The organism is Paraburkholderia sp. SARCC-3016 (assembly GCF_031119615.1).
Classification (GTDB): Bacteria; Pseudomonadota; Gammaproteobacteria; order Burkholderiales; family Burkholderiaceae; genus Paraburkholderia.
In genome coordinates this window covers 1-115343 of record NZ_JAVHZD010000015.1, presented here as the reverse complement: position 1 = coordinate 115343, position 115343 = coordinate 1, and the positions used below count along the sequence as shown (strand labels likewise).

The window sequence follows — 115343 nt, the reverse complement described above, 5'->3', positions numbered from 1 at the left end:
ACAACGACTGCGCGTTTCTTGCCGATTGGCCAGGCGTGCCGATCGCGGACCAGGAAGGCATGGTCATCTCGGAGGCGCTCGGCGACAAGCGGACCATTCTGCTCGCGCATCATGGACAGTTGACGACGGGTGCCTATATCGAGGAAGCCGCTTATCTGGCCGTGTACCTCGAGCGCGCGGCCCGCATGCAGGTGCGCGCGCGCGCGTTCGGTCCGATCGCGCCCGTGCCGGACGACCTTGCGGCGCAGGCGCACGACTATCTGCTCAAGCCGTCGATCGTGAAGGGCACGTTTGACTACTGGTGTCGTCAGGCCGACCGGATGTGATCGCGAGAAAGGGAGCGGTGCGCCGCCTCGTTGCGTGCGGCCCCTCGAATCTCATCATAGTGCGACGGGGATCGGCGCCCGGCCCGCTGCCGGCGGCGCATGTGGCTATTCGAAAGTGCAGTCGTATTCGGTTCCGTTGCTGACCGCGGACGACGGCTTGTCGCGGTTTGACGCTCCATTAGCGGTTCCGTTAGCCATTCCTTCAGGCTGCGCGGCATGGACCGCAAGTCCAAGCGTCGTCGCTTGACGGATCAGATCGACGATGTTCGCGGCCTCCATCTTTTCCATCGCGTTCTTGCGGTGAATCTTCACCGTGTATTCGCTGATGTCGAGTTCTTCCGCGATCTGCTTGTTCAACATGCCTGTCGCAACATACGCGAAAACTTCGCGCTCGCGCGGCGTCAACAGGTCGTAGCGCGCGCGTACCCGTTTGACGTTCTTCGCGGTGCTCAGGCGTGCGCGATGACAATTGATCGCTTGTGCGATTGCGTCGAGCATGTCTTCTTCACGAAACGGCTTGTTCAGGAAGTCGATTGCACCTGCCTTCATCGCCTTGACCGTCATCCTGGTATCGGCGTAGCCGGTCAGGAAGACGATAGGAATCGGGAATTCCATCCGGTTGATTTCGTTTTGCAGGTGAAAGCCGCTTTGTCCCGGAAAGCGCACGTCGAGAACGATGCAGCCCGGTACTTCATCCGGTATCTTCGACTTGAGGAATTCGTCAGGGGAACCAAACGACCGCACCCGAACGCCGACCGAGCGAAGCAGGCAATCGAGCGCGGTGCGCACCGAGCAGTCGTCGTCCACGATAAAGACCGTCGGCGATCCGCCGTCGGCACCCTCGTCTTTTCCGTTTGTCAGCCATGTGTCCATCATTGCTCCTTGCATCCACGCGTTTTCCAAAGCGATGTTTCGAAGTCACTTCCGTGACGACCGCATGGTTAGTCCGGGCATTGGACAAAGCAAGGCTATGAATCGGGAAGCTGCGTACATGAAACTGGAAGACCGGGCCGCGCTCGCTCGACGTTCCTTGCGCCTGGGAGAGCGTGTAAATCGTGCATATCGAAACGATTGTCCGCGAATCGCGGATTGTGAATAGCCGCCGCATGCGCTTACGGTGAAGGGTTGTCTTGTACATAATCGCTCCCGGATTGAAGGACGCATCGTGCAAGACGATCTGATTGAACGCGGCTGGACCGACATGAACGCATTGCTGCCGAAGGCCGGCGCGATTCCCCCATCTTACGAGCCCGACCGACGCGCGTTGGGCCTGCATCGTCGAGATCGGGCCAGCGCAAATCTGCACGCTCGAAGCGAGCTGGCGTCACGACCTGTATGTGCTGCGTGGCAATCTCGAAGTCGACGCGCAGTGCGGTTGAACGAAATTGTGCCGGCAGCGTGTTGCGCAGCAGGAAATCGGGGCTTGCGACGAGCCATTTCGACACCTCGCCGATACGCAGCGCGCGATGGCTCGAGTCGGTCAATTCGCCTACGCGGATCGCGACGTCGCAACGTGCCGTGCAGTGCGTGAGCCGAAGGACTGACGAGGGACACGGCTTGGTCCGCGAGGCGCGCCATCTCGCGACAGGCGTCGAAGAACAACGCACCAGCTTCCGTGACACCGATGCACCGCGTGGTTCTGACGATCAGACTTACGCCGAGCTCGAGTTCGAGTCGTTGAATGCTTTTGCTGACCACCGACTTGCACACGGACATACGCCTTGCCGCTCGCGTGAGCGAACCGGTTTCGATCACGGCAACGTAAACGAGCAGATGTTCGAAAGTCAGATTGCGCAAGGAGGACATGGCTCGATCAACGATTGTCCATGTGCTTGCCGAGAAACGCGGCCGCGTGATCGAGCGCGTGCCGGGCCGCTTCGAGTTCCGCGACGCTTTGCTGAAAGACATGTTGCATGCCCGACCATTCCTGGAGCGTCACGTCATGGCCCCGGCCCCGCGCCTGTCTCGCGTAGCGCAGGGCATCGTCGTACAGAATTTCGTCGGAACCGACCTGAATCAGCAGCGGCGGGAGGCGATCTGGAATGCCGAACAACGGTGAAGCACGCGGATCGTCTGCGGCGGCGAACCGTAGATATCCGGTTGCCGCTGCACGCAGGGCGTTTTCTTCGAGAAGCAGATCCCTGGCCGCGCGGTCGCGGATGCTGGGACCGCCCAGGCTGAGATCCGTCCATGGAGAGAACACCACCGCGGCTGACGGCTTCGTGGTTTGCGCGAGCGTAGCGAGCGTGAGCCCGCCGCCGGCCGAGTCGCCCACGAGGCCGACTTTGCGATAAAAGAACGACAGGCGCTCGACGGCGGCGCTCGCGAGGTCGAGGGCCGCGGGCAAGGCGGTCTCGGGCGCCAGCGGGTATTCGAGGATAAAGACGGTCCGTCGCGCACGCGCGGCGATCTGGCTGACAAGCCCGCAATACGCGGGCGCCGTGCCCATTGTGTACGCTCCGCCGTGCAGATACAGCAGGGCCTGATCCTCGATGCGGTCCTCGGGCACGCAAACCCAGCCGGGCACGGCTGCGTCGGTGGACGGATGCAGCGATACGCCGGGTGCCGGCGGCGTCATCGCGAAGAATGCATCGTAGACGACGCGCGGCGAAATGCCGGTCAGCACGCGAGACCACGCTCGCTTGAACGCGCGATGGAGTTCGGGCCTGGCCTCGCTGTCCGGTTGCGACAGCGGAAAAACTTCGATCGGAAGAACCGTGTCGGTCTGTAGCATGGAAGCCTCGCGGTGCAGCAGATGCTCGGAACAGCGGGTACTGCGGATACTCGACGGGCGATGGGTTGCGCGAACCGGCGCGCCGACCATGCCGAATGCGGCGCCTATCTTGCGTATCCGTGCGCGACCTGGCCCATGAGCGTGGCGAACGGCATGTCGAGCGCCTCGTAGACCGCGCCGGCCTGTGGATCGGCGTTGTCGCCCATGATCTCGACCATGGTCGTCGCGTAGTCGGACACTTCGATGCCCAGTGCGACGAGGCGCGCCAAACCGGCTTCGTGCTTGTAGCTGCTGAAGGTGCCGCAGGCATCGAGCGCCACCACGGGCTGGAAGCCTTCGTCGCGCGCCGAAATCGCAGGAAGCGACGCGCAGACCTCGAAACTGAGGCCTGCGATGATCAGATGGTCGCGGCCCGTGGCCTTTACCTTTTCGACGAAACGCGGCTCGTCCCATGCATTGACGGTCGAGCGGTCGAGAATCGGATCGTCGCCGAGCACCGCGCGCAGCTCCGGGATAGTGGGCCCCCACATGCTGTCGCGTGCGGTCGTGACCGCGATCACGGGTAGATCGAGCGCCCGTGCGGCCTTGGCCAGGCCGACGACGTTGTGCTTGAGCTCGCCCACGCCGATGTCGCGCACGCCTGTGAAAAGTCCGACCTGATGGTCGATCAGCAGAACGGCAGTATTGTCGCGGGTCATGCGGGTACGGGATTGAGCCATCGTCGTCACCTTTGTTTGCGTGGAACCACGGATGGTTGGCGCGCCGTCTGCATTAAGCAAGGCTGTGGCGCCGGAAGGTGCGTGCAAGATTCTGGAAGATCGGCATCGCGCCGGTTTCGCGCGGTTTCGACGAGGCAAGCCGTTTGTGGCATAGCTGTCGCACGCAGCGTCCAATTGTATGTACAACGAGTTAGCATCGAAGGGAATGTAAGATATGCATCATAAATACGCGCCATCCAGCCCGATGGACGCTTCCCTCGACGCCCACTAAGGAAAGCGATCAATGTTGGATCTGAACGACGTGTACTACTTCGTGCAGGTTGTCGACCATAAGAGCATTACCGCGGCCGCTCGCGCGCTCGCGCTGCCCAAATCGACCATCAGCTATCGGATCAACCAGCTCGAAGGTCAACTCGGCGCCCGGTTGATCAACCGCACCTCGCGGCAGTTTGCGGTGACGGATATCGGCGCCGAGTTTTACCGCCGCGCGCGCCTGATGCTGCAGCAGGCGCAGGCAGCCGAATGCGCGGTGCGCCAGCGCATGACCGTGCCGAGCGGGCTCGTGCGCATTTCGGTGGCGGTTGCCACGTCCCAATTTGTCATGAGCAAGCTGTTGCCGGAATTCGGCCGGCAGTTTCCGCAAATCCGGCTGCTTCAGCGTACATGCGATGCGGAAGTCGATATCGTGGCCGAGGGCTTCGACGTCGCGGTCCGCGCGCACTCGGTGCCGTTACAGGACTCGAACCTGATTCAACGGCCGCTTGCGCCAACACCGTGGATGCTGTTTTGCAGCCCGCAATACATCGAGAGCGCGGAACCGATCGTGCGGCCCGACGATCTGCTGCACCGGCCGGCCCTGTTCATGATTCGCGAGGGCGTGCCGTTCCAATGGTCGCTTCGGCATCGCGACGGCGACATTCAGACGCTGCGCATCGAGCCCGTCCTGATGACCGACTGCATGTTGACGCTGAAGGACGCGGCGGTCGGCGGCCTCGGCATCGTTGCGTTGCCCGGATATGTCTGCCGGGCTGAACTCGAGCAAGGTCAGCTTGTGCGGGTGCTGCCCGACTGGACGGCGGGCGACGCGAGCCTGACGGCGCTGGTGCCGTACGGACAGAACCAGTTACCTTCGGTGCGAGCGCTGCTCGACTATCTGGTTGCGGAAATTCCGCGTGTTGTCGGCGGCCAGGTCGCTAAACCGCTTTAAAGAGACAATAAATATAGATTTAACGTTTTGCTTCTCTAGTTCTTAAGAACTAGGTGTCGCTAATTTGCATTGCCATATATATAAATAACGTTGTTCGCGCGTTCGAAACAGGAAGTCGAATGGCTTATCGGTTTCGCCTGGTCGATGCTGCATTCGCCCTGCGTGTCGGGCCGATGCAATCGCTGAATTACGATCGTCGAAGGTTTTCGAGGCTATCGCATTGCCGGGCGATGCTTTTTCCATTCAACTTTCAGCAAAAGAGAGGACGCATATGGCAAGTCTTAAAAAGCGCGATGGATCGAGCGTTACTTCCGAAAATCTGAGTCGATTTATTGAGAGCTTCAGCGGAAAGGCCTTTTATCCCAATACGCCTGCTTATGAAGCGGCACGCGTCATCTGGAACAGGCGAATATCCAGATCGCCGGGCCTGATCGTGCAGTGTTCATCGACTCACGAGATTGCTCAAGCGGTGAATTTCGCGCGAGAAAACGACCTGGTCATGGCGGTGAAGGGCGGAGGACACAATGTGGCCGGCCATGCGCTGTGCGACGACGGACTCGTGATCGACCTGTCGCCGATGAAGCAGGTCATCGTCGATGAAGACACGCCGACCGTGACGGTACAGGGGGGCGCCTTGCTCGAAGATCTCGATCGCGCCACGCATCGGTTCGGGCTCGCGGTGCCGACGGGCGTCGTATCGAAGGTCGGCGTCGCGGGACTCATGCTCGGCGGCGGATGCGGCTGGCTGTCGCGCCGCTACGGTTTGACGTGCGACAGCTTGTTGTCGTGTGAAATCGTTACGGCGCAAGGGGAGACGCTGACCGCACATCAGTCGGAGCATGCGGATCTGTTCTGGGCGATTCGGGGCGGCGCCGGTAACTTCGGGATCGTCTCGTCGCTGACTTTTCGCGCACATCCGGTTTCGAAGGTGTACGGCGGCTTCGTCGCATATCCGCGCAACGAAGCCGCGAAAGTGGTGCGCTCGTACCGCGACTTCATGGCGCACGCGCCCGACGAACTGACCGTCTACGCGGGCCTGATGTCGACGCCGGACGGGACACCCGCGGTCGCGTTGATGATGTGCTACTGCGGAACCGAAAGCGACGGCGAGCGCGTCACGCGGCCGCTGCTCGAAATGGGCACGCCGCTCTTTGCAGCGGTGCAGTCGATGCCGTTTCCCGACATGCAGAGACTTGCCGATCAAGGCAACCCCGACGGCATCCACAACTACTGGCGTTCGACGTTCATCAAGGAACTGAGCGACGCAGCGATCGAGCTGATCGTCGAGCAAAGCAATCTGGCCGCGTCGCCGTTGAGTATGGTTCTGCTGCAGATATTCGACGGTGCGGTGCGCAATATCGGCGTCGCAGACACCGCGTACTCGCAGCGCGACGCGGGCTTCAACGTTGCGATCGAAGCGAAATGGATCGAACAGCGAGACACGGAGCGCAATATCGGCTGGGCACGCGACTTTGCGAACGCGCTGCGGCCGCACTCGGCGAACACGTGTCTTGTGAACTTTCTGAGCGATGAAAGCGGGGCCGAGGTTCGAGCGGCATTCGGCAGCAATCATACGCGGCTGGCGCGGATAAAAGCGAAATACGATCCGGCGAACTTCTTCAGGCTCAATCCGAACATCGAGCCGCAGGCGTGAACGCGGCGCGGGTATGCGCGGGTATGCGTCCTCGACGCCCGCCAACGCCGCGTCCGGCGGCAACCCGCTCGCGGATCAGTCGAACAGCCCTTTGAAAACCGTGCTCATGCTGTCCACTTTCGCGAGGCCCTGAACGGCCGAAATAATGCGGTCGGCCTTGCTTTCGGATAGACCCGCAAAGTCGGTGCAGCCGCGAAACTTTCGCACTGCATCGTCGAACGACATCGGTTTTTGCGGGCTACCCCTGGCGAAATCGTTTTGCGCCGAGAATAGGCGTCCATCCTTCAGCTTGACCTCGACGTATGAGCGCATCGTGTCGGCGCCGGCCGCATCGGCCTGCGGGTTGTTATAGAAGTCTACGCGGCCAAGCATCTGCTGTAGCTCGGGGCGGTTGACGACGTCGTCCGTGAATTCGCCGAGTCCCGCGCGCCGCCTGACCAGAAGCACTGCCATGCAGTACTCCATGCTGAATTTGCCCTGTAATCCGGTCTTCGGACGGTGATGAATCAGGGTGTTGAGCATCTGCCGGTTCGTGCCGACGCGAACCCGGGCGACGTCGGTGGCCTCGATCCGATGCGTTTCGATGAGCGCGAGCATCGCATCCATTGCCGGATGCGTCAGCGATCCCGTCGGAAATGGCTTGATCGATACGCCGGGCGTCAACAGGGACCATGGCTTGCCGAACTTTCCTTCGGTTGCCTGAGGATTCCAGCCTCCGCCATATGCGCTGAAAAAGCCGCGTTTCGCTTCCAGAATGTTCTCCGCGGCCGTCCATCCCAATGCGGCGAGGTCGGCCGCCGTCACGCCGCATTCGGCCGCGTGGCCGGCCTGGAAAGGCTTCGTCATCGTGCCGAAGTTCTCGCGCAGGCCGGAAGCCTGAGCGCCGGCAATGCCGAACACATGGCGCAACGTGCGCGCGTCGAACCCGCGCATCTTGCCGGCTGCCGCCGCCGAGGCGAAGACGCCGCAGAAGCCAGTCGAGTGAAAGCCGCTCTCGTATGAGCGGGGCGCAATCGCTTCGCAAATCTTGGTCTCGACTTCGAGACCGACGTGATACGCGAGCATGAAGTCGCGTCCGGACCGGCCTAGCGCTTCGGCCATCGCGAGCGCCGACGGCACGGCTGTTACCGTGGGATGCGTGAGCAGTCCGTAGACGCGGTCTTTTGCCACGGCCAGTTGCGTGTCGTCGAAATCGTCCGCGTGGATCGCGACGCCGTTCGCGAATGCGGCAAAGCGCGGCGGCGCTTTGAGTTGGGTGCCGAGCACGCTCGACGCTCCCTTCAGTACGCCGAGCTCGTCCAGATACTGCTGAACCACGGGGCCGGTTTCGGCGCGCTGCCCGGCGACGGCGAGACCGAGCGCATCGAGAATGTGCATCTTGCCGAGTTCCACCAGTTCAGGCGGCAGGTCTTCGTATGCGACGCTTGCGACGAAGCTGGCGGCCTCGGCTGTGACGTCATACGTCGCTGCCGCGGGTGCAGCGGCGTCCGAATGTGCAGTGCTTTCCGACATTGGCTATGCGCTCCTTTGCGCGGCGAACGACCCGGCAGGCGAACCCTGTCGTTCGTCGAGCGGTTCTCCGAGGTAGGGCCGGTCCGGCCTTATCCAGTTCGCGGCGATCGGGCCGAGCAGCAGACACGCGATCGATAGCGCGAACACCGGTTGCCATGAATGCGTCGCATCGACGAGCCAGCCGACGATCGGCGGCGAAACCGACGCCGCGATGCCGAGGCCCGTATTCATGATGCTGCTCGAGGTGGCCGCATGATTCGGCGCGAGGTCCATCGCCACGGCCCACAGCGGCGCTGTCACGAGTTCGGAGAGGAACAGCGCGGCCGCCAGAGACAGTGCCGCGATATTCGGCGACGGATGCAGAAACATCGGAATGAAGAACACGATCGGGCCGAGAAAGCCGATCGTGATCATCGTCTGGCGTGCGCGGCGGATATTGCCGGTGCGCTTGAGCAGCAGATCGCTGAGCGAGCCGCCGAGCGTCGTGCCGACCACGCCGCTCAGAAAGATGCCCAAGCTGAACATCGCCGAGTGCTTGATGTTCAGGTGATAGTTCTGCGCAAAAAACGACGGCATCCAGTTCAGGAAGAACCACAGAATCCACCCATGGCAGAAGCTCACGAGTGTGGCCGGCCACAGCGCGCGCAGCAGCGGACCCCAGCGCATCGGCACGCGTACCTTGCTCGTCCTGACGGGAAGACGCGCGAGGTCTTCCGGTGTGATGCCCGGATGGTCGACCGGATTGTCGCGGTAGTACCAGACCCACAGCACGACCCACGCGAGGCTCGCGACGCCCAGAACGACGAACGCGATATGCCATGAGAACGCGGTGATCAGCGCGGCGACCACGATCGGCGTCGATGCATTGCCAAGGCGCGCGCACGCGTGCGTGATGCCTTGCGCGAAGCCGCGCTGTTCGGGTTTCATCCATGCGGTCATGGCGCGCGCGGACGTGGGAACGATCGGGCTTTCGCCGAGCCCGACGATAAAGCGCGCAAGCAGCACCATTGCGAAGCCGCTCGCGAGACCGGTCAGCAAGGTGCCGAAGCCCCACAGCAGGCCGCAGATCGCGAGCATCTTGCGCGAGCCCAGGCGGTCGGCGATCACGCCGCCCGGAATCATCGCGACCGCGTAAGTCAGCGCGAAGGCGGCGAACACGATGCCGAGCTGCGAATTGTTGAGGTGAAGATCGTGGCGGATCGCGAGCGCCGCCGTGGAAATATTCGTGCGATCGACGTACATCAGATACGACATGATGCACAACACGATCAGGACGCCAGTGGTGGCGGAAAACCGTCTGCGCGGCTGAGCCGATGCCATTGTCTCTCTCCATGCGCGCGCCGTGCGAAGCCGGCGCGGTTGCGACTGCCTGTGCCGTCGCTCGCGGGCGTGCGCCATTGACATGGCAGCGTGCGCCGCGGCGCGACATCGGTTGCTGCAACGCTGGGTGCCCGCGTATTTTTTGCGGGCCGGGGGGCGCCGGCTGTGTCGTATCGATCTTGTGTGTGCGCTGTGAGCGCGTTGTAAATGCGCGGGCCGGCGCGCCTCGCTTATTCGAGCACGGCGCCGTGCACGCCCGCCGCGAGCGTTTCTTTTTCCCAGCGCTTCATCGGCACGACTTCGGCCACCGGGCCATTCGGCGAGCGGAACTTGACCGGCAAATGACCGGGCGCGGTGAGGATCTCGCCGCCGTTCGCCTTGATCTGTTCGATAAACGCGTCGAGATCTTCCACTTCCATGCCGATGTGATGGATGCACGGTGCAGGACCCGCGAAGTCCGCTTCGTCGGCATTCGACGATTCGTAATGGATCAGCGTCAGGTCCATATAACCGTCGGTCAGGTGGTGCGAGACGTGGTCGCCGTTTTTGCCCTTGCGCAATACCGTATTCACATGCCGGTATCCGAATACGTTCTCATAGAACGCGCGTTCCTTCTCGACGTCCTCGACCTTGAAAGCAATGTGCTTGATGAAGTTGGGCATGGGTCCGCTCCTCGTAAAGGGCGCGCAGGAAGCGCGCGATGTGAGGCAGTCTAGGACGCACGTCATGACACGTCAATCGAATCATTCGAATGATTCGATTGATAACGGCGTTTTTGCGGGAAAACACCTGGACGGGATGCCGGCTGCGTGGTAAAAGGGCGCGTTCCTGTATCCTTCGCAGATTCGCCGATTCGCTGGCAAGGCGCCGAAGCCGCCGGCCGACGAGTCCGTACGGCCTTTGCCCCGGGCGCGTCGATAAACTGGAACCCAACGTCGCATTCAGCCATTTTCAGCCGCTTTCATTTTCAACCGATGCCAGTCATACGCAACGCGGGCGAACAGCCACTTTATGAAATCGTTCGGGCGGGAATTCTCGAACGGCTGCGCACGGGCGAATGGGCAGCGGGCGATAAAATTCCGACCGAGCCGCAACTGGCCGAGTCCTTCGGCGTCGGCATCGGCACGATCCGGCGCGCGGTCGAGGAACTGGTCGCGGAGCGGCTATTGATCCGGCGCGCGGGGCGCGGCACGATCGTCGCGCGTTTCGGCGAGAACCATCAGTTCGACCACTACTTCAACTTTGTTGACGAAAACGGCAACGCGGTCACGGTGTCGGCGCGCCTGTTGCGCTTCGGCAAGGAGCGCGCGACCGCCGAACTTGCGGAGCGGCTGAAGGTCGAACGCGGCTCGCGGCTCGCGAGCGTCGAAAATCTGCGGCTGCGCGACGATACGCCGCTGATGCTCGATCATTTGTGGTTTGCGCTCGATGTCTTTCCGAATCTCGATGCGCAGACGTTCGTGGCACGGCGCGGGTCGATTTATGGCTTCTATCAGGATCACTTTGGCATCTCGGTCGTGCGCGTCGTGGAGGATTTGCGCGGCGCGGTCGCCGACCAGAGAATCGCCGACGTATTGAATATCGACGTGGGGGCACCGGTGCTGCGCATCGAGCGTACCGCCTTTACGTTCAAGGACAAGCCGGTGGAGTATCGCGTGCGGGTTGTCTCGAGTGAAATTTCGTATCGCAATGTGCGCGGGTTGCAGGACTAGGGCGATCGATACAGGCAAGAGAGATATGAAAACAAGGATTGTTGACGACGAGGCTCGCGATCGCCTGATCCGCTGGCTGCGTCGCCGGATGGAAGAATTCGGCATCACCACTGAGGCGCTGGCGGCTTCGATCGCTGAAGATCGCCGTTATCCGCCGCTTTACCGCGATGCACGCGGTAACGAATGGAACGGCCAGGGGGAGATGCCGAGCTGGTTGCGGGCAGCACAAAACGCGGGCGTCGATCCGGCGTTCTTCCGCATCGAATCGAAGCCGGCCGCGCCGGCACCGGTCGTCGGCGCCGAGCCGAAACCGGGCGCCGACGATGCGCGCCAGCTCGATCTGTTCGCGTGACACGGAGAACGCATGCCGAGCCTTGAGCGCGTGCCGTCGTCCACGTTTATCGACGGGGCCTGGCGCCTCGTGTTGCGCATCGGATTCCGTTGCGCTCGCGTCTGGTGGCACATCCGGCGGCCTCGCCATGAAGGCGCGCTGGTCGCGATCTACGTCGGGCGCGACGTGTTGCTCGTGAAGTCCTCGTATCGGGCCGAGTGGAATTTTCCCGGCGGCAGTCTGCACCGCGAGGAGACGCCCGAGGCGGCGGCGCGGCGCGAAATGGAGGAGGAGATCGGACTGTCTTCGGGTACCGCGCTGCTCCCCGCAGGCACTGCGAGCGGAGTGTGGGACGGACGCAGGGACCGGGTGCATTTCTTCGAACTGCACCTCGAGCGCATGCCCGAACTGCGGCTCGATAATCGCGAGATTGTCGGCGCGCGTCTCGTGCCGCCGGACGAGTTGCCCGGTATGGCGTTGACCGAGGCGGTGGCGGCTTATCTCGGCGGACTGCCGCGCTGACTCCCCGGCTGACTTCCAGGCTAACTCTTCCGGGCTAACTTCCAGGCTGACTCTTCTGCGTCGATGCCCGCGTCGACTGCGGACGCTACGCTTCCCGTTTGCTGCGGCCGTACAGCAGCAGCATCGCCGCGATCACGACGCCGTAGATGATCTGGCGTCCCGCTTCCGGCATCTGGGCCACCGATAAAATCGATTGCAGCAGCGTGATGAGGATCGCGCCGGCCACGGTGCCGAGGTACGAACCGCGGCCGCCGAGAATCGACGTTCCGCCGAGCACGACCGCCGCGATCGCCGGCAACAGGTAAGCATCGCCCATCGACTGGGCGGCCTTCGAGGCATAACCGGCGAGCAGCACGCCGCCGAACGCCGCGAAGGCGCTGCACACGGCAAACGCGGCCACGGTGACGAGCCGCGTATTGATGCCGGAAAGATAAGCCGCGCGCTCGGTGTTACCGATCGCGTACAGCGTGCGGCCGAAGGTCGTGCGCGACAGCAGGAACATCGTGGCCGCGCCGATCAACACCCACAGCGCGACCGCATTCGGCACGCCGGGCACGAGCCAGCCGGCCGCGAGCCATCGCATCACGTGCGGCGCGGAATCCTGCGGCGACGACCCGCCCGTGTAGACGATCATGATGCCCTGCGCGACCGCATTGGTCGCGAGCGTCGCGATCATCGACGGAATGCGCAGCAGCGCGACGAGCACGCCGTTGACGATGCCGATCAGCATGCCGCAAGCGATGCCGGCCGGGATCGCGAGAATGCGCCCGGTTTCGCCGTGCCCTGCGACGGCGCACGCCATCATCGCGCCGACCGTGATCGTCCATGGCAGCGACAGGTCGATATGGCCGAGCAGAATCACCATCATGAGGCCGGTCGCGATAATGCCGAGGAACGCGCCGACCTTCAGCTGCAGCAGGATGTATTCGGGCGACGTGAAGTTTCGCGAGAACATGCCGCCGACGAGCAGCAGCGCGACGATGCACGCGAACGAGATGACGATCGGCCGGTCGATCCTGCGCGAGAGCCGGGATACGAACGTGTCGGGCCTGCCCGCGGAAACGCCGCTCATTGGAACCACTCCAGCCGGTTGCGCACCCTGAACAGCCCGCATGCGCCGATCGCGACAGCGAGCAGGAGAATCACGCCCTGGAACAGCGGCTGCCATAGCGCGTCGACATTGAACACGAACAGCAGGTCGCCGATCGAGCGGAACGCGAAGGCGCCGAAGATCGCCCCGATCGCACTGCCCCGGCCGCCGAGCAGCGAGACGCCGCCGATCACCACGGCGGCGATCGAAAACAGCGTATAGGAGTTGGCGCTGCCGAGGCTTGCTTCTCCGGTGTCGGTGAAAAACGTCAGAAAGAGGCCGCCGATCGCCGCGAGCAGGCCGGCTAACGTATAGCTCGCGAACTTCGCGCGCCGGATCGGCATGCCCGATAGAAAGGCCGCGGACTCGGACGAGCCGGTCGCGTACGCCGCGCGCCCGACCGTCGAACTTTTAAACGGCACCCAGACGAACACGACCGCCGCGAGCAGAATCAGCAGACTCGCGGGCACGAGGCCGGCGACCTTGCCGGTCAGCGCGTCGGCAAGGTCTTCGTTGATCGACCCGCCGGGCACCGGACGCAGCAGCAGCGCGAGCCCGTAATAGACGGCGCCGGTCGCGATCGTCGTTACGATGGGCTGCAGGCGGCCGTAGATGATGATGACGCCGTTGAGCGCGCCGCATAGCGCACCGGCTGCAAGCACGCCGACGATGCCGAGCGCGCTGTGCAGCGCATCGCCCGTGACGATCCACGATCCGATGCAATTCGTCAGCACGAGCATCATGCCGATCGACAGGTCGATGCCGGAGGTCAGCACGACGAGCGCCTGGCCCATCGACACGAGCGCGAGCAGCACCGCCTTGTTCGCGGCCGTCTGAAACACGTTTGCCGACAACGTCGACGGATAGTTGAACAGATAAATCGCGAACATCAGCGCGAACAGGGCAAACGCGAACATCGTCCCGCGATTTTCCGCATACCAGTAACGCAGCCCGCTCATCGCGCGACTCCCGTGGAAGGCGAAACCTGCCCGACGGGCAGGTCCAGTGCGCTGGCGATCAGGTTCTGCTCGGTGATCTCCGGCCCGACCAGTTCCTTTTTGATCCTGCCTTCGTACAGCACGAGCACGCGGTCGCAGCAGCCGATCAGCTCGTCGTAGTCGGTCGAGTAGAAAAGGATCGCGGCGCCTTCGTCGGCGAGACGCCTGAGCAGCTGGTAAAGCTCCTGCTTGGTGCCGACGTCGATGCCGCGCGTCGGGTCGCTGAGCAACAGGATGCGAGGCTGCCGGATCAGCCACTTCGCGATGACCACTTTCTGCTGATTGCCGCCCGAGAGCGAACCGACGGCCGCGTCGACGCCGAACGACTTGATCGCGAGCAGCTCCATCATCCGGGCGACCAGCGACTGCTGGCGGTCGCGATCGATCACGCCCGCGCTGGACATGCGGTCGAACGCGGCAAACGACAGGTTTTCGCGTACCGACATCGGCAGCATCAGGCCTTCGGTCTTGCGGTCCTCCGGAATCAGCGCCATGCCGACGCCGTTGGCGCGCGCTGCCACGGGGCTCGAGATCGACACGGCCTTGCCGTCGATTTCGATCTTGCCGGAGCAACCGCGCAACACGCCGAACAGCGCGAGCAGGAGTTCGCGCTGGCCTTGCCCGTCGAGACCGCCGAGGCCGAGGATTTCGCCGCGCCTCAACGAAAAGCCGATGCCCTGCAGCGCGTCGCCCCACGCGAGATCGCGGCACGCGAGAACCGGCGCGGCGGCGCCCGGTTGCCCGGCTTCGCCGGCGGGTTGGCGGGCCGGTTTATCGGGGAATACATGCTGGTATTTCCGGCCGATCATCATTTCGACAACCTCGTTGTCGGTGCGCGTGCCTGCTTCGAAGCTCATCACATGTCGACCGTTCCGATAAACCGTGCATTCGTCGGCGAGCGCCTTTACCTCGTGCATCCGGTGCGAGATGAACAGCAGCGCGAGGCCTTCATCGCGCAGGCGCTTGAGCACGTCGATGACGCGCGCCACGTCGGCCGCGGTCAGGGCCGAGGTCGCCTCGTCGAGAATCAGGATGCGCGGCTCGTGCGCGAGTCCCTTCGCGAGTTCGACCATCTGCTGGCGCGACAACGGCAGGTCGCGGACTTTCGCGAGCGGATTGATGTCGGCCGCACCGGCGCGGGCCAGCGCCGCCTCGGCCTGGCGGCGCTGCGCGCGGCGGTCGATCATGCCGAAGCGGCGCGGCGGGTTCGCGGCGAAGATGTTGTCGGCCACGCAGAGGTCGGGGATCAGCGACAGCTCCTGATAGACGCAGACGATGCCGGACGCGTTCGCTTCGGCGGGCGACGCGAACGAAACCGGGCGGCCGTCGAGGCGCATGGTTCCCTCGTCCGGCTGCACGACGCCCGACATCACCTTCAGCAGCGTGGACTTGCCCGCGCCGTTTTCGCCGAGGATCGCGTGGATGCGCCCCTTGCGCACCTCGAGGTTCGCGTGATCGAGCGCCACTGCGCCGCCGTAGCTTTTCGACACGCCCGACATCTGAAAGATCGGCTGTTCCACGTCCTGCGGCATGCTTTCGTCTCCGGTCACGGCGCGGGCCACTGGCGCGGTTACTGGTTACCCTGGTTCTGCTTCATGATTTCCTGCGCGGAGAAATTGATGCCGCAAGTCGGAAACGAGTTGCCGACGAAGAAGTTGTCCGATTCGTTGGGGAAGTAGTTGACGCCCGCTTTCAGCTTCGAATCGTCGGTGATATCGAGCGGCAGCTTGATGGCCACGGGAATCGTCTGGCCGTCGAGCGCGGCGAGCGCCGTCTTGATCGCCACGGCGACCTGCGCGGGACCGCTGCCGGCCGACGTGCATTTCAGGCCCTTGCTCCCATACTGTGCGCAGAACTTGCGAAAGCCGTTCTCCGTTTCGCCGCCGAACGGCACGAACGGATGTTTGGCATCGATCATCGCGCGCACCACGCCGGTGTCGCCGCCTTGCGCCGAGATGCCGTCGAAATGGCCCTGCACCGCAAACGCGTCGGCGGCGGCCTTTTGCGCGACGCCGTCGTCCCACTTGCCGTAAACCTGGACGATGTTCCACTTCTTGCCGGTCTCGTCGAGGGTTTTCTGGAAGCCGTTGTGACGGTCGGTGTCGACCGACGTGCCGGCCACCCCGCGAACCTCGAGCACCTTGCCGCCGTTCGGCACGTGTGTTGCGAGCCACTTGGCCCACAGTACGCCGAGCCCGTACTGGTCGACGTCTACGTTGATCGCGTCTTCGCTGTCGAGCGTATTGTCGAACGCGACCAGCACGACGCCGGCTTTCTTCGCGCGACGGATCGCCGGTCCGAACGAGGAGGGATTCTGCGCGTCGACGATGATCGCGTCGTAGCCGGCATCGATGAAATTGTTGACGGCCGAGATTTGCGCCGGCACGTCCTCGCCGGTCGAGACGACCTTGAATTCCTTGAGCTTCGCGGCAACGGCCGGCTGCGCCGTATAGGCCTTCGCCGTCTTGATCATCTGGATGCGCCAGGTGTTCGCGATATAGCCGTTGACGAGCGCGATCCGGTAAGGTCCATTCTTCTTCGGATACTTGACGAACTTCGTGTCGCTCTTCCACGGCACCATGCACGCGGGATCGCCGGCCGGGCCCGGAACGATCGATGCCTGAGCGGAAGCTGCGCTCGCGCCGAGCGCCAATGCCGCGGTCGCCGCCGCTCGAAGCACCTGGATTCCTGAAAGCATGTTGTCTCCGTTTTGTTGGATTGAACTTACTGACTGGCGGCGCACACGGCTCGTCGCGAATAGCCGACGCGGTGTGCGTAATGCAGGGAATCTTGCGGACAGGTTGCAGCGGAATCGGATCGGCCTCGCCGGCTCGATGTAACGGCCTTTTCAAAGGCGCCCCGCGAAGCGAAACGGAGCCCATGCGCGAACACCGCCGATCTGACAAAACGGATTGTCACTGGCATACCAATGCGCGCGCGATAGTGGTTTACCAGTGCGCCCGGGCGCGGCCCGATCGGGTGCAAAGCCGCGCCGTTCGTGGCGATCGGCAAGCGCCACGTACGCGGTGCGGACGGTAAAATTCACGGAACATACCGTTGCATTGGAGTCGATGTTTGACAGAGCTGAAGCAGGGCTTCATTTTGACCCGCCACTGGCGAGATTCGCCGGCTGGGACGGAGGTGGTGTTCTGGCTGGCAACGGACGACGGGCCGCGCCAGCTTCGCCTGCGTCCGCAGGAATCCGTTGCGTTTGTTCCCGCCGCGCAGCGCGAGCGCATCGAATCGATCCTGCATCGCGAATCGTCATTCGCGGGCATCGAATTGCGTCCGCTCGAACTGTGCGACTTCCACCATCGTCCGGTGCTGGGGCTGTACAGCGAGCAGTACCGGCAACTGACGCGGCTCGAGAAGCGTCTGAAGCAGGGCGGCGTCGACGTCTACGAGGCAGACGTCTTTCCGCCCGACCGGTACATGATGGAGCGCTTCGTCACGGCGCCCGTCTGGTTCAGCGGGCGGTCAGACGGCAAGGATGCGAGCGGTGCGACGGCTGCGTTGCTGGACGGCGACATGAAGCCCGCGCCGGGCTATCGCCCGCGGCTGCGCGTGGTATCGCTCGACATCGAGACCAGTGCCAAAGGAGAGCTCTATTCAATCGCACTCGAAGGCTGCGGGCAGCGTCAGGTTTATATGCTCGGCCCGGCAAACGGCGACGGCAGTTCAGTCGATTTCGCGCTCGAATACTGCGAGAGCAGGCCGATGCTGCTCGAACGGCTGAACCAATGGATGGCCCGGCACGACCCCGATGCGATCATCGGCTGGAATCTGGTGCAGTTCGATCTGCGCATTCTTCATCAGCACGCGCAGCAGTACGGCGTTCCGTTGCGTCTGGGCCGTGACGGCAGCGCGATGGAATGGCGGGAACACGGGCTGACACAAGGCCATTTCTTCGCGGGCGCCGCCGGACGGCTGATCATCGACGGTATCGAAGCGCTGCGCTCGGCGACCTGGAGCTTCCCGTCGTTCAGCCTCGAGTCCGTTTCGCAGACGGTGCTGGGCGAGGGTAAGGCGATCGACAACGCCTACCAGCGCATGGACGAAATCCAGCGCCGCTTCGACGAAGACAAGCCCGCGCTCGCGCGCTACAACCTCAAGGACTGCGAGCTTGTGACGCGCATCTTTGCGAAAACCGAACTGCTCGCGTTTCTGCTCGAGCGCGCGACCGTGACGGGCCTGCCGGCGGACCGCAGCGGAGGCTCGGTCGCGGCGTTCACCCATCGCTATATGCCGCTCATGCACCGGCTCGGCTATGTCGCGCCGAATCTCGGCGATGTCGCGGGTGCGCCGAGCCCGGGCGGCTTTGTGATGAACTCGCGGCCGGGTCTGTACGACTCGGTGCTCGTGCTCGACTACAAAAGCCTGTATCCGTCGATTATCCGCAGTTTCCTGATCGATCCGGTCGGGCTCGTGGAAGGCATGCGCAATCCCGACGATGCGGACTCGGTTGCCGGTTTTCTGGGCGCGCGTTTTTCGCGTACGCGGCATGGGCTGCCGTCCGTCGTCGCGCAGATCTGGGAAGCGCGCGAGGCAGCCAAACGCGATCACAACAAGCCGTTATCGCAGGCGTTGAAGATCATCATGAATTCGTTTTACGGCGTGCTCGGTTCGACCGGGTGCCGGTTTTTCGATCCGCGGCTTGCGTCGTCGATCACGATGCGCGGTCACGAGATCATGCGCAAGACACGCGAGCTGATCGAGGAGCAGGGCTACGAGGTGATTTACGGAGATACGGATTCGACCTTCGTCTGGCTCAATCACGCGCGCACGGAAGAGGAAGCTGCACACATTGGGCGCACGCTCGTCACGCATATCAACGCCTGGTGGCAGCGCGATCTGCGCGAGCGCTTCGGGCTGCAGAGCGCACTGGAGCTGCAGTTCGAGCGCCACTACCGGCGCTTTTTCATGCCGACTATCCGGGGCGCGGAAGAGGGCAGCAAAAAGCGCTATGCGGGTCTTACGCTGCGGGAGGATGGCAGCGACGAAGTGGTCTACAAGGGGCTCGAGACGGTGCGCACCGACTGGACGCCGCTTGCGCAGCGGTTCCAGCAGGAGCTTTATTTACGCGTGTTCAGGCAGGAGCCATATCGCGACTATGTGCGTGATTACGTGCGCCGGACGTTGAGCGGGGAGTTCGATGAACTGCTCGTGTACCGCAAGCGGCTGCGTCGTCCGCTCGCCGCGTATGAGCGCAATGTGCCGCCGCATGTCCGCGCAGCACGGATGGCGGACGAGTTCAATATGCGGCAAGGACGGCCGCTGCAATATCAGAGCGGCGGATGGATCAGCTATGTGATGACGGGCAGCGGCCCGGAGCCGCTCGAAACGTGGCGATCGGGGATCGATTACGGACACTATCTGAGCAATCAGTTGCAGCCGGTGGCGGACGCAATATTGCCATTGCTGGGCGATGACTTCGAGACGCTGACCAGTGGGCAGCAGACGCTTTTCTAGCTTGGGAATCGTGCTGGCTGCCGCAGACGCCTCGTAGCGTTTCATGCGAAACGGCGCGGACGGTTTCATAATACGAAGCGATGCAGATCAACCCGCAACAGGACGACTGATGACCCGATACGTGGCGCTCCTGCGCGCCGTGAATGTAGGCGGCACCGGCAAACTCGCGATGTCCGAATTGCGGGCCATGTGCGAGTCGCTTGGATTTACCGGTGTACGCACCTATATCGCAAGCGGCAACGTGGTGTTCGAAAGCAGGCTCGGCGAGACTGCGGTGAAGGCGCGGCTCGAACATTGTCTGGAGATTTACGCCGGCAAGCCGGTCGGCGTTGTGGTCCGAACGGGCGCGGAAATGGCTGCGGTTCTTGCCGCAAATCCCTTTAGAACTGCTCCGTCGAACCGGACGGTTGCCATCTTTCTCGACGCGCCGCCGGCCGCGGACGCGCTGTCTGATGTGCGGGGCAAGCAGGACGAAGAGATCGCGCTGGGGTTGCGCGAGATTTTCGTGCACTACGGTAGCGGCATGGCGCACTCGCGATTGAAAATTCCGGCTGCGATCACGGGGACCTCCCGCAATATGAACACAGTGGAAAAACTCGCGGAGTGGGCGACCAGCTAGCTCGATGGCTCTGCGCCCGTCTCATGTAGCGGTGTCTCGACAATGCCGCTCGCCGCTGATATTCGTCACGGAGCACTGGAGCGGCAAGCGCGCTGCGCGACAGTTTTCTCCAGCACGCGGCGATTACCTGATGCATGGGGCGGTTCACACCGCCCGGCCTCGACGTGACTTTGCGATGAGCCAATCCATGGCAGCGAGCAGCAGTGCCGAAACGACAAACGTGATATGCACCGCCATTCCCCACGCGACAGTTCGAGTGCCGACCTGTTCGATTGTCAGGAATCCCTGCAACACCTCGATTGCCGATATCGCCACGATGGACGCCATCAGTTTCAGCTTGATGTCGCTAAATCCGACATTGCCGATCCAGTCGGGCGTGTCCTTATGCCCGTCCAGCTCGAGCTTCGAAACGAAGTTCTGGTAACCGCCGAAGATGATCATCAACAACAGATTCGCCATAAGCGATAGATCGATAAGCGAAAGAACGCCGAGGATCACATCGTCGGAATCGCTTGAAATGAGGCTCGTTGCCATATGCCAGAACTCCTGTCCGAACTTTACGAGCAGCATCAGCAGACTGAGCGTGAGACCTGCATAGATCGGCGCGAGAATCCAGCGGCCTGCGAAAATACCCTGTTCCAGCGTGCGTTCGCCAATGCCGGGGGCACGCCCGCTGGTTTGATCTGTCGGCTTCATTCAGAATTCCTCAGGAAAATCCAGCCTGGCTGGTAGCGGAACACTCCGTTCGGCCCGGGCGCGGTCGTGCGGTTGGGAGGCGCACGCGGGCCTTGAACGGGAGTAACACGATATGTGCCCGAACGAACCGCCGCGATGCTAGCGGTCCGTGAATCCGAGCCCTATGCTTTAAATGGCATATCGCGCCGTATTGCAACGGCAACGGAAGGCATCATGAAGCGCGCATTCATTTCGCTGGCTGCGGCAGTCGCGCCGGCGTGTCTATGCGATGCCGCGTTCGCGCATGGGAGCGTCGGCGTTTACGTCGGCGGTCCTGTTTATGTCGGACCGCCACCGGTTATCTATCGACCGTATCCACCCGCGATTTACGGGCCGCCGCCGGTTCTGTACCGGTCGCCGCCTGTCGGTTACTGGCGCGCTCCCGGGTATTACTATGGTTACCCGTACGGCTATCGGCCCTGGTGGGGGCGGCCCTACTGGCAAGGCTACGGATATGGCTACGGCGGCTATCGTGGCTGGCATCATTACAGGTATCGCCGTTGAGAAGAGCCCGTTGAAATGGCGCCACGGCTTCGCAAAAGACCTGCCTCGCCCACACAATGAATGCGACGCGCCGTGTCGTCGATCGTATGCGGGCCGGGCACGCCAGAGGCTCGATGGCCCGGACTCGCGGCAATGAAATTCTTCGGGTGGATACTGCTCGTTATCGTCGCGTGTGTCGCCCCGCTTGCAGGGGGCGCCATGCTGCAGGATCGTCTGCTGTACTTTCCGAATAAGGCCGCCGTTCCCGATGTCGTTTCGGAGGAATTTCGGGCGTGGCCGACACCCGAGGCTTTCCGCGGGCTCGTGGCCGAGCCGCGAGGAGCGGCGCGCGGCACGGCCATCGTCTTTCACGGTAACGCGGGACACGCGGGCCACCGTGCGCAGTACGCCGCGGCGCTCACGCGGCTGGGGCTGCGCGTGATTCTTGCCGAATACCCGGGCTACGGGCCACGCGACGGCGACCCCGGCGAACGACGCCTCGCTACCGATGCAGAACAGACGATCGCGCTTGCGCATGATCTGTACGGCGCGCCACTGCTGATTGTCGGGGAGTCGCTCGGGGCCGCCGTCGCGGCTTCGGTTGCATCCCGCGAGCGTGACAGGATCGCGGGTCTGCTTCTCGTCACGCCATGGGATTGCCTCGAGCACGTCGCTGCATATCACTATCCATGGCTGCCTGTGAAGTGGCTGCTGCGCGACCGATACGACAGTGCGACGCAACTCGGTTCGTTCGACCGTCCCGTTGTCGTCGTCGCGGCGCAGCGCGACAGCATCGTCCCTGTGCGCTTCGGCGAAGCGCTCCACAACTCGCTGTCAGGGCCAAAACGGCTGATTGTCGTGAAAGACGCCGGGCACAACGACTGGATCGGCTACGTCGACGAATCGTGGTGGCGCGCGGTGATCGGCTTCCTGCTGGATCGATCAGGATGATTGCGCGGACATGCCGGAGTCCGCCAGGTGGCGTTGGGTAGAACCTTGATTACATTATCTGGTCAATGCCATTACCGGACGCTGTCCCGTTCATACTGGCAACTTGCACCGCCCATTGCCTCGATGCAGCCCATGCGAAGGAGCAAACCGATGCGCGGCTTGTCGATCATCGCTGTCGAAGCTCCCATGCGAGCAGCGGGAAGGTTTATCGTGCTGATCGCTGCGCTGGCCCTCGCCGGATGCGGCTACAACACGATCCAGCGCGAGGACGAACAGGTCAAGGCAAGTTGGTCTGAAGTGCTTAACCAATATCAGCGCCGTGCCGACCTCGTCCCCAACCTCGTGAATACGGTCAAGGGTTATGCCAATCAGGAGAAAGAGGTCCTGACACGTGTGACCGAGGCGAGAGCGCAGGTGGGCTCGCTTCGCGTAAGCCCGGACACGCCGTCCGATCCCGAGGCATTCTCGCGGTTCGAGGCTGCGCAAAGCCAGCTCACCTCGTCTCTTTCCCGTCTGCTGATCGTGTCGGAGAACTACCCGCAACTGAAATCGGATGCGAATTTCAGGGATTTGCAGGCGCAGCTCGAAGGGACGGAAAACCGGATTACGGTAGCCCGCACGCGTTACATCCAGGCCGTCCAGCAATACAACTCAACGGTGCGGTCGTTTCCGAATAACCTGACCGCAAAGATGTTCGGCTACACGGAGAAGCCGAATTTTTCGGTTGCCAACGAAACGGAGATCGCAAGACCGCCGCGCGTCGATTTCGGCGGGACGCCAGCCTCCTCGGTTGGAGGGAATAATTGAAGGTTTTCCGCATACTGTTCGCGCTCGTTTGTCTGGTCCTGGCGTTTATTGCCATTGACGCCTACGCCGACGCATCGATACCGCCCCTGACGGCGCGGGTCGTCGATGAGACGGGCACGCTTTCGTCCGAACAACGGTCGTCCCTCGAAGCGACTCTGAAAGACTTCGAGTCACGCAAGGGCGCCCAGATCGCGGTGTTGATCGTGCCTACCACGCAACCGGAAACGATCGAGCAGTATTCGATACGCGTGGTCGAGCAATGGAAGCTCGGGCGTAAGAAAGTCGACGACGGCGCCATGCTGATCGTGGCGAAAAATGACCGTACCCTTCGAATCGAAGTGGGATATGGCCTCGAAGGGGCGCTCAATGACGCGACCAGCAACCGCATCATCGAGGAGACGATCGTGCCCCGGTTCAAGCAAGGCGATTTCTATGGCGGCGTGAAGGCCGGGCTCGATAGCATGATGAGCGTCATAAGCGGCGAAGCGCTGCCGCCGCCGTCTCGCCGACCCGGGGGAACCGATGGCGTTACGGGTCTGCTACCGGCATTGCTCGTGATAGCGATCGTTGCGGGCGGGGTGCTACGCGCACTGTTCGGGCGCCTGCCTGGCGCGATGGTGACCGGTGGCGTGGTCGGTGCGATCGCATGGCTGTTCTCCGGCGCCCTCGTCCTCGCCGTCATTGCGGGCGCGATAGCGCTGGTGTTTACGCTGGCAGGCAGCGGCATCGGCGCGTTTGCCGGCGGCCGATACCTCGGCGGCGGTCCAGGGGGCCTCGGCGGCCGTTCGAATCGCGATATCTTTCGCGGCGGTGGAGGCGGGTTCGGCGGCGGCGGCGCGTCGGGCAGGTGGTAACCGTGGATCTCAAGCGTATCTTTCGACATCTGTTGATGACGCGCTGGCGGGTCAGAAGAGCGTTCTCGGCGCGCGTGCTGTCCGCTATCGAAAGCGCGATCCGTGAAAGCCACCGGACCCATGCGGGTCAGGTCCGCTTCGTCGTCGAAGGTGCGCTGGACAGTGCCGACCTCTTCGATGGACTGACCGCTCGCGAGCGGTCAATAGACGTTTTCTCGCAGCTCAGGGTATGGGACACCGAGCACAACAACGGAATTCTTATCTATTTGCTGCTGGCCGACCGGGACGTGGAAATCGTCGCGGATCGTGGTATCGATACGCGCGTGTCCGGCGAGGAGTGGGAAGCAATCTGTCGAATGATGGAAGCCGATTTCCGGCGCGCACAGTACGAACAGGGAGCCTTGCGAGGCATCGAACAGGTCTCGGCGCTTCTCAATACGCATTTTCCGACACGCACGCCACCGCGAGAAGATCTGTCGAGCTTTCCCGTCGTGATGTAGCTCGTACTACATGGGCGTCTCGGCTGTGGCTGTGCGCGCGCTGCCGATGACCGATGCGAAATAATCGGCCGTCTTGCGTAGGCCCTGCTCGAGCGACGTATGCGGCGTCCAGCCGAAAAGGCGCGTCGCGAGCGAAATATCGGGCTGGCGTCGACACGGGTCGTCCACGGGCAGCGGCAGGAACTCGATTCGCGACGTCGATCCGGTGATCGCTTTGGTGCGCTGCGCGATCTCGAGCATCGACACTTCGTACGGGTTACCGAGATTGACGGGGCAGCCGGGATCGGACGGCAGGTTCATCAGACGCACGAATGCATCGATCATGTCGTCCACGTAGCAGAACGAGCGCGTTTGCGAGCCGTCTCCGTAAACGGTCAGCGGCTTGCCGCCGAGCGCCTGCACCATGAAGTTCGATACGACGCGGCCGTCGGCCGGATGCATGCGCGGCCCGTACGTATTGAAGATTCGCGCGATGCGAATGTCGAGACCGTGCTGCCGCCGGTAATCCATGAAGAGCGTCTCCGCACAGCGCTTGCCTTCGTCGTAGCACGAGCGCGGGCCGATCGGATTCACGTTGCCCCAGTAGTCTTCCGTTTGCGGATGCACGCGCGCGTCGCCATACACTTCGCTCGTCGACGCCTGGAAGATTCTGGCCTTCACGCGCTTGGCGAGCCCCAGCATATTGATCGCGCCGTGCACGCTCGTTTTGGTCGTCTGCACGGGGTCGTGCTGATAGTGGACCGGAGAGGCGGGGCAAGCGAGGTTATAGATCTCGTCCACTTCGACATAGAGCGGGAACGTCACGTCGTGGCGCATCATCTCGAAGTTCGCGCAGTCGAGCAGGTGTGCAACGTTGTCCCGGGTTCCCGTATAGAAGTTGTCGACGCACAGCACGTCGTGGCCCTGCGTCACGAGGCGTTCGCATAGATGCGAGCCGAGAAAGCCGGCGCCGCCCGTGACGAGAATCCGTTTGCGTGTCAGTTCTCTCATGATGCTGCTCCCTTGATCATTGTGTTCAACCGCTCACGCGCGATAGCGCCGCGAGCCAGTCGCGCACGAAGCGGTCGATATGAAAACGTTCGCGCGCGGTGCGCCGCGCCGAATGACCGAGCGAACGCGCGTGCGCCGGATCGCCGAGCAGGCTGTGCATCGCCTCGACGAGCAACTCGCGGTTCGTATGGACGTAGCCGTTTTCGCCGTTGCGGATGACGGTGGCGAGTTCGGTAGTCGCGAAGCCGACGATCGGCATGCCGATCGTCATCGCTTCGACGATCGCGAGGCCAAGGCTTGTCCAGCGGATCGGATTGAAAAAGAAGCGGTAGCGCGCGGTAAACGCAGCCAGTTCGAGGTTCGGTATTTCGCCGATGCCGCCGCTTTTCGCCGCTTCCATGCCGACGAGGTCGAGCGGCACGCGCTCGCGCATCGCATCGAACAGGTCCGCGCCGAGGCGTCGGCCGCGCTGCGCAAGATGGTTGACGACGACGATGCCGCGCTCGAGTTCGCCGGTGTACTGCACGCCTTTCGGCACCACGACGCCGTGTTCGATCACGCACGTCGGCGTCGCGCCGCAGTCCCACGCGAGCTCGTTGAAATGCGTGACGTGCACGAGCAGCGTCTGCGCGTCGTCGACCCAATGCCTCTGCGCGTACGGATTGTCGAGCGGCGGATCGTGCTCGATATAGATGCGCGGCAGGCGCCGCTGCTGCCCGGACAGCACATGCTCGCGATCGTGTTCCCAATGGACGCGATGCTGATACAGCACGACGTCGAAATCTCGTGACGCGACTGCGTCGATCGGCACTTCATGCACGTTGCCGCCCCACGGCAGCGAGCCGTTGCGGCCCGCATAGCCGGGCGGGTGGCCAGGCTTCGTGACGAGATAAAAGTCGTGCGGGACCTGCGTCAGGTAATACAGGTAGTTGCCGTGCACATGCCAGGTGAGAATGCGCAGGCGTCGATTAGCGGACATGGGACGCCTCCCTGCGTGCGATAAAGTAAGCCGCATCGGCGATGCGCGGCCCCGCGGCGCGACCGGCAACCGCGCGGAGCCTTGCGGAATCGGGTGCAAGCTGCTCGCGCGCGGCATCGATCACGCACTCGACGCTCACGTTCAACGCACACTCGTGCCCATACGGGCACTCTCGGAACGCGCACGGCCGGCATGCCGGATAGTCGGCAAGCACACGATGCAGTTGCCGGTCGAGCGGCGCCCAGCGGCGCGTGTCGCTGCCCGATGCGACGACGACGCTTGGCGTTTGCATCGCGGCCGCGATGTGCGAAATGCCGGTGTCGTTACAGACGACGAGCCGCGCATCGCGCACGAGCGCAGCGAGTGCGCCGAGCGAGGTGGCGCCCACGAGATGCAGTGCCGGCGCGACCATCGTGCCGAGCAGACGGGCCGACAGTTCGATTTCCGATGCTGTGCCCGTGATCGCGACGCGCCAGCCGTCCGAGGCGAGCGCGTCGGCGACTTCGGCAAACCGTTCGACAGGCCAGCGCCGCGACGGCAATTGCGCGCCCGGATGCACGAGCACGAGGCGTTCGCAAGCGATGCGGTGCAAGCCGACGAGAGCCGCGTGTTCGGCGAGGTCCTGCGGTGTCAGCTCGAACTCGAGTGTGTCGCCATCGGCCGGTGCGCCGAGTGCATCGGTCAGCGCGAGGTAGCGGTGCGGTTCGGGCAAGGTCTCGGGCCACGCAATAAAGCAACCGTCGCGCGCTTCGCCGGGCTGGACGAAGCCTGCATACGCGCGTGCGCCGAACTGGCCGACGATGTCGTTCGCGATGCCGCCGCTGCCGTGCATCTGGATCGCCAGATCGAAGCGGCGTGCGCGCATCGCGGCGATGAAGCCGGGCAGGGCGGCGTCGTCTTCGTGCTGTTCGGGAAACCCTCGTGCGCCCGGAAACACGATCAGTTCGTCGACCAGACCGCGATAGCGTTCGACGAAGCTTTTCGCCCACGGCAGGCCGATCAGTGCGATATGCGCATGCGGCACCGCGCGGCGCAGCGCGCGCAATGCGGGCACGCTGCACAGCATGTCGCCCAGTTGAAGCGCACGGAAGATCGCAATCCGCGCAGGCCCGGCGGGACGCGCTGTCACACACTCCAACGATTCGATCGATGTGCTCATAGGAACATCACCTTGAAACGAAACGCGCCGTACAGACGCCAGTACACCGATAGAAACGGAATCAGCAGCGACGTCCACGCCATTTCGGCCAGATGCGGCCAGTCGCGCCGCGTGTGGCGCAGACGTTGCACGCAGAAGCCGGCGGTGAGCCACGCCCATACGAGCAGCGCGAACCACGCGAGCGCACCGAAGCCTGCCAGCCCCGCCAGTAACGCGCACACGGCACTGCAGACGATCGCGTAGTAGCGCAACGGCGGGCGGGCGTCGATGCGTTGCCGGTACATCGCCGGATGCTTGCGGAACAGCAGCGCTTCGAAAAAGCTCTTTTTTTGCTGATGCAGGCTCACGCCCCAGCGCGCGGGCCGTACCGGATGAACGACGATCGCGTCGTCGGCGCGCACGATCCGGCAACCGGCGTTCAACAGCGTGAATTGCAGGTCGGAATCCTCGCGCCATGCGGCGGTGAAGCGTTCGTCGAAGCCGCCCGTTGCTTCGAGCGCCGCGCGGCGCACGAAGACGTTCGCGGTGGCGAATTCGGCGCGGGAGAGGCCGCTCGCGTCGAGTTCGTAGTCGCTCGGGTGATCGGGCAACGGCATCACGATACGACCCGACACGGCGTCGGCGTTCGCGCGCCCTGTCGCCGCGAGGCCTGCCGCGAGCCACCGCGGGTCAGGGATCGTGTCGTCGTCGGTGAAGGCGACGAGCGGCGCGCGCGCTACGCGCCAGCCCGCATTGCGCGCGGCCGCGGGGCCCTGCGTCGCGGTGACCGGCACATAACGAACTGCGAGGCCGCGCGCGGCCTGGCGAGCCGCGAAGCGGTCGACGAACGCGCGCGTGGCGACGTCTTCGGGTCCGTCGTCGCAGACGACGATTTCATAGCGCGTGCAATCGAGCTGTTGCGCGGCGATGGCATCGAGGCAGGTCGCGAGCATCGCGGGGCGCCGGTACGTCGGCACGACGACCGATATGTCGGGCGGTATCGACTGCGGCTGCGGCCGTGGCGCGTTGATAGAACCCACGCGGCTCGTGCTCATCGCACGGCCTCTGCGCGAACCGCGGTCGAACCGGCTTTCTCGACGATGAACGATCCGATCACCAGCGCATCGAGCGGCGACGTCCAGAACGATTCGACCGCATCGCGCGGCGAGTTGACCATCGGTTCGCCGCGCGTATTGAAGGAGGTATTGACGAGCACCGGCACGCCGGTTCGCCGATAAAACGCGTCGAGCAGATCGTAATAAAGCGCGTGTTGATCGCGATTGATCGTCTGCACGCGTGCAGTGCCGTCCACGTGCCGCACGGCAGGAATCCGGTCCGCCTTTTCTTCGCGCACGTCGAAGATGAACAACATGAACGGCGCACGCGCGGCGCCGACGAACCAGTCGGCCGCATGTTCCTCCATTACGACGGGCGCCACCGGCCGGAAATCCTCGCGATCCTTGATTTCGTTCAGGCGCGCCTGCATGCCGGGGTCGATCGGCGAAGCGAGAATCGAGCGCGAGCCCAGTGCGCGCGGACCGAACTCGGTGCGTCCCTGGTACCAGCCGAGCACCTTACCCGCGGCGAGCATCGCGGCTGCTTCGTCGGCAATGTCGCGCGCGCGGCGGTACGGAATTTTCGACCATTTCAGAAACTGTTCGACTTCGTCGTCGGCATACTGAGGTCCGAGATACGCGTGATCCATCGTCCAGTGCCGTTGCCGGTCGCCGCGTTGCCGGTAGTCGGTCCACAATGCGGCGCCGAGCGCGGTGCCGGCATCGCCGGCGGCCGGCTGCACCCATACGTCTTCGAACGGACCCTGGTCGCGCACCTTCGAATTCATCACGCAGTTCAGCGCCACGCCGCCCGCCATGCAGAGCCGCGGCAGACCCGTTTGCCGGTGCAGCCAGTGAGCGAGTTGCAGCACGGTTTCTTCGAGCACGCATTGCAGCGAACTCGCGATGTCGTAATGACGCTGTTCGAGCGGACCGCCTCGCTCGCGCGCGGGCCCGAACCGTTCGATGAGCCGCGGCGCGTCGACCGTATAACTGCCGTCCCGATGCACCTTGACGATCTCGCGGAACTGATCGGCGAAGCGCGGCTTGCCGAACGATGCGAGCGCCATGACCTTGTACTCGTCCGACGAGTGCAGAAAGCCCAGCCAGCCCGTTACCGCTTCGTAAAGCAATCCGAGCGAATGCGGCAGTTCGACCTGGCGCAGCCGTTCGTACGTGCCGTCGACGAAGCGTCCCATGCTCGTCGTCACGCCTTCGCCGCGCCCGTCCATCGTCAGCACCGCGCAATCGTCGAACGGGCTCGCGAGAAACGCGCTTGCTTCATGCGAAAGGTGGTGATCGACGAAATGCCATTTGAAGCCGCCGTCGCGGTCGACACCGCGAAAGCGTCTGGCCAGATGATGCGGCGCGCCGTCGAGCAATTGCGCCTTCGCGTTGGCGATATAGCTGAGAAACAGCGGATCCCACGGCGATTCGGACGGATTCGCCGCCGGTTGTTGCGCCGGGTCGAACGGCAACGCGATCGTGGCGCCCGGCGTTTTCGGCATGCCCGAAAAGAGCGTCGGGTCGTACGAGTACGCGACGTGGTCGACGTCCTTCAGCGTGATGCCTGCAGTCGAGAGGCAATAGTCGATCGCATCGAACGGCAATTGCCACGTTGAAAACGGCACGGGCCGCTTCGCGTGCTTCACGTGCGTAAAGCGCTCGTCTTCGGCGGCCGCCAGCACGACACCGTCGCGTACCAGCGCGGCGGCGCTGTCGTGATAGACCGCATTGATTCCGAGTGTGTACATGTTCGTCACTCCGTATCGAAGATTTTCTTGAAGATCGCAGGCGGCGTTTATTGCGCGACCTGCCGCGCTTCGTCGTCTGCCGGTTGCGGTGCCGCGCGCGAGCGGGTTTCGGCCAACAGCTCGAGCGTCGCGGCGACGACGTCCCCGGTTTCGACGCCGCGCAGGCAAGCGTGATGCCCGTACGGACACACGCTGCGATAACACCAGCGGCATTCGACGTCGTGAAACAGCACGCGATGCGGCGTTTGCCATGGCGCGTGCTGCGGATTTGTCAGTGCGTACAGGTCGACGACCGGGGTGCCCAGTGCGGAAGCGATGTGCACGGGGCCGCTGTTGTTCGAAACCAGCACGCGAGCGCGTTCGATCAATGCCGCGAACGCGCCGAGATCGAGCGCGTCAGCCAGTTGGTGGATGAACGGACGCGCCTCGGGCGGCGCCGACGCGCGCAACGCCTGCATCAACGCGGCTTCGCCGGCGCTGCCGGTGACGAGCACCTTCATACCGGTCTCGCGGATCAGCTGCGCCGCGGCGCTGCCGAAGCGTTCGGCAGGGTAGCGGCGCGACGCGGCCGTGGCGCCCGGATGCATGACGATGTACGGCTGCGTCGCGTCGATTCCGCGCGCGTCGAGTGCGACATCGAGCGCGGTCCGCCCGGCATCGGTGACGCTCATGCGCATTTGCGTGTCGTTCGTGTGCGCGCCGATTGCATCGACGAGCGAAAGCTGGCGCAGGACCTCGTGTTGCGCGCCTTGCTCGGGCTCGTGTTCGGGTACCCAGTCGGTCAGCAGCGCATACGGGTTCTCGCGGCATCGGGCGAGCCTTCGCCCGATGCCCGAGAAATAGCAGAGCGTGGCTGCGCCAAGCGGGTTCTGACTGTAGACGGTGAAGATCGCCGCTGCATCAAAGCCGCGCTTTTCCAGCAGCGCGCGCATCGCGAGGTCCGAGTCGACGGTTCGCGACCGGTTGTGGCCCGCCCATGGCGCGTCGTAGCAAATCGCGTCGTCCACGTCAGGCAGGAGCGGCGCAAGCGCGCAGCCGGCCGGCGAGGTCAGCAAGGTCAGGTGCCGGCCCGGTAACGCGTCGCGCAACGCGTGAAGCGCCGGCGTCGTCATTAATACGTCGCCGAGATTGTCGGTACGCACGCACAGGATGCGCTTGATTTCGGCGCCCCACGCCTCGAGCGGTTTTGCGGCGGCGTGACGCGCATGCGCGGTGAGCGGCTTCGCGAGAGCGGAGAGGCTTTTCATGACTTCGCCTCATGACCGGCGTAACCTGCGCAGGCGGCGGGCGCGCTCGAATCGGTTCTGCCGGGGGCCGCGCCGTTCGTACGCGAAAGTTCGTACTCGCAAGCGACGAGCCGCGCGGCGCCGTGCAGGTCGTTCGCATACGCGAACGGTCTGCGCCGCGGCCCGTCGCGCCATTCGGTTTCATTGCCGTTATCGAGCAGAATCGTGCGGCAGCCGGCGCGATTGCCGGCTTCCACGTCGTCGAGGATATCGCCGACGAGCCACGATGCGCGCAAGTCGATGCCGTGATCGTGCGCGGCCCGCAGCAGCATGCCGGGCGCGGGCTTGCGGCAGTCGCACGCGCAGGCGTACGGCGCGACATGTCCGCGCGGATCGTGCGGGCACGAGTAGAACGCGTCGAGCGTGGCGCCGCACGCCGCGAACATCACGCGCAATTGATGCTCGACCGCATCGAGCGCGTCGATCGCAAAACGGCCTTGTGCCACGCCGCCCTGGTTGCTCACGACGATCAACCTGTACGGATACGCGGCGAGCAACTCGAGCGCCGCGCGCGCACCAGGCGCAAAGCGCATCTTGCGCGGGTCGACGTTATACGGCACGTCGTCGAGCACCGTGCCGTCCTTGTCGAGAAAGACCGCGCGCGGAGCATCACGCTCAGGCAGGCCCGCCCGTGGGCGATCGACCCGACCGCCATGCGCGCGAGCCAGTGTCGGCAAGGAAGGCGGACTTTCAATGGAGGACATATCTGACGGGAGTCCGCAAAAAGAGTGTATTGGTTGCCGCCGCGGCACGTCTGCTGTGCGCGGCTTGCCGCGTGCATCGATGCGCGTAGAGGGGCTAGCCGAATGCCCCTCCCGCAGCGGGGCGCGCGCTGTGCGCAGCGATTGCCTCGTCGCGCTCGCGCGGCTGCGGCAGCCTTGCGACGCGCCGGTACACGTCTTCCAGCGATCGCGCGACGCCTTCCCATGTAAATGCGCTTTGCGCGCGCGCCAGTCCGGCCTCGCCCATTTGCCGCGCGCGCGCCGGGTTCGCATGCAGGTGCGCGAGCCGCGCCGCGAGCGCGACCGGGTCGCGCGGCGGCACGAGCCAACCCGTCTCGCCGTCGCGGACCGAATAGCGGATGCCGCCGACGTCGGCGCCGATCACCGGCGTGCCGCACGCCATCGCCTCGACGGGCGTAATGCCGAACGGCTCGTACCACGGCGTCGTCACGAATACGTCCGCCGCGCTGTAGAAGAGGCTCAGATGGGAACGGCCGCGCCGACCGACGAAAGTCGTCTGGGCGGCAACCTGCTCCTGTACGGCGATGCCGCGCAGTCGCGCGATTTCAGGCGTTGCGATTTCGTTGGGCGACTCGGAATTGCCGCCCACGATATAGAGACGTGCGGCGACGCCATGATCGCGTTTCAAGGCGCCGATGCCGCGAATCACGTTGTCGATGCCTTTGCGCTGCACGAGCCGCCCCAGTTGCAGCACGATGAATTCGTCCTGAGGCCAGCCGAGCGTTGCGCGGGCGTCGCGCTTCGCGACACGCTGCAATTCGTCGACATCGAAGCCGCACGGTACGATCTCGATTCGGTCGGGATCCGCATCGTAGAGATCGATCAGGTCGATCTCGTCCTGAGGGCATTCGGCAATAACGACATCGGAGTGACGCACGAGGTCGTCTTCGATCGCAAACCGCTCATCGGGAAAACCATCGTCATTGCCCTGGTGGATACGCCGCACGCGGCCTAGCGCGTGGAACGTCGTGACCACCGGCAGGTTCAGCGCGCGTTTCACCTGCAGCGCGACCTTGCCCGACATGAAGAAATTCGCGTGCATCAGATCATACGGACGACGCTCCTTCCTGAAGAACGATACGAGGAAATCCGCGAACTCATCCATATACGGCAGCAGGCGCTCCTTCGCGAGCTGCCGCGGCGGACCCGCCGGCACGTTGACGATGCGGATACCGTCCATTTCGGACACCAGCGGTAACAGCGACCGATCGCGCCGCGTGAACACGTCGACCTCATGGCCTGCGCGGTGCAGTTGCCGCGCAACGTTGGCAACGTAAATATTCTGTCCGCCGCTATCGACGCCGCCGGCGAGAGCGAGCGGCGACGCGTGTTCGCTGATCATGGCGATCTTCATGGGGGTTCCCTCTTGGTTTATGTTCAGGCGGTGTCCGGCGAGGGCCGGGGCATGGACGGCGGCAAGCGACGCATGCGGTAGTTTCAGCATCCGATGTGCCCAACGATGAGTGCGGGCATTTCCAACGAACGCCAACGCACGCATGGTTTTTTCGCCGTGGGCGTTTTTTCGAAGTGCTGTGGCGTTCCCTGATTTACACGGCACGTGTAAAAGGCGGGGCGGCGAAGAGCCGGTATGGCGACACCGCTTCGGGTCGCGTCCCGGATAAAGCGCGCCTTGGTGGCGGCCCCGCGGCGCGCCGGGACCGAATCTCGCTCGCGTCCGGAAGACGTTTTGTGATCACGCGACCGGACCGTGCAGATGAGCTCACCCGACCTTCGGCAAGACCACTCGCAGGATATCGGCGGGAAAAGCAGCCGGCAGATGCGCAGGCGTATCGCGGCCGATCTGTGGCACGCGCTCCTCGCTTACCGCGGCATCACGCTTGCGTCGTTTGCGCTGATGATCGTCGGCAAATTCGCCGCGGTCGCCATGCCGCTCGTGCTCAGGGAGATCGTCGACGAACTCGGGCGTCCGGTGTCGCTCGCGTTGCTGCCGGTATTTCTCGTGCTCGCGTACGCGCTGATGCGCTTTCTTGCCGATGCGCTCAATGAAGCGCGCGATGTCGTGTTCAGCGTCGTCACGCAGCGAACGGTCGCGTCGTTCACCGAATGGACCTTTGCGCACCTGCATCGGCTCGGCGCGCGGTTCCACGCGCAGCGCGAGACGGGCACGGTCGTGCGCGACGTGCAGAAGGGCGCCGACGGTATCGGCTTCCTGCTTGGCACTGCGATCTTCGCGATCGTGCCGACCTTCGTCGAGATCGCGACGATCGTCGTCATCATCGCGCGCGGCTATTCGTGGAGTTTTACGGCGGTAATCGCAGCCACCTTCGTCTGCTATGCGATCTATACCTATGTGTTCACGCGGCGGCGGCTGGTCGTGCAGCGGCGCGTCAATGCGCTCGAGGCGCAGTCGGATGCGCGGCTCGTCGACAGCCTGCTCAATTACGACACGGTCAAATTCTTCGCGACCGAAGATGTCGAAACGCGGCGCCTGACCGATGTGCTCGACCAGTGGGTCGACGCGCGCATCGCGAACCAGCGCGCTTTGACGACACTGCACGTCGGGCAAAGCGGCGTGATCGCGGCCGGCATCGCCGCGATGCTGCTGATCGCCGTTCAATATGTGCTACTCGGGCGCATGACGGTCGGCGACCTCGTGCTCGTGAACGCGTACATCATTCAGGTCTGCATGCCGCTCAATACGCTTGGCTTTGTGTTTCGCGAGACAAACGACGCGAAGGTGAACGTCGAGCGGATGTTCAGAATTCTCACGGCCCGGGGCGTGCAAGGCGAAGATGTCGACTTGCCCCGAGCGCGACCGCTCGTCGTCACCGACGGCGCCATCGAGTTCGCGCATGTCGGCTTCGCATACGACGCATCGCGGCCCGTGCTGCACGACGTGCATTTTCGCGTGCATCCGGGACACCGTCTTGCCGTGGTCGGCGGCAGCGGCTCGGGCAAATCGACGCTCGTGCGGCTGCTGTTCCGGCTTTATCAGCCCGCGGCGGGACGCGTGTGCATCGACGGCCAGGACCTGCGCGAGGTCACGCAAAAGAGCGTGCGCGAGGCGATCGGCATCGTCCCGCAGGACACCGTGCTGTTCAACGATACGATCGCGTACAACATCGCGTACGGCCGGCCCGATGCGACGCGCGCCGATATCGTGCGCGCCGCGCGCGCGGCGCAGCTCGACGAGTTTATCGAGCGCCTGCCCGATCATTACGATACGCGCGTCGGCGAACGCGGTTTGCGGCTCTCGGGCGGCGAGCGTCAGCGTATCGCGATCGCGCGCGCGATTCTGAAGAACCCGCGCATCATCGTTTTCGACGAAGCGACGTCGGCGCTCGACACGCGCTCGGAGCGCGCGATCCAGGCCGAGCTGAACCGGCTCGCGCAAGGCCGCACGTCGATTGCGATCGCGCACCGGCTGTCGACCGTCGTGGACGCCGACTGGATTCTCGTCATGGAACATGGCCGCATCGTCGAGCAGGGCGCGCACGACGATTTGCTCTCGCGCGACGGCGTGTACGCGAAGATGTGGGCGCTGCAATGGCAGCAGGGCGAACTCGAGCATATGCAGCGCAAGGTGTCTGCGCAGGCGGTCGAACTCGGTCCGCTGGTTGCCGCGGTCGGCGACGATCTGCGCGACGAAATCGCGCGCCGCGGCATTCGCTGGCACGTGTCGATGCCCGACGGCGAGTTGTGCGCGATGGGCAATCGGCTCGATCTCATGCAGATTACCGCGTCGCTGTGCCGCAACGAGATCGGGCATGCGCGCGCGGGAGAGACCGTCGAACTGCGGGTCGAACGGCGCGCGAATCATGCGTGGCTCTGCGTGTCGGGCGCACACGAGCGATCCGGCGAGATGCCCGAAGAGGCCGCGCGACGCATCGAGGCGAAGCTTTCCGCATTGGGGGGCCGCTTTACGGCGACGCAGGTCGGCACGCGCGTCGCATATGCCGCGGTGATTCCGCTTGCGCCCGTGGTCGAAGCCGCGACGGCGGATGTACACGTCGTGACGGCGACACTCGACGCCGAAGCGCAAGCCGATGATGCTGCCGCACATTCGAATGACGCCTCGAGCGCGGCTGCGGGTCGGCAAACGGGCGGCGGCCAGTCAGTGCCGGCTGCCGCGCCGGGTCAAGCCAGGCTCGACGAGCCGCTCGCCGGGTTGACCGTGCTCGCGCTCGACGATCAGGAAGAAGCGCGTGACGCGCTCGAAGCAGTGCTTTGCGCGAGCGGCGCGCATGTGCTTCTCGCTTCTTCCGGTGACGAAGCGTTGCAGCGTCTGGCCGAGATCCCGAGACATGCATGGCCGCAAGTATTGCTCTGCGATATCGTGCTCGGCAACGAGGACGGTTACCGTGTGCTCGAACGCATACGCGATCTCGAGGCGCAATATCCGCTCGCTGCCGGCGACCGCTTGCCGGCGATCGCGCTGACCGGTTACACGGAACCGGCCACCGGTGACGCTGCGCGTGCGCGACACGACGGGTTTGCGGCGCATCTGACTAAACCTGTCGCTGCGGCAGTTCTGATCGCGACGATTCGCGACGTGGCGCGCGCACATCGAGCCTGACTTCTGCGAGCATTGCCGCGACGCGTTCGGGTATGCGGCGGCGTTCGCGCAGCGCCCAACGCAGACCGCGCAACAGGGCGAAACCGTCCTGCCATAGGGTTCCTTCCTTGCGGAAGCATTCGATTGCGCGGGCCGTGGCGCGGCATGCGTCGCTCACGGCCAGCCTTTGCCAAGCAGTCCATGCCGCGTTACGCGCGAGCATCCGCCGACGCAGCGCGCTATCGCGCAACGGCGAAGGATGATGCGCGATCGCGCATGCCGCGCAGTACACAATGGCGTGCCCCGCGGCTAGCACGTCGAGCGCCACGCGCTCCTCTTCGCCGCCGATAAAGTAGCGCGCGTCGTAGCCGCCGATCTGGCGGAACACCGCTGTGCGCATGACCGACGCACCCGCCATGTAGCCGACCAGCGATGGGCCCGGCAGGCCTGTCGCATCGAGGGGACTGTGCTGCATCAGGACCGAGATCGGATCCGTTTCGCGCGCTTCGCCGACTTCGATACGCGCGTTCAGTATGCCGACCCGCGGATACGCGTCGAGCAACCGTACGGCGTGCGCAAGCGAACCGGGCTTCCACCACGTGTCGTCGTCGCAGAACGCGACGTAATCGGTGCGCACGCAATCGACCGCGAGGTTGCGTCCGGCCGCGCCGAGATTGCCGCCGCATTGCACGATCGTGATGTCGGGGAACAGCATGGCGACCATGCGCACGGTGTCGTCGCTGGAGCCGTTGTCGGCAACGACGATCGGTGGCCGTTCGGGTAGGGCGCGCAGCCGCAGCAACGTGTCGATGAGCTGCGCCATGCGGTTATAGGTCAGAACGACCACGGAAATGCGCGGTTCGGACATCTTTTCTCATGGGGTCGGGAGTGCGCATCCTCGTCGATGCGGCTGCACGATCCCACGGCTTTCGCAAACGGGGTGCCTGATGGGGGTGCCTGATGCGGTGCGCGATGCAGCGGCGCTTCCTGCGTCTCCTTCGGGACTTGCGCTTGCTCGACCGACAGTAGCCGGCGTTCGCGCCGCCTTGAACCTGTCATCCGGAGAGCATCGATGAAAGCTGTTGTATTCCACGGAGTCGGCGATATTCGCCTCGATACGGTTGCCGACCCGACGATCGAACAACCGACCGACGCTATCGTGCGCATTACGTCGAGCGCGATCTGCGGCACCGATCTGCATATGATTCGCGGCACGATGCCGGGCATGGCGCCGGGCACGATACTGGGCCACGAGGCGGTCGGTATCGTCGAGGAAGTCGGCCGCAACGTGCGCAATCTGGCGCGCGGCGACCGCGTGCTCGTGCCGTCCACGATTTCATGCGGTTTCTGTTCGTATTGCCGCGCGGGCTACACGGCGCAATGCGACACGGCCAACCCGAACGGGCCGCTAGCCGGCACCGCGTTTTACGGCGGTCCGAAAACGACGGGCCCGTTCAACGGCCTGCAAGCGCAATACGCGCGCACGCCGCTCGCCCATGCGAGTCTGATCCGCCTGCCCGACAACGTCGATGACGACCGCGCGATCCTGCTTTCCGATATTTTCCCGACCGGCTATTTTGGCGCGCAGCTCGCACAAGTCCAGCTCGGCGATACGGTTGCCGTGTTTGGCGCGGGTCCGGTCGGACAGTTTGCGATCGCGAGTGCGAAGCTGATGGGCGCAGGCCGCGTGATCGCCGTCGACCGCATCGCGTCGCGTCTCGAGATGGCGCGCCAGCAGGGGGCGGAGGTCGTCAACTTCGACGAAGACGATCCCGTGCAGGCGATCCTCGAATTGACGGGCGGCATCGGCGTGGATCGCGTAATCGATGCGGTCGGCGTCGATGCGGTGCGCGCCGAAAAGGGCGCGGCCGCGCAAAGCCAGAAAGGCGCGCAGGGGCAGTTCGAAGCCGAACGCAAGGAGATCGCGCCCGAGCAGAATCCACACGATGGCCACTGGCAGCCGGGCAGCGGTCCGTCCCAGGTGTTGCGCTGGGCCGTCAAGGCCGTCGCAAAGGCCGGCACGGTGTCGATCATCGGCGTCTATCCGGAAGGCGATCGCTTCTTTCCGATCGGCGAAGCGATGAACCGGAACCTGTCGGTCAAAATGGGCAATTGCAATCACCGGTCGATTACGCCGAAGCTTCTCGAACTCGTACGAAACGATTCGTTCGATCCGGTCAGCGTACTGACGCAGCGCGAGCCGATCATGAATGCGATCGACGCGTATCAGGCGTTCGACGCACGCGAGCCGGGATGGATCAAGGTCAAGCTCGAGCCGTGAGCGGCACGCCGCGGGCGCATAGTCCGCGGCCCGGCAAACTGCATCGTCAGATCCGGCCAGGCAGGCGGTTGAAATAATGCTCGATGCGCGACAGTGCGTAAATTGCGGCTGCGTGGCGCACTTCGTTGCGGCCGCCCGTAAACTGGCGGGTTTCGCAGAAGGTCGTGAGCGCGCCGTCCGCGGTCCGGAAGGACCACGCGAAGCACTGGGTGCCCGGCGGCGGACTTCCGCCCGGCGCACCGTCCGCGACGCCCGTGTTGGAGACGGCGATGTCCGCGCAGCACCCTTCCTGATGAAGCGCGCCTTCGGCCATTTCGCGCGCGACTGCCTCGCTCGTCAGGCCATGCTCATCCATCGTTTGCTGGCGGACGCCAAGGAAACCGGCCTTGCCGGACGGCGAGTAAGTAATGAAGCCGACGTCCAGACAACTCCCGCTGCCGGGCACGGACGCAAGAAGCGAGGCGATCTCGCCCGCCGTGCATGATTCCGCCGTCGCCAGCTTCTTGCCGCGCGAACCGAGAAAAGAGACCACCTGTCGTGGGACGTTCATCGTTTCCTCCTTGATCGACGGGCTTAACAGAATGATGCGAGCGTGTATCTCCAACCGCATAACCATCACATCTTTATGAACGTGCGCTGCTTCGCCGGCAGGCATACGCCATGCGGAAGTATGCGCGCGACCCGCCCGCAGACAGACGCTTGCCGGTAAGCCTCAGGCAATTGCGGTGCCACCGGTGCAAAGCGCTGGGCGAGCGGAAAGCGGCGATGAGCTACGCGTCTTCTCGCGGCGTGGCTCACGCGCCACGTCAACGACACTTGCCGACACATCCGGCGTCACGTCTTCAGGGAGCAGACCATGACCGTCAAAACCGTTCACGATCTTTTCGTACATTCGCTTTCCGATATTTACAGTGCGGAAAAGCAGATGACAAAGTCTTTGCCGAAGCTTGCCCGCGCTGCGACCAGTCCTGAATTGAGCGGCGCATTCACCACGCACCTCGAAGAGACGCGAGGGCAGATCGAGCGCATCGATCAGGTTGTCGAAGCATGTGGCATTCGTCTCAAACGCATCAAATGCGTTGCGATGGAGGGGCTCATCGAGGAAGGTCAGGAGCAGATCGACGAGATCGAAAGCGGACCGGTCCTCGATGCCGCGCTGATCGCCGCGGCACAGAAGGTCGAGCATTATGAAATCGCGGCATACGGATCGGCCATCGCGCTTGCGAAGCAACTCGGCGAAACGCACGCGGTGACGCTGCTGCTTCAGACGCTCAAGGAAGAAAAGGCCACCGACGAAAAGCTTTCCCTGCTCGCGGAAGAAAAGATTGCCGCGCAAGCGTTGGGCAAGTAGCGATATGCGGCGGCGATACCTCGGCCGCCGCGCTCGTGTCCAACCTGCGTCCTGTCAGGCGCAACGGCTGCTATTTGCATGGCGGCCGGGCTTCGGTAGGTACACATATGAAAACCGCACAGATCACGATTCGTCGTAGCCGCACCTCGCGTTTATTGAACGTCATGCGCGACGCCGCGAGCCGTTTCATCGAGGACCGATGCCCGATGATGGGCGCGAGCATCGGCTTTTACTCGGCATTTTCGCTCGCGCCGACGCTGCTGATCGTGCTCGCGATCGTCGGATGGTTTTTCGGCGCGGAGGCGGGGAAGGGGCGTTTTTTCGGGCAGGTCAAAGCGCTCATGGGCGCCGACGCGGCGAGCGCGATGCAGTCGATCGCGGAGCACGCCCACCGTGCCCAGGGCGGCGGCATTGCCGCGGCGCTTTCCGGCGTGCTGCTCGTCGTCGGTGCGTCGGCGACGTTTTCATCGCTGAATACTGCGCTAAACGTCGTATTTCGTGCAAAGCCGACGAAGGGCATAGCCGGTGTGGCGCTGCTCGTACGAACCCGGGTGCTTTCGTTCGCGCTCCTGATGGGGCTGGGCTTTCTGCTCGTGGTTTCGCTCGTGCTCGACGCCGCCATGCAGTCGTTGGGCGGTGCGCTGCTCGGCAGCACGACGCTGTCCGTCGTGGCGGCGGTCGCGCAGTCGGTACTCGGGCTCGTGGTGCTGACAGTCGGTCTTGCCGCCCTGATCAAGTGGTTGCCGGATACGAGGGTCGAGCTGCGCCATGCGGCGGCCGGGGGCTTCGTGGCAGCCATCCTGTTTACGATCGGCCGTCATCTGTTCGGCTTATATCTGGTCCATGCGGGTACCGCGGGATCGTTCGGCGCTGCGGGCTCGTTGGCCGTTCTGATGATGTGGCTTTATTTCTGCGCTGCAGTGTTCCTCTTCGGGGCGGAGGTGGCAGCGGCGGCCGGTGGCGACGCGCGTGCGCCGCGGGGGCAACCGCGGGGTGAGTCGCGGGGTGAGCCGCGGGGTGAGCCGCTACAGGCACCGTCGGAATGACACAATCGGGACGACACGAACGCCCATGGTGTTTCGCATGGTTTGTCTAGCCACGCAAGGGGAGGCCACGCCGCTCGACCGCGTCTATGCCGCGGCATAAAAAATGCTACCCGTTCGGCACTTCGTTTGCTCGACTAGTCATGAAGCGCGATTGTCCCGGAAGCTGCCGGTTGTCAGGTACGCGTCGTCGTCCCGTCGCCGCGTGGCGGCCGGCCGTCTTCGCCGCGTACGCCACGCGTGCGGCCGGCGCAGAGCCGCAACAGAATGCGTTGCAGCCCGCCGGCGTGCAGGCCGCGCATATCGGACAGCTGTGGAATTTCACGCTTGTCGTTTGTGCAATCGTGTTCGCAGCCGTGCTGCTTGCAACGCTGGTCGCGCTCATGCGCAGCCGCCGGGGCGACGGCACGGCCGCGCCCAACCTCGATTCTCTGACCCGCCCTGAACGGCGCACACGCCGCTCGGTCATTGCCGCCAGCATCGTATCCGTGGTTGCGCTATGCGGCCTGATCGTCGCCGACGTGCTGACCGATCGCGCGTTGTCGAAGCTGCCCGTCGATAACCCGGTGCGCATCGATATGACGGGGCAGCAATGGTGGTGGCAGGTGCACTATCCGGAGGGGCGCGGCCAGGCCGGCTTTACGACCGCCAACGAGTTGCACATTCCGGTGGGCCGTCCGGTCATCGTGTCGCTACAGACAGGCGACGTGATCCACAGCTTCTGGGTGCCGAATCTGCACGGCAAGAAGGACATGTTGCCCGGCATCGCGACGTCGATCGTGTTTCGCGCGGACAAACCGGGCGTTTATCGCGGGCAATGCGCGGAGTTTTGCGGTGCCCAGCATGCGTTGATGGCGATGCGCGTCATAGCGGAATCGCCCGAGCGTTACGACGCATGGCTGCGGCACCAGGCATTGCCCGCCACGACCTCGCTCGACACGACGGCGCAGCACGGCCGCGATGTCTTCGAAAAATCGGCATGTGCGGGTTGCCACACCGTGCGCGGCACATCGGCAAACGGCACGCTCGCCCCCGATCTCACGCATCTGATGAGCCGCGAGACCCTCGCGGCCGGCGTGCTCGCGAACACGCCCGCCAACCTCGCCGCGTGGATCCGCGACCCGCACGTATGGAAGCCGGGCGTCGCGATGCCCGCGGTACCGCTTTCGGACAGCGACCTGCACGCGGTCGTCGCATGGCTTACGACACTCCAATGAGCACGACCCACTCTTTGCGCATGACCGAAACGGACCTGCAACTGAAAGACGGGCCCGATGCCCCGGCCGACGCGCGCACCGCGCTGGCCGACACCTGGAGCGATCCGCGCGGCGTGATCGGCTGGTTCTCGGCCGTGAACCACAAAACGATCGGACGGCGCTTTATCGTCACGACGTTCGCGTTTTTCCTGCTAGCCGGCCTGCTTGCGCTTGCGATGCGCACGCAGCTCGCACGACCCGGCAACCGTCTGATCGGCCCCGACCTCTACGACCAGCTGTTTACGATTCACGGCACGACGATGATGTTTCTGTTCGCCGTCCCGGTCATGCAGGCGGTCGCCGTCTATCTGATCCCGCTGATGATCGGCGCGCGCAGCGTCGCGTTTCCGCGCATGAATGCGTACGCATACTGGATCTTTCTATTCGGCGGCCTGCTGCTGTATGTTGCGTTCGCGCTCGGCGCCGGTCCGCGTTCCGGATGGTTCAGCTACGTGCCGCTCGCCGGACCCGATTACGCGACCGGCAAGGGGTCGGACGTGTGGGCGCAGATGATCACCTTCACCGAGTTGCCGGCGTTGCTCGAAGCCATCGTGCTCATCACGACCATTCTGAAGATGCGCGCGCCCGGCATGTCGCTGAACCGCCTGCCGCTGTTCGCCTGGGCGACGCTCGTCACACAGTTCATGGTGCTGTTCGCGATGCCGGCGATCATGCTGGCCAGTACCGCGCTGATACTCGACAGGCTGGTCGGCACGCAGTTCTATAACCCTGCGCTCGGCGGCGACGTGCTGCTCTGGCAGCACCTGTTCTGGTTTTTCGGGCATCCGGAGGTGTATCTGATCTTTATTCCGGCGCTCGGCTTCATGTCGTCGATCATTCCGACGTTTTCGCGCCGGCCCATTTTCGGCTATTCGGCGATAGTGCTCGCGCTGATCGCGATTGCTTTTCTCGCGTTCGGGCTGTGGGTGCATCACATGTTCGCGACGGCGGTTCCCGAACTCGGAAAGAGCTTCTTTACCGCGGCCAGCGTGCTGATTGCGGCGCCGTCCGGCATCCAGATCTTCTGCTGGCTCGCGACACTGCTGACCGGCAAGCTGTCGCTCAAGGCGCCGCTGCTATTCGTCATGGCGTTCTTCTTCATACTCGTGCTCGGCGGCCTGTCGGGCGTCATGCTCGGCTCAGTGGCGCTCGATTTGCAGGTCCACGATACGTACTTCGTCGTCGCACATCTTCACTACGTGCTGATCGGCGGCGCCGTGTTTCCGTTATTCGGCGCGTTTTATTACTGGTTTCCCAAATTCACCGGGCGGATGCTCGGTGAGACGCTCGGGCGCTGGCATTTCTGGCTGTTTTTCGTCGGCTTTAACCTCGCGTTTTTTCCGATGCACCTGCTCGGCCTGCACGGCATGCCGCGGCGCGTCTGGACATATCCGGCCGGTATGGGATGGTCCGGCATGAACGCGCTCGCGACGGCCGGCGCTTACATGATGGCGATTGCGGTGCTGCTGTTCCTTTTCAACGTCGTGCGCAGCCGCCGGCGCGGCGAACGCGCGCCGGCCGACCCGTGGGGCGGCGGGACGCTCGAATGGAGCGTGCCGAGTCCGCCGCCGCCGCATAACTTCGACGCGCTGCCGGTCGTGCACGGCCGCGATCCGCTGTGGGAGCCGCAGCGCGAACCGCGCTCGGTGTCGGGGCTCGCCGTGCGCGCGCGTGAAGTGCTGACGACGGGTGTACTTGCCGCGGAACCGGACACGCGACCGTTGTTTCCCGGGCCATCGATCTGGCCGTTCCTCAGCGCGATCGCGACGACCGTGTTTTTTATCGGCTCGATCTATACGCCGACGGCGGTCTGGTGGGGCACGGTGCCTGTCGCGGCTGCGATGATCGCCTGGTTCTGGCCGACGCGCCGCACGAACCGGATCGGGCGCGCGCTCGAGCGCTGGCCGGACGACGAGCGAGCGCAAGCAGACGCGCGCGCGCAGCGGCAGCCGGCGCAGCGTGTTGCGCAGGGCGATAAGGCGCCGCGGCGCGCCGCGCTGGCGGAAGCCGGCCACGCAGGACCGAGCTCGCTCGATGTGCGCGGACTCGCGAGCTTCGGCTTCGGGCATCGCAGCCTCATGTGGTGGGCGACGGCGGGGCTGATGCTGATCGAAGGCAGTGTCTTCGCGATCACAGTCGGCATGTACTTCTATCTGCGCGCGGTCAATACGGCATGGCCGATGAACGCGCCGGCGCCATCACTACTGTGGGGCACGCTGAACACGGCTGTGCTGTTGCTCAGCATGTGGCCGAACGCGCTCGCGAAGCGCGCAGCCGAGCGCGGCGAACGCGGGAACGCACGAGTCTGGCTGGCCGTCTGTCTGCTGTTCGCGATTGCGTTCCTCGTGCTGCGCGGCTTCGAGTTCGCGGCGCTCAATGTCATGTGGTACGCGAATGCCTATGGCTCCGTCGTCTGGCTCCTGCTCGCATTGCACACGACGCACCTCGTCACCGATACCGTCGATACGGCCGTGCTCGCCACGCTGCTATATACGGGACCGTTCGAGAAAAGGCGGCTGCTCGATACGAGCGAGAACGCCGTCTACTGGTACTTCGTCGTGCTGAGCTGGCTGCCGGTCTACGCAGTCATCTATCTCGCGCCGCGCGTTCATTTCTGAGGGAACCGACATGAGAATCTGGCTCGGATTGCTCGTTGCTCCCGTCATCGTGCTCGGCGCGCAAAGCGCGAATTATGCGCTGCTGCAGGCCGCCTGCCGCTATCACACGATGGCCATGCTGCATGCCGTGAGCGTGAGCGCGTTCGTATTTTCGGTCGCTGCGGCGCTGCTCGCGTACGGCAACTGGCGTGCGTCGTGGCAACCGTTCGACGCGAGCTACGTGCCGCGCGCCGCGCGGCCTGCCTTTCTGTCGCTGATGGCGACGATCGTCGCGGCGCTGTGCGCGGTGATCCAGCTCGCGATGTATTTCCCGCAATGGTTGCTGTCGCCTTGCCAATGAAAACACGCTCGACATCGATCGCGCTCCCGGCGCTCCTGGCGCTTGTTGCGCTTGTTGCACTTCTTGCTGCGGCGCCGCTTGCACACGCTCACGTGCTGACCGACGCCGAGCGCGCGGCGCCGACGTTCGGCTGGAGTTTCGCGCCGTGGCCCGTCGCGTTGATGGCGGCGAGCATCGCTGCGTATGCGGCAGGCTATCTGCGGCTGAGGCGCAGAAGCGGCTCGCGCGGCCGCGTGCTGCGCGCGCGACACGCGGCGGCGTTCGCGGGCGGTTCATGCGCCCTCGCACTTGCCTTGTTCTCGCCGCTCGACACCTTGAGCGCGTGGCTTTTCTCCGCGCATATGGTTCAGCATGAAACGATGATGCTGATTGCCGCGCCGTTACTGGTGCTGGGCCGACCGCTCGCAGTATGGATCTGGGCGTTGCCGCACGAATGGCGCCTATGGGTCGGCCATCGTATCCGCGCGCGCGGCGTCGCCGCAAGCTGGCGCTTTCTGACCGCACCGCTGACCGGCTGGTGGCTGCACGCGGTTGCCCTGTGGGCGTGGCATGCACCGGCGGCATTCGAAGCGGCGCTCGTGCATCCGTTCGTCCATTCGCTGCAGCACTCGAGTTTTCTGCTGACGGCGCTCGTCTTCTGGTGGACCGTATTCGGCGACGGCGCACGGCGGCAGTCGGGCGGGCACGCGATGCTGTCGGTCTTCACGACCATGGTGCATACGACGGCGCTCGGCGCCTTGATTACGCTCGCGCCGGGGCTCTGGTATCCGTACTACGTCGAACCGTGCAGCACGCTCGGCATCGATCCGCTGCACGACCAGCAACTGGGCGGACTCATCATGTGGGTGCCGGGCGCGGCCGCTTACCTGATCGGCGGCCTGGCAATCGCGGCGCGCTGGCTCAGCTGCCAGTCGTCGCCGCAGTTTGCGCCGGGGCGAGCCGCGATCGTTCCACGGGACACGCCGCGATGAAGCTGCCTCGGTTCAACGGTGCGACACGCACGGCGACGCTAGCGGCAGTATGGACGGTCGCCGCCGCGATAACCGGCGCTCCGGCGCCGGGCCCGGCGCAAACGGGCGATTCGGCAGCGCATGCGCCCAGTGCGCCGGCGGTCGGAGGCGCCGATGCACAAACGCTGGCGCGCGGCGAGTATCTGGCGAAGGCGGCCGATTGCGCCGGATGCCACACGGCGGCGCAGCGCGGTGCGCCGTACGCGGGCGGGCTGGGCATGGGCTCGCCGTTCGGCACCATCGTCTCGACGAACATCACGCCGGACCCGCGCTTCGGCATTGGCCGGTACACCTACGCCGAGTTCGCACGCGCGTTGCGCGAAGGCGTCGCGAAGGACGGCAAACGGCTATACCCGGCGATGCCTTACGCGTCGTTTACCAAAATTCGCGATGACGACATGCACGCGCTTTACGCGTATTTCATGCATGGCGTGGCGCCGGTGGCCAAGCCCTCGCCGCCGTCCGACGTCGCCTTTCCGTTCAACCAGCGCTGGGCGCTGCGTTTCTGGCAATGGATTTTCATTCCTCGCGGCGTGTATGAGCCGCGCGCGGACCGCGATGCGCAATGGAACCGCGGCGCGTATCTCGTGCAGTCGCTCGGCCATTGCGGCGCATGCCATACGCCGCGCGGCGCCGCCTATCAGGAACGCGGCTACGACGAGTCGTCGTCGAGCTATCTGGTGGGCGGCGTGAACGACCACTGGTTCGCGCCGAATCTGACCGGCGATGCGGGTGCGGGTTTGGGACGCCTGTCCGCGCAGGACATTGCAGCGTTTCTGAAGACCGGACATGGCGCCGGCATTGCCGCGTACGGCAGCATGGTCGAGCAGATCGAGGACAGTTCGCAGTATCTGACCGACGACGATCTCGCCGCCATCGCGCGTTACCTGAAATCGTTGCCCGCGCGGCAGCCGTACGGTACCTATACACAGCATGCGGAGGTCGCCCGCTCGCCGCAAAACGGCAACCGCGTGCCGGATTCGCTTTCCGCGGGCTACAACGTCTACCAGTCGTTCTGCGCGCGTTGCCATCGCGACGACGGTAAAGGTGTGCCGAACGTATTCCCGGCGCTGGCCGGCAATCCGTCGGTGCTGGCGGAAAACACGACGTCGCTAATCCGGCTGCTCGTCGAAGGCGGTAATAGCCCGTCGACCTTGACGGGCCCGCCGCGCCAGCAGATGCCGCGCTATGCCGACACCCTTGCGGACGTGCAGATCGCGCAGGCGTTGACGTATATTCGCGGCGCGTGGGGCAATAACGCGCAGCCGATTACGGCCAACGACGTCAGTTCGTTACGCCAGCTTTTGCATAAATAGCGGGACGAAAATGCCGAACAGGAACCTCGCACGCTTCGCACGCAATAGCGCAGACGGTGCGACGCTCACTTTGGTGGTGAGCCGACATTAAAGTACGCGCCGTACCGCGAGACGCTACGCGTAGTTGCGGCTTCGCGCGCGCCGCCGTGCAGACGGTCCGCCGAACAGGCCGCTCACGCTGAAAATGGCAAGGCCCGCCAGCACCGCTGTTGCAACCGGAAACGTGCCTGCCGTGTGAACGGCCACGTCGACCGGACGCTCGCCGAGCAATTGCATGCGCCGTCGCGTCATCGCGGCGCCCAGCGACGACAGTTCGTTCTTCAGCGACCGTTCGGCGATTGGAATCAGCACGGTTTCTTCGTCGGCGACATGATGAATCGTGACGCGCATCAGCTGCATGAAGAGCCCGTCGTAGGCCGCATTTTCCGGCCCCATCGAACGTAGCTGCGCAATAATCTCGCGCATTTCGTCATGTTCGGGTTCGCTCTTTTTGACGGCATCGTTGTCGGGAGCGATCCGTGCCACTGCGGGATAGAAAATTTCTTCTTCGAGCTGTGCGTGAATTTCGAGTGCCGTGCAGACCGAGCCCACGATGGCGCGTTTGCGCCACCACGGGCTCGACAGGCGATAGCGGTGAAACGCACATAGCACATGCGTATGATCCATCCGGATCATCGATGTGATCGTCGGCGAGGCTGAACTGAAGTCGGTCATGGCTTTCTCTTGCGGTCTTGTGGGAGCCCGCTCCAGGGTTACGCGCAGCGGGCGCTAACGACCGAGCATCCGACGTTCCCACGTCGGACGGCATCTTCCGCGAGCGCCGGCAGGCACCGCGGCTTCTCCGGCGGCCGTCCATTCGCAAGCGAAGCGCGGAGGCCGCTTCACACGTCCTCCGCGTTGCCGAAGCCGCGGATCAAGCCTCGCGGCTAGCGCACGCGCCGTCCCATGTCGCCGGCGGGACCGTCAGCGAGCGGAACGCCTCCGGCATATCCCGGCCCGGTCTTCGTGCCCCGTTCGACCGTCGGCTGGTGCCTGAAACCGAGTGCGCCCGCCCCGAGTGCGATGACCGCGCCCACGAACAATCCGGCCACCGAAAACCAGCTCGCACGAGCAACGGTGCGCGCCGCGGAATCGGCGACCTGTCGCGCATCGGCTTGCGCCTGCGGACTGGAGGCTGCTTCAGTGACCGACGCGATGGCGCTGCGCGCCTGCTGCGTGAGGTTGTCGATTGCCTCGTTACCGGCCTTCGACTGACCCGCCGCCGCGCCGGCCGTTGCCCCGGCCGACGCGACGTTGCCGGCGACGCCGATCGCGCCGCCGATTACCGACGCCATGCCGAAGACAACGAAGAGGATCATCACGGCCCATGCCAGCAGCCCATGCATCCAGCCCAGCACCGGCGCGCAGCGGCCGGCGAAGTAGGCGCCGGCGAAGACCGAAACGACGGTCGTCACGATCAGCCAGACGCCCGAGCCGAAACCGAAAGCCCGCGCCGGATCGGGTCGAGACAGAGGATTGAGAAGCGAAGCACCGATTGCCGTGCCGAGCACGCTCATCACGAGATAAACGACGAGCGAGATGACAACGCCTGTGAATACCGCGCCCCATGAAACGCGCGGTAGTCCGTCCTGGGTTACTAGAAGTCGCATGAGATGCCTCCAATCGGATTGCATGACTAACAATTGCGCAGGCCTTGCCCGCCTTTATCGAAGCGCAATCCGCATTCCACCATGGCTTGCCGCCGCTTCGGAAAGGCGAATACCGGTCTTTTAAGCGGGGACCTGAGAACTTGCGCCCGTGTACGATTGTGGTACCGTCGATGCCACGAACGGGTCCCGCCTAAGCCACGTTCTGTCGGCCGACAGACCGCGTGCGCGCGGGCACGCTCAGCGCATTGGAAGACAAACGCGCGAACGAAACAGCACGCAATGTATTCGCGCAAATCTGAATGAGAGATCTGATGGACGGCGAGCAGCACGAGGAAGTCGATTTTTTATGGCTACGGTCCCTGGTCACACGCGTGTCCGAATACGCGATTTTCCGGCTTACCGAAACAGGGGAAGTGGCTAGCTGGAACCCGGGCGCCATGCGCATCAAAGGTTACGAGGCTGACGAAATCATCGGCCGGCATTTTTCCGTGTTCTACACGCCGGAGGATCGCTGCGACGGCGTTCCTGAAATGGTGCTGGACACCGCGCGCAAGCACGGGCAATACGACACGGAGGGCTGGCGCGTCAGAAAAGACGGCAGCCGGTTCTGGGCGAGTGTGCTCATCACGGCGCTTTACGCGCCGGACGGCACCTTCAGCGGCTTCGGCAAGATCGTACGCGACACGACGGACAAGCGCCTCGCCTATGAAGCGGTCGCCGACAGCGAACGCCGCTTCAGGCTGCTGGTCGAGGGGGTCACCGATTACTCGATCTTCATGCTGTCGCCCGAAGGGTACGTAACCAACTGGAATCTTGGCGCCGCGCGCATCAAAGGATATGAAGCGGGCGAAATTATCGGAGCACATTTCAGCCGGTTCTATACGGCGGAGGATGCGGCCGAAGGTCTGCCCGCTCGCAGCCTCGCGACGGCCGCGGCCGAAGGGCGTTTCGAAACCGAGGGCTGGCGCGTCAGGAAAGACGGCAGCCGGTTCTGGGCCAACGTCGTCATCGATGCAATCCGCGACGAAGAGGGGCAGCTGATCGGTTTCGCCAAGATCACGCGCGATGTCACGGAGCGCAAGACGGCCCACGAAGAACTCGAAAAGGCGCGTGCCGCGCTGCTTCAGTCGCAGAAGATGGAGGCGCTCGGCAAACTGACCGGCGGCGTCGCGCACGATTTCAACAATGTGCTGCAGGTGTTGCGCGGTAACCTCGAACTGCTCGAAGGGCGGCACGGCCGCGACGTCTGGACGAAAGAGCGTCTCGGCAAGGCGATCGAAGCGGTCGAGCACGGGGCAAACCTTGCGTCGCAACTGCTCGCGTTCGGGCGGCGCCAGGCGTTGCAGCCGATCGTCGTGAATCTGGCCGTCATGCTGCGCGGCATGGACGATCTGCTCAGGCGCGCGCTGGGCGAGATCATTCACGTCGAAACGGTCGTCGCGGGCGGTCTGTGGAACACGCTGGTGGACCCGAATCACCTCGAGAATGTCGTCCTGAATCTGGCGATCAACGCCCGCGACGCCATGCCGGAAGGCGGCAAACTGACGCTCGAACTGTCGAACGCCATGCTCGACGATCACTACAAGGCGCTCGACGCGGACGTCCGCGAGGGCCAATACGTGCTGCTGGCGATCGCCGACACCGGGACCGGCATGCCCGCCGACGTACTCGAGCGCGCATTCGAGCCCTTCTTTACGACCAAGCCGGAAGGGCAAGGCACGGGACTGGGCCTGAGCATGGCGTACGGCTTTATCAAGCAGAGCGGCGGCCACATCAGGATTTACAGCGAGCCCGGGCATGGAACGATCGTGAAGATCTACCTGCCTCGCTCGATGGAGCGTGTGGCCGAACTGGACCCGTTGCCGCCGGTCGTGCTCACGGGCGGGTCCGAAACCATACTGGTGGTCGAGGACGACCGGCGCGTGCAGGCGACCGTAGTCGAAACGCTCAAGCAGCTCGGCTATGCGGTGCTGAAGGCAAACGACGCGCAAAGCGCGCTGGCGATCGTGCAAAGCGGCGCGCAAATCGACCTGTTGTTCACCGATGTCGTGATGCCCGGCACGATGCGCAGCACCGAACTCGCGAAACTTGCGACGCGCATGCTGCCGCACCTCAAGGTTCTTTTCACCTCGGGCTATACGCAGAACGCGATTGTCCACGGCGGCCGTCTGGATCCGGGCGTACACCTGTTGAGCAAGCCTTATAGCCGGGAGCAACTGGCATCGAAGATCCGCCGGTTGCTAGGTCCTGCTCGCGCGAAGGACGCGAGTCCTGCGCTGGCCGGATCGTCGGCCGGGCCGGCGCAGTCGGGCGCGGCTCATGCGCCGGCGGGGCTAACGGTTCTGATCGTGGACGACGACGCTACGGCGCGTGAGGCGGTCAGTGAATTGCTGATGAGCTTCGGCTATGACGTGCAACAGGCGGGCAGCGCTGAAGAGGCGATGCCGATGCTCGCAATGAACCGGCCGGACGTGCTTTTGACGGATATCGTGCTGCCCGGCCAGTCGGGCGTCGATTTCGCGAGAGAGGCGCTCGCACGCCATCCGGATATCAGAATAGTGTTCGCCTCCGGCGGCGATGCTCCCGATCCTCGCGAGACGGGGTTCCAATGCGCATCGCTGCGCAAGCCCTTCAGTGCCGCACAGCTGCATAGCCTGATAGCGGCAATGCATGGCCGGACGGACCCCAAAAGAGACGCGTGAAGCGATGACGGCCGGCGCATGCGCGCGGCAGCGCCCGGCGCGAAGCGCAGACCTGTGGCCCAATCGGTCGACGCCGATTTGCGGGTATGCGGCCGTCACATGAACTGAATCGCGCCGCTGCAGCGACATCTCGCTACCGCGGCGCGGCCAAGCCCCGTTAAAAGCGAAGACGCATGCCCGCCGTCACGACCACCTGGTTGCTCGTCGACGACGCACCGCCACTGGACGTGTTGTTGATCATTGCTCCAATGAGCTGGCCATTCAGGCCTTGGCGGTTCATCACATGCTGGTATTCGCCTTCGAGGTAGACCGTGGTCAGTTTTGACAGGTAATAGGCAATCTGCATGTTCAATTGCCCCCACTTGGGTTCGGATCCCGAGCCGAAATTCGCCTGCGTGTACGTATAACCGCTTGCGATGCTCAACGCGCGCGTCACTGAATAATGGCCGTTCAATTCGAAGTTCTGGAAGTGAGCGCTATTGCCACCGAACGATATGGTCTGACCGGCCGTGGCCGGATTGACGCCAAAGCCTTGAGTAAGGTTGGTCTGGGAGTACACGAAGCCCGCCGCGGCAGGACCGATCGCGTAGTTCACGCCGGCCCCCCACGTTTGTTGGCGGCCTGCCAGCAGCGTGTTGTCGCCGGTCACCGCGCCGGCACTGTTGACGCTGGCAAGCGCTGCGGCAGGAGTCGCACCCGACAGGTCTTTATTCAGTTGCAGGTAAGCGGCCGCAAGCGTAAGCCCCTTGTATTTGTACGACGCGCCGGCGCTGTAGGCACGATTGTTCGAGAATTGGCCTGCGGTATTCGAGAAGGCGTAGACCGCTCCGAACTTCAAGCCGCCGAAGGTCGGGCTTTCATACTTGACCGAGTTGTTCAGGCGGAACGTGTTGTCCAGGTTGTCGTTATCGAACGGATGAGCGCTAAAAGTACCGCCATATTGCTGGCCTGCCAGCCCAAGCGGTTCGACGTAGTCGACCATGATGTCGTATTGCCGGCCGAACGTTACGGTGCCATAGTCTTTACTCGCGAGACCGACAAACGCCTGTCGGCCGAATTCGCGTCCGCCCTGGCCTAGCGTGCCGTTGTTCGTGCTGAAGCCTCCCTCCAATGTGAAGATGGCCCTCAAGCCGTCGCCGAGATCCTCGTTGCCGCGCAGACCCCACCGGCTCGAGTTGACTGAACCACTTGTTTCCTGCCAGTTCGCGTGGCCCTTTACGTTGTTCGTATAAGTGATGCCGGCATCGACGAGGCCATACAATGAAACGCTGCTTTGTGCATGTGCGGCCGTAGCCAGAGCGCTCGACAGCGCAGCAAAGATGATGGATTTTCTCATTTGCGAATCTGATTTAAAAGTACGTATGAGCTGGTCTAAAAATATCGTATTAAATTAGAAATTCCGGAAAATCGGATAATGACGAAATGACGAGGGCGCTTCCTTGCAGTCGAACGATTTGCCATGTTCGAACCGGGAGGCGGATCAATTGAACACGTTTGACAGTCACCCAGCTCGTGGCCGCTGGGAAACCGCGATTGGCCGTTGCATCACGCTGCTGCCACTTCTTTTGACATTAATAACTTCGCTCCAATACACAGCAGAGCGGCGCAATGCAATTGCCCGGAATAAACGTCTGGGCACGCAATGTTTTGACTGTCCGGATGTCTCCTCTTTTGCTGATGATGCGGACCGGGGCTCGCATCGTTGCGCCATATTAACTATTCATGAAAACCTTATCAACAATTTGAAAGGCAAATTTGACACAAATGCACTCGGGCGTTGAAATTAATTTATTCATAATTTGTGATATAGGATATCTGTTCAAATCAGACTTGAATGTAAATCGTGAATGTGAGGGCAGGGAAAGCGCGCCGCGACGGCGATGCTCGCTCAATTCGGCCGTATGATGCGTGGCAGAGAATTTGCTGCCCATTCCGCCACTTGCGCTCGCTCGTGATCTCTTATGCCGAGACCGTCGTTTTCCACTCAGCTTCTCACGCTCTGGACTCTGATTGCTGCGCTGTGCGGCCTGCTCAGTGTCGCGGTATGGCTCATGTTGTCATCGGCGCTAAGCGAGCGCGTCGTTGCGGCAAAGCAGCAGGCCGTCGCCGCTTGCACGGCGGTCGCGTCGCGCTATGACCTGTCGATGCAACGCCCCGGCGAAACCAACGTCGACCTGATGCATGCAGTGCTCGATCTCGTGCTGGTCCAGACCGACGGCATTGAAGGCGGCTTCTGGACCGGCGAGCCGCCTTCGAATGCGTCGCACGGCTTTATCGCTTACGCGTTTCCGACCTATGGCGGCAGCGGCGTCAAGCGCGACATTCCCGAAGCCGAGATGCCGCTTATCCTGCGTGCGCTCAAAGGCGCATCGAGTACCGGCCAGTTACAGGCCGATATCGTGTCGAGCGGAACGGACGCCGTGCTCGCGGTGGCCTGCCCCGTGCCGCGTCACGAGAACCTGCTCGCATGGACGCTCACGCGCGCACGCCCTCCGCTCGGACCGTACGGCGAGCGCGCGACGGCCATACTTGCGGGCGTGCTTGCCGTCATCGTCGTGCTCGCGCTGTTTCTTGCGCTGACGCTCAAACAATGGAGACAGAATCTCGCGCTGCTCGAGACGGCGCTCGCGCCTAACGGTGCATTCGAGCAGGGCAAGCGGCTCGAGCGCGTCGGCGAGCGCGATCTGGACCCGATCGTCGATGCGCTCAATCGTTATGGCGAACGCGCAGAGCGGCTCAAGCGCGATGCCGATGTACTGAACCGGCAACTCGCACAGGCAGAGCGGTTCAGCACACTCGGGAAGATGGCCGCGCAAATCGCCCATGAAATTCGCAATCCGGCGGGCGCGATACGACTGAAGGCCGAAAACGCGCTAGCGGGCGACAGCGCACGCCGCGAAGCCGCGTTGAGAACGATCATCGAGCAGGTGGGCCGCATCGAGTTGCAGGTGACGAGCCTGCTTGCGCTGACGCAATCAGTGACGGTCCGCGCGCGCGAGGTCGATCTTCGCGTATGGCTCGACAATATCGTTCACACGCATGAATCGCGCGCGGAATCGAGGCACGTCGCGCTTCGCGTGGAGGTCGCGCAGAAGCCGACGCAGCCAGTGTTCGATCCGGCCCAGCTGGCGCGCGCGCTCGACAACCTTCTCGTGAACGCGCTGAGGCACGCGCCGTCAGGCGGAACCGTGACGGTTCGCGCGTATGGCGCGGCGGCGCAGGAGGGCGAACGGCTCAGGCTCGAAGTCGTCGATAATGGTCCCGGCGTGAGCCCGGCTGAGCGGGAGCGGATCTTCGAGCCGTTCGTGACGGGCCGCCCCGACGGATCGGGCCTAGGTCTTGCCGTCGTGCGCGAAACTGCGTCGGCGCATGGCGGCCGTGCTTATCTCGCGGAAGACTCGAATGTGACGCGCTTTGTGATCGACTTGCCATGGCGACCATCCTGATCATCGACGACGACGATGCTTTTCGCGAAGGCCTTGCGGAGACCGTGCAAGACCTCGGCCACTCGCCGATCGAAGCGACGTCGGGCGAGGAAGCGTTCGAGCAGTTGCGCGCGCGTTCGGCGCCCGACTGTATCTTCCTCGACTTCCGCTTGCCTCGCGCGGACGGCCTCGCCGTGTTGAAGACGCTGCGCACGACGCCGGGGCTGCAGACCGTGCCGGTCGTGATGCTGACCGCGCACGCGACCAGCGACAACACCATCGGCGCAATGCGGCTCGGCGCTTTCGAGCATCTGACCAAGCCCGTCGGGCGGGACGAAATCGCGGCGCTGCTCCGGCGCATTCTATCGGCGCAGGTCGGCACGCCGGTCGCGCGCGTGTTCGCCGACGAGGTCAGCATGCGGGAGCCGCAACTGCTCGGCGTCAGCGAGGCCATGCGTGAAGTGCAGAAGCGCCTCGGCCGCGCGGCGGGTACGAATTCGACGGTGCTCATCACCGGCGAAACAGGCACCGGCAAGGAGATCGCGGCACGCGTGCTGCATCGCGCGTCGGCGCGCGCGAGCGGTCCTTTCGTCGCGGTCAACTGTGCGGCCATTCCGCACGAGCTGCTCGAAAGCGAACTCTTCGGACACGGCAAGGGCGCGTTCACCGGCGCACAGGGTGACCGGCGAGGGCGAGTCGAAGAAGCGCATGGCGGCACGCTCTTTCTCGATGAAGTCGGCGATATGCCGCTTCCCATGCAAGCCAAGCTTCTGCGCGTGCTGCAGGAGCGGCAAGTCACGCCGCTTGGAACGAACCGGGTCGTTACGGTCGATGTGCGCGTGGTCGCCGCCACGCATCGCGATCTCGCTTCGATGGTCGAGGCGGGCACCTTCCGCCAGGACCTGCTGTTTCGTCTCGACGTGATCCCGTTGCGAATGCCGCCGCTGCGCGAGCGCGTGGCCGATATCCTCCCGCTTGCCGAGCACTTCCTCGCGGGTGCATCGTCCGACGTCGCGCGCAAACATCTTTCGGCCGATGCGCAGCGCCTGCTCGCGACCTTTACATGGCCAGGCAATGTGCGCGAACTTGCCAATGCGATCGAACGGGCGAGTGCGCTTGCGCCCGGGCAGGTGCTGACGCGCGAAGACTTCGCGTTTCTGACGGCGGCGGCAGACCGCGGGGATGACGCGATTCCGCCGACACTGCTCGAACTGCCTCTGCCGCAAGCGATTGCGCAACTCGAGCGTGCGCTGATCGTTCATGCGCTCTCGGCAGCGGGCGGCAACCGCGCCGAGGCAGCGCGCCGGCTCGGTATCAGCCGGCAGTCGCTCTATACGCGCATGGCGGCGCTTGGCATGTCCGAGGCTTCGGCCTAAGCCCGGCACCGTCAAGGAAACGGACAGGCGCTGTCCGGTTTCTTGACAGATCGGCGCGCCTTTAACGCACAACGCGCCGAGCCGTCGGCTTTTCTCGAATGGCATAGCCCTTGCAGATCACTCGTCGCTACGCGAAAGGAGTGAATCATGCAATCGATCCTTTATCCCCGTTATTCCGGCTTGCGAATCGCCGTGCTCGCGGCCTTGTTCGCAGCGAGCGCCGGCTGTGCCGCGCAATCTCAGTCCGCCGCAACGCCGACGCCGCCTCCGCTCGCGGCAGACGCTCCGCCGCCATTCGCCAGATCTCCGATGTCTCCCGCTCCGCTCGCTCCGCCGCCTTCCGGCGCCGAGCCGGCGCCGCCTGCCGACGCGGCTTCGATCGCGACCACGCGAGGCACCGTGGCGCGCTTCCTCATCAATCCGGATGGCGATGTCGACGGTTTCACGACCGGCGACGACACTCTCGTGCGCTTTCCTCCGCATATGGGCACGCAACTGACTTCGGCCGCCCAACGCATTGTCGACACGCGCAGCGGCCAGCAAGTAATCGACGAGCCGCCGATGCGCGGCGCCGCGCCGTTGCCGCGTGCAGCACGTGGAGAAGGGCTCTCCCGCCTGAGCGCACAAGGACAGGTGGCGCATGTCACGACTGCGCCGCGCGGCGAACCCGACGGCGTGATTCTCGCCGACGGCACAGTGATCAAACTCGCGCCGCCCGAAGCTCAACAGTTCGCGTCGCTCGTGCGCACGGGCGCGATGGTATCGGCCCAAGGCTATGGCACGCGGAATCAGTACGGCACCGCGCTTCAGGCGACTGCGTTCGGCTCCCCAGGCGACCTCACGCCGCTTTATGACCGCGCTGCGCCTAAGCCGTGAGGCAAGGCCATCGGAACACCTTTGAAACACGCTCGCTTTCAGGACAACGCAAATGCACTGGATCGACCCCACCAGCCTTCCGGAGACACGCGGCAAAGTCACGCGCTTTCTATTGAATCCGCACGGTGAACTCGACGGCCTCGTCATCGCGTCCCGTCAGGTTCACTTCCCTCCGCATTTGTCGAAGCAACTCGCGCGTCATGTCGCGCCCGGCGATGTCGTTCGTGTTCGCGGCATCAAGCCGCGCGATGCGGACATGCTTGCCGCCGTTTCGCTGACGACGAAGAACGGCGTTCTGATTGTCGACGAAGGTCCGCATCGCAACGGCGCGAAGCATCACCAGCCGCACGTCGCGCACAAACCGATGGACGCATGCGGCGAAGTGGTGCTTTCGCTCTTTGGCCCGAAAGGGGAGTTGCGCGGAGCGCTGCTGGACGACGGCACATCGTTGCGTATGCCGCCCCATGCCGCGGCGCAGTTGACCGTTTATCTGAGCCCGGGGGCACACGTTCATGCCTGGGGCCACGGCGTGAAGAACCGGCACGGGCGCACGATCGAGGTCGACGAAATAGCCGAACTCGTCGACGCGCCGCGGACTGCCTGACGAGCGATTGGTGACGCATGAATCCCGTGTACGCACTCGCAGGGCTGAATTTTTTCATGGCCGACGTGCAGGCGGGTATCGGGCCGTTCCTCGGAGTCTTTCTCCAGGCGCACGGCTGGCATCCCGAGTCGATCGGCACGGTCATGACGCTGGGCGGTATCGCGGGCATGCTCGCGACTTCTCCCGCGGGTGCCCTCGTCGATGCCACCCGTCACAAGCGCGGCATCATCGTGATCGCAGGCGCGATGACGACGCTCGCGTCGCTCGTGCTGTGGGTCTCGCATGCTTATTGGACGGTGGCCGCGTCGCAGATCTTCACTGCAGTGACGGGCGCGGCGCTCGGTCCCGCGGTGGCCGGCGCGACGCTCGGAATCGTTCGCGAAAACGGCTTCGACCGGCAGTTCGGCCGTAATCAGGTGGCCAATCACGCGGGCAACGTAGTCGGGGCAGCGCTCTCGGGCTGGCTCGGATGGCGATATGGATTCGGGGCGGTGTTCGCCCTCACCGGCGTGTCTGGTTTGCTGACGGCGATCTCGGCGCTGCTGATCCGCCGCGACGCAATCGATCGCGACAGTGCGCGCGGTCTCGGCAGATCGACGCCGGCAGAACCGAACCGTGAGCATGAACATGCGAGTAGGTTTCGCGTTCTGTTGACCTGCTGGCCCTTGCTGTTGCTTGCTGCTTCGCTCGCGATGTTTCATCTGGGCAATGCGGCGATGCTGCCGCTTTACGGCCTCGCGGTCGTCGCGGCGCATCAGGCAGAGCCGAGCGCCTTCACCGCACAGACCATCGTGGTTGCGCAACTCGTGATGGTCGTAACGGCATGTTTTGCCAATCGCCTGATTCATCGAATCGGCTACTGGGGCGTGATCCTGGTCAGTTTCCTCGCGCTGCCGCTGCGCGCAATGGCCGCTGCGATGTTCATTGCGGCGTGGGGCGTATGGCCAGTTCAGGCGCTTGACGGCATCGGCGCGGGGTTTCAGAGCGTCGCGGTGCCCGCGCTGGTGGTGCGGCTGCTGCGAGGTACGGGACGGGTCAATGTCGGGCAAGGCGTCGTCATGACTGTGCAGGGCGCAGGCGCCGCACTGAGTCCCGCGCTGGGCGGCGTACTCGCACAGCATTTCGGATACGCGAGCGCCTTTCTCGTGCTGGGCGCCGTTTCGACAGGATCGCTCGCGCTCTGGGTGCTCTTTGGCGCTACGCTCAAGAAAGCCTGCGGCGTCGATCGAATGCGCGCGAGTGGCGCGATAAAAGCGTGATCGGATCGGCATGCGGCCGCGCCGCGCGCCGACCCATGCGCGCTCAATAGGTTTTGTACGGCAGAAATTTGCCGGACAGAACCACATTGACCCGATCGCCCTTCGGGTCGCTTTCGCGCTGGATGTCCATCGAAAAGTCGATTGCGCTCATGATGCCGTCGCCGAACTCCTCGTGAATGAGTTCCTTGATCGTCGTGCCGTACACGCTGACGACCTCGTACCAGCGGTAAATCAAGGGGTCTGTCGGTATCGGCGTCGGCAACGAACCCTTGTAAGGGACGATCTGAAGCCATGCGACGGCTTCATCGGGCAGGTCGAGCATCTTGCCGACTGTCTCGGCCTGCTTTTTGTCGAAGGTCATCTGGCCAAGACACGCTGCCGTCGTCCACTCTTTTGACAAGCCCACTTCGTTGGCGATCTCGGCCCATTTGATGCCTTTGCGAACTCTTGCGGCGACGATCATTTCAGTGACCTGCGCGCGGCTGGAAATCATGTCTGCCTCCTGGCGAGTAAGGGGAATGCGCGGCAGCAGTGCGCTGCGCGCCTCATTCTAAGAGGACAAAAAGCGGGCAGTGCGGCGCGGCGTCGACATTCACGGCTGTCTCGTCGCACGAGCAAGCCGCGCGGGCACGCGTGAATGAGGGTTAGCGTTTCGTGGAATCGTCGCGAGGCGAGCTTTCCTGCACGACTTCGACGTCGACGGTCCGAGCGTCGTCCCCGAACGCACGCGCGTGCCGGCGCAGCGAGCGCGTCTTCCACCAGAGATAGCCGACAACGATCATACCCACAACGAACAGCACGGCGAGCAGCACCACCGAGACAAGCGCGGCCGCGACAAGCATGATCGCGCCCATGACGAGCGCCAGCAATCGGCCGAACCATCCGGAGCCGCCGATCCGGATCCCTTTCACGTATGACACGCGTGGCGGAGGCGGTCTGTCGTTCTGCATCGCTGGTCTCCTGGTCGTTGTCCGGCGAAAGGGCGGCGGTTGAAAATGTGCGTCGAGCGAGGCCGGATGGCATCGTGCCGGATGCGTATTCCCTCGGCAATGGTGAACCCGTGCAGCGGGTCGCATTGCTTTGATTATGCTAGAAAATCATTTCGCATTGACCTATGCGCCAGCTGCGCGAGTGTAGCAATCGCTTCGCAACGTGTCGCTCGCTGATTGCCCCGATGGTATGGCTGTTGCCGAGTGCAAAGTCCGCCGCGGCGCTGATTGTCGCCATTCTGGCGTACGTCGTCTCCATCTGCGGCCCATCGCACATCATCGCCGGCTCGGTGGAAGCGGCGTATGCGGTGCCGCGCGACAACGCGCTTGCAGGATTTTCTGTTGCGCTTCCTCGCGCCGACGCTGCCTCGCAACGTAGTAGGCGGCGCCGCACTCGTCGGCCTGCTGAACCACGCGTCGATCGGGCCGGAGATGAATGGTCGCACATAAGCCATACCGCTTCGCATGGGACCGCGCAGCGTTTCAGACTACGGCGCTTTAGCCGCGAACAGTTCCGCAGCCAGGCTCGACCGTACCGCATCGAGCATCGCGTCCCCCCGCCGCTTGTCGCCGGGCGTCACGCCACATCGGCTTTGACGAACCTTGCCATAAACGTTCTTGTATTTCCGTCGGGAAATAGCACTGCAACCTGTTCATCAGTTGCGAACACAACATTGCCCGCGCCATATTTGCGCACGCGCACCGGCGCGCCACGTTCGAAGCGCCGTCTCCTGCCGGGGTCACCGGGCCCGCGTTTCGGCAGGCTCGCATCGTCTACGGTCTTTTCAGATTCGATCGTCCCTTCGACGGGATTCAAACAGTTATCGCAGGTACCGCAGCGTTCGAAACCTCGTGCGTCGTCGAAGTAATCGAGTATTACGCGCCAACGGCATCCGCCCGTCTGCGCGTAGTCGATCATCTGCTGCAAGGCTTCGCGGTCGCGCGCAGTGAGTTGCGCATAGCGTTCGGCGGCGGCCTCGATTGCGTCGTCCTTCGGTGCGTCGGCGCGGTCGTGTGCGGCGCTGGCGCCGGGCGCCTCGCTGCGCAACCGGTAACGCTGCTGACGGTCGCGTGCGACGTGCCGCGAATCGGTCAATATCTTCAGCGCCACGGCGAGCTTGTTGCGGCCGACGCCGGGCAGCGAATCGAGCAGTTCGCGCGCCGAAAGTGCGGGCTGCAAAGCGCTCGCTCGCGGTGCGAGCGCTTCGCAGATACGTCGCAACAGCGCGCTATCCGGGTAGCGGCCCAGTGCGAGAAACTGCTGCACGCGCCGGTCGTTCAGATCGAAGAGCAGCTCGCAGTGTGCGATGCGTCCGTCCCGTCCTGCCCGGCCGGTTTCCTGGTAATACGCATCGATGCTGCTCGTCATCTGGTAGTGCACGACAAAGCGGAGGTCCGGAATATCGATGCCCATACCGAACGCATTGGTCGCGATCATCACGCGCAGGTCCCCAGCCATGAAGCGCTCCTGCGCATCGTGCCGGTCGCGCGAGGACATCCGTCCGTGATAGCAGGCCGCCGCTTCGCCCCACTCGACGAGCGTCGCCGCGAGCGCCTCGGCTTCGCGCACGGTCGCCGTATAGACGATGCCTCGGCCGCTTTCCGTTTCGAGCACCTTGCGCAGCGCCGCCGTTTTTGCTTCTCGCGCGCGCGTCGACGCGCGCTGCCGCCCGCCTGCGACCGACACCTGCGTAACGCGATAGTGAAGGTTGTCACGATACATGCCCGTGCGTATCAGTCGCGCATCGCGCAGACCGAGCGAGCGAACGATGTCCGCGCAAATGCCGGGCGTCGCCGTCGCGGTCAGCGCGAGCACGGGCGGCCTGCCGAGCGCTTCCACAGCATCGACGATGCGCAGGAAGGCGGGCCGGAAGTCGTGTCCCCATTGCGACACGCAATGCGCCTCGTCGACGACGACGAGTTCGATCCGGCGTTGCGCCGATCGTGCGCGCAATGCATCGATCAATTCGGACTTCGTCAACTGCTCGGGCGTGACGAACGCAATGCCGCGATTCGCGAGCCGCAACGTTTCATAAGCGCGCTGCGCTTGCGCTACCGGCATCGCGCTATTGATCTGCAACGCGTCGATGCCCGCGTCCTTGAGCTTGTCCACCTGGTCTTTCATCAGCGCGAGCAGCGGCGAGACTACCAGTGTCCATCCGTCGAAGTGCAGCGCCGGCAACTGGTAGCACAGCGATTTGCCCGCGCCTGTCGGCATCACGGCAAGCGTGTCGCGCCCTTGCAGCACGCTGCGAATGATGTCGTGCTGCCCGGGGCGCAGCCGCTTCAGGCCGAATACGTCGCGCAGGGTTTTGCGCATGGCGTTCAGCCGGGCAGTCGTGTCGGCGCTCATAGGTGGATGGTCTGTGCGGTTCGGTGAGCGTGTCCGTCGCAAGCGCCGTTCCGCTAGTCACCCTGTCGTTTCACCGCACCAGCATCCGGGCGAATTCACGCAGCAGAGCAACCGGGTCCTGGCGGGGGCGAAAATAATGCTTACCGTTGACGCCCACGGCGCTAGCGTCAATAGTATTATTTATCGCCGCCTCACAAAGCTTGCGGCCAACGCTGACCTTACGCATTACCTGCATTTCTTTTCGTTCCATTTCGTTTGCGATAGGGGCGACGGGGCCAGCGCTGAATTTCGAACCATCGCGTGCCTGATCCAGTGCGCCGTCGTTCAACACCGCACTGAAGCTGGCCGGCACGCGCTCGAACAATACAGAAAGGAGACAGACACGTGCGTTCGCTTCTTGCTTCTGCAGTATTGGGACTCTGCATTGCCGCTACGTCAGGCGCCGCGTTTGGGCAAGCTGCGACGGGCAACACCTCATCGCTGAAAATCGCGCTGTCCAACAACTACGCAGGCAACAGCTGGCGGCAGACCATGCTGAAAAGCTGGTCCGAAGTCGCTGACCCCGCAGTCAAATCTGGCGTGGTCGCAGCCGCACCCACATTCACCACCGCGGAAAACCAGGCGACCGAACAGGCGCAGCAGATCCAGAACCTGATCCTGCAAGGCTACAAGGCGATCGTGATCGACGCGGCGTCGCCCACCGCGCTGAACGGCGTGATCAAGCAGGCATGCGGCGCGGGCGTCACGGTCATCACGTTCGACGGGATTGCGACCGAGCCCTGCGCGTATCGCATCGCGGTGGACTTCCACCAGCTCGGCGCAATGCAGGTCGACTACATGGCCAAGCGCCTGCACGGCACCGGCAATCTGCTGGAAATTCGCGGCCTTGCGGGCGTATCGGTTGATGACGAGATTCATCGCGGCATCACCGATGAGATGAAGAAGTATCCCGGCCTGAAAATCGTCGGCTCGGTGCACGGCGACTGGACGCAGACGGTTGCGCAGAAACAGGTGGCCGGTATTCTGCCGACGCTGCCGAAAATCGACGGCGTGCTCGCGCAAGGAGGCGATGGCTTTGGCACTGCGAATGCGATCAAGGCGGCCGGGCGTCCAACGCCGATCATCATCCTCGGCAACCGCCAGGAAGAACTCGCGTGGTGGTCCGCGCAACGCAAGAACGGCGGCTATGAAACGCTGTCGGTGACGATCCCGCCGGGCTGCTCGACCTTCGCGTTCTGGGTCGCGCAACAGCTGCTGGCCGGCAAGAAGCTGCCGCACGATATCCAGATGCCGCTGTTGCAGGTCGATGCCGGCGAGCTCGATACGGTGTTGACCAAAACGCCGCAAGGCGGCCTCGCCAACAAGCTGTATACGCGCGACGACGTGCTGAAGGTTGTCGACGCTAAGTAATCCGCTCTGATTCGACATCATTCACCGATGCGCCAGTCGCCGCATGCGGATCTCGCATGCGGCGCGGCGACTCTCGCAGAGGTTCGGCTTTGAACGATCGGACTGCAACGCAACGCATCGCCGGCCAAGCGCCGGTTTTTATCGGCCTTGACGGCATCGGCAAGACCTTTGGCCGTGTGAAGGCGCTCATCGACATCAGCTTCGAGTTTCGCGCCGGCGAATGCGTGGGCATCGCCGGCCATAACGGCGCCGGCAAGTCCACCTTGATGGCCGTGTTGACCGGCGTCTTCGAGCCGGAGCAAGGCACGCTGTCGATCAATGGACAACCGGTGCGCCACTACGATCCGAATGCGGCGCGCGCAGCCGGCGTGCGCTGCGTATTTCAGGAACTGTCGCTGTGCGCGAACCTGACTATCGCGGAGAACATGGCAATCGTGCATCCTGCGCTAAGCGGCCGCGCCTGGCGGCGGCGCGCGACGCAGATGATGCGTGCACAGCTCGATGCGATCTTTCCCGGCCATGGCCTGAAGGGTCATGAACTGATCGGTGATCTGACGTTGACGCAACGTCAAATGGTCGAGATCGCACGGGCGTTCACGGTGACCGACTACCCAGTCAAGCTCGTGATACTCGATGAGCCGACTTCGAGCCTCGATGCGCACACCGCGGCACAGCTGCTCGCGTTCATTGCGCAAGCCGGCGCGCGCGGCATCGCGACGGTACTGATCAGCCACATGCTCGGCGAGATCGCGCAGGCCGCACAACGCGTGCTGGTGATGCGCGATGGCCGCGTCGCCGCGGTATTGCCTCGCGAAGCGGTCACGCAGGATGCGCTGATCCGGGCGATGGGGCAGCACGTCGAAGTGGCAGGCGAACCGTCGGGCGCTCGCACTGCTCCCGAGACTGCCGGGCAACAACGGTCCACGTATCGCTGGACGCTCGGTACCGACGGGCGCGTGCAGATCGAAGCGCCGCGCGGCGAAGTGGTGGGATTTGCGGGGCTTGCGGGCCAGGGGCAAAGCGAAGCATTGCTGGCGGTCTATCGAGCCGCGACCAGAAGCCGCGAACGGATTGCCTTCGTAGCCGGCGACCGCGCGCGCGATGGCGTGTTTGCGCTATGGTCGATCGCGCAGAACCTCGATATCCGCTGGTTGCTGGGGCAGCGGGCGATGCCCGATACGTCGGGTCAGCACGAGCCGGTCGCAGCGAACCGCGGCCGCGCCGCCGGGACGGCGCCGCTCGCGCGCTTCGTCGATCGCCGCGCGGCACGTGCGATAGCCGATGCTTGGCGCGAACGTATCGGCATACGCGGCGCGCCGCTCGCCGCTAGCATCCTGTCGCTATCCGGCGGCAATCAGCAAAAGGTGCTATTTGCGCGCGCGCTGGCTTCCGACGCGCAGCTGATCCTGATGGATGACCCCACGCGCGGCGTCGACATCGGCACGAAGCGCGACATCTACCAGCTCGTGCGCAACGAAGCGGCACGTGGGCGCACGTTCATCTGGTACACGACCGAGAACGACGAATTCGCGTACTGCGACCGTACTTATGTGTTTCGCGCTGGCCGCGTCACGCGCATGTTGCTCGCGCATGAATGCAACGAGCAGTCGCTGCTGGCTGCGAGCTTCGAGGAGATACACCCATGACGCCCGATCTCGCTACGCCACGCGCAGCGTTGCGGTTCGACCGCGCGCGTCTGCGAGCACTGCTGCCGGCGTTGTCGCTGGCGGCGGTGCTCGCGCCGATTTTCGTCCTGCAGCCTGCGGCGTTCAGTTATTTCGGCATCGGCCTGCTGCTGAATCTGGCTGTGCCGCTGGTGCTCGCCACCCTCGCGCAACTCGCGATCATCACCGCAAACGACCTCGATCTTTCGATCGGTCCGTTCGTCAGCCTCGTGGCGTGCATTGGCGCGACGCTGCTGGTCAATCAGCCCTGGCTCGGCATCGCAGCACTCGCCGGATGCGTCCTGCTGTACGCGGCGATCGGCGCGCTGGTCGAGATCCGGCAGATTCCTTCGATTGTCGTGACGCTTGGACTGTCGTTCGTGTGGAACGGCCTTGCGGTGCTGCTGCTGCCGTCGCCGGGTGGCGCCAGTCCGGCGTGGCTGACCGGCGTGATGGGCTTTCAGACACCACTGGTAGCCGCGCCGATCGTCTGGTCCACCGCGATCGCCGTGCTCGGCCATCTGCTGCTGATGCGCTCGTCGGCCGGCGTGCGCCTGCGCGGTGCAGGCGGCAACCCCCGCGCAATGCGCCGCTTCGGCTGGTCGCTCGTGCGCAGCAAGGCCAAGCTGTATGCGCTGGCCGCGCTGTTCGGCGTGCTGTCGGGCTTGAGTCTGCTTGGCCTCGCCACGTCGGCCGATGCGAATCTTGCGCTGCGCTATACGTTGATGTCGATTGCTGCGGTGATTCTGGGTGGCGGCGAATTCGTCGGCGGACGCGTGTCGGTGATCGGCGCGGTGCTTGGTGCGATTACGCTCACGCTGGCTGCATCGTTTCTTGCGTTTCTCAACGTATCGCCCGACTGGCAGGTGGGTGCGCAGGGCGCGATCCTGATCATCGTGCTGTCGCTTCGGGCCTTGCTGCAACAACGCGGAGGCACGCAATGAGCGGCACCCATCACGACACGCAACATGAGATCGACGTCGCCGCAGCGGCGCGCGGCGAACATGCTGCGGATGGTGCGTGGCGCGACCGGCTGCGCGACGTACCATGGGTCTGGTCGGTCGCCGGCGCGATTGCGGTGTGGCTCGTGACGGCCGGCGTGTTCGGTTTTTCGATAGCGGGCAATGTGGTCGACACGGCGCTGGTGTTCGCGATTTTCATGGTGTTCGTCGGGCTCGGACAGATGCTCGTGATCACCGCTGGCCCGGGCAATATCGACCTGTCGACGCCATCGGCAATCGCGTTGAGCGGCGTGCTTGGCGTGCAATTGATGAAGGGCGACGATGCGCTGATCATCGCGGGCGTCGGCGTTGCACTCGCGGCAGGTATCGGGATCGGACTCGTGAATTATCTGCTGATCCGCTTGCTGCGCATTCCGCCGATCATCGCGACCTTGTCGTCGAGCTTTATCGTCCAGTCGATCGCGATCACCCAAAGCCGCGACATGCCGCCTCCGCCGGCGGCCTTGCAGGGGTTCGCCAATGGGCGTCTGTTGGGGCTACCTCACGTTGCGTGGCTGGCGTTGCTGCTTTCGGTCGCGCTCGCGCTGCTGCTGCATCGGACTGTATTCGGGCGCGCGTTGTCGGCGCTGGGGCAGAACGGTCGCGCGGCGTGGCTGGCAGGTGTGAAAGTCGAACGGGTGCGTTGCGTGACATATGTGCTGTCGGCCGTTATCGCTGGGTTTACGGGGCTGCTGCTTGCTGCAGTATCGGGCGGTGCAGCGCTCGACATGGGTGTCGAGTACATGTTGATCTCGGTGGCCGTGGTTGTGATCGGCGGCACGCTTGTCACCGGCGGCAAGGCGAGCGTGGCCGGCGTGTGGGGCGCTTCGATGTTCCTGTTTCTGACCAACGCGATTCTGAATGCGCTTGGCGCCGGGGCAGGGGTGCGTTCTGTCGCGTATGGGCTGCTGATTATTGCGGTGGTGGTGGCGGGGGGGCGACCGGGGCGGCAGGCTTGATATGCCTCGATGTCAGCTTCCCGCACGCGAGTTGCCGAGCGATATTGGGCAAAGAAGGAGTCGGTCGGATCTGTCGGGTCGATATAGATCTCGTCGGTGCCGCGATCCTCGAATCTCTAATTGCCTGGAATCGCTCTGTGGTTATGTGCTTACGAACGGCTGTCGCACCGTCGCGAGCGCTGAGGCGCCGCTGATCGCGCAAACGTCGCGCGACGCCTGCGCGAATGCCAGTCTCGCCATGCGACCGGACATCTGCGTGGAATTCGGCAACTACGTGCATTGTTCTCGATCTCCGGTTGGAGGAACGGCGGAACACCAACAACCGCCGGCTTCCACGCCGCATACGGAGACATCGATGAAGCTTTTTCAGAGGACTGCTTCAAGCGCGATCCTGCCTCCCGCCCGCCGTTCGGTTCATTTAGCGATACTGACGGGTTCGCTGTTAGCCTTGAACATGGAAGCGGGCATGGAGAACTGGAACCGATCGTCGCAGATCAGGAACGTTTCGGTCGCTCTTATTTAAAGTATGTGAAGACTCGTTTCATTGAACCGGGCAGTGCTAATGTCGGGAATTGATCTATCAGCGTTACCGGGTATCGGCCAATAAGAGAAAGGCTGATCGTATCCCCATATGTCATGAATGCAACGGCGGCCCTTGCCCTGCTCGATTCGCAGTGCCATGCGCTCGCTGTCGACGTCGCTGATCTTCAGCGCTACCACTTCGCTGGCGCGTAGCCCCGCGCCGTACGCGACCTAAGAGCCGGGCCGCGCGTCGCGCCATGGCCGCAACGGCGAAAATCGGCGCGCATATCGTTGCTGGCGATGCAGCGCGCAAACCGTAAAATGGCGGATATCTCCGTTCCGTTCGCGCATTCGATGAAGTCGCCCGATCAACCGCTTACCGTCAGGCAGCTGGCCGTGCAGCAGCTGCGCACCGCAATCCTGTCCGGCGAGTTCGAGCCCGGCGAGAAACTCGTCGAGCATGAGCTGTGTGCGCTGCTTGGTGTCAGTCGGCCTTCGGTGCGCGAGGCGCTGCTGAGTCTGCAGGGCGAAAAACTCGTGACCATCGTGCCGAACCGCGGCCCGTTTGTCGCCACGCTCGACTGGGATCACGCAAAGGAGCTCTACAACGTGCGCGAACTGCTCGAAGGCGAGGCGGCCGCGCTATGTTGCAATCGGCTCGACGAAGCGCAACTGGCACGCATGAATCAGGCGCTCGACGATTTCGAGGCCGCCGTACTTGCCGACAGTGCAAACGCGCGCATTGCAGCCACCGATGCGTTTTACGATGTGATCCAGCGCGGCTGCGGCAACCGCGTGATAGATGAAATGCTGACCAGCCTGCATGCGCGCGTAAACGTGCTGCGGCTGCGCTCGATGTCGCAAGCGGGGCGCGGCGTCGCGAGCCTGCGCGAAATGGGCGATATCCGCGACGCGATCGCGGCAGGCCTGCCCAAGCGCGCCCGCGCGGCCGCGGTCGCGCATGTGCGGGAAGCGGCGCGCGCGGCGCAGGCCGCGCTTGCGGCGGCGGATACGCCGGGTTGACGGTGTTTTAGTGCAAGAACCCTTAGCGCGCTACGCGATTGCGCTGCCCCATTTGTGTTCGACCTCCGCGGCTTCTTCGATCGACAGCGCCGACGGTGTCGGAAAGCGGTCTTTCCACTCGAACGGGCGGCATGCGTTCAGAATCAGTTTGGAATTGGTCGTGTTGCCGGCTTCGCGCCGCGCCGGATGAATACCCGGGTCGAGCGACGAACTCCAGCCGTCGCGAATCACGTCGGCGGCCTCGGAAGGCTCGCAGCGCGTCGTAATCGCCCACAGCACGTCGCCGATGTTCGAAGGGTCGATGTCTTCGTCGACGGTCACGACGAGCCGGCCCAGATACGAATTCGCCGCCGCAATCAGCGCCGCGCGCTTCGCGTGGCCCGCATAACGCTGCTTCAGCGCGATCACCGTCATTGTCGTCGATACGTGTTGCCACACGCCCGCGATATCGGTAACACCGGCCGCTTCGAGATTGGTCCAGATGCCCGCGCCGCGCAACGGCAGCCCGAAATGGTGGCGCGGCGGCTTCAGCGGCGGCGAGCCGAGCAGCACCGGGTTGTCGCGATAGTGGATGCCGCTGACCTCCATCACCGGCGCCGGCCGCTTGTCGGCCGCGTAGTAGCCGGTAAATTCGCCGAACGGTCCTTCTTCGAGCGACGCTTCCGACATCGGCAGCAATTGCCCTTCGACGATGATTTCCGCCAGCGCGGGCACGGGCAGGCCAGTTTGCGGTGCGGCGAACACGTCGATCGGCGCACCCTTGATCGCGCCCGCAAAGTCGAATTCGGATACGCCTTCGGGCAGGTATTCGAAGCCCGCGGAGAACAGCGCCGGATCCTCGCCGTTGACGATTGCGACCGGGCACGGCTTGCCCGCGTTCCAGTACTTGCGTGCGATGATCGCGCCGTGCCGGCCCGGATGATCGAACTGGATCGTGACCCGCTTCGGCCCGTGCACCTGCACGCGATAGATCGATGCGTTGATCCATCCGCTGTCCGGGTCGCGCATCACGACGAGGCTGCCGGAGCCGATGTACGGGCCGCCGTCGCCGCGATGCCAGATCGGCGCCGGAAAGCGGCCGAGATCGACGTCGCCGTGCTGCATGCTGTTGGCCATAAAGGGCGCCTCGCGTACCGTGCACGGCGCAACCGGCTGCAGCGTAGTGCGCCGGTTCTTCCATGCCTTCAGCGCATCGAGCGGGCGCAGTGTGGGGTCGACGCCGAGCGCCAGCGCCGCACGCTGCGGCGTCATCGTGGCGTTGCTGAATACCCGAAAGCCTGGCTGATAGCCAGGAATATGGTCGAACAGCAGCGCCGGCTGATGTGCGGCTCCCGCCGCGACCTCGGTCACCGCGCCGATCTCGTACTCGACGTGCGCACCGTCGATGCGGCGCAGCGCACCGAGGCCGTCGACCTGTTCGATGAACTCACGCAAATCCCGATAACTCACATCCTTTCTCCCTGGTTTGACCTTGGCGTGCGCCACCGCGCGGCGGTCACGCACGATCGCGCACGATCGCGCACGACTACAGGCGTTGTCGCGCCAGCAGCGCCATCGACGCCGCACCGATGATCGCCGCCGTAGGCAACACCGACAAGCCGACGTTGAAATTGCCCGTTGCCTGTATCAGCGCGCCGATCGCGAGCGGCGAGAACGCGGCGACCACGTTGCCGATGCCGTTGTGAAAGCCGATACCGGCCGACACGGCGCGCGGCGGCAGGATCCGCAGTGCCAGCGCGAATTGCGGCGGCATGCCGCCGCCCCAGAAAAATGAGCTCGCGGCGATCATCAGCGCGGCCGCTTCGGCGCCCGGCATATGGATCACCAGCCACATCGACGCGCCTGCCAGAAACAGCGCGCTCGCGCTGACGATAGCGCGGCGCTGCAGCCGGTCGGACAGCCACGAACTGAGCGCCATGCCGAAGAACATCGTAACGAACGGCAGCCATGCATAAACACCCGAGCGATGCAGATCGAAATGGCGCGAGCTGACGAGGTAGCTCGGCAGCCAGCTGTTGAGGCCCCACAGATAGGTGAGTCCGCACGTATTGAACAGCGTGAGTGCCCAGAAGCGCCAGTCGCGGATGAACTGCATCACCTGCTGTGCATATGGGGTATCGGCGGCGCGCTCGGCAACGGTCTGTTCGATGACCGGCACGTCCGGCCGGTCCTTGATCAGCAGCAACACGAGCGGCAGCACCACCAGCAGATTCAGCGCCGCGTATGCGAAGAACGACGAGCGCCAGCCGTATGCGCCGACCAGATGGATCGTCAGCGCAAAGCCGACTGCCGAGCCGAGCGGACTGCCGACCAGCCACATCGCATTCGCGCGCGCCTGCTCGCGCGGCGGAAACCATTGTTTGACGAGCGCATTGGTCAGCGAGAACTGCGGACCTTCGGCGATGCCGAGCAACGCGCGGTAGCACAGCATCGCGGTGAAACTGCTGGTCACGCCCATCAGCGCCATCGACACGCCCCACACGACGGCACCCGCGGCAATCGACCATTTGGGGCCGAACACGTCGCCAGTGAAACTGAGCAGCACGCCCGATACGCCGTAGGCAAACACGAACACCGTCATCAGCAGGCCGAGGCGGGCCGGATTGAAACCGTGCCCCATCGCATTTTGAAACGACGGATCGGTAAACAGGATCGCGACGCTGATGCGATCGAAGAAGGCCGAGATCACAGCCAGAAACAGCACGCCCGCGATCAGCCAGCGCCGTCGGCGTAATCGCGGTGCCGTGGCGTCGGGTGAGGCGACGGCCGGTTGGTTCAGCATTTGCATGGTCGGTTCCTTCGTTGAGCCTGCCGCGCTCGCGGGTGCGGGTTCGTGGTGAAAATGAAACGCATGCGCCCGGATTGTCGGACACCGCGACTATGCCCGACACAAAAGTGACTGACAATCTCGCCAAAAAAATCTTTGCGACAAGGCGGCGAGCTGACGCTTTACCGAGCCGGTGAAATGCTTTGAATTTCCGGAATTTCGTCAGAAACATTCGTAAATATCGGGGGTAAACGCGAAATTTAGGTGCCCGTGATGTGGGCCGCGCAGGCAACGGTCCGGCACCTCGATGGGTTCTAAATACATAACTTAACTAATATAGTTGACAAATGTATTTGACCCGTCGATGATCGCTGGCAGATCGGCCCGCCAGCAGGGCCGTGCACGCAGGAGGAGCGACGGATGAACCGAAGTCCAGACATGTTCAGGAATGCAATGCGCCTTTTCGTCGGTGGCGTCACGCTGCTGACCACCGCAAACGGCGACGCGCGCCGCGGCATGACCGCGACGGCGGTGTGCTCTTTATCGGCGGCGCCGCCGCGGCTGCTCGCGTGCGTGAACATGTCCGGCGCCACTTACCGGTTAATGGCGTCGAGCCGCGTGCTGACGGTCAATCTGCTTGGCGCGGCGCATGAGGCGCTGGCCGCGCGTTTCGGCGGCGCTGCGCCCGACAGCGATCCGTTTGATGGCGCTGCCTGGCTGGAAGGCAGCAACGGCGCGCCGCGCCTCGCTGACGCGCCCGCCGCGTTCGAATGCGCGATCGGCGAGCTGATCGATGCCGGCACCCATGCGATCGTGATCGCCGATGTGCGCAACGTCGTGATCGCCGGCATTGCGCGACCGTTGATCCACGTGAACGGCCGCTTTGCGCACGTCGACGCGACCGATCACGTGCCGCTCTGACGGCGCTACCCGTGCCGCCGGATCGATCCGGCGTGCCGTTTTCTTCCAACTACAGACTCGTTACAGGCAGCCACCATGTCAACATCCACGCTTCAGTCTCCGCGCGAGCAGGCCGTGCGTCGCACGCAATCGTCGCTGCGCAGCGGCGCCGAATATATCGACAACATCAAGGACGACGGCCGGCGCGTGTTCGTCGACGGCGAACTGGTGCGCGACGTTACCACGCATCCGGCGTTTCGCGGCGCGGTGCGCTCGGTCGCGCGGCTATACGATCTCGCGGCCGCACCGGAGCGACGCGACGTGATGACATACGAGACCGAGGCGGGCACGCGTGCGCTGCGCTGCTACCAGATTGCGCGCACCCTTGGCGAGCTAGGCGAGCGTCGCCGCATGTCCGAGCAGTGGGCTGCCGCGACCTGCGGCCTGATGGGCCGCTCGCCCGACCACGTGGCGAGTTTTCTCGCAGGTTTCGCCGCGAAACCCGAACTGTTCGGCGCCGCTGGCGACGCGTTCGCGCAGAACGTCACGCGTTTTTACGAGCATGCGCGCGACCACCACCTGTATTGCGCCTATGCGATCGTGCCGCCGCAGATAGACCGCAGTAAGCCAGCCCACCAGCAGTGGGACCCGACGCTGTATGCCGGCGTCGTGCGCGAGCGCGACGACGGTATCGTATTGCGCGGCGCACAGCAGCTGGCAACCGGAGCGGTGCTGGCCGATTACGTGTATCTGAGCTGCATTCATCCGTTGACGCCCGGCGACGATGCCTATGCGAACGGTGTGATGATCCCGTTGCATGCACCCGGCCTGAAGGTGTATTCGCGCCGCTCGTTCGCGGCCTCCGCAGCCAGCACGTTCGACTATCCGCTGTCGAGCCGCTTCGACGAAACCGATGCGCTGCTGGTGCTCGACGATGTGTTCGTGCCGTGGGAGCACGTGTTCATCTACCGCAATCGCCAGATCTGCTGGGACCAGTGGTGGAAGACTCCCGCGCATTCGTGGGGCAACCATCAGGCGCAGACCCGCTACGCGACCAAGCTGCGCTTCATGCTTGGCGTAACCAAGCGCATCAACGAGCTGACCGGTAACGATGCGTTGCCGCCCGTGCAGGTGCAGATGGGCGAGATGGCGGCGCTCGCCACGATCGTCGACTCGATGGTGCTCGCGCAGGAAACCCAGGGGACGGTCGACGCCGACGGCATCGCGTGGCCGTCGAAAGCCGCCCTGTATGCGGTGATGTCGTTGCAGGCGCAACTGAATCCGAAGATGGTCGACATCGTGCGGGAACTGAGCGGCGGCTCGATGATCGCGTTGCCGTCGTCGGTGCGCGACTATGAACTGCCGGAAAGCGCAGCCGACATGGAGCGTTACGTCGCGTCGCCGGGCGTCGGCTCGCGCGAGCGCGTCGCGTTGCTGAAACTGGCATGGGATCTGATCGGCACCGAATTCGCGGGGCGTCACCAGCAGTACGAGAAGTTCTATGGCGGCGCGTCGTTCCTCGTCAAACAGAACATGGCGCGCGCCTATGACTTCGCGCGCGCCAGGCAGCTGGTCGACGACGTGCTCGCGCTCGGCGACTGAGCGCACTCGCGCGCTGGCCGCCGCTGGCTGCGCATGCGGGGGCCGGCCCGCGTCTGGCTGCGGCAGGCGCGATACGGTATGCTGGCCGTTTAACCCGGGCACTGCGAGGCGGTGTCCCTTACGGCCGGAAATAGCCGGAATGTGAACGGATGACACGAACCCAGATGCGCGATCCGCTCGAATCGCGCCGCCTTTCGGCCGAGTTGAAGGCGATGAAGGAGGCGCGCGAAAGCGCGGGCAAACACCCTTATTTTCGCGGCGTCGCGAATGCACGGTATGTGCTGCGCAAGGTTTTCCGCATCATCGAGGAGCATGCGAAGGAGTTCGGTCTGGATCCGGTGCACCACCAGAGCCTGATCCAGATCTACGGCAGCCCGGAGCGCCGGCTGCGCATCAAGGAACTGGCGCTGCGCATGGACATCTCGCAGGCGTTTGCGTCGAACGTGGTGCGCGCGCTGGTCGACAAGGGGTATGCGGAGCGCGTGCCGTGCGACGAAGACCTGCGCTCGATCTTCGTCGGCGTCAGCGATGCGGGCGTGAAGCTGCTTTGTGCGATCGACGACGCGGTACGCGTGCACGTCGAGTATTTCACGCAACAGCTGTCCGCGAGCGAACGCGAGATGGCGGTGTACATGATGATGTTCTATATCGGGATGTAGCACGCGTCAGGTGGGCGCAGTGGAGCAGCAGATGAAATCGACACGGTGGATCAGCGGCTGGCGGGCATGCAGTGGCACGCGAACGGCAGGTGTCGCATGAACGAGCAGAGCGTGCCGCGGCGCCGGCGCATCGTGGTAGGCATCAGCGGCGCATCGGGCGCGATCTACGGCGTGCGGCTGCTGGCGCTGCTGCGCACGCTGGACGTCGAGTCGCACCTCGTCGTCAGCCGTTCGGCGCAACTCACGCTGCAGCAGGAAATGCAGATGACGATCGCGGATCTGAAGACGCTGGCCGACGTGCACTATCCAAATGCCGATATCGGCGCGGCAATTTCGAGCGGATCGTTTCACGTCGACGGCATGATCGTCGCGCCGTGCTCGATCAGGACGCTGTCGGAGATCGCGACCGGCTGCACCGCTTCGCTGATCTCGCGCGCCGCCGATGTGATGCTGAAAGAGCGCCGCCGGCTGGTGCTGATGGTGCGCGAAGCGCCGCTGCATGCCGGCCATATCCGCAGTCTCGCGGCGGTGACCGAGGCCGGCGCGATCGTCTATCCGCCGGTGCCCGCCTTCTATGCAAAACCGGCGACGCTTGAACAGATGGTCGATCACACGCTCGGGCGCGTGCTCGATCTGTTCGATCTTGATGCGCCGACAGTGGAGCGCTGGACTGGAGGGAATGGCGGCTGACGTTGCGCGCCGTGCGTATCGTGCGGCGCGGCGAGATGCGCGCGCCGTCAGCTCATGTCGTTAGTGCATGTAGTCAGTGCATGTAGTCAGTGCGTATCGAACACGCGCTGATACTGCGCGATCGCAGCGATCGTCGCGGCCCGCTCCGCATCGGTCGGCCGGCGTGGATCGGCGGCCACCGGCAGTGCGCCGAATTTCATCAGGCAGGCCATCAACAGCAAACGCGCCTTGATCGCAGTGAGATTCGAGCCTGCGATTACCAGCGGGAACGGATCGGCGAAGCCTTCCGGTGCGCCGCGCCCGACCCGCACCGTTGGTATCCCGCTGAAGGCGGCACGCAGGATCAACTGCTCGCGCGCCGCTGAAGGGAGCCGCCCATACGGCACCAGGCCTTCGGTCACGAGGCCGGCGAGGCGACCGAGACTCAGCTTATGTTCGATCAGTGCGACGAGGTCGTGTGCATCGTCGGGGCCGCTCGTGTAGTCCTCGTCGAGATAGCCGCCGTCCTTGACGATCGACACCGACGGAATCGCCGCTTCGGTCAGTTGCCCCGCGGCGTTCCTGATCGCGATTTCGATCGGCTGTAGCACGCCGTCGCGGCGCTGCACCGCGCGCACCGCAGCCGGCAGACGGCGCAGATTGACCTCGGACAGATACGTGTGCCGGTAGGCCGGCACGTACATCAGCGACACGTTGCCGAGGTGGCTGGTCTGGCCGAGGATGCCGCCATGGCCGCCGCAGGCGCGGTAGCCGCCGGGCCGCGCATCGACTTTCGTCACTTCGCGGGCGGCGAAATACTGCTGTTCCTGAATGACGAGCACGCCGCAGCGGTTACGTCCCTGTTCGTCTTTCCATGCCTGCGAGCGGATCAGGCCGATCGAATCGACAATATTCTGCGGACCATCCGCACTGGCCTGGCCTTGCGGACGCTGCGCAGCGTTGCAGCAAACCAGCAGTGTCGTATCGAGCAGCAGGTTGAACCAGTACGCGGTTTCCTCGATCTGCGGGCTGCCTTGTGTCCAGATCAGGCCATCGTAGCGGCCGCTGTCGGCGATCTCCTGCGCGTCGTTGGTAATCTTCGCGAGCGATGGACGCGGCGGCGCGCTTGCCAGATGGTACGGTTTGTAGCCGTTGAAATCGCGGCCGCGCGTTTCAGGCGCGATGTCGCCGATGCCCTGGTCGGTGCGCAGCGCGGCGGGCAAGCCGCGTTTGTAACCGGCGGGCGGCATCACGCGATAAAAATCCACGTCGGCCTGCGACGAAATCGTGCCGGCCACGCCGTCGCGGTCAATGGCGAAGCGATCGATTTCCTCGAAGCTGCGCGAGCCGTCCGGAAAGAAGCCCTGGCGCGCCAGTTCTTCGGCGCCGCCGGGCACGGCCATCTCTTCTTCCCACGCGCTGCCGTCTGCCTGCACGGCCATGTAGGGCAGCGGATACAGGCCGTCCTCGGGCCGCAGTTCGATTTCGTAGACGGGCCGGTCCGTCGCCGCGCGGCGCGCACCGCTAAACGAACCGTCCGCGCCGACGTAACCGTCAGGCGGGCCGTACAGATTCGCGGCATCGGCCTCGAGCGGATGGGCGGAAAACTGCTCGACGTAGACCTTGACAGGCACCGCTAGCCGTTGCGCGCGCAACGCGTCGACGCGCAAAGGCTCGCCGTCGGCGCCGGTCCGTGCGGGTAGGCCGCGTTTTGCGCGCGCCTTGTTCGAGGTGACGAGCGGCGGCGTGTTCTGGATGGTGGCCGTCGGCCCGCTCAAATGGGCGATGCGCACGCGGGCAGAGTGGGTCATGGTTCCGGGACTCGTTGCAAAAAGAAAGAAGCGCGGTCGCTGCCCGACGGACGTGGCACGCTACACGATGCGCATCATCGGCGCGTGCCGGCAGATCGTTGCAGAATGAAGCGTGCCGGTCAGTGCTCGCGCACCAGCGGCAAAATAACCAGCGCGCCGACGATGCTGGCAATCACGATAACCAGCAGTCCCGCATGAAAGCTGCCGGTATGGCCGACGATCCAGCCGATCAGCACCGGCGCGCACGCACCCACCAGATTGCCGATGCCGTTCTGCACGCCGATGCCCGAGGCAATCACCGAACCCGGCAGCACTTCCATCGACAGCGCATATTGCGACGGCAGACCGAGGCCCCAGCAGCCCGCGCTCAGCGCGATCACCACCGCGGCAACGTGCGGATCGTCGACCACGGTGCCGACGTACAGCAGGCAGCCTGCACCGAACAGCCCGATCGCACACAGCAGCGCCTTTTTGCCGAGCCAGTCCGACAGCCAGCCGGAAGTCATTTCGGCGATGTACATCAGCACGAACGGCAGCGACGAATAGACGCCCATTTCGCGCAAATTGAAATGGCGCGAGCGTTCCAGGTAGGTCGGCAGCCAGCTGTTGAGACCCCACAGGTACATCAGCAGTCCGCAGCCGTACAAGGTCACGAGCCAGAACTTGTAGTTCTTCAGAAACAGCGCGGGGCTGGCTTTTTGCTTCGGGCCCGACACGGGCTCCGGCGGCATCAGATGCTTGCGCTCGCGCGTGACGGTGAAGATCAGCGGCGCCATAATGAAACAGCTGAGCGCGCCGAAAACATAAAACGACGCACGCCAGCCGTAGCTGTGCACCAGCCACAGCGACAGCGGGAAACCGATCGCCGAACCGATCGGGCTGCCGACCATCCACACCGCATTGGCGCGGCCGCGCTCGCGTTCGGGAAACCAGCGGTGCACGAGTTTCGAAATCAGCGAGAATTGCGGGCCTTCCGTGACGCCGAGCGCGACGCGCGCCGCCATCATCGTTGCGAATGAGCTCGATGCGCCCATCCATGCCATCAACACCCCCCACAGCGCCGTGGCGATGCCGAGCGTACGGCTCGGCCCGAACAGGTCGCCGACGAAGCCGAGCAGCAGCGACGAAATGCCGTACATGAACAGGAACGCGGTCATCAGCAGGCCAAGCCGCGCGGGATCGAAACCGGTACCGATGCTCGTATAGAAATCGGGATTCGTGAACAGCACCGCCACGCTGATGCGATCGAAGAAGCCGACCACCACGGCGCCGAACAGCACCAGCACCACCACCCAGCGCCAACGCTGCACAAGCGCGCTCCGCCGGAGCGCCACACTCTCTGCCATATTCGCCATCGACCAGTTTCCTCGCGGGTGCGCGGTGTTGCTGCGCGGCTTCTGCATTTCAAAATAACGAGCGGCAGCGGCTCGCAGCCGTGCACGAAATCTCATTGTCATTTGAAATATATTATCGTCACACAATCGGTGGCAAGTAAACAAAAAAGAACGCGCTGGTGCGGGGCGCTGAAGATGGAGAGAGGCCGTCGGATAGCGTAGCTTCTCAACGCGAACAACGGCGAGGCGGTACATGCGAGGCTAAGGATAGCGTTTCAAATAGGCGCGTACATCGCGATGCGATTGCGATATGGCGAGGGCGGCGTAACGGAACGGGGTACGGGGGGCTGCGGTGCATGGCCGGCGAGCGGCGCGCCGATGACGCGATGCGATGCCACGCGACGCGCGAGCAGAGGGGTGGCAGGTTACCGGGGGGAGGGCGGCTCGGCGAATGGGAGCGGCCCGCACGGCAAGCGTCGGCGGGCGCGCGCGGACTCAGCGGTTGCGAAATGAAATGAAGCGGCGGGTGTAAATAAAAGCGCTCAGGAAGCGCGGCGCCGCGCGGCCGGGCGCGCCCGCGGCGCGACCGCCATGGCCGCTTTCTGCGCGCGGCGCGGCGACGCCGCACGCTCCGGCAATCTGGCTTCGCCGCCGGCGCGCGGCGTGCTGCCCGTGGCCCGCACAAAATCGAGCCGGCCGGCGAGCGCGGAGCGTTCGAGCACCTGCTGCATGCGGGCCCATGCGCCGGCGTCTTGCCAGTTGCGCAGCCGGCGCCAGCAACTGATGCCGGATCCGCAGCCCAGTTCCGCCGGCAGCTCGTTCCAGTGAATCCGGTTCGCCAGCACGAACAGAATGCCGTTCATTGCCTGCCGGTCCGATACCGGCTTGCGGCCCGGATATTGATAGCGGCGCGGCTTGGCGGGCGGCAGCAAAGGTTCGAGCTGCGCCCACAACGTATTGTCGATCAGCGGTTTGCCGGCTTTCGCGGCAGTCCCGCGCACGGCGCGCGGCGCGGCGGCGGCCGGTGCGTTGCCGCCTGCGGCAGACATGTCGCGCTTTTTTTCATGCCTGTTGCCGCCGTCGCCTGCATCGCGACCATCGCCGGCGTCATCTCCCAGTGCCAATTGCGCCGCATCGCGCGCCGCCATCACGTGCGCTTCGGCGGCGCTGCGCGCCGCAACGGCGTCGCGTTTGCTGACCGCGTTGAGGATCCGGCGCATTTCGGCGAGACTGTGTCTGGAGCGGCCGGGATTGGCCATCGACTTGGCGCGCAGCACGTTGATGCGCGCCAGCAGCGAGCCGAGCACCTCGTGGATCACCAGGTTGCCGCAGCCGTTCAGAATGACCTCGTAGAACTCGCTGGTCGAGCGCACGCGGTCGACCGCGGATTCGTTCTTGACCGCGGCCTCGAAGCTGCGCAGTGTGCGCTCGAGGTCGGCGATCTGCGCGGGGCTCGCGAGCGTCGCGAACAGCGCGGCCGCTTCACCTTCCAGCAGCTTGCGGACGTGATAGATCTGGTCTGCCTCGCTGCGCGAGATGATCGCGACCGACGGCCCGCGGTTCGGCACATTGGTGACGAGCCGCTCCGATTCCAGCCTGCGCAGCGCCTCGCGGACCGTCGTACGGCTCACGCCGATGCGCTCGCACAGCGTCAGTTCGACCAGCCGTTCGCCGGGCGCGAAGTGGCCTTGCATGATCGCTTCGCGAAGTTTCAGCGTGGTTTGCAGCAGTACAGTCTGAGGGGTGACCTTGATATCCACGAGTTCCGCCTGATTCGGTTTGTTGCGCGTTGTCCGCAGTGCACGCCGATCGTTGTTGTGTGTTTCGGGTGATGCGCGTCGGCGCGGCGCCGCGCACGGCAGCGCGATACGTGGCTGCACGTCATGCGACTGTACCACAATCGTGTTTCAAAAAGGAGGGCGTAGGCGACAGCGGGCGCCGGCCGCATTGCGCGGCGCCCGCAAGCGGAGGCGGTGCTTTAGGCGGCGGGCGGCGTAAACCGGGTACCGAGGCGATTGAATACCACGTAGTGGCCTTTGAACCAGCTTTCGGCGGCAAGCTTCGCGCGCCACGGCGACGCGCGCGCTTCTTCGCGCTCCGGCGCCGACAGTGCATCGGTCGATGCCAGATAGTGCAGCGCGAGGTGCGTGTACTTGCCGGGTTCGCCGTCGACGATTTCAAAACGACGCACCATCAGCCAGCCGGCGCATTTCATTAGCGTCGGGATGTGATCTTCCGTGTACCAGCGGTCGAATTCATCGGCGCGCCCGGCCGGCACTTCGAAGAACACCGCGTACAGCACCGGCGCCTCGATCGTTGCAGAGCCGGCCTTTTCCCAGCGTCCGCATTCTTCGCCGATATAGCGGGTAAAGCCGCTGACGTCGCCGAGCATGCGGCGCGTGCGCTCGCCTGGCGAGCCCTTGATGGTTTTGTACTCGGGCGTCGCCAGCGCACCCGCAGTTTCCATTTCGTAAACCGCCAGGTAGGCCGGCCCCTCGTTGGCCCGGTAGCGCTGCGCACCGGTGAAACCGGGCGCGCGCATCCGCACCGGAATGTGCTCGGTGTTGTACCAGTCGTTGAAATCCGCTTCCCATTCGGGTTGCGGAGTCATTTCAGAAAAAAGCACGGCTTTTTTTGTCATGGTTGACTCGCTGTTGTCGGATCCATTTTGCTAACGGGTATTGACGTCATTGTACGACAATCGTAGAGTTTCGCAAATTGCAGTACCCGTAGCCGCAGTACCCCGACACCCGGGCCGGCTTGCCGGCCCTCCTGGAGCCAGTATGAATTTGCAGATCAGAGCGTTTCACACCCTTGTCGAAGATCATCTCGTGCCGTCCGGGCACGATACCGAAGCGCCGCTGCGCAAGGTCGCCGTGGTCGCGCTCGTAAAGAACCCGTGTGCGGGCCGCCATGTCGACGATCTTTCTGAAATGATCGACGCGAGCGGCATGCTCGGCGAGCAGCTCGCGAAGCTGGCGACGGATGCGATGCATCCGTACCCTGTGCAGAGCTACGGCAAGGCCGGCATCGTCGGCACGGACGGCGAGCAGGAGCATGCGAACGCACTGCTGACCACCGTGTTCGCAGAGCCGCTGCGCAAGGCGCTCGGCGGCGGCAAGGCGTGGATTTCGTCGTACACGAAGGTGGCGACGAGCGGCTCGTCGATCGACGTACCGCTCGCGCACAAGGACGCGCTGTACGTGCGCTCGCACTACGACGGCATGACCGTCACGGTGCCGCACGGCCCGCTGCCCGATGAAGTGGCAGTGATCTTCTGCGTGGCCAACCGCGGCCGCATCGGCGCCAGGGTGGGGGGACTGAAGGTCGACGAAATCAAGGGCGAGGACGGCCTCGTCTGAGTCTGAAACACCTGACTCCCGAACGGAGGGAATACGAATGAAGACGGCAATAGTGAATCTGGCGACGATTGTCAGCGGTGAATGGCGCGACCCGTTTGTGCGCGGCGACGGCATTTTGATGGACGAAGGCAAGATTGCCAGAATCGGCACGCTGTCCGACGCGGATCTGAAAGACTGCGACGTCGTGATCGATGCGGATGGCGCGACGGCGATTCCGGGCCTGATCGATTCGCAGATCCACAACACGTTCGGCGATTACACGCCGCGTCAAAAGACGGTCGGCTTTCTCGAAAGCTATCTGCATGGCGGCACCACCACGTCGATCAGCGCGTCCGAGGTGCACGTGCCGGGCCGGCCGACCGATCCGCAAGGCGTGAAGGCGCTTGCGGTCGCCGCACAGCGTTGCTTCGAACACTATCGGCCGGGCGGCATGCGGGTGTTTGCCGGCTCGATCATTCTCGAACCGGGCCTCGTCGAAGACGATCTGCGCGATATCGCGGCGCAGGGCGTATGGCTGGCGAAAGCCGGCTTCGGCGCGGTGAAGACGCCGTACGACTACGCGCCGATGATCGGCTGGGCCAGAAAGCACGGCATGATCACGACGGTGCACACCGGCGGTTCGTCGATTCCCGGCTCGTCGGGCATCTGGGCGGACCATCTGCTCGCGATGAAGCCGCACGTATCGTTCCATATCAACGGCGGGCCGGTGGCGATGCCCGACGTCGATTTCGGCCGCATTCTGCACGAGAGCGATATCGCGATGCAGGTCTGCACGGCGGGCAATCTGCGCACGCTGCTGAAGATCGCCGATATGGCCGTCGACGCCGATCAGTTCGACCGCTATCTGATTGCCACCGATACGCCGACCGGCAGCGGCATCATGCCGCTGGGCATGATGTATACGATCACGCATCTGGCGAGTCTCGGGCGCCGCATGCCGCCGGAAATGGCGATCTGCGCGGCCACCGGCAACAACGCGCGCACCTATGGCATCAACTCCGGCTTTCTGCAGGTCGGCCGCGATGCGGATGTGGTGATTCTCGATGCGTGCGTCGGCGGTACGCAGCGCACCGCGCTCGACGCTCTGGCGAACGGCGATATCGCGGCGGTCGCGGGCGTCGTGACCGACGGTGTGCCGCGCTTCGTCGGACGCAGCCGCAATACGCCGGCCTCCGAAAAGACCGTACGGGTTGCGGTGTCGCGCGTGATGCAGGATTTCGCAACGCCCCGCCACTAAGGCCAGGCACTGAGGCAAGACACTCAATGACACAGCAGAGAATCATCGTCGTCGGCGGCGGCCCGGTTGGCGTCGTCACGGCGCTCGCATGCGCGCAGCGCGGTTTTGCGGTCACGCTGCTCGAAGCGCAGACCGAAGTGGATCGCAGTCCGCGTGCCGCCACCACGCATCCGTCTACGCTCGAAATGATTGCGAGCGTCGGCTTGATCGACGAGTTCGTGAAGGTCGGGCTGGTGGCCCGCTATTTCGACTTCTGGGACCAGACGTCGCACCGGCTCGTCGCGCGCTTCGACCACGACGTGCTGCGCGACGATACACCGTATCCGTTTGTCGTACAGACCGAACAGCACAAGCTGGTCGATATCGGCCTGCGCAAGCTCGCGCAGTATCCGGACGTCGACGTGCGCTTCGGTGCCGCCGTGACCGCGCTCGAGCAGGACGATCACGGCGTGACGGTCAGCATCGAAGGAAGCGGCGGCGCGGAAAAGCTGCGTGGCACCTTCGTGGCGGGCGCCGACGGCGGCCGCAGCACGGTCCGTAAGCTCCTCAACATCGAGTTCGAAGGCTATACGTGGCCGGAGCGCTTTCTGGTGCTGACCACGTCGTTCGATTTCGAAAAGGCGATGGGGTGTTCGTTCCGCAGCTATCTGGCCGATCCGGTCGAGTGGGGCAATCTGTTCAAGATCGCCGGCGACGATCTGAAAGGCCGCTGGCGCGCCGTGTTCCCCGCGCCTGTCGACGTCGACGACGACACGGTGATGAGCGATGCCGAAGCGCAACGCCGGCTCAACCGGATCGTCGATCTCGGCGGCGCGCCGTACGAACTGTTGCACCGCAATCTGTACCGCGTGCATCAGCGGGTGGCCGCGTCGTTCCGCGAGCATCGCGTGTTTCTGGCCGGCGATGCGAGCCACGTGAACAATCCGATCGGCGGGCTGGGTCTGAACTGCGGGATTCACGATGCGCTGGAGCTGGCGCAGACCTTTGCTGAATGTGCGAACGGCGACGCACGCGCGCCGGTGCTCGATCGTTACGAACGCCGCCGCCGCACGCTGAACGTCGAGTTCGTGCAGCAGCAGACCGTCGCGAACAAGAAGCGGCTTGAAGAGAAGGACCCGGAGCAACGCGCGAAACATCTGGACGAACTGGCACAGACCGCTGCCGATACGGTGCGCCAGCGCGCGTTTCTGATGCGCACGTCGTTACTGCAGAGCGTGGCGCAGGGCAGGTCGATCGCGTAAAGGCGCGCTTGTGCGCAGGTGCCTGCGCGGGTTCGGCTCGCGCAGCGAAAGGGCGATGCAGCGCAGCCTTGCATCGCCCTTTTTTTTGCAGCTCGTTGCTGACACAGTCGCAATCGGCACATATGCGGATTTACCGATCGCGCTTGCCAGAGCCGCTTCGGCTCAATGCGCGCGAGCTTCGCTCGCGAACCAGTTGCCGACTGAAAACAGCGCCGCATCTTCTCCAGCCGCGCCGATAAACTGCAGTCCGAGCGGCAGATTTTCGTCGCTGAGCACGGGCAGCGTCAACGCGGGCACGCCGAGAATCGAAGCCGGCACGGCGAACGCCGCGTTGCCGGTGGACGCGAAACCGGGTGGCGCGGCGCCGCTCGCGCTCAGCGTCACGACGCCGTCGCAGCCGGCGACGAGTTCGGCGAATGCGGCACGCAGCTGCGTGCGGCGCGCGAGCAACGCGATGTAGTCCTGCTGCGTCATCGTAGCCGCGCGCGCAAGGCGCTTGAGCATCGTGTGGCTGAGCGCGCTGCGGTTGCGTTGCGCATAGCTTTCGAGCGGCCAGCGCGATTCCCACGCGATGATCGACTGCGTCAGTTCCAGCAGACCGTCGGCCAGCTGTCGTTCGAATTGTTCGACCTTGTCGGACTGCGCGCGTGCGACGACGTCGACGCCGCGTTCGCGCAACCACGCGACCGCCGCGTCGAGTGCCGCGCGCGCACCGGGCGTCGCGCTGTTCCAGCCGGCCGTTTCAATAAGAACGACGCGTTGCGGTACGCGCGCCTGCGGCATCAGGTCCGGTCCGGCGAGGCCCGGATAACCGGGATCGCCGCCCACTCGCGATGCAATCGCGCGCGCCGCGATCCATACGTCGTCGAGCGTCGCGCCGAGCACGCCCGCGCTGCTGTGGCTCAGCTGATCGTAAGTGCCGCCGCGGTTCAGCGCGCCATAGGTGGGCTTGAAGCCGACGCAGCCGCAATAGCTGGCCGGCCGTATCGTCGAGCCGACCACCTGGCTGCCGAGCGCGAGCGGCACGAAGCCGGCGCCGACCGCCGCGGCGGAGCCGGCGCTCGAGCCCCCCGGCGTGCGCTGCGGATCGTGCGGATTGGCCGTGCTCGCGAACATTTCGGTGGCCGCGAATTCAGTCGTGGTGGTCTTGCCGACAATAATCGCGCCTGCCTCGCGCAACGCCTGCACGGTCGCCGAGTCGCGCCCGGTGTGAAAGCCGGTCCACATCGGCGATCCCTGGCCGGTCGGCAGGTCCGCCGTTTCGATGATGTCCTTGATGCCGACCGCGATGCCGTCGATCGGCGACAGGGGTGCGTTATCGAGCCAGCGTTGCGTCGAGCGCTGTGCATCGGCGCGCGCGCGTTCGACGGCGAGCGCGACGAAGGCGCGCACCGCGGGCTCGCGCGCTTCGATACGCGCAAGCCCAGCTTCGAGCAGCGCGAGCGGGCTCGTCGTGCCGCGCCGGAACGCATCGGCGTGGCTGGTGTAAGAGGGGGCCGCTGAATAAGCGATCTTCGGGCTCTGCATGCGGAAATCCTCCGTGATGCGTTGCTTCGTTTCAGAATGAACGGCACACTTACGCGGCCTGCGTAGCTTGCCGGGTTGATGCAGCCGGGCGGCACAGCAGCCGGTACAGCACGACGATCGACGCCCCGCCGAGAATCACCGGCTGCGAGACGATGGTCTGCAACAGCGTCGGCAGGTGCCGCAGCGCTTCCTGCGACACGAACAACCCGCCGAAACCGAGAAACAGCGAGAAGCCGACCACCATCACGCGCCGCTCGTCGAGCAGGCTAGAAAAGATCAGCCGCGCGCCGTGAGAAAACACGCTGCCGAACAGCACGGTCGAAATGGCCGAGATGATCGGCCCCGGAATCAGCGCGAACATCAGGTCGATCCTGGCGAAACAGCCGAGCGCGACCAGCAGCGCGCCAGTCGCGAACGTCACATAGCGCGAGCCGACGCGCGTGCTTTGCAGCAGCGACAGGTTGGTCGCGTAGAACACGGTGCTGAAGCTGCCGAACACGGCGGCGAACACCGACGCGAACGCCATTGCGAACACGCCTTGCGAGACGCGGCCGACCGACAGCGGCTTGCCGATCCACGTGGCGATCAGCTCGTACATCGCGATCGACTGTACGCCGGTCGGCAGCAGCGTGAGCAGAAAGATCAGCACGAACACCGGTCGCACGCCGAAACCGAACGCGAACGGTTGCGGCACCACCAGCAGCGGCGTCGCGCCGTCATAGTGCAACGCCGCCGGGCTCCAGGCGAAGTAAACGGCGCTGCCGACCAGCAGCGAGATCAGCACGGCGCCGCGCCGCGCGACCACGTGGCGGCGCAGCATCAGCACCATCAGCACGACCACCGCGAGCGCGCCCGCCGCGATGTTCAGCACCGGATAGCCGGGCGAGGCCGGCTCGCCGATCCAGTGCGGCACCGTCGCGCCGGCGATCTGCACCATCGCCAGCACGATGATGACGCCGGACACCATCGGATCGAGAAAATAGCGCGACAGCAGGCCGATCAGGCTGACGCCGCGCACCGGCAATGCAAACAGACTCCAGATCAGCGACGCAGCGAAGAACGAACCGAACGCGGTGCCAAGACTGCTGCCCGGCAGGTGGCCGAGCACGATCAACGCGGAAAAGGTCGGCGCCCACGGTCCTTGGACCACCGGCAGACGCAACAGCAGCACCGACTGAAAGATCGTTGCAAGCCCGCACGTGATGAAGCAGATGCCGTACAGATACGCGATCTGCGCGATTTCCATATGAAATGCGCGGCCGAGGATGCCCGGGAAGATCATCATCGTCGTCATCACCGAGATGTTCTGCACCGACAGGAAAAAGCTTTGCGCGAGCGACACCTTCTCGTCGACACCGACGTCGAAGATGAATTCGCGGCCGGCCGGGGCGGCTTCAGTGCTCATCGCGATCTCCTTCGAGCGGCTGGTTCATCGCCATGTCGGCGCGACGCTGACGCACGAGTGCGTCGGCGAACGAAAAGTAGTCGCTGCGCGCGGCGGCCTGCGCCTGTGCTTCGAGATGAGCGGGCCACGCGCCGAGATCGTAGCCGTGCCACGGCGCTTGCGGTGTCAGCGCGGGCAGGCCGAGGCGTTCCCAGATGCGCCGCGCGTGCTCCATGAATTCGCGTTTAGGCAGTGCGACCGGCGCGAAGTCTTCCTTCAGCAGCGCATTGATCAGCACCGACGCGCTGGCGCCGTCGTCACGCGGTCCGCGGGGTCCGTGCCCGGGGTCCTTGTGATCGAGCACCCGCAGATCGTGCTGCGGCTGGCAGCGATACGACATCGCCCAGAACAGCGCGTCGGCGTTGGCGGGATCGATATCCTCGTCGATCGCGACAATCCATTTGCCGGCAAAGCGATGCAGCGTCGATGCGCCATACAGCGCGCGCCACACTTCGGTTTCAGGAACGCCGCGTTCGAACTGCACGGCGATCACGGCATACAGGCTCGTCAGCGGCTCATGCATCGATACGCGTTTGACGCCGCGAATGCCGAGCGCCGTGCGCAAATGGTTCAGAAACACCGGCTCCATTGCAACGCGCCGGATCACGCTCGATTCGCTCGGCGTCACCTGGCTGATAAACGACGTCAGAATCGGCGCATGCCGCCGCGTGATCGCGGTGACGTCCATAAACGCGTTGTATTCCTGCAGGTTCACGTAACCGTGCGATTCGCCGAACGGCGCTTCGGGTTCCAGCCATTCGGTGCTGATAAAGCCTTCGATCACATATTCGGCGTCGGCGGGCACCAGCAGGTCGACGGTTTGCGCGCGCACCACGTCGATCGGCGCGCCGGCCAGCGCGCCTGCCACCGCCAGTTCGTCGACGCCTTCGGGCAGCTTCTGCACCGCCGTGTACGACACCGCCGGCGGACAGCCGACCACCACCGCGCACGGCATCGGCTCGCCGCGTGCCTTGTATTTGAGCCAGTGCGAATAGATGCCGGCGCGCAGTTCGACCGACGGATTCATGCCGAGCCGGCGCGGCGCTTTCAACTGGCCGCGATAGTTGCCGACGTTCTGCACGCCGGTGTCGGGATCTTTGGTGATGTAGTGGCCGGCGGACAGGTACGGCGCGTTGTCCCAGCCGGGCGTCGAGATCGGCACGGGCAAGCCGTCGAGCCCCGCACCGGGCTCGTCGAGCGCGGCGCCGAGCGTGACGATGTCGTGGCACGGCGCGCGCTCGACAAGGTTCGGCGCGAGCGGCGCGGCGATCGCACGCACCCATGCATCGCCGATCTGCTCGAGCGGTTTGCCGAAGCCGACGCGATACACGTCGGGCGTTGCTGCAAGGCCGCCGACCAGCACCGCGCCGTTATAGCGTCGCCCGTGGCTGTCGATGGGCTGCGTGAACAGAAATGCCTTGCGCGCCGTTTCGGCGATGCCGCCGCGATACTGCCAGCGCACCAGCGGATGCATCTCGGTGTCCTTGTTGATCGGCTCGTCGACAACGCATAGCAGCCCGCGGCGTGCGAGCTCCAGCACGTGCGCGTGCAGATCGGGGTAGGGGCGCGGCGCGGCGCCGGGTGCGGCGACGTAGCGGGCAAGTGCGTCGGGCAGCGGGGTGTCGCCAGGCTGGTTCATATCGGTCTCGCGGAAGGGCCGGCGCCGCGTCGGCGAACTGCCCGCGCCAGCAGGGGTTGAACGGAAATGAGCGGCACCGGCGCGCGCATCAGAACGAATGGACCATGCCGAGCACCGTGGCCAGCTGGTTGTGGCCCGGCAACACCGGAATGCCAGGGCCCTGGCCGCTGTTCGTCGTGAACGACGCAAGGCTGCCGTTCTGGATGTACGACACGCCGCCGTAGACGCCCGTGCGCTTCGACAGCCGGTAGTCGTAGCGCATGCCGTACGACGTCGAATTGCCGTCTGAATCGTGTTGCAGCTTGTACTGGCCGTAACTGAGCATCAGCGTGCCGCGCAGCACGTTGGGCACTTGCGCCGACACTTCGTAATAGAAATTGTTCGGCGCGGCGAACGTGTTGGTGTTGGTGATGGTCACGTCGCCTGCGCCCCGGTGCAGCACGAACAGGCCGTCGAGCTTGAAGGGGCCGAAATCGTACGACACGCCGAACAGATCGTGGGTGCCGGTAGCGGTCGGTGAACTCGCAACCACGGTCTGCGACTTCGCATAGACCTGGCTCAGATAGTCCGCTTCCAGCGACAGCGTGCCGTTCGTGTAATACGCGCCGGCCGAGAACGTATTGCCCAGCGTGCGCGGCTGCGTCGGGTCGCCGTTCGCGCCGAAGCCCCACATCAACGAAAGCGTGAGCCCGTTCAGGTTTGGCGACGTATAGATGATCGAGTTGGGGATCTTGGTGGACGGGAAGAAATCGTAGTTGTTGGCCGCATGGCCCCAGTCCCAATGGCCGAGATCGCCGGCCAGGAAGCGCAGCAGGCCCCACATTTCAGGCGTGTTGTTCAGGCCGGCCTGAAAGCGCCCGAACGGGCCCGACATACCGACCCACGCTTCCCGTCCGAAGAATTTGCCGGCTTGCGCGCTCTGGCCGTTCGCAACGTTAATGCCGCTTTCGAGGCGGAAATTCACATGCACGCCGCCGCCGATGTCCTCCGCGCCCTGAATGCCCCAGTTGGACGGAAACGCATTGCTGCTGTCGATGCGAGTCGTGCTCTGACCGCCTGAGCGCGCGTACTGGATCGACGAATCGAGCACGCCGTACAGCGTGACGCCGGTGCTTTGCGCATGTGCTGCAAAGGACGTGCCGCACAGAACTGCCACGCATGCATAGTGTTTGACCTGATTTTTCATCGTTGAAATGTGAAGTTGACAACGCTGGTTCTGGAAGCTCGCGGGCAATACGGCGCGACGCCGCCTTGTGCGGGCGGCGATCTTTCCCCGATGTGATACGTCGTGTGGAGTGCTTACAGCGCGAGACGGAGCGACGCGAAACGGCGCGTCATCCATCATTCTGAAATGCCGAAGAACCCCTCGCCGCACGGGACACCTGTGGCTTTCCCGGCGCCGTGCGTTTCTGTTGACGTAGGGGCAAATATATGATCGTCGTACAATGCGAACAAGTAAACAAAAATACCGGGCAGCGGATTTTTTGCGCTATTTAGCCCTTAATATGCGCAGGCGAATGATTTCGTATGTTTCAAAAAGAGGAATTGAAACGGGGTGAACCGTGCTCTGGTGGGTTGTCGCGGTGCGCGCTGCACCAATCTGAAACGGGCGCGGGGCGCCCGGACCCGCTCAGCGGTCGGCTGGCGCGAGCGCTTCGCTGCCTGAGCGGCTGGTGCCGTCGATATGAATGCAGCGCACGTAGCCGTCGCCATGCGCGGCATGCGGCGGCGGCGTCGCCTGCGAACAGGCGGTATCGGCGCGCGGGCAGCGCGCTGCGAACGCGCAGCCGGGCGGCAATGCGCGCAGGTCCGGCGGGCCGCCGGCGATGGTTTCCAGATCGAGCTCGCGCGGCCGGCCCGCTACCGTCGAGGCGAGCATCGCCCGCGTATACGGATGCTGCGGCGCAAGCAGCACGTCGCGTGCGGCGCCATATTCGACGATCTGTCCCGCGTACATCACGGCGACCATGTCGGCGATCTGCGCGGCCACGCCGAGATCGTGCGTGACGATCACGATGCTGGTGCCGAACTGCGCCTGCAGCTGCTTGAGCAGCACCAGCGTCTGGATCTGCACGGTCGCGTCGAGTGCCGTGGTGGGTTCGTCGGCCAGCAGCAGCCGCGGCCGGCACGACAGCGCGATGGCGATCATCGCGCGCTGCCGCAGGCCGCCGGACAGTTCGTGCGGATAGGCGCGCAGTCGCCGTTGCGGCGACGGCACCCGCACGTGTTCGAGCAGCGCGAGTGCCTGCGCCTGCGCTTCGCGGCGCGTCACGCGCCGATGCCGGACGATGGTCTCGACGATCTGCTCGCCGATCGTGTACACCGGATCGAGCGCGGTCATCGGCTCCTGGAACACCATCGATACCGTTGCGCCGCGCAGCATCGACAGCTGCCGCTCGCCGAGCGCCAGCACGTCGGTGCCGTCGATACGGATCGAGCCGCCGAGCCGCGTGCGGTCTGCGGGCAACAGGCGCATCAGCGCGCGCAGCGTGACGCTCTTGCCTGAGCCCGATTCGCCGATGATGCACAGCACCTCGCGCGGCGCGACACGCAGCGAAACGCCGTTGACCGCATGCACGGTCGCGTCGCGGCTGACGAAGCGCGCGGTCAGGTCGTCGACTGCGAGGACGGGAGCGGAAGCGGTGACAGAAGCGGCGTTCATGATCGAAGGAGGTCGGGTGGCCGGTGTGCCTCGCTCGCATCGCCGTCGACGCGAAACGCGTGCGGCGTACCCGTCGGCGGGTCGCCGGCGCGCGTATGTGCCGACGCGGCGTCGTGCATGTGGCAGGCCACCGCGTGCAGCGGTGCGGCAAGCGCTTCGCCGAGCGACGGCGCGCGTGTCGTGCACACGTGTTCCGCATACAGACAACGCGGATGAAAGCGGCAGCCCGGCGGCGGATCGACGGGATTCGGCGGGTCGCCCGCAAGCGGCGCCTCGGCAATGCGGCGCCGCGGATCCGTATCGAGCTGACAGCCGAACAGCGCGCGCGTGTACGGATGCCCGGGGTTGCGGTACACGTCGTCGGCAGGACCGATTTCGACGATCTCGCCGAGATACATCACGAGCACGCGGTCGGATACGTAGCGCACTACATGCAGGTCGTGCGAGATGAACAGATAGGTCAGGTTCAAGTGCGCTTTCAGCGCGCGCAGCAGCATCAGCACCTGAGCTTCCACCGACTTGTCGAGCGCGGAGACGGATTCGTCGAGAATCAGCAGGCGCGGGTTCAACGCGAGCGCGCGGGCGATGTTGACGCGCTGCTTCTGGCCGCCGGACAACTCGTGCGGGTAGCGCGCGGCAAACAGCGCGGCGCGCAGCCCGACCTGCTCGAGCAGCGTATGCGCGGTTTGCCGCGCAGCGTCGCGCGTCGCGCCGTGCACGCGCATGCCATACGCAATCGATTCGGCCACCGACATACGCGGATTCAGCGACGCCGACGAGTCCTGAAACACCATCTGCACGTTTTTGCGCAGTTCGCGTAGCGTGAGGCCGGTGCGCTCGCCGACCGCATCGCCGTCGAAGATCAGTTCGCCCGCATCGGGCTCGACGAGCCGCATCAGCAGCCGCGCGAGCGTCGATTTGCCGCAGCCCGACTCGCCGACCACGCCGAGCGTTTCCCCTTTGGCGATGCTGAACGACACGCCGTCGACCGCGTGCACGTGCGCGAGCGTGCGGCCGAACAGTCCGCCGCGCACCGCGAAGCGCTTGCGCAGGCCGCGCGCGATCAACAACGGCTGGCGCAGGCCGCCGCGATCGCGCGGATCGGCTGCGGGTTCGCCGGTGTGCCGCGCAGCGCGGGCGTTGCCCGCGGCATTCGAACCATCGATATCCGACACAGGTGGACGCCTCCTCATGTGCGAATGTCCATGGCGTGACGCAGCCCGTCACTGACCATGTTGAACGAGAACGACACGATGCAGATCGCGAGCCCCGGCAGCGCGCACACCAGCGGCTGCAGATAGATTGCCTGGCGCAGGCCCGCCAGCATTTGCCCCCAGTCGGGAGTCGGCGGCTGCACGCCGAGCCCCAGAAACGACAGACCCGCGGCGAGCAGCACCGACACCGAAATCAGACTCGATGCGAACACGAATAGCGCAGGCAGCACGTTGCCCAGCACGTGCGCGACGATCACCGACAGGCTCGATGCGCCGGTGGCCTGCGCCGCTTCGACGAAATCGAGCGCGCGCACCTGTGACGTCGCGGTTTCCGCGATCCGGCACAGCGACGGGATGAACACCAGCGTCAGCGCAAGCAGTCCGCTTGCCACGCCGCCGCCGATCGTGCCGGAGATCGCGACGGCCAGCAGCACCGACGGAAATGCGTAGAACACATCCATCGTGCGCATGATCGCCATGTTCAGCGCGCCGCCGTAAAAGCCCGCCAGCACGCCGAGCGAGCCGCCGATCGCAAGCGCCAGTGCGACCGGTGCCACGCCCATCGCCAGCGACATGCGCGCGCCGTACAGCAGCCGCGCGAACATGTCGCGGCCGAGGTCGTCGGTGCCGAGCAGATGGCCCTGCCAGCCTGGCGGTTTCAGGCGCCCGAGCAGGCCGGTCGCATACGGGTCGTAGTGCGCGACGAGCGGCGCGCAGCACGCGGCGAGTAATGTCAGCACCAGTATTGCGCCGAAGCTTAGGGTCACGTAGTCGTGCCGCAGGCGGCGCGCGATCGCGCGCAGGTAGCCGGGCGGCGCTACTGCGCGAAGCGCGGCGGGCGGAAGGACGGCGCTCATGGTGTCGTTTTCCTTATTGACGCTGCAGGCGCGGATCGGCGCAGGTCTGCAACACGTCGACCGCGAGGTTGATGAACACGAAGGTCAGCGCAAGGATCAGCACGGTACCTTGCAGCAACGGCACGTCGCGCGTCAGGATCGCCTTGCTGAGCAGAAAGCCGGTGCCGGGCCACGTAAAGATCGTTTCGATCAGGATCGAGCCGCCGGTCAGGTAGCCGAGCTGCAGGCCCATCACGGCCAGCACCTGCGGCAACGCATTGCGCAGCGCATGGCGCATCAGCGCGTGCGGCGCGAGCCCTTTGGCGCGCAGCACCTGCATGTAGTCCTGCGCCAGCGTGTCGGCCAGTGCCGCGCGCGTGCTGCGCATCACCACGCCGAGCGGCAGCAGGGCCATCGTCAGCATCGGCAGCACCGCGAAGCGCGCGTCATGCCAGTCGAGCCAGCTGAAGGTCGCGGCCGCGCCGCTGCCCATGCCGGTGGCCGGCAGCCAGCGCAGCTTGACGGCGAACACGATGATCAGCACGATGCCGAGCCAGTAGCTGGGCACGCTGATGCCGAGCGTCGATACGGCAGTTACCGCGCGCTCGACGAAGCGGCCGCGATGCCACGCGGCGAGCATGCCGGCCAGCACGGCGAGCGCGAACGCGATTAGCGCGGCCCCGGCTGCAAGGCTCGCCGTATTGGCCAGCGCGCCGGATACTTCGACCAGTACCGGCCGGCCGGTCTGCAGCGAGGTGCCGAAATCGCCGTGCAGCGCGCGCCACAGCCATTTGGCAAACTGCACCGGAACCGGTTGATCGAAGCCGTACAGCTGGCGGATCGTCGCGATGTCGGCGGCGCTTGCGTCCGGCGGGATCAGCGATGCAGCGGGATCGCCGGGCGCGAGATAGACGAGACAGAAACATACGAGCGATACGCCGAGCAAGATCGGTATCGTGTACAGCACGCGTTTTGCGATGTAGATCCACATGACGTGTCGTTCCTGGTTGCGCGGTCAACGATCTCTTTACGGCCGGCTCGCTTGGCGGGCCGCGCCGAGTGCGACCGGTTCCCACAGGTCGCAGTGATGTCCGGCACCGTAGGCCGCGGTGACTGAGGGTGCGTGCGTGTCGAGCCGCTCGACGCTATCGTTTGCCGCGCTGTAGCGCGGCCAGGCGGCGGCCGGCGTGCCGCTTGCAGCGAAGCTCGTCCAGTTCGCGACCATGCGCTGCGCGAGTGCTTGCTGCGCGGCGTCGAGCGGATGCGGGGTACCGGCGCCGCCGTGAAAATGCGGGAACAGGTACTGCAATTCGGCCGTGTGATACGCCCGCATCGCGTAGCTGACCGGGCCGAAATAGGAGGGCGCGCGGCGGTCGTCGAACTGGTAGCCGTACACCGGCACGTAGTTCGCCAGGTTGCGATCCAGATAGCGCGCGATGCAGATCTTCAGGTCCTGCGCCGCGACGATTCCGGCCTCGCTCGGGCTCGCATCCGATGCGAGCGGGTAGGCGTCGCGCAGTGCCGCGCTATGCGATAGCCGGCGCAGCGCGGCGCGCGCCGGCATGGCGGCAGCGTTGGCGCGTCGGCGGCGCAGGGCCGCCTCCGGTCGCGGCCCGCAGGTGTGCGGCGGGCCTGAAGCCAACGAGCGCGGCATGCTGTTCATACCCACGTGCCCGCGCCCTGGTGCTTCGCGTTGTCGCGCAGGCAGCGCACCAGCAAGTCGGTGTCCATCACGTCGCCGAAGATCGCGTAGAACGCCGTGAGCGTCGCGTTATGCTCGTCGTCGGTGCCGGCTGCGGTGCCATCGCTGATCATGATGGTCTTGTAGTTCAGCATCATCGCGTCGCGCGCGCTGGATTCGCAGCACGCGTTGGTTGTCGTGCCGGCGATCGCGACGGTGCGGATGCCGCGTGCCTGCAACAGCTCGTGCAGATTCGACGATCCTCGGATGAACGCGCTGTAGCGGTACTTGAGCACGGTTTCGTCGCCGGGCTCGACGACGAGGTCGCGGTGCAACTGGTGGCCGGGCGCGTCTTTCTGAAATGCCGCGGTGCGTTTCGCGGCGCGCGCCGGATCGCCGGCGGACAGCTCGTACCACTGCGACCAGTTCTTCTGTTCCATTTCGTTGACGGTATTGCGGACCCACACCACGAGGCCGCCGGTTTCACGCACAGTCTGCGCGAGCCGGTTGAGGTTCGGCATGATCGTCAACGCCTGTGCGCACGGGTAAGCCGCGTATTCGTCGAGCAAAAAACCGTTCTGCATGTCGATCACGACGAGCGCGGTGCTGGCGGGATCGAGGTCGTCGTGGATATGTGCGCGGCCGCGCCGCCGTACGACGCGTTCGACGATGTGCTCGGGAATTTTCACTGGATGCATGATGGCTCTCGGTGGTGATGGCGGCCGCTGCGCCGACGACATGCGTGGGCGCAGCGGCGCGCCTCGCGCGATGCATACAACGCGGCTGATGCATGGCTCAGAGAACGCCGCCTTTCAATGGACGACGATCGGCGTCAGGTCCTGGAACCAGCTCTGTGCTTCGACATAGCCGCTCAGATTCGGCGCCAGCGCGCGCGGGTTCAGATCGCTGACGATAAACAGGCGCGCGGCGTCGGCGGCGTACAGCTGATGGATCTGTGTGAGCAGCGCCTGCTGCTGTTGCGCATCGAACGTCGACAGCACGCGCTGGCCGAGCGCATCGATGCGTGCATCGTCAAGGCCTCCCCAGTTGGTGCCGTTCGGGGCTGCGTAGACCTTCTCCACCGCTTTGAGCAGGCTGAGCGGATCCATCACGCCCATCGAGAAGTTGATCGCGTCGTACTTCGGATAGGCCGCCGCGCCTTTGACAAACACGTCGGTCATCGCATTCCAGTCGATCGTGTCGAACACGACCTTGAAGCCGGCCGCATCGAGTTGCGATTTGACCAGCTCGTTCATCGGCAGCGGCTGCATCTGCCCGGACCCAGACGGCGAAATTGCGACGTGGATCTCGCATGGATAGCAGTGCGCGTCCTTCAGCAGGGCGGTTGCCTTCGCCGGATCGGTATGGATGGCGGGCACGTTGCCGTAGGCCGCCTGGCTCGGCACGAGCGCGCCGTAACTCGGCTTCGCGAGGCCGCTCAGCAGCGCGACCATTGCGTCGCGATCGACGGCCAGATTCGCGGCCTCACGCACGCGTGCGTCGCTGAAGGGGCCATGTTGCAGGTTGAACAGATACGGCCACGTATGCGGGTAGACGTTCGTCACCACATGCATGCCGGCCTGCCTCAATTCCGGCAGCATGTCGGGCGACGGCGCCTCGATGAAGTTCACCTCGCCCGACAGCAGCGCGGCCGCCCGCGTGGTCGCTTCGGGCATCGGCAGCAGCACCAGCCGGTCGTGTTTCGGCACGCGCGCCGGGTCCCAGTAAGACGGGTTTTTGACCAGTTCGAGCCGCTGGTGCGGCACCACCCTCGCGAAGCGGTAGGGGCCGCTGCCGGCCGGATGTTGCGAAAAGACTGCATAGTTGTTTTTCGCCGCATCTACCGCGCATTTTGAAATCATCAGCACGTACGGCAGGTTGTACGGGAACAGCGAGTTGACCGTTCTGGTCGTGATGGCGATCGTGTCGTCCGAGACCTTCTCGACCTTGTCGATGTCGCCGGTGCGCGCACGGGCGCGGGCGAAATAAACGGGGCTGAACGCAGGGCTGTTGCGATCCGTCAGGCGCACCAGGTTCCACACCGCGGCATCCGCATTCCATGCGCAACCGTCGTGAAACTTGACGTCGTGACGCAGCTTGAAGATCCAGCGTTTCGGATCGTGTGGATCGACGTGCCACCCGGTTGCGAGGCCGGGCTTGATAGCGACTTCGCGGTCGGCGCGCGACAGATCCCAGTTCACGAGGCCGTCATACAGCGAATAGCCGACGAAGCGATAGCCTTCGAAGCCCTGATCGGGCTGCCCGGCCCAGTCCGGAATATCGGCTGCGGTCATCGCGACGGTCAATACCGATTCTGCGGATGCGGCGGCCATGCCGGCCGCGTATGCCAGCAGCGCCAGCGTTGCCATCGTGGAGGCGCGCAACCAGCGCGTCAGACCCGTCTTGCGACTACGCATAACCGTCAAACCCCCTGGGTTGAGAAGCACGACCGAGTCCTTGGATTCATTTCGAAAAGAAACACAGACGCTGCCGCTCGTTGAATTGACATTTAATATATGATCGTCTGACGATGCAAGCAAGTGGACAAAATAAGGCAAGCACTGTCCGGTATTGGCCGTGAGGTGTTCACGCGTCGCAGTGCGTATCTAAATGACAGCCTATTTTCGTTTTGTAATGGCGGTGTGGCCCGCATGCACACCTATGTCGCGGTGAATGGACAAGGTGTCGGCGGCGGCGGCGAGTGGAGCAAATGCGGTCACTTGTTCATTCGTCCGCGTTGTACAACGGCGGGCAGTTGAACGCGCAGTACGCGTTCGGCAACGCCGGCGAATCCGGGCAGAACAGATGGGCCGGCCAGGTGCAGCATCGCAACGGTCCGTTGAACGCGAACGTCGTGTACCAGCAGATCAGGTTCCACACCGCACCGGGCGACCTCGCGGCGAGCGTACCGGGGCTGTCGACGCAATCGCGGTGCAGGCGGGCGCGACCTGCGAGGTCGGCATGGCATCGTCAAGCTGTGCGGGCAGTATCAGTACGTGTCGAATGCGGTCGCGGGCGGCGGGTACCACAACGACTTCTGGCAGCTCGGTGCGGTGCTCTGCATCGGCCTCGATACCATGCCGATGTCGGACGGCATGCCGAAAAGCGGCGGCCAGCGCGACGAGTTTCGCAATACGTGGTCGGTGGACTACGACTATTACTGCCGGCACGCACGCTCGTGTACAGCAGCCGCGCTGGGCAATCATGCGAGCCATTTTTCGTCGGGTTATGCGGTTGGAGGCGGCATGCGGACGCTGTTCCAAGACCTTTCGGCGGCTCGGCCGAAGCGCGGGCCGTCAGGCATCGATCGATGCGTGGCTACCCCGCGACCGGCCACGCGGGGCGCGTCACCGGGGTCCGGTCACCCGGCATCCGCCGACGTTGCATCGCCGGGCAGCGCACGCCCCGCCAGCTGCTCGCGCAATTGCGACTTGATGCTGTGAATATGCTCGCGCATCAGCTGTTCGGCGCGGTACGGCTCGCGCGCCATGATCGCTTCGAACAGCCGGTGGTGGTCGTCGTGGCTGCGCAGCTTCCAGCGGTATTCGTCCCACAGGATGTTACGGTCCGACGACATCGGCACGTTGTGGCACTGGCGAATCATGTCGTTGATCATGCGGTTGCCGGCGGCCTGGCCGATTGCATCGTGGATGCGCACATTGACGTCGCGAAACAGCGGCTTGTCTTCCGGCAACAGCATGCCTTTCGCGAGCAGCGTGTCGCCGTCGGCGAGCGCCTCGCGATAGATCGCTTCCAGTGGCGGCGTCAGTCCGTGCTCGGCCGCGAAGCGCGCAGCGAGCCCCTCGAGCACGCCGCGTATGTCGATCACTTCGAGCAGCTCGGCGGTAGCGAGGTTGCGCACGCTGTAGCCGCGGTTCGGTGCGTACTCCAGCATGCCCTCGGCCGCCAGCCGATGCAGCGCCGCGCGAATCGGCGTGCGCGACACGTCGAGCATCTTCGCTAGCGGTACTTCCTGCAGCTTCTCGGCGGGCGAGAACACGCCGGCGAGAATCGCTTCCCTGAGTCGATCGGTGACCGACTGCGAGCGCGTGATGCTGGCGGGATCGGCAAGCCGCAGCTGCGTGGGCTGCGCGCTCGTGTCGGCGGCGGGGGGGACTTGCTTGGTCATGGCGGCAGGCCTTCCGAAGTGGATCGGGTGGTCGTATCAATAGGCGGTCTGTTGCCAGATTGTATCCAAAGTGGGGATTTTCCGTGCGCGTCGCAACGAGGCTTTCTATCTGCCGACGTCTGCACCGAAGCGGGCAATCCGCGCACCGATTCGGATGCCGCAATCGCAGGCTGTGCATCAGAACAGCACATCATCCCTTGTTTGTAGGCATTTTATCGATGACCGTCAACCGGGTCGGCGATCGTTGTTTGATCCGATGAAGCCCACGGAGACTGGGCATCGCGCATTCCATGATTGGATACGCCTGCGAATTGGCACGTCTGTTGCTCAGTTATGTATACAAAACGTGAGTTCCACGAGGTCACGCATGCAGGCTGAAGACAACGCGATCGGTACCATCACGGCGAACCTCGACGCTCACTACGAGCCGTTCGGCTGGCACCACTGGCCGGAGCATCCATGGTTCTCGTATCAGTTTCGCCGCGGCCTCGGCGAAACGCAGGAGGGCGGCGGCGCGGTCAGCGAAGCATTGCGAACCGCCGCGCGCATCGTCGCCGGCGACGACGACAGCTGGCACGTCGAGTGGCGTGCCACCGGCGAGCGCAATCTGCAGCGCGCGCAGGCCGAAGAAGCGCTGGGCCACGTGCGCACGTCGATCAACTGCTATCTGCGCGCTGCCAACTACTTCCGCCAGGCGGAGTTCTTCCTGAACCCGGACGATCCGCGCCGCCTCGAGACCTTCACGCTGATGGAAAGATCGAGTCACGGCTTCCTGCGGCAATTGAGTCCGGCAGGCGAAGTGCTCGAGATTCCATACGAAAACGGCAGCACGCTGCCCGCCTATTTCGTGCGCGCGCCGTTTCCGGTCGCGCGCCAGCCGGTGCTGATCTGCATGGGCGGACTCGATTCGATCAAGGACGAGATGTGGTTCATGCAGGCGCATGGCGCGCTGCAACGTGGCATTTCGGTGCTGATGATCGACGGCCCCGGGCAGGGTGGCGCGCTGCGCCGGCAACGCATCGTCAATCGTGCGGATACCGAAGTGCCGATCGGACGCTGCATCGATTACCTCGAAACCCGGGCCGACGTCGATCCGGCCCGCATCGCCGTGTGCGGTTCGAGCCTCGGCGGCTACTACGCGGCGCGCGCGGCCTGTTACGAGCACCGCCTCGCCGCCTGCGTATCGCACGGCGCGATCTGGAGCATCACCGACATGTGGGGCAGCGCCGGCGAAGACCACGGGCTGGCGATGCACATCAAGTGGGTGTTCGGCCGGCCGAGCATGAAGGCAGCCATGGAGAAGGCGCGCGAGTTCACGCTGGAAGGGCATCTGGAGCATATGCGCTGCCCTTATCTGGTGATGCACGGCGGTCACGACGTGCTGACGGTGTCGCAGGCGCGCAAGGTTTACGACTACGGCGTCGCGAAAGGCGTCGACTGCACGTTGCGCCTGCTGGATGAGGAAGAGACGGGCGCCGAGCATTGCCAGCACGACAACCCGACGATCGGCCAGGAACTGCTCGGCGACTGGCTCGCCGATCACCTGGGCATCGATCAGCGCGCGCTGCTGGCGCTATCCCGTAACAACCTGCAATAAGGAACCCTCATGAATTTCGGTGTCGACAAAGTCAGAGCGGCGGTGGTCGCGATCGATCTGCATCGCGGGCATCTGGACATGGAAGTGGCCACCATGCCGGCCGCGCCCGACGTCGCCGCGCGCGTGGTGGCCGCGAACCGACGTCTGTTCGACTGGTGCCGCAGCCAGGCGATTCCGGTCGTGCATCTGGTCACGCATTACCGCGACGTCGAGGAGATCCGGGTGAATGCGTTCTGGCGCACGCGCGCCGAAGATCCGAACAATCCGCGCAAGAACGTGCTGAAGCACAACCTGACCGGCATGCCGGGCTGCACGATCATGCCCGGTCTGCACGACGCAGCGCGCGACTGGGTGGTGGACACCAAGAAGCGCTACAACTGCTTCACCGCCACCGACCTCGATTTCCTGTTGCGCTCGCATGGCATCAACACGCTGATCGTCACCGGCGTCAATACCAACAGCTGTGTGCTGTCGACCGTCACCGCCGCGTGCTCGCTCGACTATGCGGTGCTCGTGCCGAGCGATTGCGTCGACACGATGGACGCGCCCGCGCTGCACGATGCAGCGCTGCTGTGCATTCGCACCGCATTCGGTTTCGTGATGACCTCGGATGAAGTGATGGCGCTTGACGAACTCACAACCTGAGCACCCGCGCGCAACCGACCCCGCGCCCGAGTCTGGTGCCGCACCAGCGGCCGCTCCCCCCAATTGAAGGAACCGCATTCATGTCCATGATTCCGCGTGAAAGAACCGAGTACTCCGCCATCGTCGACCGGCCGCCGCTTACGCTGCCCGGCGACGCAAGGGTGATCGTATGGACCATCGTCAACCTCGAGGTCTGGGACATCGCGAGGCCGATGGCGCGCCAGGTGCTGCCGGCGCCGACCGGCGCCGTGCTGCTGCCCGACGTGCCGAACTGGTCGTGGCACGAATACGGCATGCGGGTGGGCTTCTGGCGCTTCAAGAAGCTGTACGACCTGCTCGGCATCCGCCCGACGCTGTCGATCAACGCGCGTGTGTGCGTCGACTACCCGCGGGTGGCGGCGGCCTGCCGCGACGCGGGCTGGGAGTTTATGGGTCATGCGTTCGAGCAGATGCCGATCCACAAGGTGGAAGACCAGAAGTCGATGATCGAGCGCAGCATGGACGTGCTCGAGAAGTTCGTCGGCAAACGGCCGGTGGGCTGGCTCGGTCCGGGCCTGACGCAGACGCTCGAGACGCCTGACCTACTCGCGGGCGCGGGCGTCAAGTACATCGGCGACTGGGTCTACGACGACGAACCCACCACCATCGCTACCGGCAATGGCCCGCTGGTGACGCTGCCGTACACGATGGAAAACAACGACATCACGATGATGATGGTGCAGCATCACGAAGCGGCGTACTGGACGCAGAAGTGCATCGATACCTTCGATCGCTATTACCAGGAAGGCGCTGAGCGGCCGAAGATCATGGCGATGGCGATCCATCCGTATATCAGCGGGCAGCCGTTCCGTATCGGGTATCTGGAAAAGGTCTACGAGCATATCAACCGGCATGCAGGCGTGCTGCACTGGAACGGCGAGCAGATTCTCGACTGGTATCGCGGCCAGCAGGGCGTCGCCGGCGCCAGGCCGGAAACAAACACCGGAGCCGCGCGCTGATGCTGGCCACCGTCCAGTTGCTCAACGGGCTCACCTTCGCGGCGCTGCTGTTCCTCGTCGCGAGCGGCTTTACGCTGGTGTTCGGGCTGATGCGCATCGTCAATCTCGCGCACGGTGCGATGTATCTGGTCGGCGGCTATACGGCGTATTCGGTCGCCACGGCCACCTCCAGTCTGCTCGCCGGCATCGTCGCGGCGGCGGCGCTGGTGGCGCTGCTCGGCCTCGTCGAGCAGGCGCTGCTGCGGTTCGTGGCCGGGCACGAGCTGCGCCAGGTGCTGCTGACGCTCGGTCTCGGGTTGATCATCAACGATGCGGCGCTGGTGATCTTCGGCGGCGATACGCTGAACGTGCCGATTCCCGAATGGCTGCAGGGCCCGCTGCAGGTCGGCGGTCTTTATTACCCGCGCTATCGGCTGTTCGTGCTCGGCGTCGGTGTGCTGGTGTTCGTGCTGCTGTGGCTGACGGTCAATCGCACGCGCCTCGGTGCGCTGATCCGGGCGGGCGTCGACGATGCCGAGACCGTGCAGGCGATGGGCATCAACATCCGCGTCGTGTTCGTCGCGACCTTCCTGCTCGGCATGGCGCTCGCCGGCATTGCGGGGGCGCTCGGCGGCGCGTTTCTGTCACTGTATCCGACTGCCGATTCGGAAATTCTCGTGTACAGCCTTGCCGTGGTGATCATCGGCGGACGCGGCTCGCTGGTCGGCGCGGCGCTCGGCAGCCTCGCCGTCGCGCTGCTGTCGACCTTCGGACAGGTGTGGTTTCCCGAGCTGTCGTACTTCGTGATTTTCGGGCCGATGGCGCTGCTGCTCGCATTCCGGCCGCATGGCCTGTTCGGACGTACCGCATGAACAACCTTCGGAAGACCTCGCGCAAGGCCGCCGCGACGGCCGCGCTCGCCGCCGTGCTGCTCGCGCTGGTGCCGCTCGTCGCGCCCGGCTATCGCACGGGGCTCGTCACGCAGATGCTGATCTACGCGTTGCTCGCGATGTCGATCGACATCATGGCCGGCTATGCGGGCCGCACGTCGCTGTGTCACGGCGCGATCTTCGGCACCGCCACCTACGTGGTGATGTACGTCGTCACCGTGGCGGGCGGTAACGTATGGTCCGGCTGTGCGCTGGGCGTGGCCGCCGCGATGGCGGTGTCGCTGATCGTCGGCGTGCTTGCGGTGCGCACCAGCGGCGTGTACTTCCTGCTGCTGACGCTCGCGCTCGGCATGGTGGTGTGGGGCGTCTGCGTGCGCTGGACGTCGGTGACCGGCGCGGAGAACGGCTTGCGCGGCAACGTGCGGCCCGACTGGCTGGCGGATCCGTCGCGCTTCTTCTACTTCGTGCTGGTGCTCGCCGGCCTGCTGACGTTCGCGATGTGGCGCTTCGTCGGCTCGCCGTTCGGCATGTCGCTCGCCGGCATCCGCGAGAGCGAGTCGCGCATGCGCAGTCTGGGCTACGACACGAGCCGCCATCTGCTGATCGGCTTTGTGTTTTCCGGTTTCGTGGCCGGGGTCGCGGGCGCCTTGTATGCGCTTTTCAACAGCTTCGTCAGCCCGTCGACAGTCGCTCTGACGCAGTCGGTGATGGGCCTGCTGATGGCGATTCTCGGCGGTATCGGCACGCTTGCCGGCGGCATTGTCGGCTCGGCGCTGATCGTGGTGCTGCAGAACGTGGTCAGTTCGTACACGGAACGCTGGTCGATGGTGCTCGGCCTGCTATTCGTGCTTGTGATGATCTTCGCGCCCGAGGGGCTGCTGGGCAGCCTGCGCAGCCGTTCGGGCAAGCGCGCGGCGCGGCTCGCGCGCGCGGCGGGCAAAGCGGGGCAGGTCTAGAACCATGCCGTCGAAAATATCAGATCGTGGGGAATCAGCAATGGATCGTCGCAGCTTCGTCAAAACTTCGGCTGCCGCATTCGGCGGGCTCATGCTGTCGACGCATGCGCTTGAGGCGCTCGCGCAAGGCACGGGGCCGGTCAAGATCGGCTTGCTGGCGCCGCTGACCGGCGTGGTCGCGGCCGGCGGCAAGGAGATCGTCGAGGGCTTCAACCTTTACTGGACGCAGGTCGGCGGCAAGGTGGCCGGCCGCGAGATTCACGTGCTGGTCGAGGACGACGGCTCGAATCCCGACATCGCGTTGCAGAAAGCCCGCAAGCTGGTCGAACAGCAGGGCGTGGCGTTTCTGATCGGCGACCTGCTCGCCAATACCGGCCTGGCCGTGGCCGAATATGCGAAGAGCAACGGCGTGCCGTACTTCATGCCGGTGGTCGCCGCCGACGACCTGACACAACGCGCCCGCGTGCCCAACGTGCTGCGCGTGGCCGGCTACACGGCAAGCCAGATGTCGCGGCCGCTCGCGGACTGGGCGTATCGCAAGAAGAATCTGCGCAAGGTTGTCACGGTGTCGCAGGATTACACGTTCGGCTACGAGCAGTGCGGCGGCTTTGCACAGGTGTTTACCGGGCTCGGCGGCAAGATTGCCGGGCAGTTCTGGAACCCGCTGAACACGCAGGACTTTAGCCCCTACATCGCGCAGATCCAGAGCGCCGCGCCCGACGCGGTGTTCGCGATGCAAACCGGCGCCGATGCCAATCGCTTTATCCAGCAATGGGCAAGCTTCGGCATGAAGGGCAAGATTCCGTTGATGGGCGCACAGAACTTCACCGACCAGTCGGTGATCCGCACGCTGGGCCCCGAGGTGGACGGCATCGTGTCGTCGGCGCACTTCGCCGAAGGCAATCCGATCCCGGCGACGCAGAAGTTCGTCGACGCGTATCAGGCCGCTTACAGGAAGCTGCCGTCGCTGTACGGCTTCTCGTTCTACTCGGCGGCGATGTGGCTCGCACAGGCGATCCAGGCGGTGAACGGCCAGGTGGAGGACCGGCAGAAGTTTCTCGCCGCGGTGCGCGAGGTCACGCTGACGAACTCGCCGCTGGGCCGCCCGGTGCATCTGGACGCGTACGGCAATCCCGTCTACGACGTCTATATCCGCCAGGTCGAGAAGCGGCCCGGCGGCGGCTACTGGAACGTGCCGCTCGAAACCTATCCGCAGGTTTCGCAGTTCTGGACCTACAAGCCGGACGACTATCTGAAGCAGCCTTCGTATTCGCGGGCTTTCCAGGGCATCAAGAAGGCCTAGTGCCGGCTCTTGGCGAAACAGGCTGGCGATGAACTCCACACTTCTCGAACTTGCTCAGGTCGGCATCCACTTCGGCGCGCTGAAGGCGGTCGACGGCATCGACCTGACCATCGCGCCCGGCGAGCGCTGCGCCATTCTCGGCCCGAACGGCGCCGGCAAGACCACGCTGTTCAACGCGATCACCGGCATGATCCCGGCCTCGTGTGGACGGGTGGCGCTGGCCGGCGCCGATATCACGCGCATGGCGCCGAACCTGCGCGCGGCGCGCGGCATTGCGCGGACTTTTCAGATCACCAACCTGTTCTTCGGGCTTTCGGTGGAAGACAACCTGCTGCTGGCCGCGCGCGGGCTCGGCCGCACGAAATTTTCGTTGTTCGGCGCGGGGCGCGCACGCGATGACGAGCGCCAGCGGGTCGCCGATGCGCTCGACAAGTGCCATCTGCACCAGCGCCGCAGCCAGCTCGTAAAGGAGCTGTCATATGGCGAGCAACGCCAGCTCGAACTGGCGATGTCGCTGACCAGCGCGCCGCGCCTGCTGCTGCTCGACGAGCCGGCGGCAGGTCTGTCGCCCGCCGAGCGCGTCGTGATGGCCGACGTGATTCGCGGCTTGCCGCGGAGCTTGTCGGTGATCCTGATCGAACACGATATCGACCTCGCGCTCGGTCTGGTCGATCGCGTGGTCTGCATGTACCAGGGCAGGGTGCTGGTGGAGGGCACGCCCGCCGAAATCCGGCGCAACCCGCAGGTGCAGGAAATCTATCTGGGGAGGCCGCGACATGCTTGAGATCAGCAATGTCAGCGCTGCATACGGCGAGGCGGCCGTGCTCGACGGCGTCACGATGCAGGTGGCCGAGGGCGAAATCGTCGCGCTGCTCGGCCGCAACGGCATGGGCAAGACCTCGCTGGTGCGCTCGGTGATGGGGCTCGGGTCGCCGCGCGTGACCGCCGGCTCGGTGCGCCTCGACGGCGCCGAACTGCGCGGCCTGCCGTCGCACCAGATCGCGGCGCGCCGGATCGGCTACGTGCCGCAGGGGCGCCGGCTGTTTCCGTCGCTGACCGTGCTCGAACATCTGCAGATGCTCGAGCGCAAACGCACGGGCGCATGGACCGTGCAGCAGGTGCTCGACGCGTTTCCGCGCCTCGGCGAGCGGCGCGCCAATCGCGGCAACCAGTTGTCGGGCGGCGAGCGGCAACTGCTCGCAATCGGCCGCGCGCTGATGACCGGGCCGCGCATCCTGCTGATGGACGAGCCGACCGAAGGGCTCGCGCCGGTCACCGTCGCACAGGTGGAGGAGATTCTCGGCCGCCTGCGCGCGCACGGCCTCGGCATTCTGCTGGTCGAGCAGAACCTGTACAGCGCGCTGTCGCTGGCCGACCGCGTCTACCTGTTCGAGACCGGGCGCGTGGTCTGGCAAGGCAAGCCTGCCGAGCTGCAGGCGAGCGAAGCGACCTTGCACCGCTATCTGGGTATTCATTGACGTTCGCGGCGCGTGCCGCTTCTATCGGAACTCTTTCATGTTTCACACCTGTACCCCGGGCCGCCACGTGCCCGGCTGCCAGCATCAGAAGAACGGCGACGCGACGCTGGCGCGCAGCAAGCGCGGTCGTGCGCTGCGCGTCGACATTCATTGCCACTATCACAACGTTGAGGTGGCCGCCCAGGTCGCGCCGCTAAAGCCGCACGAGAAAGAGCCGGCGATCGTGTTCGCCAATGCGTTGAGCCGGGAGATCAACCAGCGCCAGATGCAGGAGCGCGGCGGCAAGCTGTCCGGTGTCGACGAGCGTCTGCAGGATATGGACCGGATGGGCATCGATATGCAGGCGGTATCGCCGTCGCCGGGACAGTACTACTACTGGGCCGAGCCGGGCCTCGGACGCGACCTGTCGCGCGCGCAGAACGATCGCATCGCGGAGCTCGTCGCACAGTATCCCGACCGTTTCGTCGGACTCGGCACGGTGCCGCTGCAGGACGCGAAGATGGCCACCGCCGAACTGGTGCGTTGTGTGAACCGGCTTGGCATGCGCGGTGTGGAGATCAACACCAACGTCAACGGTATCGATCTGGCCGACCGGCGTCTCGGCCTCGAACGCTTTTTCGCCAAGGCGCAGGAACTCGACGTGGTGCTGTTTATCCATCCGCTCGGCTTCGACCGTGGCGAGCGCATGGTCGACCACTACTTCAACAACGTGATCGGCAATCCGCTCGAATCGACGCTGGCGGTTAGCCATCTGATCTTCGGCGGCGTGCTGGATCGCTATCCGGGCCTGAAGTTCTGCGTCGCGCATGCGGGCGGTTATCTGCCGCACTATCCGGCGCGCATGGACCATGCATGGAAGGCGCGTGCCGATGCGCGCGTGCTGGTGAAGAAGAAACCGTCGTCCTATCTGAAGAAGTTCTATTTCGATACGCTTACGTTCGATACCACGTTGCTCGACAGCATGATCGAACGTTACGGCGCACGCCATGTGCTGCTCGGTACCGACTATCCGTATGATATGGGCGACGACGATCCAGTCGGGCTGGTGCAAAGCGTCACCCGTCTGAGCGACGCGCAGCAGCAGGCGATCATGGGCGGTAACGCTGCGCGCCTGCTGAAGATCAAGACCCGACGGGTACGCACATGACTCTATCTTCGCCACAGGAATTCGAACTGACGGTTAACGGCACGCGTCATCGCGTGCGGGCCGAGCCGTCGACACCGTTGCTATACATCCTGCGTCAGGACCTGCAGTTGAAGGGCGTGCGCTTCGGCTGCGGCGCCGGCCATTGCGGCAGTTGCACGGTGCAGATCGACGGGCGCGCGGTGCAGTCCTGCGATCTGCCGCTCGAGGCGCTCGGCAGCAGCGTGGTGACCACCATCGAAGGCCTCGGCACGGCCGCGACGCCTCATCCGGTGCAGCAGGCGTTCGTCGACGAACAGGCGGCGCAATGTGGGTATTGCATCAACGGCATCATGATGTCGGTGGCGGCGCTGATCGAACACAACCCCGCTCCCGACGATGCCGAACTGCTGCGTGCGCTCGATCGTCATCTGTGCCGCTGCGGTACCCACGTGCGCATTCTGCGCGCGGCGCGGCGCGCGATCGCGGCACTGGCTGCCGCCAGGGAGTCCGCGCGATGAACCTGCCTGTGTTGCATGCCGATCTGTCGACCAATCCGCGTCTGTCGAGCTGGATTCGCGTCGCCGCAGACAACACCATCGAGCTGCTTATCGGCAAGGTCGAGCTCGGCCAGGGCACGGTCACTGCGCTCGCGCAGATGGCCGCCGAGGAACTCTGCGTACCGCTTGCGTCGCTGCGCGTAACGGCCGGCGCGACCGAGCATTGCCCGGACCAGGGCCTGACGGTCGGCAGCGTGTCGGTGCAGATCGGCGGCATGGCGGTGCGCGCAGCATGCGCGGAGGTGCGGCAGCGCTTTATCGCGGCCGCGTCGCTGCGGCTCGACGTGGCTCGCGATGCGGTGCATGTCGCGCAGGGGCGCTTTTCTTGCGATGCGCATCCCGGGCGCGCGCTGACCTACGGCGAGCTGGCAAGCGCCGTCGATCTCGACGCGCCGGCCGACGGCAGCGCGATGCCGCGGCATTGGGCGTCGCGCGAAATCAGCGGCACCAGCGCGGCGCGCCTCGATCTGTCGACCAAACTGTTCGGCGCGGCGTTCGTGCACGACCTCGAGTTGCCCGGCATGTTGCACGGGCGGGTGGTGCGGCCGCCGTCGTACGGCGCGCGGCTCATCGGCTTCGATGCCGGTGCGGTGCGTGCATTGCCCGGTGTCGAACAGGTGCTGGTAGATGGACGCTTTATCGGCGTTTGCGCGCAGCGCGAAGAGCAGGCGGTCAAGGCCGCGCTGGTGGCGCAGCGGCTCGCGCGCTGGGACGGCGAAGCGAACTTGCCCGCGCCCGATGCCGCGCAAAGCTGGCTGCCCGCGCTGCCGTCCCAGCCGAGCACGGTCGAGGCGGCGGCGGAGCCGACCGGCACGCAGTTGCATGCGCGTATCGACGCGCGGTACTCGAAGCCCTTTCTGTCGCACGCGTCGATCGGCCCGGCCTGCGCGCTCGCGCACTGGCAAGCCGTCGCGCCCGAGCGGCCGCACCTGTCGGTGTGGTCGCATACGCAAGGCAGCTTCGCATTGCAGCGCGAACTGGCGGCCACGTTCGGCCTCGCGCCCGATCAGGTCAGCGTGACTCACAAGGACGGTGCCGGTTGCTACGGCCACAACGGCGCGGACGACGTCGCGCTCGACGCCGCCTTGCTGTCGCGCGCGTGCGGCCTGCCGGTGCGCGTGCAATGGAGCCGCGAAGACGAACTGTCGTGGGCATCGTTCGGCTCGGCGATGGTGATGCGCGTCGATGCCGGTCTGGATGCGAACGGCCGTATCGCACACTGGCGCTACGATGTATGGAGTCATACGCATGCGGTGCGGCCGGGCACCGGCAATGGCGCGGCCTTGCTGGCGGCCTGGCATCGCGAACAGCCGGGCGCGCTGCCCGAGCCGCGCGACTTTCCGTTCACACAAGGCGGAGGTGGACAGCGTAACGCGCAGCCGCTGTACAAGATGGCCGGGCGCGAGATCGTCTATCACTTCGTGCCGGCGCGCACGTTGCGTTGCTCGGCGTTGCGCACGCTGGGCGCGTTTGCCAACGTGTTTGCGATCGAATCGGCGATGGACGAGCTCGCGGCACTGGCCGGGATCGACCCGATCGCTTTCCGGATCGCGCATCTCGACGACCCGCGCGCGATCGCCGTGCTCGACACGGTAGCGCGCGAGTCCGGCTGGCACGATGCGAGGCCCGAGGCCAAACGCGCCGACGCAATGCGCGGACGCGGCGTCGGCTTCGCCCAGTACAAGAACAGCGCTGCCTATTGCGCGGTGGTGATCGAAGTGGAGGTTACCGATCGGATCCTGCTCGAACGCGTGACGGTCGCGGTGGATGCCGGTGAGGTCATCAACCCGGACGGCCTGATGAACCAGGTCGAAGGCGGCGTATTGCAGGCTGCAAGCTGGACCTTGAAGGAAGCGGTGCAGTGGGACCAGACGCAGATCACGTCGCGCTCGTGGGACGACTATCCGATCCTGCGTTTCGACGAGGTGCCCGGCGAGTTTGCCGTGCATATCCTGCCGCATCCGGAGCTGCCGCCGCTCGGTGTTGGTGAATGTGCGGCAGGGCCGACCGCGGCAGCGATCGGCAATGCGCTTGCGGATGCACTTGGCCTGCGTGTACGCGATCTGCCGTTGACGCCGGAGCGGCTGCTCGCGGCGTTGCACGAAGCGTGATGCACGCGAGCCGCCGCAATCGTCGAACCACACGTCGCCGGCACCGTGCCGAACCCGAGGCTCACGCCGCTGGAAAGCGCAGCATTTTCTGCAGCAGCGCGGACTGGACGTAAAGTTCGTGCGCTTTGCGGACCTCAATGCGCCGAATCGCGCGCTGGCGGCGAACGCGATCGACTTTGCGTTTGGCGCGCCTGCGGCGGCCGTGTTCAGCGCAGCGGCCGACGGCGTGCCGCTGAAAGTGGTGCTTGCCACGCGGCCTGCCGACGTCGAATTCGTCGCGCTGCAGGCTTCGCCGATCCATTCGCTGGCCGACCTGCGCGGCAAACGCGTCGGCATGTCGCCGGCCGGCAGTTCGGTCGCGGCGATCGCAACCGCGGTGCTGCTAGGCAACGACGGCGTAACGACCGGCGATTTCGCGCTGGTGCCCGGCAACGAGCGGTTGCTCGCGCAGTTTCCGGTGCAGAAGCAGGTCGATGCGGCAGCGTTGCGCTCGGTTACGGTGGCGCAGATCAAGGAACTGAAAGTCAAACGGCTCGGTACGTTCGGCGACGAATGGAAGAAGCTGACGAAGTCCGATGCAACGCCGTATATCGGCGTGAGCGCGATGCGGGCCGATTACCTCGCGCAGCATCAGGGCGACGTCGCGAAACTGATTGCTGGCATGCGCAATACGCGGCAATGGGGCGCATCGCATCGCAGCGACGTCGCGGCGGTCCTGCAGAAAAGAGTGGCACGCTGCCTGCCGATCTGTTCGCAACCGGGCCTTATGTCGCAGCGAAGGCGTTGCGCTGAAGGCGGGTCCGCCGTTGCGACCCCGGACGCCGACGTAGCGCGGCGGCGAAGGTCGATTCGGCCGGCGTCGTAGGCGCGCCATACGAGCGAGGGCTCCCGCAACGGTCGCCGTCATCGTTGCGTCTGCAAGCATTCTGACGGGTAGGTTGCGGGACGATGTACGATACGTGGAAATTCCGGCTCAATTTCTCCCGCTTGTCCCGGCCATGCCTTTTATCAGTGCGCTGTACGTCTATCCGATCAAATCCTGTGCCGGCATCGCGTTGCAAGCGGCCGACGTGGTGTCGCACGGGCTTCGCTGGGATCGTCACTGGATGGCGGTCGACGCCGATGGCCGGTTCGTGTCGCAGCGCGAATATCCGCGCATGGCGACGATTCGCACCGCGCTTGCGGGAGACCGGCTCGAGCTTTCCACGCCAACGCTGCACGACACGTTCGCGTTGCCGTTCGACGCACCGGCGCATGCGCGCACGGTTCGCGTCACCGTGTGGAAAGACAGCTTCCGCGCGCTTGACGAAGGCGATGCCGCCGCGCAATGGTTTTCACGGGCGCTGGCAGCGCCGGTGAGGCTGGTGCGTTTCGACCCTGACCCGGTTCGCCACGCCAGCAGGAAATGGACTGGCGAGATCGAAGCCCCGGTGCAATTCGCCGATGGTTTTCCGCTGCTCGTGACCAACGAGTCCTCTCTCGATGAGATCAACCGCCGTCTTGCCGGTAAAGGCGCAAGCGCGGTGCCGATGGACCGCTTTCGTCCCAACATCGTGCTGGCCGGCGATCTCGACGCCTTCGACGAAGACTATGTCGATACCGTGCTGCTGGACGCGCATGGCGAGCACCAACGTGTGCCGGTCGTGCTGCGTCTGGTCAAACCCTGCGCGCGCTGTCCGATTACGACAGTCGACCAGACGCGCGGCGCACCCGACCCGGCGTGGCCGCACGAACCGCTCGACACGCTGGCCGGATGGCGTGCAGACCCGCGTGTGGACGGCGGGCTCACGTTCGGACAGAACGCAATTGTGATCGCCGGGCAGGGCGGCCAGCTCAGAGTCGGTGACGCAACCCGTTGCGAGTGGCATTTCCCCGGATAGCGACGTGGGCTGATCTGCGATTTCTTTGACGCATGTGAGAAAGATGCCCGCGGGCATCCGCGCCGAATTGAACGGCGTTCAGCCTGTTTCGTGCTGAGATATGCGAGGAGGAAGCGCTGATCCGGGTTCCGTAATTCATCATCGTGGGCGATTATATGTAATTTGACATAAGATAAATTATCAACCAGAAATCGTGTAGTGGCTAAGTTGTAATGTCCGCTTTTAGCCAAGTTCAGATGTCCGCTTTTCGGACCATCGTAAGCTGACCGGCCGCCGGCTAACCGGCACCGGGAGCTTCGATGGCTGCGACAGAACGGATAACCATGACGATGCGCGAGCTGGACAGGTACAAGGTGATTCGGGACGTGGCGGACGGCACGCTCAAGCCGTGGCGTGCCGCGGAACGGCTCGGGCTGACGACGCGGCAGATCCGCAGACTGGTCGGCAGACTGCGTGATCTGGGTGCGCCGGGTCTCGTGTCGGGTCGTCGATCAAAGCCCAGCAACAACCGTCTGGATGCCGTGACGGCCGATCGTGCAATCTCGATCATCCGTGAGCGCTACGCGGATTTCGGGCCGACGCTGGCCTGCGAGAAGCTGTATGAATGTCATGGCATTCGCCTGGCGAAGGAAACGGTGCGTGGGCTCATGACGGCCGCCGGCCTGTGGGTGCCGCGCCGCCAGCGTCCGCCGAAGGTCTACCAGCCGCGAGCGCGGCGCGCGTGCCTGGGCGAACTGGTGCAGATCGATGGCAGCGATCATCGCTGGTTCGAGGAACGCGCACCGGCGTGCACGCTGCTGGTGTACGTGGACGACGCTACGAGCCGCCTGATGACGCTGCACTTCACGGCCACCGAATCGACCTTCAGTTATTTTGAAGCGACGCGCGCGTACATCGAACGCCATGGCAAGCCCGGCGCTTTCTACAGCGACAAGGCGAGCGTCTTTCGCAGTACAACCGCCAGCAAGACTGGCACCAGCGTGACGCACTTTGGCCGGGCAATGTACGAGCTGAACATTGACGCGTTCTGTGCGAACAGCAGCCCGGCCAAGGGGCGCGTCGAGCGTGCTCACCTGAC

The 115343-nt window shown here is 64.5% G+C and carries 104 protein-coding genes and 1 pseudogene (1 of these 105 running past the window's edge); 56 read left to right on the top strand and 49 right to left on the bottom strand.

Translation table 11 applies throughout. The annotated features are described in order from the left end of the window. Positions 1-326: the end of an aldolase gene (locus tag QYH69_RS16795; RefSeq protein WP_308832977.1), read on the top strand. Its footprint begins 427 nt before the window's first position; 326 of the gene's 753 nt are visible here — the last part of the coding sequence; its start codon lies off the left edge, out of view; its stop codon occupies positions 324-326. A gap of 105 nt (positions 327-431) precedes the next feature. Here the strand turns inward: QYH69_RS16795 and QYH69_RS16790 are convergent, their stop codons facing one another. The 4 genes from QYH69_RS16790 to QYH69_RS16780 form a co-directional block, all read right to left on the bottom strand. Beyond that, positions 432-1202 carry a response regulator gene (locus QYH69_RS16790; RefSeq protein WP_308832976.1) on the bottom strand — a complete coding sequence of 257 codons (771 nt, stop codon included), beginning with the start codon at positions 1200-1202 and terminating at the stop codon, positions 432-434. Between the two features lie 366 nt (positions 1203-1568). Beyond that, positions 1569-2132 carry a LysR family transcriptional regulator gene (locus QYH69_RS36110; RefSeq protein ID WP_374992431.1) on the bottom strand — a complete coding sequence of 188 codons (564 nt, stop codon included), beginning with the start codon at positions 2130-2132 and terminating at the stop codon, positions 1569-1571. A 7-nt stretch (positions 2133-2139) separates the two neighbouring features. Continuing rightward, complete coding sequence (locus QYH69_RS16785) at positions 2140-3060, bottom strand: alpha/beta hydrolase fold domain-containing protein (RefSeq protein WP_308832975.1); 921 nt, start codon at positions 3058-3060, stop codon at positions 2140-2142. Between the two features lie 104 nt (positions 3061-3164). Continuing rightward, complete coding sequence (locus QYH69_RS16780) at positions 3165-3779, bottom strand: isochorismatase family protein (protein WP_308832974.1); 615 nt, start codon at positions 3777-3779, stop codon at positions 3165-3167. A 283-nt stretch (positions 3780-4062) separates the two neighbouring features. On the opposite strand from QYH69_RS16780, the gene QYH69_RS16775 reads away from it, so the two are divergent. Together QYH69_RS16775 and QYH69_RS16770 are read left to right on the top strand one after the other, a co-directional pair. Beyond that, complete coding sequence (locus QYH69_RS16775) at positions 4063-4986, top strand: LysR substrate-binding domain-containing protein (RefSeq protein WP_308832973.1); 924 nt, start codon at positions 4063-4065, stop codon at positions 4984-4986. 271 nt (positions 4987-5257) lie between these two features. Beyond that, positions 5258-6640, top strand: a complete 1383-nt coding sequence (locus tag QYH69_RS16770) for an FAD-binding oxidoreductase (RefSeq protein ID WP_308832972.1) — start codon at positions 5258-5260, stop codon at positions 6638-6640. 75 nt (positions 6641-6715) lie between these two features. On the opposite strand, the gene QYH69_RS16765 is transcribed toward QYH69_RS16770, so the two are convergent. The 3 genes from QYH69_RS16765 to QYH69_RS16755 form a co-directional block, all read right to left on the bottom strand. Further along, the gene (locus tag QYH69_RS16765; protein WP_308832971.1) at positions 6716-8152 is read right to left on the bottom strand and encodes an MmgE/PrpD family protein; all 1437 of its coding nucleotides are present in this window, start codon (positions 8150-8152) and stop codon (positions 6716-6718) included. A gap of 3 nt (positions 8153-8155) precedes the next feature. Beyond that, positions 8156-9472, bottom strand: a complete 1317-nt coding sequence (locus tag QYH69_RS16760) for an MFS transporter (RefSeq protein WP_308832970.1) — start codon at positions 9470-9472, stop codon at positions 8156-8158. A gap of 230 nt (positions 9473-9702) precedes the next feature. Then, positions 9703-10134 carry a VOC family protein gene (locus QYH69_RS16755; RefSeq protein ID WP_075160613.1) on the bottom strand — a complete coding sequence of 144 codons (432 nt, stop codon included), beginning with the start codon at positions 10132-10134 and terminating at the stop codon, positions 9703-9705. 312 nt (positions 10135-10446) lie between these two features. Here QYH69_RS16755 and QYH69_RS16750 point away from each other — a divergent pair, with 312 nt between their 5' ends. The 3 genes from QYH69_RS16750 to QYH69_RS16740 are packed head-to-tail and all read left to right on the top strand — an operon-like array spanning position 10447 to position 12037. Continuing rightward, complete coding sequence (locus QYH69_RS16750; protein WP_308832969.1) at positions 10447-11184, top strand: GntR family transcriptional regulator; 738 nt, start codon at positions 10447-10449, stop codon at positions 11182-11184. Between the two features lie 25 nt (positions 11185-11209). Next, positions 11210-11536, top strand: coding sequence for an H-NS family nucleoid-associated regulatory protein (locus QYH69_RS16745; RefSeq protein ID WP_308832968.1), 327 nt, complete (start codon positions 11210-11212; stop codon positions 11534-11536). Between the two features lie 12 nt (positions 11537-11548). Next, positions 11549-12037 carry an NUDIX hydrolase gene (locus QYH69_RS16740; RefSeq protein WP_308832967.1) on the top strand — a complete coding sequence of 163 codons (489 nt, stop codon included), beginning with the start codon at positions 11549-11551 and terminating at the stop codon, positions 12035-12037. An 85-nt stretch (positions 12038-12122) separates the two neighbouring features. Here the strand turns inward: QYH69_RS16740 and QYH69_RS16735 are convergent, their stop codons facing one another. From QYH69_RS16735 to QYH69_RS16720, 4 genes are read right to left on the bottom strand one after another with little or no spacing between them, the layout of a single operon-like run. Continuing rightward, on the bottom strand, positions 12123-13109 hold the full coding sequence (locus QYH69_RS16735; RefSeq protein ID WP_308832966.1) for an ABC transporter permease: 987 nt from the start codon (positions 13107-13109) through the stop codon (positions 12123-12125). After that, positions 13106-14086, bottom strand: a complete 981-nt coding sequence (locus QYH69_RS16730; RefSeq protein WP_308832965.1) for an ABC transporter permease — start codon at positions 14084-14086, stop codon at positions 13106-13108. The genes QYH69_RS16735 and QYH69_RS16730 overlap by 4 nt, the downstream gene beginning before the upstream one ends. Further along, positions 14083-15657, bottom strand: coding sequence for a sugar ABC transporter ATP-binding protein (locus QYH69_RS16725; RefSeq protein ID WP_308832964.1), 1575 nt, complete (start codon positions 15655-15657; stop codon positions 14083-14085). The genes QYH69_RS16730 and QYH69_RS16725 overlap by 4 nt, the downstream gene beginning before the upstream one ends. Before the next feature lie 38 nt (positions 15658-15695). After that, a complete protein-coding gene (locus QYH69_RS16720; protein WP_308832963.1) occupies positions 15696-16823 on the bottom strand; it encodes a sugar ABC transporter substrate-binding protein in 1128 nt (375 codons plus the stop codon). 377 nt (positions 16824-17200) lie between these two features. Here QYH69_RS16720 and QYH69_RS16715 point away from each other — a divergent pair, with 377 nt between their 5' ends. Together QYH69_RS16715 and QYH69_RS16710 are read left to right on the top strand one after the other, a co-directional pair. Then, entirely contained in the window at positions 17201-19594 is a 2394-nt protein-coding gene (locus tag QYH69_RS16715; protein ID WP_308832962.1) for a DNA polymerase II, read from the top strand. Between the two features lie 109 nt (positions 19595-19703). Next, positions 19704-20213: a DUF1697 domain-containing protein gene (locus QYH69_RS16710; RefSeq protein ID WP_308833040.1), complete on the top strand. Its 510-nt coding sequence runs from the start codon at positions 19704-19706 to the stop codon at positions 20211-20213. A gap of 144 nt (positions 20214-20357) precedes the next feature. Here QYH69_RS16710 and QYH69_RS16705 read toward each other — a convergent pair whose 3' ends face one another. Then, a complete protein-coding gene (locus QYH69_RS16705) occupies positions 20358-20909 on the bottom strand; it encodes a TIGR00645 family protein (RefSeq protein ID WP_308832961.1) in 552 nt (183 codons plus the stop codon). Between the two features lie 213 nt (positions 20910-21122). On the opposite strand from QYH69_RS16705, the gene QYH69_RS16700 reads away from it, so the two are divergent. The 5 genes from QYH69_RS16700 (at position 21123) to QYH69_RS16680 (ending at position 24543) form a co-directional block, all read left to right on the top strand. After that, complete coding sequence (locus QYH69_RS16700) at positions 21123-21452, top strand: hypothetical protein (RefSeq protein ID WP_308832960.1); 330 nt, start codon at positions 21123-21125, stop codon at positions 21450-21452. 132 nt (positions 21453-21584) lie between these two features. Then, on the top strand, positions 21585-22382 hold the full coding sequence (locus QYH69_RS16695) for an alpha/beta hydrolase (RefSeq protein WP_308832959.1): 798 nt from the start codon (positions 21585-21587) through the stop codon (positions 22380-22382). A 186-nt stretch (positions 22383-22568) separates the two neighbouring features. Further along, positions 22569-23189, top strand: coding sequence for a LemA family protein (locus QYH69_RS16690; protein WP_308833039.1), 621 nt, complete (start codon positions 22569-22571; stop codon positions 23187-23189). Further along, positions 23186-24043 carry a TPM domain-containing protein gene (locus tag QYH69_RS16685; RefSeq protein ID WP_308832958.1) on the top strand — a complete coding sequence of 286 codons (858 nt, stop codon included), beginning with the start codon at positions 23186-23188 and terminating at the stop codon, positions 24041-24043. Before QYH69_RS16690 ends, QYH69_RS16685 begins: the two co-directional genes overlap by 4 nt. A 2-nt stretch (positions 24044-24045) precedes the next feature. Next, positions 24046-24543 carry a TPM domain-containing protein gene (locus QYH69_RS16680; protein ID WP_308832957.1) on the top strand — a complete coding sequence of 166 codons (498 nt, stop codon included), beginning with the start codon at positions 24046-24048 and terminating at the stop codon, positions 24541-24543. A gap of 6 nt (positions 24544-24549) precedes the next feature. Here the strand turns inward: QYH69_RS16680 and QYH69_RS16675 are convergent, their stop codons facing one another. The 8 genes from QYH69_RS16675 to QYH69_RS16640 form a co-directional block, all read right to left on the bottom strand. Next, positions 24550-25533, bottom strand: coding sequence for an SDR family oxidoreductase (locus QYH69_RS16675; RefSeq protein WP_308832956.1), 984 nt, complete (start codon positions 25531-25533; stop codon positions 24550-24552). A 25-nt stretch (positions 25534-25558) separates the two neighbouring features. Beyond that, entirely contained in the window at positions 25559-26512 is a 954-nt protein-coding gene (locus QYH69_RS16670; protein ID WP_308832955.1) for a glycosyltransferase, read from the bottom strand. Beyond that, positions 26502-27671 (bottom strand): glycosyltransferase family 9 protein, encoded by a 1170-nt coding sequence (locus tag QYH69_RS16665; RefSeq protein ID WP_308832954.1) that lies wholly within the window; start codon positions 27669-27671, stop codon positions 26502-26504. The genes QYH69_RS16670 and QYH69_RS16665 overlap by 11 nt, the downstream gene beginning before the upstream one ends. Next, on the bottom strand, positions 27668-28603 hold the full coding sequence (locus QYH69_RS16660) for a glycosyltransferase family 2 protein (RefSeq protein WP_374992435.1): 936 nt from the start codon (positions 28601-28603) through the stop codon (positions 27668-27670). Before QYH69_RS16660 ends, QYH69_RS16665 begins: the two co-directional genes overlap by 4 nt. 98 nt (positions 28604-28701) lie before the next feature. Next, a complete protein-coding gene (locus QYH69_RS16655; RefSeq protein ID WP_308832952.1) occupies positions 28702-30459 on the bottom strand; it encodes a carbamoyltransferase C-terminal domain-containing protein in 1758 nt (585 codons plus the stop codon). Between the two features lie 47 nt (positions 30460-30506). Beyond that, the gene (locus QYH69_RS16650) at positions 30507-31706 is read right to left on the bottom strand and encodes a glycosyltransferase family 9 protein (protein ID WP_308832951.1); all 1200 of its coding nucleotides are present in this window, start codon (positions 31704-31706) and stop codon (positions 30507-30509) included. Continuing rightward, a complete protein-coding gene (locus tag QYH69_RS16645; protein WP_308832950.1) occupies positions 31703-32449 on the bottom strand; it encodes an HAD-IIIA family hydrolase in 747 nt (248 codons plus the stop codon). The genes QYH69_RS16650 and QYH69_RS16645 overlap by 4 nt, the downstream gene beginning before the upstream one ends. Positions 32450-32543: 94 nt before the next feature. Next, positions 32544-33842 carry a glycosyltransferase family 1 protein gene (locus QYH69_RS16640; protein WP_308832949.1) on the bottom strand — a complete coding sequence of 433 codons (1299 nt, stop codon included), beginning with the start codon at positions 33840-33842 and terminating at the stop codon, positions 32544-32546. Between the two features lie 360 nt (positions 33843-34202). On the opposite strand from QYH69_RS16640, the gene QYH69_RS16635 reads away from it, so the two are divergent. After that, a complete protein-coding gene (locus tag QYH69_RS16635) occupies positions 34203-37025 on the top strand; it encodes an ATP-binding cassette domain-containing protein (RefSeq protein WP_308832948.1) in 2823 nt (940 codons plus the stop codon). Here QYH69_RS16635 and QYH69_RS16630 read toward each other — a convergent pair. Continuing rightward, the gene (locus QYH69_RS16630) at positions 36958-37872 is read right to left on the bottom strand and encodes a glycosyltransferase (protein WP_308832947.1); all 915 of its coding nucleotides are present in this window, start codon (positions 37870-37872) and stop codon (positions 36958-36960) included. The genes QYH69_RS16635 and QYH69_RS16630 overlap by 68 nt on opposite strands. A gap of 204 nt (positions 37873-38076) precedes the next feature. On the opposite strand from QYH69_RS16630, the gene QYH69_RS16625 reads away from it, so the two are divergent. Beyond that, positions 38077-39285, top strand: a complete 1209-nt coding sequence (locus QYH69_RS16625; RefSeq protein WP_308832946.1) for a zinc-dependent alcohol dehydrogenase — start codon at positions 38077-38079, stop codon at positions 39283-39285. Between the two features lie 46 nt (positions 39286-39331). On the opposite strand, the gene QYH69_RS16620 is transcribed toward QYH69_RS16625, so the two are convergent. Both QYH69_RS16620 and QYH69_RS16615 read right to left on the bottom strand, forming a co-directional pair. After that, positions 39332-39835 (bottom strand): nicotinamide-nucleotide amidohydrolase family protein, encoded by a 504-nt coding sequence (locus QYH69_RS16620; protein ID WP_308833038.1) that lies wholly within the window; start codon positions 39833-39835, stop codon positions 39332-39334. Positions 39836-39997: 162 nt separating this feature from the next. After that, complete coding sequence (locus QYH69_RS16615) at positions 39998-40177, bottom strand: hypothetical protein (RefSeq protein WP_308833048.1); 180 nt, start codon at positions 40175-40177, stop codon at positions 39998-40000. Between QYH69_RS16615 and QYH69_RS16610 the strand changes: the two genes are divergently transcribed. From QYH69_RS16610 to QYH69_RS16580, 7 genes are all read left to right on the top strand, one after another. Further along, on the top strand, positions 40142-40636 hold the full coding sequence (locus QYH69_RS16610) for a ferritin-like domain-containing protein (protein WP_308832945.1): 495 nt from the start codon (positions 40142-40144) through the stop codon (positions 40634-40636). The genes QYH69_RS16615 and QYH69_RS16610 overlap by 36 nt on opposite strands. 107 nt (positions 40637-40743) lie before the next feature. Continuing rightward, a complete protein-coding gene (locus QYH69_RS16605) occupies positions 40744-41682 on the top strand; it encodes a YihY/virulence factor BrkB family protein (RefSeq protein WP_308832944.1) in 939 nt (312 codons plus the stop codon). A gap of 170 nt (positions 41683-41852) precedes the next feature. Then, complete coding sequence (gene coxB / locus QYH69_RS16600; RefSeq protein WP_308832943.1) at positions 41853-42896, top strand: cytochrome c oxidase subunit II; 1044 nt, start codon at positions 41853-41855, stop codon at positions 42894-42896. Beyond that, positions 42893-45553: a cytochrome c oxidase subunit I gene (ctaD, locus tag QYH69_RS16595; RefSeq protein WP_374992430.1), complete on the top strand. Its 2661-nt coding sequence runs from the start codon at positions 42893-42895 to the stop codon at positions 45551-45553. Before coxB ends, ctaD begins: the two co-directional genes overlap by 4 nt. Before the next feature lie 10 nt (positions 45554-45563). After that, complete coding sequence (locus QYH69_RS16590) at positions 45564-45893, top strand: hypothetical protein (protein ID WP_308832942.1); 330 nt, start codon at positions 45564-45566, stop codon at positions 45891-45893. After that, positions 45890-46864 (top strand): cytochrome c oxidase assembly protein, encoded by a 975-nt coding sequence (locus QYH69_RS16585; RefSeq protein WP_308832941.1) that lies wholly within the window; start codon positions 45890-45892, stop codon positions 46862-46864. The genes QYH69_RS16590 and QYH69_RS16585 overlap by 4 nt, the downstream gene beginning before the upstream one ends. After that, positions 46861-48219, top strand: coding sequence for a cytochrome c (locus QYH69_RS16580; protein WP_308832940.1), 1359 nt, complete (start codon positions 46861-46863; stop codon positions 48217-48219). Before QYH69_RS16585 ends, QYH69_RS16580 begins: the two co-directional genes overlap by 4 nt. 114 nt (positions 48220-48333) lie before the next feature. Here QYH69_RS16580 and QYH69_RS16575 read toward each other — a convergent pair whose 3' ends face one another. Together QYH69_RS16575 and QYH69_RS16570 are read right to left on the bottom strand one after the other, a co-directional pair. Beyond that, positions 48334-48933, bottom strand: a complete 600-nt coding sequence (locus tag QYH69_RS16575) for a hemerythrin domain-containing protein (RefSeq protein WP_308832939.1) — start codon at positions 48931-48933, stop codon at positions 48334-48336. 212 nt (positions 48934-49145) lie between these two features. Next, on the bottom strand, positions 49146-49868 hold the full coding sequence (locus QYH69_RS16570; protein WP_308832938.1) for a hypothetical protein: 723 nt from the start codon (positions 49866-49868) through the stop codon (positions 49146-49148). A gap of 299 nt (positions 49869-50167) precedes the next feature. Here QYH69_RS16570 and QYH69_RS16565 point away from each other — a divergent pair, with 299 nt between their 5' ends. Next, positions 50168-52570 carry a PAS domain S-box protein gene (locus QYH69_RS16565; RefSeq protein WP_374992429.1) on the top strand — a complete coding sequence of 801 codons (2403 nt, stop codon included), beginning with the start codon at positions 50168-50170 and terminating at the stop codon, positions 52568-52570. A gap of 157 nt (positions 52571-52727) precedes the next feature. On the opposite strand, the gene QYH69_RS16560 is transcribed toward QYH69_RS16565, so the two are convergent. Continuing rightward, on the bottom strand, positions 52728-53906 hold the full coding sequence (locus QYH69_RS16560) for a porin (RefSeq protein ID WP_308832937.1): 1179 nt from the start codon (positions 53904-53906) through the stop codon (positions 52728-52730). Between the two features lie 148 nt (positions 53907-54054). On the opposite strand from QYH69_RS16560, the gene QYH69_RS16555 reads away from it, so the two are divergent. The 6 genes from QYH69_RS16555 (at position 54055) to QYH69_RS16530 (ending at position 60110) form a co-directional block, all read left to right on the top strand. Then, on the top strand, positions 54055-54351 hold the full coding sequence (locus QYH69_RS16555; RefSeq protein ID WP_308832936.1) for a hypothetical protein: 297 nt from the start codon (positions 54055-54057) through the stop codon (positions 54349-54351). 180 nt (positions 54352-54531) lie between these two features. Beyond that, positions 54532-56016, top strand: coding sequence for a HAMP domain-containing sensor histidine kinase (locus QYH69_RS16550; RefSeq protein WP_308832935.1), 1485 nt, complete (start codon positions 54532-54534; stop codon positions 56014-56016). Continuing rightward, positions 56001-57371, top strand: a complete 1371-nt coding sequence (locus QYH69_RS16545) for a sigma-54 dependent transcriptional regulator (RefSeq protein ID WP_308832934.1) — start codon at positions 56001-56003, stop codon at positions 57369-57371. The genes QYH69_RS16550 and QYH69_RS16545 overlap by 16 nt, the downstream gene beginning before the upstream one ends. 147 nt (positions 57372-57518) lie before the next feature. Further along, a complete protein-coding gene (locus tag QYH69_RS16540; protein WP_308832933.1) occupies positions 57519-58247 on the top strand; it encodes a hypothetical protein in 729 nt (242 codons plus the stop codon). A 52-nt stretch (positions 58248-58299) separates the two neighbouring features. Then, complete coding sequence (locus QYH69_RS16535) at positions 58300-58851, top strand: hypothetical protein (RefSeq protein WP_308832932.1); 552 nt, start codon at positions 58300-58302, stop codon at positions 58849-58851. 17 nt (positions 58852-58868) lie between these two features. Next, the gene (locus tag QYH69_RS16530; protein ID WP_308832931.1) at positions 58869-60110 is read left to right on the top strand and encodes an MFS transporter; all 1242 of its coding nucleotides are present in this window, start codon (positions 58869-58871) and stop codon (positions 60108-60110) included. 43 nt (positions 60111-60153) lie between these two features. Here QYH69_RS16530 and cynS read toward each other — a convergent pair whose 3' ends face one another. The 4 genes from cynS to QYH69_RS16510 form a co-directional block, all read right to left on the bottom strand. Further along, positions 60154-60603, bottom strand: coding sequence for a cyanase (cynS, locus tag QYH69_RS16525; protein ID WP_308832930.1), 450 nt, complete (start codon positions 60601-60603; stop codon positions 60154-60156). 151 nt (positions 60604-60754) lie between these two features. After that, complete coding sequence (locus QYH69_RS16520; RefSeq protein WP_308832929.1) at positions 60755-61060, bottom strand: hypothetical protein; 306 nt, start codon at positions 61058-61060, stop codon at positions 60755-60757. Between the two features lie 616 nt (positions 61061-61676). Continuing rightward, a complete protein-coding gene (locus QYH69_RS16515) occupies positions 61677-63419 on the bottom strand; it encodes a RecQ family ATP-dependent DNA helicase (RefSeq protein ID WP_308832928.1) in 1743 nt (580 codons plus the stop codon). A 103-nt stretch (positions 63420-63522) separates the two neighbouring features. Then, positions 63523-63804: a hypothetical protein gene (locus tag QYH69_RS16510; RefSeq protein WP_308832927.1), complete on the bottom strand. Its 282-nt coding sequence runs from the start codon at positions 63802-63804 to the stop codon at positions 63523-63525. Positions 63805-63836: 32 nt separating this feature from the next. Here QYH69_RS16510 and QYH69_RS16505 point away from each other — a divergent pair, with 32 nt between their 5' ends. From QYH69_RS16505 to QYH69_RS16485, 5 genes are all read left to right on the top strand, one after another. Further along, positions 63837-64862 (top strand): ABC transporter substrate-binding protein, encoded by a 1026-nt coding sequence (locus tag QYH69_RS16505; RefSeq protein ID WP_308832926.1) that lies wholly within the window; start codon positions 63837-63839, stop codon positions 64860-64862. Between the two features lie 89 nt (positions 64863-64951). Further along, the gene (locus QYH69_RS16500; RefSeq protein ID WP_308832925.1) at positions 64952-66508 is read left to right on the top strand and encodes a sugar ABC transporter ATP-binding protein; all 1557 of its coding nucleotides are present in this window, start codon (positions 64952-64954) and stop codon (positions 66506-66508) included. Next, entirely contained in the window at positions 66505-67470 is a 966-nt protein-coding gene (locus QYH69_RS16495) for an ABC transporter permease (RefSeq protein WP_308832924.1), read from the top strand. Before QYH69_RS16500 ends, QYH69_RS16495 begins: the two co-directional genes overlap by 4 nt. Next, positions 67467-68486: an ABC transporter permease gene (locus QYH69_RS16490; RefSeq protein WP_308832923.1), complete on the top strand. Its 1020-nt coding sequence runs from the start codon at positions 67467-67469 to the stop codon at positions 68484-68486. Before QYH69_RS16495 ends, QYH69_RS16490 begins: the two co-directional genes overlap by 4 nt. 279 nt (positions 68487-68765) lie before the next feature. Beyond that, complete coding sequence (locus QYH69_RS16485) at positions 68766-69062, top strand: hypothetical protein (RefSeq protein WP_308832922.1); 297 nt, start codon at positions 68766-68768, stop codon at positions 69060-69062. A 69-nt stretch (positions 69063-69131) separates the two neighbouring features. On the opposite strand, the pseudogene QYH69_RS16480 reads toward QYH69_RS16485, so the two are convergent. Further along, a pseudogene (locus QYH69_RS16480) lies at positions 69132-69239 on the bottom strand (tyrosine-type recombinase/integrase); the annotation flags it as partial. 90 nt (positions 69240-69329) lie between these two features. Between QYH69_RS16480 and QYH69_RS16475 the strand changes: the two are divergent. Beyond that, positions 69330-70031, top strand: coding sequence for a GntR family transcriptional regulator (locus QYH69_RS16475; protein ID WP_308832921.1), 702 nt, complete (start codon positions 69330-69332; stop codon positions 70029-70031). Between the two features lie 30 nt (positions 70032-70061). On the opposite strand, the gene QYH69_RS16470 is transcribed toward QYH69_RS16475, so the two are convergent. Then, entirely contained in the window at positions 70062-71480 is a 1419-nt protein-coding gene (locus QYH69_RS16470; RefSeq protein ID WP_308832920.1) for a UbiD family decarboxylase, read from the bottom strand. Positions 71481-71556: 76 nt separating this feature from the next. Then, positions 71557-72819, bottom strand: coding sequence for an MFS transporter (locus QYH69_RS16465; RefSeq protein WP_308832919.1), 1263 nt, complete (start codon positions 72817-72819; stop codon positions 71557-71559). A gap of 399 nt (positions 72820-73218) precedes the next feature. Here QYH69_RS16465 and QYH69_RS16460 point away from each other — a divergent pair, with 399 nt between their 5' ends. From QYH69_RS16460 to QYH69_RS16445, 4 genes are all read left to right on the top strand, one after another. Continuing rightward, on the top strand, positions 73219-73719 hold the full coding sequence (locus QYH69_RS16460; protein ID WP_308832918.1) for a flavin reductase family protein: 501 nt from the start codon (positions 73219-73221) through the stop codon (positions 73717-73719). Between the two features lie 75 nt (positions 73720-73794). Continuing rightward, on the top strand, positions 73795-75300 hold the full coding sequence (locus tag QYH69_RS16455; RefSeq protein WP_308832917.1) for a 4-hydroxyphenylacetate 3-hydroxylase N-terminal domain-containing protein: 1506 nt from the start codon (positions 73795-73797) through the stop codon (positions 75298-75300). Between the two features lie 149 nt (positions 75301-75449). After that, the gene (locus QYH69_RS16450) at positions 75450-75959 is read left to right on the top strand and encodes a MarR family transcriptional regulator (protein ID WP_308832916.1); all 510 of its coding nucleotides are present in this window, start codon (positions 75450-75452) and stop codon (positions 75957-75959) included. 96 nt (positions 75960-76055) lie between these two features. Then, on the top strand, positions 76056-76649 hold the full coding sequence (locus tag QYH69_RS16445) for a UbiX family flavin prenyltransferase (protein ID WP_308832915.1): 594 nt from the start codon (positions 76056-76058) through the stop codon (positions 76647-76649). Positions 76650-76735: 86 nt separating this feature from the next. On the opposite strand, the gene QYH69_RS16440 is transcribed toward QYH69_RS16445, so the two are convergent. The 4 genes from QYH69_RS16440 to QYH69_RS16425 all read right to left on the bottom strand — a co-directional run bounded on the left by QYH69_RS16440 (position 76736) and on the right by QYH69_RS16425 (position 82414). Further along, positions 76736-78439 carry an asparaginase domain-containing protein gene (locus QYH69_RS16440; protein ID WP_308832914.1) on the bottom strand — a complete coding sequence of 568 codons (1704 nt, stop codon included), beginning with the start codon at positions 78437-78439 and terminating at the stop codon, positions 76736-76738. A 119-nt stretch (positions 78440-78558) separates the two neighbouring features. Next, positions 78559-79749: an MFS transporter gene (locus QYH69_RS16435; protein ID WP_308832913.1), complete on the bottom strand. Its 1191-nt coding sequence runs from the start codon at positions 79747-79749 to the stop codon at positions 78559-78561. A 566-nt stretch (positions 79750-80315) separates the two neighbouring features. Further along, positions 80316-81533 carry an FCD domain-containing protein gene (locus QYH69_RS16430; RefSeq protein WP_308832912.1) on the bottom strand — a complete coding sequence of 406 codons (1218 nt, stop codon included), beginning with the start codon at positions 81531-81533 and terminating at the stop codon, positions 80316-80318. A 218-nt stretch (positions 81534-81751) separates the two neighbouring features. Continuing rightward, positions 81752-82414, bottom strand: a complete 663-nt coding sequence (locus tag QYH69_RS16425) for a DUF4286 family protein (RefSeq protein WP_308832911.1) — start codon at positions 82412-82414, stop codon at positions 81752-81754. Between the two features lie 142 nt (positions 82415-82556). Between QYH69_RS16425 and QYH69_RS16420 the strand changes: the two genes are divergently transcribed. The 3 genes from QYH69_RS16420 to QYH69_RS16410 are packed head-to-tail and all read left to right on the top strand — an operon-like array spanning position 82557 to position 85613. Beyond that, the gene (locus QYH69_RS16420; protein ID WP_308832910.1) at positions 82557-83135 is read left to right on the top strand and encodes an amino acid synthesis family protein; all 579 of its coding nucleotides are present in this window, start codon (positions 82557-82559) and stop codon (positions 83133-83135) included. A gap of 37 nt (positions 83136-83172) precedes the next feature. Continuing rightward, the gene (locus QYH69_RS16415; RefSeq protein WP_308832909.1) at positions 83173-84372 is read left to right on the top strand and encodes an amidohydrolase family protein; all 1200 of its coding nucleotides are present in this window, start codon (positions 83173-83175) and stop codon (positions 84370-84372) included. A gap of 26 nt (positions 84373-84398) precedes the next feature. Continuing rightward, the gene (locus QYH69_RS16410; protein ID WP_308832908.1) at positions 84399-85613 is read left to right on the top strand and encodes an FAD-dependent oxidoreductase; all 1215 of its coding nucleotides are present in this window, start codon (positions 84399-84401) and stop codon (positions 85611-85613) included. 162 nt (positions 85614-85775) lie between these two features. Here QYH69_RS16410 and QYH69_RS16405 read toward each other — a convergent pair whose 3' ends face one another. The 12 genes from QYH69_RS16405 to QYH69_RS16350 form a co-directional block, all read right to left on the bottom strand. Further along, on the bottom strand, positions 85776-87140 hold the full coding sequence (locus QYH69_RS16405) for an amidase (protein ID WP_308832907.1): 1365 nt from the start codon (positions 87138-87140) through the stop codon (positions 85776-85778). 49 nt (positions 87141-87189) lie between these two features. Further along, positions 87190-88545, bottom strand: coding sequence for a solute carrier family 23 protein (locus QYH69_RS16400; protein ID WP_308832906.1), 1356 nt, complete (start codon positions 88543-88545; stop codon positions 87190-87192). Then, complete coding sequence (locus QYH69_RS16395) at positions 88535-90223, bottom strand: UbiD family decarboxylase (RefSeq protein ID WP_308832905.1); 1689 nt, start codon at positions 90221-90223, stop codon at positions 88535-88537. Before QYH69_RS16395 ends, QYH69_RS16400 begins: the two co-directional genes overlap by 11 nt. Positions 90224-90311: 88 nt before the next feature. Beyond that, positions 90312-91409 carry a porin gene (locus QYH69_RS16390; RefSeq protein WP_308832904.1) on the bottom strand — a complete coding sequence of 366 codons (1098 nt, stop codon included), beginning with the start codon at positions 91407-91409 and terminating at the stop codon, positions 90312-90314. 444 nt (positions 91410-91853) lie between these two features. Continuing rightward, on the bottom strand, positions 91854-92885 hold the full coding sequence (locus tag QYH69_RS16385) for an ABC transporter ATP-binding protein (RefSeq protein ID WP_308832903.1): 1032 nt from the start codon (positions 92883-92885) through the stop codon (positions 91854-91856). Then, entirely contained in the window at positions 92882-93967 is a 1086-nt protein-coding gene (locus tag QYH69_RS16380) for an ABC transporter ATP-binding protein (protein ID WP_308833035.1), read from the bottom strand. The genes QYH69_RS16385 and QYH69_RS16380 overlap by 4 nt, the downstream gene beginning before the upstream one ends. A 107-nt stretch (positions 93968-94074) precedes the next feature. Beyond that, complete coding sequence (locus QYH69_RS16375) at positions 94075-94956, bottom strand: ABC transporter permease (protein WP_308832902.1); 882 nt, start codon at positions 94954-94956, stop codon at positions 94075-94077. Between the two features lie 13 nt (positions 94957-94969). Next, entirely contained in the window at positions 94970-95926 is a 957-nt protein-coding gene (locus QYH69_RS16370) for an ABC transporter permease (RefSeq protein ID WP_308832901.1), read from the bottom strand. A gap of 36 nt (positions 95927-95962) precedes the next feature. Beyond that, positions 95963-96499 carry a carboxylesterase family protein gene (locus tag QYH69_RS16365; RefSeq protein WP_308832900.1) on the bottom strand — a complete coding sequence of 179 codons (537 nt, stop codon included), beginning with the start codon at positions 96497-96499 and terminating at the stop codon, positions 95963-95965. A gap of 95 nt (positions 96500-96594) precedes the next feature. Continuing rightward, positions 96595-97314, bottom strand: a complete 720-nt coding sequence (locus tag QYH69_RS16360; protein WP_308832899.1) for a cysteine hydrolase — start codon at positions 97312-97314, stop codon at positions 96595-96597. Between the two features lie 114 nt (positions 97315-97428). Further along, positions 97429-99033, bottom strand: a complete 1605-nt coding sequence (locus QYH69_RS16355; protein ID WP_308832898.1) for an ABC transporter substrate-binding protein — start codon at positions 99031-99033, stop codon at positions 97429-97431. Positions 99034-99977: 944 nt separating this feature from the next. After that, positions 99978-100745 carry a GntR family transcriptional regulator gene (locus QYH69_RS16350; protein WP_308832897.1) on the bottom strand — a complete coding sequence of 256 codons (768 nt, stop codon included), beginning with the start codon at positions 100743-100745 and terminating at the stop codon, positions 99978-99980. A 367-nt stretch (positions 100746-101112) separates the two neighbouring features. Here QYH69_RS16350 and QYH69_RS16345 point away from each other — a divergent pair, with 367 nt between their 5' ends. The 14 genes from QYH69_RS16345 to QYH69_RS16280 form a co-directional block, all read left to right on the top strand. Beyond that, positions 101113-102342, top strand: a complete 1230-nt coding sequence (locus QYH69_RS16345) for an alpha/beta hydrolase (protein ID WP_308832896.1) — start codon at positions 101113-101115, stop codon at positions 102340-102342. Between the two features lie 9 nt (positions 102343-102351). After that, positions 102352-102987, top strand: a complete 636-nt coding sequence (locus QYH69_RS16340; RefSeq protein ID WP_308832895.1) for an isochorismatase family cysteine hydrolase — start codon at positions 102352-102354, stop codon at positions 102985-102987. An 80-nt stretch (positions 102988-103067) separates the two neighbouring features. Continuing rightward, positions 103068-103985, top strand: a complete 918-nt coding sequence (locus QYH69_RS16335) for a polysaccharide deacetylase family protein (RefSeq protein ID WP_308832894.1) — start codon at positions 103068-103070, stop codon at positions 103983-103985. Then, the gene (locus tag QYH69_RS16330) at positions 103985-104836 is read left to right on the top strand and encodes a branched-chain amino acid ABC transporter permease (RefSeq protein ID WP_075160558.1); all 852 of its coding nucleotides are present in this window, start codon (positions 103985-103987) and stop codon (positions 104834-104836) included. The genes QYH69_RS16335 and QYH69_RS16330 overlap by 1 nt, the downstream gene beginning before the upstream one ends. Next, complete coding sequence (locus QYH69_RS16325) at positions 104833-105810, top strand: branched-chain amino acid ABC transporter permease (RefSeq protein ID WP_308832893.1); 978 nt, start codon at positions 104833-104835, stop codon at positions 105808-105810. The genes QYH69_RS16330 and QYH69_RS16325 overlap by 4 nt, the downstream gene beginning before the upstream one ends. Positions 105811-105850: 40 nt before the next feature. Further along, a complete protein-coding gene (locus QYH69_RS16320; protein WP_308832892.1) occupies positions 105851-107113 on the top strand; it encodes an ABC transporter substrate-binding protein in 1263 nt (420 codons plus the stop codon). Between the two features lie 28 nt (positions 107114-107141). Then, the gene (locus tag QYH69_RS16315) at positions 107142-107897 is read left to right on the top strand and encodes an ABC transporter ATP-binding protein (RefSeq protein WP_308832891.1); all 756 of its coding nucleotides are present in this window, start codon (positions 107142-107144) and stop codon (positions 107895-107897) included. Then, on the top strand, positions 107890-108591 hold the full coding sequence (locus QYH69_RS16310; RefSeq protein WP_308832890.1) for an ABC transporter ATP-binding protein: 702 nt from the start codon (positions 107890-107892) through the stop codon (positions 108589-108591). Before QYH69_RS16315 ends, QYH69_RS16310 begins: the two co-directional genes overlap by 8 nt. 37 nt (positions 108592-108628) lie before the next feature. Further along, on the top strand, positions 108629-109738 hold the full coding sequence (locus QYH69_RS16305) for an amidohydrolase family protein (protein ID WP_308832889.1): 1110 nt from the start codon (positions 108629-108631) through the stop codon (positions 109736-109738). After that, positions 109735-110235: a 2Fe-2S iron-sulfur cluster-binding protein gene (locus QYH69_RS16300; protein ID WP_308832888.1), complete on the top strand. Its 501-nt coding sequence runs from the start codon at positions 109735-109737 to the stop codon at positions 110233-110235. Before QYH69_RS16305 ends, QYH69_RS16300 begins: the two co-directional genes overlap by 4 nt. Then, positions 110148-112385, top strand: a complete 2238-nt coding sequence (locus QYH69_RS16295; protein WP_308832887.1) for a molybdopterin cofactor-binding domain-containing protein — start codon at positions 110148-110150, stop codon at positions 112383-112385. Before QYH69_RS16300 ends, QYH69_RS16295 begins: the two co-directional genes overlap by 88 nt. Before the next feature lie 88 nt (positions 112386-112473). Beyond that, on the top strand, positions 112474-113250 hold the full coding sequence (locus QYH69_RS16290; protein WP_308833034.1) for an ABC transporter substrate-binding protein: 777 nt from the start codon (positions 112474-112476) through the stop codon (positions 113248-113250). A gap of 133 nt (positions 113251-113383) precedes the next feature. Further along, positions 113384-114265, top strand: coding sequence for an MOSC N-terminal beta barrel domain-containing protein (locus QYH69_RS16285; RefSeq protein WP_308832886.1), 882 nt, complete (start codon positions 113384-113386; stop codon positions 114263-114265). A 299-nt stretch (positions 114266-114564) separates the two neighbouring features. Continuing rightward, the coding region (locus QYH69_RS16280; RefSeq protein ID WP_308832885.1) for an ISNCY family transposase at positions 114565-115343 on the top strand (779 nt) is incomplete at its 3' end.

Excerpts from the sequence above, each read along its gene's own strand:
- QYH69_RS16790 (WP_308832976.1), bottom strand. The coding sequence starts at position 1,202 with ATGATGGACACATGGCTGACAAACGGAAAAGACGAGGGTGCCGACGGC.
- QYH69_RS36110 (WP_374992431.1), bottom strand. The coding sequence starts at position 2,132 with ATGTCCTCCTTGCGCAATCTGACTTTCGAACATCTGCTCGTTTACGTT.
- QYH69_RS16785 (WP_308832975.1), bottom strand. The coding sequence starts at position 3,060 with ATGCTACAGACCGACACGGTTCTTCCGATCGAAGTTTTTCCGCTGTCG.
- QYH69_RS16780 (WP_308832974.1), bottom strand. The coding sequence starts at position 3,779 with ATGGCTCAATCCCGTACCCGCATGACCCGCGACAATACTGCCGTTCTG.
- QYH69_RS16775 (WP_308832973.1), top strand. The coding sequence starts at position 4,063 with ATGTTGGATCTGAACGACGTGTACTACTTCGTGCAGGTTGTCGACCAT.
- QYH69_RS16770 (WP_308832972.1), top strand. The coding sequence starts at position 5,258 with ATGGCAAGTCTTAAAAAGCGCGATGGATCGAGCGTTACTTCCGAAAAT.
- QYH69_RS16765 (WP_308832971.1), bottom strand. The coding sequence starts at position 8,152 with ATGTCGGAAAGCACTGCACATTCGGACGCCGCTGCACCCGCGGCAGCG.
- QYH69_RS16760 (WP_308832970.1), bottom strand. The coding sequence starts at position 9,472 with ATGGCATCGGCTCAGCCGCGCAGACGGTTTTCCGCCACCACTGGCGTC.
- QYH69_RS16755 (WP_075160613.1), bottom strand. The coding sequence starts at position 10,134 with ATGCCCAACTTCATCAAGCACATTGCTTTCAAGGTCGAGGACGTCGAG.
- QYH69_RS16750 (WP_308832969.1), top strand. The coding sequence starts at position 10,447 with ATGCCAGTCATACGCAACGCGGGCGAACAGCCACTTTATGAAATCGTT.
- QYH69_RS16745 (WP_308832968.1), top strand. The coding sequence starts at position 11,210 with ATGAAAACAAGGATTGTTGACGACGAGGCTCGCGATCGCCTGATCCGC.
- QYH69_RS16740 (WP_308832967.1), top strand. The coding sequence starts at position 11,549 with ATGCCGAGCCTTGAGCGCGTGCCGTCGTCCACGTTTATCGACGGGGCC.
- QYH69_RS16735 (WP_308832966.1), bottom strand. The coding sequence starts at position 13,109 with ATGAGCGGCGTTTCCGCGGGCAGGCCCGACACGTTCGTATCCCGGCTC.
- QYH69_RS16730 (WP_308832965.1), bottom strand. The coding sequence starts at position 14,086 with ATGAGCGGGCTGCGTTACTGGTATGCGGAAAATCGCGGGACGATGTTC.
- QYH69_RS16725 (WP_308832964.1), bottom strand. The coding sequence starts at position 15,657 with ATGCCGCAGGACGTGGAACAGCCGATCTTTCAGATGTCGGGCGTGTCG.
- QYH69_RS16720 (WP_308832963.1), bottom strand. The coding sequence starts at position 16,823 with ATGCTTTCAGGAATCCAGGTGCTTCGAGCGGCGGCGACCGCGGCATTG.
- QYH69_RS16710 (WP_308833040.1), top strand. The coding sequence starts at position 19,704 with ATGACCCGATACGTGGCGCTCCTGCGCGCCGTGAATGTAGGCGGCACC.
- QYH69_RS16705 (WP_308832961.1), bottom strand. The coding sequence starts at position 20,909 with ATGAAGCCGACAGATCAAACCAGCGGGCGTGCCCCCGGCATTGGCGAA.
- QYH69_RS16700 (WP_308832960.1), top strand. The coding sequence starts at position 21,123 with ATGAAGCGCGCATTCATTTCGCTGGCTGCGGCAGTCGCGCCGGCGTGT.
- QYH69_RS16695 (WP_308832959.1), top strand. The coding sequence starts at position 21,585 with ATGAAATTCTTCGGGTGGATACTGCTCGTTATCGTCGCGTGTGTCGCC.
- QYH69_RS16690 (WP_308833039.1), top strand. The coding sequence starts at position 22,569 with ATGCGAGCAGCGGGAAGGTTTATCGTGCTGATCGCTGCGCTGGCCCTC.
- QYH69_RS16675 (WP_308832956.1), bottom strand. The coding sequence starts at position 25,533 with ATGAGAGAACTGACACGCAAACGGATTCTCGTCACGGGCGGCGCCGGC.
- QYH69_RS16670 (WP_308832955.1), bottom strand. The coding sequence starts at position 26,512 with ATGTCCGCTAATCGACGCCTGCGCATTCTCACCTGGCATGTGCACGGC.
- QYH69_RS16665 (WP_308832954.1), bottom strand. The coding sequence starts at position 27,671 with ATGAGCACATCGATCGAATCGTTGGAGTGTGTGACAGCGCGTCCCGCC.
- QYH69_RS16660 (WP_374992435.1), bottom strand. The coding sequence starts at position 28,603 with ATGCTCGCGACCTGCCTCGATGCCATCGCCGCGCAACAGCTCGATTGC.
- QYH69_RS16655 (WP_308832952.1), bottom strand. The coding sequence starts at position 30,459 with ATGTACACACTCGGAATCAATGCGGTCTATCACGACAGCGCCGCCGCG.
- QYH69_RS16650 (WP_308832951.1), bottom strand. The coding sequence starts at position 31,706 with ATGAAAAGCCTCTCCGCTCTCGCGAAGCCGCTCACCGCGCATGCGCGT.
- QYH69_RS16645 (WP_308832950.1), bottom strand. The coding sequence starts at position 32,449 with ATGTCCTCCATTGAAAGTCCGCCTTCCTTGCCGACACTGGCTCGCGCG.
- QYH69_RS16640 (WP_308832949.1), bottom strand. The coding sequence starts at position 33,842 with ATGAAGATCGCCATGATCAGCGAACACGCGTCGCCGCTCGCTCTCGCC.
- QYH69_RS16635 (WP_308832948.1), top strand. The coding sequence starts at position 34,203 with ATGAGCTCACCCGACCTTCGGCAAGACCACTCGCAGGATATCGGCGGG.
- QYH69_RS16630 (WP_308832947.1), bottom strand. The coding sequence starts at position 37,872 with ATGTCCGAACCGCGCATTTCCGTGGTCGTTCTGACCTATAACCGCATG.
- QYH69_RS16625 (WP_308832946.1), top strand. The coding sequence starts at position 38,077 with ATGAAAGCTGTTGTATTCCACGGAGTCGGCGATATTCGCCTCGATACG.
- QYH69_RS16620 (WP_308833038.1), bottom strand. The coding sequence starts at position 39,835 with ATGAACGTCCCACGACAGGTGGTCTCTTTTCTCGGTTCGCGCGGCAAG.
- QYH69_RS16610 (WP_308832945.1), top strand. The coding sequence starts at position 40,142 with ATGACCGTCAAAACCGTTCACGATCTTTTCGTACATTCGCTTTCCGAT.
- QYH69_RS16615 (WP_308833048.1), bottom strand. The coding sequence starts at position 40,177 with ATGTACGAAAAGATCGTGAACGGTTTTGACGGTCATGGTCTGCTCCCT.
- QYH69_RS16605 (WP_308832944.1), top strand. The coding sequence starts at position 40,744 with ATGAAAACCGCACAGATCACGATTCGTCGTAGCCGCACCTCGCGTTTA.
- ctaD (WP_374992430.1), top strand. The coding sequence starts at position 42,893 with ATGAGCACGACCCACTCTTTGCGCATGACCGAAACGGACCTGCAACTG.
- QYH69_RS16590 (WP_308832942.1), top strand. The coding sequence starts at position 45,564 with ATGAGAATCTGGCTCGGATTGCTCGTTGCTCCCGTCATCGTGCTCGGC.
- QYH69_RS16585 (WP_308832941.1), top strand. The coding sequence starts at position 45,890 with ATGAAAACACGCTCGACATCGATCGCGCTCCCGGCGCTCCTGGCGCTT.
- QYH69_RS16580 (WP_308832940.1), top strand. The coding sequence starts at position 46,861 with ATGAAGCTGCCTCGGTTCAACGGTGCGACACGCACGGCGACGCTAGCG.
- QYH69_RS16575 (WP_308832939.1), bottom strand. The coding sequence starts at position 48,933 with ATGACCGACTTCAGTTCAGCCTCGCCGACGATCACATCGATGATCCGG.
- QYH69_RS16570 (WP_308832938.1), bottom strand. The coding sequence starts at position 49,868 with ATGCGACTTCTAGTAACCCAGGACGGACTACCGCGCGTTTCATGGGGC.
- QYH69_RS16565 (WP_374992429.1), top strand. The coding sequence starts at position 50,168 with ATGAGAGATCTGATGGACGGCGAGCAGCACGAGGAAGTCGATTTTTTA.
- QYH69_RS16560 (WP_308832937.1), bottom strand. The coding sequence starts at position 53,906 with ATGAGAAAATCCATCATCTTTGCTGCGCTGTCGAGCGCTCTGGCTACG.
- QYH69_RS16550 (WP_308832935.1), top strand. The coding sequence starts at position 54,532 with ATGCCGAGACCGTCGTTTTCCACTCAGCTTCTCACGCTCTGGACTCTG.
- QYH69_RS16545 (WP_308832934.1), top strand. The coding sequence starts at position 56,001 with ATGGCGACCATCCTGATCATCGACGACGACGATGCTTTTCGCGAAGGC.
- QYH69_RS16540 (WP_308832933.1), top strand. The coding sequence starts at position 57,519 with ATGCAATCGATCCTTTATCCCCGTTATTCCGGCTTGCGAATCGCCGTG.
- QYH69_RS16535 (WP_308832932.1), top strand. The coding sequence starts at position 58,300 with ATGCACTGGATCGACCCCACCAGCCTTCCGGAGACACGCGGCAAAGTC.
- QYH69_RS16530 (WP_308832931.1), top strand. The coding sequence starts at position 58,869 with ATGAATCCCGTGTACGCACTCGCAGGGCTGAATTTTTTCATGGCCGAC.
- cynS (WP_308832930.1), bottom strand. The coding sequence starts at position 60,603 with ATGATTTCCAGCCGCGCGCAGGTCACTGAAATGATCGTCGCCGCAAGA.
- QYH69_RS16520 (WP_308832929.1), bottom strand. The coding sequence starts at position 61,060 with ATGCAGAACGACAGACCGCCTCCGCCACGCGTGTCATACGTGAAAGGG.
- QYH69_RS16515 (WP_308832928.1), bottom strand. The coding sequence starts at position 63,419 with ATGCGCAAAACCCTGCGCGACGTATTCGGCCTGAAGCGGCTGCGCCCC.
- QYH69_RS16495 (WP_308832924.1), top strand. The coding sequence starts at position 66,505 with ATGACGCCCGATCTCGCTACGCCACGCGCAGCGTTGCGGTTCGACCGC.
- QYH69_RS16490 (WP_308832923.1), top strand. The coding sequence starts at position 67,467 with ATGAGCGGCACCCATCACGACACGCAACATGAGATCGACGTCGCCGCA.
- QYH69_RS16475 (WP_308832921.1), top strand. The coding sequence starts at position 69,330 with ATGGCGGATATCTCCGTTCCGTTCGCGCATTCGATGAAGTCGCCCGAT.
- QYH69_RS16465 (WP_308832919.1), bottom strand. The coding sequence starts at position 72,819 with ATGCAAATGCTGAACCAACCGGCCGTCGCCTCACCCGACGCCACGGCA.
- QYH69_RS16460 (WP_308832918.1), top strand. The coding sequence starts at position 73,219 with ATGAACCGAAGTCCAGACATGTTCAGGAATGCAATGCGCCTTTTCGTC.
- QYH69_RS16455 (WP_308832917.1), top strand. The coding sequence starts at position 73,795 with ATGTCAACATCCACGCTTCAGTCTCCGCGCGAGCAGGCCGTGCGTCGC.
- QYH69_RS16450 (WP_308832916.1), top strand. The coding sequence starts at position 75,450 with ATGACACGAACCCAGATGCGCGATCCGCTCGAATCGCGCCGCCTTTCG.
- QYH69_RS16445 (WP_308832915.1), top strand. The coding sequence starts at position 76,056 with ATGAACGAGCAGAGCGTGCCGCGGCGCCGGCGCATCGTGGTAGGCATC.
- QYH69_RS16440 (WP_308832914.1), bottom strand. The coding sequence starts at position 78,439 with ATGACCCACTCTGCCCGCGTGCGCATCGCCCATTTGAGCGGGCCGACG.
- QYH69_RS16425 (WP_308832911.1), bottom strand. The coding sequence starts at position 82,414 with ATGACAAAAAAAGCCGTGCTTTTTTCTGAAATGACTCCGCAACCCGAA.
- QYH69_RS16420 (WP_308832910.1), top strand. The coding sequence starts at position 82,557 with ATGAATTTGCAGATCAGAGCGTTTCACACCCTTGTCGAAGATCATCTC.
- QYH69_RS16415 (WP_308832909.1), top strand. The coding sequence starts at position 83,173 with ATGAAGACGGCAATAGTGAATCTGGCGACGATTGTCAGCGGTGAATGG.
- QYH69_RS16410 (WP_308832908.1), top strand. The coding sequence starts at position 84,399 with ATGACACAGCAGAGAATCATCGTCGTCGGCGGCGGCCCGGTTGGCGTC.
- QYH69_RS16405 (WP_308832907.1), bottom strand. The coding sequence starts at position 87,140 with ATGCAGAGCCCGAAGATCGCTTATTCAGCGGCCCCCTCTTACACCAGC.
- QYH69_RS16400 (WP_308832906.1), bottom strand. The coding sequence starts at position 88,545 with ATGAGCACTGAAGCCGCCCCGGCCGGCCGCGAATTCATCTTCGACGTC.
- QYH69_RS16395 (WP_308832905.1), bottom strand. The coding sequence starts at position 90,223 with ATGAACCAGCCTGGCGACACCCCGCTGCCCGACGCACTTGCCCGCTAC.
- QYH69_RS16390 (WP_308832904.1), bottom strand. The coding sequence starts at position 91,409 with ATGAAAAATCAGGTCAAACACTATGCATGCGTGGCAGTTCTGTGCGGC.
- QYH69_RS16385 (WP_308832903.1), bottom strand. The coding sequence starts at position 92,885 with ATGAACGCCGCTTCTGTCACCGCTTCCGCTCCCGTCCTCGCAGTCGAC.
- QYH69_RS16375 (WP_308832902.1), bottom strand. The coding sequence starts at position 94,956 with ATGAGCGCCGTCCTTCCGCCCGCCGCGCTTCGCGCAGTAGCGCCGCCC.
- QYH69_RS16370 (WP_308832901.1), bottom strand. The coding sequence starts at position 95,926 with ATGTGGATCTACATCGCAAAACGCGTGCTGTACACGATACCGATCTTG.
- QYH69_RS16365 (WP_308832900.1), bottom strand. The coding sequence starts at position 96,499 with ATGCCGGCGCGCGCCGCGCTGCGCCGGCTATCGCATAGCGCGGCACTG.
- QYH69_RS16360 (WP_308832899.1), bottom strand. The coding sequence starts at position 97,314 with ATGCATCCAGTGAAAATTCCCGAGCACATCGTCGAACGCGTCGTACGG.
- QYH69_RS16355 (WP_308832898.1), bottom strand. The coding sequence starts at position 99,033 with ATGCGTAGTCGCAAGACGGGTCTGACGCGCTGGTTGCGCGCCTCCACG.
- QYH69_RS16350 (WP_308832897.1), bottom strand. The coding sequence starts at position 100,745 with ATGACCAAGCAAGTCCCCCCCGCCGCCGACACGAGCGCGCAGCCCACG.
- QYH69_RS16345 (WP_308832896.1), top strand. The coding sequence starts at position 101,113 with ATGCAGGCTGAAGACAACGCGATCGGTACCATCACGGCGAACCTCGAC.
- QYH69_RS16340 (WP_308832895.1), top strand. The coding sequence starts at position 102,352 with ATGAATTTCGGTGTCGACAAAGTCAGAGCGGCGGTGGTCGCGATCGAT.
- QYH69_RS16335 (WP_308832894.1), top strand. The coding sequence starts at position 103,068 with ATGTCCATGATTCCGCGTGAAAGAACCGAGTACTCCGCCATCGTCGAC.
- QYH69_RS16330 (WP_075160558.1), top strand. The coding sequence starts at position 103,985 with ATGCTGGCCACCGTCCAGTTGCTCAACGGGCTCACCTTCGCGGCGCTG.
- QYH69_RS16325 (WP_308832893.1), top strand. The coding sequence starts at position 104,833 with ATGAACAACCTTCGGAAGACCTCGCGCAAGGCCGCCGCGACGGCCGCG.
- QYH69_RS16320 (WP_308832892.1), top strand. The coding sequence starts at position 105,851 with ATGGATCGTCGCAGCTTCGTCAAAACTTCGGCTGCCGCATTCGGCGGG.
- QYH69_RS16315 (WP_308832891.1), top strand. The coding sequence starts at position 107,142 with ATGAACTCCACACTTCTCGAACTTGCTCAGGTCGGCATCCACTTCGGC.
- QYH69_RS16310 (WP_308832890.1), top strand. The coding sequence starts at position 107,890 with ATGCTTGAGATCAGCAATGTCAGCGCTGCATACGGCGAGGCGGCCGTG.
- QYH69_RS16305 (WP_308832889.1), top strand. The coding sequence starts at position 108,629 with ATGTTTCACACCTGTACCCCGGGCCGCCACGTGCCCGGCTGCCAGCAT.
- QYH69_RS16300 (WP_308832888.1), top strand. The coding sequence starts at position 109,735 with ATGACTCTATCTTCGCCACAGGAATTCGAACTGACGGTTAACGGCACG.
- QYH69_RS16285 (WP_308832886.1), top strand. The coding sequence starts at position 113,384 with ATGCCTTTTATCAGTGCGCTGTACGTCTATCCGATCAAATCCTGTGCC.